Source organism: Blastopirellula retiformator (assembly GCF_007859755.1).
Classification (GTDB): domain Bacteria; phylum Planctomycetota; class Planctomycetia; order Pirellulales; family Pirellulaceae; genus Blastopirellula; species Blastopirellula retiformator.
Window position 1 is genome coordinate 230,044 of the sequence record NZ_SJPF01000005.1, and the last position, 115,343, is coordinate 345,386.

91 protein-coding genes and 1 tRNA gene (1 of these 92 running past the window's edge) are annotated in these 115,343 nt (G+C 58.9%); 39 read left to right on the plus strand and 53 right to left on the minus strand.

The features are described 5' to 3' along the window. Together tadA and Enr8_RS21090 are read left to right on the plus strand one after the other, a co-directional pair. Positions 1–339: the 3' portion of a tRNA adenosine(34) deaminase TadA gene (tadA, locus tag Enr8_RS21085; protein ID WP_146435490.1), read on the plus strand. It extends 162 nt beyond the left edge of the window; only the last 339 of its 501 coding nucleotides appear in the window; its start codon lies beyond the left edge, outside the window; it ends in the stop codon at positions 337–339. A 441-nt stretch (positions 340–780) separates the two neighbouring features. Beyond that, entirely contained in the window at positions 781–1,734 is a 954-nt protein-coding gene (locus tag Enr8_RS21090; RefSeq protein WP_146435831.1) for a DUF1559 family PulG-like putative transporter, read from the plus strand. A 192-nt stretch (positions 1,735–1,926) separates the two neighbouring features. Here the strand turns inward: Enr8_RS21090 and Enr8_RS21095 are convergent, their stop codons facing one another. From Enr8_RS21095 to Enr8_RS21110, 4 genes are all read right to left on the minus strand, one after another. Continuing rightward, positions 1,927–2,568 (minus strand): 3-keto-disaccharide hydrolase, encoded by a 642-nt coding sequence (locus Enr8_RS21095; RefSeq protein WP_246120188.1) that lies wholly within the window; start codon positions 2,566–2,568, stop codon positions 1,927–1,929. 159 nt (positions 2,569–2,727) lie between these two features. Next, the gene (locus tag Enr8_RS21100; RefSeq protein WP_146435494.1) at positions 2,728–3,174 is read right to left on the minus strand and encodes a carboxypeptidase-like regulatory domain-containing protein; all 447 of its coding nucleotides are present in this window, start codon (positions 3,172–3,174) and stop codon (positions 2,728–2,730) included. 93 nt (positions 3,175–3,267) lie between these two features. Next, positions 3,268–4,311: a DUF1559 domain-containing protein gene (locus Enr8_RS21105; RefSeq protein WP_146435496.1), complete on the minus strand. Its 1,044-nt coding sequence runs from the start codon at positions 4,309–4,311 to the stop codon at positions 3,268–3,270. Positions 4,312–4,767: 456 nt separating this feature from the next. After that, positions 4,768–5,724 (minus strand): NAD-dependent epimerase/dehydratase family protein, encoded by a 957-nt coding sequence (locus tag Enr8_RS21110; RefSeq protein WP_186767778.1) that lies wholly within the window; start codon positions 5,722–5,724, stop codon positions 4,768–4,770. Between the two features lie 107 nt (positions 5,725–5,831). On the opposite strand from Enr8_RS21110, the gene Enr8_RS21115 reads away from it, so the two are divergent. After that, positions 5,832–6,218, plus strand: a complete 387-nt coding sequence (locus tag Enr8_RS21115) for a VanZ family protein (RefSeq protein WP_146435500.1) — start codon at positions 5,832–5,834, stop codon at positions 6,216–6,218. A 16-nt stretch (positions 6,219–6,234) separates the two neighbouring features. Here Enr8_RS21115 and Enr8_RS21120 read toward each other — a convergent pair whose 3' ends face one another. Next, a complete protein-coding gene (locus Enr8_RS21120) occupies positions 6,235–7,212 on the minus strand; it encodes a UDP-glucuronic acid decarboxylase family protein (RefSeq protein ID WP_246120189.1) in 978 nt (325 codons plus the stop codon). Positions 7,213–7,295: 83 nt separating this feature from the next. Here Enr8_RS21120 and Enr8_RS21125 point away from each other — a divergent pair, with 83 nt between their 5' ends. The 4 genes from Enr8_RS21125 to Enr8_RS21145 all read left to right on the plus strand — a co-directional run bounded on the left by Enr8_RS21125 (position 7,296) and on the right by Enr8_RS21145 (position 11,048). Next, positions 7,296–8,306 carry an endonuclease V gene (locus tag Enr8_RS21125; RefSeq protein ID WP_146435504.1) on the plus strand — a complete coding sequence of 337 codons (1,011 nt, stop codon included), beginning with the start codon at positions 7,296–7,298 and terminating at the stop codon, positions 8,304–8,306. Between the two features lie 141 nt (positions 8,307–8,447). Further along, positions 8,448–9,194, plus strand: coding sequence for a hypothetical protein (locus Enr8_RS21130; protein ID WP_146435506.1), 747 nt, complete (start codon positions 8,448–8,450; stop codon positions 9,192–9,194). Positions 9,195–9,265: 71 nt separating this feature from the next. Next, positions 9,266–10,213, plus strand: a complete 948-nt coding sequence (locus tag Enr8_RS21135) for a DUF6807 domain-containing protein (protein ID WP_146435508.1) — start codon at positions 9,266–9,268, stop codon at positions 10,211–10,213. Between the two features lie 637 nt (positions 10,214–10,850). After that, entirely contained in the window at positions 10,851–11,048 is a 198-nt protein-coding gene (locus tag Enr8_RS21145; protein WP_146435512.1) for a carbon storage regulator, read from the plus strand. A gap of 235 nt (positions 11,049–11,283) precedes the next feature. On the opposite strand, the gene Enr8_RS21150 is transcribed toward Enr8_RS21145, so the two are convergent. Beyond that, positions 11,284–11,508, minus strand: coding sequence for a hypothetical protein (locus Enr8_RS21150; protein ID WP_146435515.1), 225 nt, complete (start codon positions 11,506–11,508; stop codon positions 11,284–11,286). Positions 11,509–12,069: 561 nt separating this feature from the next. Between Enr8_RS21150 and Enr8_RS21155 the strand changes: the two genes are divergently transcribed. Both Enr8_RS21155 and Enr8_RS21160 read left to right on the plus strand, forming a co-directional pair. Further along, entirely contained in the window at positions 12,070–12,489 is a 420-nt protein-coding gene (locus tag Enr8_RS21155) for a secondary thiamine-phosphate synthase enzyme YjbQ (protein WP_146435517.1), read from the plus strand. Between the two features lie 146 nt (positions 12,490–12,635). Next, positions 12,636–13,541: an ADP-ribosylglycohydrolase family protein gene (locus Enr8_RS21160; protein ID WP_146435519.1), complete on the plus strand. Its 906-nt coding sequence runs from the start codon at positions 12,636–12,638 to the stop codon at positions 13,539–13,541. A 6-nt stretch (positions 13,542–13,547) separates the two neighbouring features. On the opposite strand, the gene Enr8_RS21165 is transcribed toward Enr8_RS21160, so the two are convergent. The 7 genes from Enr8_RS21165 to Enr8_RS21195 all read right to left on the minus strand — a co-directional run bounded on the left by Enr8_RS21165 (position 13,548) and on the right by Enr8_RS21195 (position 22,872). After that, positions 13,548–14,765 (minus strand): right-handed parallel beta-helix repeat-containing protein, encoded by a 1,218-nt coding sequence (locus Enr8_RS21165; RefSeq protein ID WP_146435520.1) that lies wholly within the window; start codon positions 14,763–14,765, stop codon positions 13,548–13,550. Positions 14,766–14,828: 63 nt separating this feature from the next. Beyond that, on the minus strand, positions 14,829–15,902 hold the full coding sequence (locus tag Enr8_RS21170) for a DNA polymerase III subunit (protein ID WP_146435522.1): 1,074 nt from the start codon (positions 15,900–15,902) through the stop codon (positions 14,829–14,831). Between the two features lie 2 nt (positions 15,903–15,904). Beyond that, positions 15,905–16,516, minus strand: a complete 612-nt coding sequence (gene tmk, locus Enr8_RS21175) for a dTMP kinase (RefSeq protein ID WP_146435524.1) — start codon at positions 16,514–16,516, stop codon at positions 15,905–15,907. A gap of 91 nt (positions 16,517–16,607) precedes the next feature. After that, positions 16,608–17,591 carry a helix-turn-helix transcriptional regulator gene (locus Enr8_RS21180; protein ID WP_146435526.1) on the minus strand — a complete coding sequence of 328 codons (984 nt, stop codon included), beginning with the start codon at positions 17,589–17,591 and terminating at the stop codon, positions 16,608–16,610. Beyond that, on the minus strand, positions 17,518–19,914 hold the full coding sequence (locus tag Enr8_RS21185) for a TolC family protein (RefSeq protein WP_146435528.1): 2,397 nt from the start codon (positions 19,912–19,914) through the stop codon (positions 17,518–17,520). Before Enr8_RS21185 ends, Enr8_RS21180 begins: the two co-directional genes overlap by 74 nt. A gap of 283 nt (positions 19,915–20,197) precedes the next feature. Further along, a complete protein-coding gene (locus tag Enr8_RS21190; protein ID WP_146435530.1) occupies positions 20,198–20,674 on the minus strand; it encodes a hypothetical protein in 477 nt (158 codons plus the stop codon). Positions 20,675–20,721: 47 nt separating this feature from the next. Beyond that, complete coding sequence (locus Enr8_RS21195) at positions 20,722–22,872, minus strand: hypothetical protein (protein WP_146435532.1); 2,151 nt, start codon at positions 22,870–22,872, stop codon at positions 20,722–20,724. 335 nt (positions 22,873–23,207) lie between these two features. Between Enr8_RS21195 and Enr8_RS21200 the strand changes: the two genes are divergently transcribed. From Enr8_RS21200 to Enr8_RS21210, 3 genes are all read left to right on the plus strand, one after another. Next, positions 23,208–24,068: a hypothetical protein gene (locus Enr8_RS21200; RefSeq protein ID WP_146435534.1), complete on the plus strand. Its 861-nt coding sequence runs from the start codon at positions 23,208–23,210 to the stop codon at positions 24,066–24,068. A gap of 191 nt (positions 24,069–24,259) precedes the next feature. Then, on the plus strand, positions 24,260–26,833 hold the full coding sequence (locus tag Enr8_RS21205; protein WP_146435536.1) for a DUF11 domain-containing protein: 2,574 nt from the start codon (positions 24,260–24,262) through the stop codon (positions 26,831–26,833). Between the two features lie 91 nt (positions 26,834–26,924). Beyond that, positions 26,925–27,806, plus strand: coding sequence for an RAD55 family ATPase (locus Enr8_RS21210; RefSeq protein ID WP_146435538.1), 882 nt, complete (start codon positions 26,925–26,927; stop codon positions 27,804–27,806). 177 nt (positions 27,807–27,983) lie between these two features. Here the strand turns inward: Enr8_RS21210 and Enr8_RS21215 are convergent, their stop codons facing one another. Then, a complete protein-coding gene (locus Enr8_RS21215) occupies positions 27,984–28,316 on the minus strand; it encodes a scaffolding protein (protein WP_146435540.1) in 333 nt (110 codons plus the stop codon). Positions 28,317–28,476: 160 nt separating this feature from the next. On the opposite strand from Enr8_RS21215, the gene Enr8_RS21220 reads away from it, so the two are divergent. Both Enr8_RS21220 and lpxA read left to right on the plus strand, forming a co-directional pair. After that, the gene (locus tag Enr8_RS21220; protein WP_146435542.1) at positions 28,477–29,061 is read left to right on the plus strand and encodes a DUF4339 domain-containing protein; all 585 of its coding nucleotides are present in this window, start codon (positions 28,477–28,479) and stop codon (positions 29,059–29,061) included. Between the two features lie 199 nt (positions 29,062–29,260). Further along, positions 29,261–30,124 carry an acyl-ACP--UDP-N-acetylglucosamine O-acyltransferase gene (lpxA, locus tag Enr8_RS21225; protein ID WP_146435544.1) on the plus strand — a complete coding sequence of 288 codons (864 nt, stop codon included), beginning with the start codon at positions 29,261–29,263 and terminating at the stop codon, positions 30,122–30,124. Positions 30,125–30,446: 322 nt separating this feature from the next. On the opposite strand, the gene ppdK is transcribed toward lpxA, so the two are convergent. The 3 genes from ppdK to Enr8_RS21240 form a co-directional block, all read right to left on the minus strand. Beyond that, a complete protein-coding gene (gene ppdK, locus Enr8_RS21230) occupies positions 30,447–33,125 on the minus strand; it encodes a pyruvate, phosphate dikinase (protein ID WP_146435546.1) in 2,679 nt (892 codons plus the stop codon). 225 nt (positions 33,126–33,350) lie between these two features. Then, positions 33,351–34,631 (minus strand): serine--tRNA ligase, encoded by a 1,281-nt coding sequence (gene serS, locus Enr8_RS21235; protein ID WP_146435548.1) that lies wholly within the window; start codon positions 34,629–34,631, stop codon positions 33,351–33,353. Positions 34,632–34,651: 20 nt separating this feature from the next. After that, positions 34,652–36,031 (minus strand): dipeptidase, encoded by a 1,380-nt coding sequence (locus tag Enr8_RS21240; RefSeq protein ID WP_146435551.1) that lies wholly within the window; start codon positions 36,029–36,031, stop codon positions 34,652–34,654. Positions 36,032–36,231: 200 nt separating this feature from the next. Between Enr8_RS21240 and Enr8_RS21245 the strand changes: the two genes are divergently transcribed. From Enr8_RS21245 to Enr8_RS21255, 3 genes are all read left to right on the plus strand, one after another. After that, positions 36,232–36,585, plus strand: a complete 354-nt coding sequence (locus tag Enr8_RS21245; RefSeq protein WP_146435553.1) for an ATP-dependent Clp protease adaptor ClpS — start codon at positions 36,232–36,234, stop codon at positions 36,583–36,585. Between the two features lie 79 nt (positions 36,586–36,664). After that, on the plus strand, positions 36,665–37,954 hold the full coding sequence (gene mtaB / locus Enr8_RS21250; RefSeq protein WP_246120190.1) for a tRNA (N(6)-L-threonylcarbamoyladenosine(37)-C(2))-methylthiotransferase MtaB: 1,290 nt from the start codon (positions 36,665–36,667) through the stop codon (positions 37,952–37,954). Between the two features lie 167 nt (positions 37,955–38,121). Beyond that, positions 38,122–39,060: a chemotaxis protein CheV gene (locus Enr8_RS21255; RefSeq protein WP_146435555.1), complete on the plus strand. Its 939-nt coding sequence runs from the start codon at positions 38,122–38,124 to the stop codon at positions 39,058–39,060. A 392-nt stretch (positions 39,061–39,452) separates the two neighbouring features. Here Enr8_RS21255 and Enr8_RS21260 read toward each other — a convergent pair whose 3' ends face one another. Next, positions 39,453–40,481: an IS110 family RNA-guided transposase gene (locus Enr8_RS21260; protein WP_146429833.1), complete on the minus strand. Its 1,029-nt coding sequence runs from the start codon at positions 40,479–40,481 to the stop codon at positions 39,453–39,455. Positions 40,482–40,753: 272 nt separating this feature from the next. Here Enr8_RS21260 and Enr8_RS21265 point away from each other — a divergent pair, with 272 nt between their 5' ends. From Enr8_RS21265 to Enr8_RS21285, 5 genes are all read left to right on the plus strand, one after another. Further along, on the plus strand, positions 40,754–41,863 hold the full coding sequence (locus tag Enr8_RS21265) for a hypothetical protein (protein ID WP_146435557.1): 1,110 nt from the start codon (positions 40,754–40,756) through the stop codon (positions 41,861–41,863). Between the two features lie 129 nt (positions 41,864–41,992). After that, on the plus strand, positions 41,993–42,643 hold the full coding sequence (gene rdgB, locus Enr8_RS21270) for an RdgB/HAM1 family non-canonical purine NTP pyrophosphatase (protein WP_246120191.1): 651 nt from the start codon (positions 41,993–41,995) through the stop codon (positions 42,641–42,643). 158 nt (positions 42,644–42,801) lie between these two features. Continuing rightward, positions 42,802–44,133, plus strand: a complete 1,332-nt coding sequence (locus Enr8_RS21275) for a M20 metallopeptidase family protein (protein ID WP_246120192.1) — start codon at positions 42,802–42,804, stop codon at positions 44,131–44,133. Between the two features lies 1 nt (position 44,134). Beyond that, positions 44,135–44,494 carry a hypothetical protein gene (locus tag Enr8_RS21280; RefSeq protein WP_146435559.1) on the plus strand — a complete coding sequence of 120 codons (360 nt, stop codon included), beginning with the start codon at positions 44,135–44,137 and terminating at the stop codon, positions 44,492–44,494. A gap of 45 nt (positions 44,495–44,539) precedes the next feature. Next, on the plus strand, positions 44,540–45,061 hold the full coding sequence (locus Enr8_RS21285; protein WP_146435561.1) for a hypothetical protein: 522 nt from the start codon (positions 44,540–44,542) through the stop codon (positions 45,059–45,061). A 165-nt stretch (positions 45,062–45,226) separates the two neighbouring features. Here the strand turns inward: Enr8_RS21285 and Enr8_RS21290 are convergent, their stop codons facing one another. The 5 genes from Enr8_RS21290 to Enr8_RS21310 all read right to left on the minus strand — a co-directional run bounded on the left by Enr8_RS21290 (position 45,227) and on the right by Enr8_RS21310 (position 51,358). Then, positions 45,227–46,183 (minus strand): ABC transporter ATP-binding protein, encoded by a 957-nt coding sequence (locus Enr8_RS21290; protein ID WP_186767797.1) that lies wholly within the window; start codon positions 46,181–46,183, stop codon positions 45,227–45,229. 68 nt (positions 46,184–46,251) lie between these two features. Next, a complete protein-coding gene (locus Enr8_RS21295) occupies positions 46,252–47,286 on the minus strand; it encodes an ABC transporter ATP-binding protein (protein ID WP_146435565.1) in 1,035 nt (344 codons plus the stop codon). Between the two features lie 9 nt (positions 47,287–47,295). Beyond that, the gene (locus Enr8_RS21300) at positions 47,296–48,357 is read right to left on the minus strand and encodes an ABC transporter permease (RefSeq protein WP_146435839.1); all 1,062 of its coding nucleotides are present in this window, start codon (positions 48,355–48,357) and stop codon (positions 47,296–47,298) included. Between the two features lie 86 nt (positions 48,358–48,443). Continuing rightward, positions 48,444–49,361, minus strand: a complete 918-nt coding sequence (locus Enr8_RS21305; RefSeq protein WP_146435567.1) for an ABC transporter permease — start codon at positions 49,359–49,361, stop codon at positions 48,444–48,446. After that, entirely contained in the window at positions 49,358–51,358 is a 2,001-nt protein-coding gene (locus Enr8_RS21310) for a peptide ABC transporter substrate-binding protein (protein WP_146435570.1), read from the minus strand. Before Enr8_RS21310 ends, Enr8_RS21305 begins: the two co-directional genes overlap by 4 nt. Positions 51,359–51,916: 558 nt before the next feature. Between Enr8_RS21310 and Enr8_RS21315 the strand changes: the two genes are divergently transcribed. Next, the gene (locus Enr8_RS21315; protein ID WP_146435573.1) at positions 51,917–52,402 is read left to right on the plus strand and encodes an ArsR/SmtB family transcription factor; all 486 of its coding nucleotides are present in this window, start codon (positions 51,917–51,919) and stop codon (positions 52,400–52,402) included. Positions 52,403–52,609: 207 nt separating this feature from the next. Here the strand turns inward: Enr8_RS21315 and Enr8_RS21320 are convergent, their stop codons facing one another. Next, positions 52,610–53,227 (minus strand): TlpA disulfide reductase family protein, encoded by a 618-nt coding sequence (locus Enr8_RS21320; protein ID WP_186767779.1) that lies wholly within the window; start codon positions 53,225–53,227, stop codon positions 52,610–52,612. 86 nt (positions 53,228–53,313) lie between these two features. On the opposite strand from Enr8_RS21320, the gene Enr8_RS21325 reads away from it, so the two are divergent. Further along, a complete protein-coding gene (locus Enr8_RS21325) occupies positions 53,314–53,814 on the plus strand; it encodes a TrmH family RNA methyltransferase (RefSeq protein ID WP_186767780.1) in 501 nt (166 codons plus the stop codon). Between the two features lie 229 nt (positions 53,815–54,043). Here the strand turns inward: Enr8_RS21325 and glmM are convergent, their stop codons facing one another. Beyond that, positions 54,044–55,387 carry a phosphoglucosamine mutase gene (gene glmM, locus Enr8_RS21330; RefSeq protein WP_146435578.1) on the minus strand — a complete coding sequence of 448 codons (1,344 nt, stop codon included), beginning with the start codon at positions 55,385–55,387 and terminating at the stop codon, positions 54,044–54,046. A 179-nt stretch (positions 55,388–55,566) separates the two neighbouring features. On the opposite strand from glmM, the gene Enr8_RS21335 reads away from it, so the two are divergent. Beyond that, entirely contained in the window at positions 55,567–57,375 is a 1,809-nt protein-coding gene (locus Enr8_RS21335; RefSeq protein ID WP_146435580.1) for a phospho-sugar mutase, read from the plus strand. Positions 57,376–57,582: 207 nt separating this feature from the next. Further along, entirely contained in the window at positions 57,583–58,827 is a 1,245-nt protein-coding gene (locus tag Enr8_RS21340; RefSeq protein ID WP_146435843.1) for a UvrB/UvrC motif-containing protein, read from the plus strand. A 174-nt stretch (positions 58,828–59,001) separates the two neighbouring features. Here the strand turns inward: Enr8_RS21340 and Enr8_RS21345 are convergent, their stop codons facing one another. Further along, positions 59,002–59,466, minus strand: a complete 465-nt coding sequence (locus Enr8_RS21345; RefSeq protein ID WP_146435583.1) for an FKBP-type peptidyl-prolyl cis-trans isomerase — start codon at positions 59,464–59,466, stop codon at positions 59,002–59,004. 259 nt (positions 59,467–59,725) lie between these two features. Here Enr8_RS21345 and Enr8_RS21350 point away from each other — a divergent pair, with 259 nt between their 5' ends. Then, entirely contained in the window at positions 59,726–60,865 is a 1,140-nt protein-coding gene (locus Enr8_RS21350) for a hypothetical protein (protein ID WP_146435585.1), read from the plus strand. Positions 60,866–61,077: 212 nt separating this feature from the next. Here the strand turns inward: Enr8_RS21350 and Enr8_RS21355 are convergent, their stop codons facing one another. The 3 genes from Enr8_RS21355 to Enr8_RS21365 all read right to left on the minus strand — a co-directional run bounded on the left by Enr8_RS21355 (position 61,078) and on the right by Enr8_RS21365 (position 67,518). Continuing rightward, positions 61,078–62,535 (minus strand): DUF1501 domain-containing protein, encoded by a 1,458-nt coding sequence (locus Enr8_RS21355; protein WP_146435588.1) that lies wholly within the window; start codon positions 62,533–62,535, stop codon positions 61,078–61,080. 49 nt (positions 62,536–62,584) lie between these two features. Next, positions 62,585–65,650 carry a PSD1 and planctomycete cytochrome C domain-containing protein gene (locus Enr8_RS21360; protein WP_186767782.1) on the minus strand — a complete coding sequence of 1,022 codons (3,066 nt, stop codon included), beginning with the start codon at positions 65,648–65,650 and terminating at the stop codon, positions 62,585–62,587. 281 nt (positions 65,651–65,931) lie between these two features. Then, complete coding sequence (locus Enr8_RS21365) at positions 65,932–67,518, minus strand: C25 family cysteine peptidase (protein ID WP_186767783.1); 1,587 nt, start codon at positions 67,516–67,518, stop codon at positions 65,932–65,934. A 258-nt stretch (positions 67,519–67,776) separates the two neighbouring features. Here Enr8_RS21365 and Enr8_RS21370 point away from each other — a divergent pair. Then, a tRNA-Gly gene (locus Enr8_RS21370) sits at positions 67,777–67,847 on the plus strand. 255 nt (positions 67,848–68,102) lie between these two features. On the opposite strand, the gene Enr8_RS21375 is transcribed toward Enr8_RS21370, so the two are convergent. Then, positions 68,103–71,270, minus strand: a complete 3,168-nt coding sequence (locus tag Enr8_RS21375) for a bifunctional proline dehydrogenase/L-glutamate gamma-semialdehyde dehydrogenase (RefSeq protein WP_246120194.1) — start codon at positions 71,268–71,270, stop codon at positions 68,103–68,105. A gap of 293 nt (positions 71,271–71,563) precedes the next feature. Between Enr8_RS21375 and Enr8_RS21380 the strand changes: the two genes are divergently transcribed. Next, positions 71,564–72,319: an AraC family transcriptional regulator gene (locus tag Enr8_RS21380; protein WP_246120195.1), complete on the plus strand. Its 756-nt coding sequence runs from the start codon at positions 71,564–71,566 to the stop codon at positions 72,317–72,319. Here Enr8_RS21380 and Enr8_RS21385 read toward each other — a convergent pair. From Enr8_RS21385 to Enr8_RS21415, 7 genes are all read right to left on the minus strand, one after another. Next, on the minus strand, positions 72,314–73,381 hold the full coding sequence (locus Enr8_RS21385; RefSeq protein WP_146435848.1) for a PLP-dependent cysteine synthase family protein: 1,068 nt from the start codon (positions 73,379–73,381) through the stop codon (positions 72,314–72,316). The two genes, Enr8_RS21380 and Enr8_RS21385, sit on opposite strands and share 6 nt — an antisense overlap. Positions 73,382–73,549: 168 nt before the next feature. Further along, the gene (locus tag Enr8_RS21390; protein ID WP_146435596.1) at positions 73,550–73,963 is read right to left on the minus strand and encodes a YraN family protein; all 414 of its coding nucleotides are present in this window, start codon (positions 73,961–73,963) and stop codon (positions 73,550–73,552) included. Positions 73,964–74,128: 165 nt separating this feature from the next. After that, complete coding sequence (rplS, locus tag Enr8_RS21395) at positions 74,129–74,479, minus strand: 50S ribosomal protein L19 (protein WP_146435598.1); 351 nt, start codon at positions 74,477–74,479, stop codon at positions 74,129–74,131. Between the two features lie 21 nt (positions 74,480–74,500). Further along, positions 74,501–75,208: a tRNA (guanosine(37)-N1)-methyltransferase TrmD gene (gene trmD / locus Enr8_RS21400; RefSeq protein ID WP_146435600.1), complete on the minus strand. Its 708-nt coding sequence runs from the start codon at positions 75,206–75,208 to the stop codon at positions 74,501–74,503. Positions 75,209–75,214: 6 nt separating this feature from the next. Next, positions 75,215–75,658: a 30S ribosomal protein S16 gene (gene rpsP / locus Enr8_RS21405; RefSeq protein ID WP_146435602.1), complete on the minus strand. Its 444-nt coding sequence runs from the start codon at positions 75,656–75,658 to the stop codon at positions 75,215–75,217. Positions 75,659–75,714: 56 nt separating this feature from the next. Further along, positions 75,715–77,175, minus strand: a complete 1,461-nt coding sequence (gene ffh / locus Enr8_RS21410; protein WP_315851773.1) for a signal recognition particle protein — start codon at positions 77,173–77,175, stop codon at positions 75,715–75,717. A 208-nt stretch (positions 77,176–77,383) separates the two neighbouring features. Further along, positions 77,384–79,603 carry a thioredoxin-like domain-containing protein gene (locus Enr8_RS21415; protein ID WP_246120196.1) on the minus strand — a complete coding sequence of 740 codons (2,220 nt, stop codon included), beginning with the start codon at positions 79,601–79,603 and terminating at the stop codon, positions 77,384–77,386. A 378-nt stretch (positions 79,604–79,981) separates the two neighbouring features. On the opposite strand from Enr8_RS21415, the gene Enr8_RS21420 reads away from it, so the two are divergent. Beyond that, positions 79,982–81,019, plus strand: a complete 1,038-nt coding sequence (locus Enr8_RS21420) for a DUF1573 domain-containing protein (RefSeq protein ID WP_146435606.1) — start codon at positions 79,982–79,984, stop codon at positions 81,017–81,019. A gap of 219 nt (positions 81,020–81,238) precedes the next feature. Here the strand turns inward: Enr8_RS21420 and Enr8_RS21425 are convergent, their stop codons facing one another. Continuing rightward, positions 81,239–82,816 carry an amidase gene (locus Enr8_RS21425; RefSeq protein ID WP_146435608.1) on the minus strand — a complete coding sequence of 526 codons (1,578 nt, stop codon included), beginning with the start codon at positions 82,814–82,816 and terminating at the stop codon, positions 81,239–81,241. Between the two features lie 84 nt (positions 82,817–82,900). On the opposite strand from Enr8_RS21425, the gene Enr8_RS21430 reads away from it, so the two are divergent. The 6 genes from Enr8_RS21430 (at position 82,901) to Enr8_RS21455 (ending at position 92,034) form a co-directional block, all read left to right on the plus strand. Further along, entirely contained in the window at positions 82,901–83,875 is a 975-nt protein-coding gene (locus Enr8_RS21430) for a cytochrome-c peroxidase (RefSeq protein ID WP_146435610.1), read from the plus strand. A gap of 180 nt (positions 83,876–84,055) precedes the next feature. Further along, positions 84,056–85,141 carry a phosphatidate phosphatase App1 family protein gene (locus Enr8_RS21435; RefSeq protein WP_146435612.1) on the plus strand — a complete coding sequence of 362 codons (1,086 nt, stop codon included), beginning with the start codon at positions 84,056–84,058 and terminating at the stop codon, positions 85,139–85,141. A gap of 177 nt (positions 85,142–85,318) precedes the next feature. Next, positions 85,319–85,927, plus strand: coding sequence for a 30S ribosomal protein S4 (gene rpsD / locus Enr8_RS21440; protein WP_146435615.1), 609 nt, complete (start codon positions 85,319–85,321; stop codon positions 85,925–85,927). 143 nt (positions 85,928–86,070) lie between these two features. Next, complete coding sequence (lpdA, locus tag Enr8_RS21445; protein ID WP_146435617.1) at positions 86,071–87,495, plus strand: dihydrolipoyl dehydrogenase; 1,425 nt, start codon at positions 86,071–86,073, stop codon at positions 87,493–87,495. 329 nt (positions 87,496–87,824) lie between these two features. Continuing rightward, positions 87,825–90,542 (plus strand): pyruvate dehydrogenase (acetyl-transferring), homodimeric type, encoded by a 2,718-nt coding sequence (gene aceE / locus Enr8_RS21450; RefSeq protein ID WP_146435619.1) that lies wholly within the window; start codon positions 87,825–87,827, stop codon positions 90,540–90,542. 55 nt (positions 90,543–90,597) lie between these two features. Then, the gene (locus Enr8_RS21455; RefSeq protein WP_146435621.1) at positions 90,598–92,034 is read left to right on the plus strand and encodes a 2-oxo acid dehydrogenase subunit E2; all 1,437 of its coding nucleotides are present in this window, start codon (positions 90,598–90,600) and stop codon (positions 92,032–92,034) included. Between the two features lie 227 nt (positions 92,035–92,261). Here Enr8_RS21455 and Enr8_RS21460 read toward each other — a convergent pair whose 3' ends face one another. After that, positions 92,262–92,834 carry a hypothetical protein gene (locus Enr8_RS21460; protein ID WP_146435624.1) on the minus strand — a complete coding sequence of 191 codons (573 nt, stop codon included), beginning with the start codon at positions 92,832–92,834 and terminating at the stop codon, positions 92,262–92,264. 310 nt (positions 92,835–93,144) lie between these two features. Here Enr8_RS21460 and Enr8_RS21465 point away from each other — a divergent pair, with 310 nt between their 5' ends. Then, complete coding sequence (locus Enr8_RS21465; RefSeq protein WP_146435625.1) at positions 93,145–94,101, plus strand: hypothetical protein; 957 nt, start codon at positions 93,145–93,147, stop codon at positions 94,099–94,101. 18 nt (positions 94,102–94,119) lie between these two features. Here the strand turns inward: Enr8_RS21465 and Enr8_RS21470 are convergent, their stop codons facing one another. The 3 genes from Enr8_RS21470 to Enr8_RS21480 all read right to left on the minus strand — a co-directional run bounded on the left by Enr8_RS21470 (position 94,120) and on the right by Enr8_RS21480 (position 97,139). Further along, the gene (locus Enr8_RS21470) at positions 94,120–94,503 is read right to left on the minus strand and encodes a hypothetical protein (RefSeq protein WP_146435627.1); all 384 of its coding nucleotides are present in this window, start codon (positions 94,501–94,503) and stop codon (positions 94,120–94,122) included. A 153-nt stretch (positions 94,504–94,656) separates the two neighbouring features. Then, positions 94,657–95,055, minus strand: a complete 399-nt coding sequence (locus Enr8_RS21475; protein WP_146435629.1) for a hypothetical protein — start codon at positions 95,053–95,055, stop codon at positions 94,657–94,659. 176 nt (positions 95,056–95,231) lie between these two features. Next, entirely contained in the window at positions 95,232–97,139 is a 1,908-nt protein-coding gene (locus Enr8_RS21480; protein ID WP_146435631.1) for an SLC13 family permease, read from the minus strand. Positions 97,140–97,456: 317 nt separating this feature from the next. Between Enr8_RS21480 and Enr8_RS21485 the strand changes: the two genes are divergently transcribed. Both Enr8_RS21485 and Enr8_RS21490 read left to right on the plus strand, forming a co-directional pair. Next, complete coding sequence (locus Enr8_RS21485) at positions 97,457–98,470, plus strand: hypothetical protein (RefSeq protein ID WP_146435633.1); 1,014 nt, start codon at positions 97,457–97,459, stop codon at positions 98,468–98,470. Between the two features lie 281 nt (positions 98,471–98,751). Continuing rightward, positions 98,752–102,621 (plus strand): vWA domain-containing protein, encoded by a 3,870-nt coding sequence (locus Enr8_RS21490; protein WP_186767784.1) that lies wholly within the window; start codon positions 98,752–98,754, stop codon positions 102,619–102,621. Positions 102,622–102,776: 155 nt separating this feature from the next. On the opposite strand, the gene tsaD is transcribed toward Enr8_RS21490, so the two are convergent. The 11 genes from tsaD to Enr8_RS21545 all read right to left on the minus strand — a co-directional run bounded on the left by tsaD (position 102,777) and on the right by Enr8_RS21545 (position 115,259). Beyond that, a complete protein-coding gene (tsaD, locus tag Enr8_RS21495; protein WP_146435637.1) occupies positions 102,777–103,814 on the minus strand; it encodes a tRNA (adenosine(37)-N6)-threonylcarbamoyltransferase complex transferase subunit TsaD in 1,038 nt (345 codons plus the stop codon). A 24-nt stretch (positions 103,815–103,838) separates the two neighbouring features. Beyond that, complete coding sequence (locus Enr8_RS21500; protein ID WP_146435640.1) at positions 103,839–105,197, minus strand: S41 family peptidase; 1,359 nt, start codon at positions 105,195–105,197, stop codon at positions 103,839–103,841. A 136-nt stretch (positions 105,198–105,333) separates the two neighbouring features. Beyond that, positions 105,334–106,248, minus strand: coding sequence for a hypothetical protein (locus tag Enr8_RS21505; protein WP_146435642.1), 915 nt, complete (start codon positions 106,246–106,248; stop codon positions 105,334–105,336). 81 nt (positions 106,249–106,329) lie between these two features. Beyond that, positions 106,330–106,926, minus strand: coding sequence for a class I SAM-dependent methyltransferase (locus Enr8_RS21510; protein ID WP_146435644.1), 597 nt, complete (start codon positions 106,924–106,926; stop codon positions 106,330–106,332). A 64-nt stretch (positions 106,927–106,990) separates the two neighbouring features. Next, on the minus strand, positions 106,991–107,716 hold the full coding sequence (locus Enr8_RS21515) for a class I SAM-dependent methyltransferase (protein WP_146435645.1): 726 nt from the start codon (positions 107,714–107,716) through the stop codon (positions 106,991–106,993). 98 nt (positions 107,717–107,814) lie between these two features. Next, the gene (locus Enr8_RS21520) at positions 107,815–108,786 is read right to left on the minus strand and encodes a glycosyltransferase family 4 protein (RefSeq protein ID WP_146435647.1); all 972 of its coding nucleotides are present in this window, start codon (positions 108,784–108,786) and stop codon (positions 107,815–107,817) included. 34 nt (positions 108,787–108,820) lie between these two features. Further along, entirely contained in the window at positions 108,821–110,008 is a 1,188-nt protein-coding gene (locus tag Enr8_RS21525; protein WP_146435649.1) for a polysialyltransferase family glycosyltransferase, read from the minus strand. Between the two features lie 102 nt (positions 110,009–110,110). Next, on the minus strand, positions 110,111–110,971 hold the full coding sequence (locus Enr8_RS21530; RefSeq protein ID WP_146435651.1) for a glycosyltransferase family protein: 861 nt from the start codon (positions 110,969–110,971) through the stop codon (positions 110,111–110,113). Positions 110,972–111,035: 64 nt separating this feature from the next. Then, the gene (locus Enr8_RS21535; RefSeq protein ID WP_146435652.1) at positions 111,036–112,199 is read right to left on the minus strand and encodes a hypothetical protein; all 1,164 of its coding nucleotides are present in this window, start codon (positions 112,197–112,199) and stop codon (positions 111,036–111,038) included. A gap of 43 nt (positions 112,200–112,242) precedes the next feature. Further along, a complete protein-coding gene (locus tag Enr8_RS21540; protein ID WP_186767785.1) occupies positions 112,243–113,058 on the minus strand; it encodes an O-methyltransferase in 816 nt (271 codons plus the stop codon). 224 nt (positions 113,059–113,282) lie between these two features. Then, on the minus strand, positions 113,283–115,259 hold the full coding sequence (locus tag Enr8_RS21545) for an ABC transporter ATP-binding protein (protein ID WP_146435657.1): 1,977 nt from the start codon (positions 115,257–115,259) through the stop codon (positions 113,283–113,285). Positions 115,260–115,343: the final 84 nt, after the last annotated feature.

The following is a 115,343-nucleotide window of genomic DNA, read 5'->3' on the forward strand; positions in this document are numbered from 1 at the left end:
CAACGAGAAACGCTCCACGATCCGACCGCCCATGCCGAGATGATCGCCATCACCCAGGCGGCCGAATCGCTGCAAAACTGGCGGCTGGAGAACTGCACGCTTTACGTGACGCTCGAGCCCTGCCCAATGTGCGCCGGAGCGATTGTCCAGGCCCGGATTCCAACCGTCGTCTTTGGGGCGGTTGACCCGAAAGCGGGCGCCGTCACTTCGCTCTACAGCTTGCTTAGCGACACTCGGCTTAACCATCGCTGTGAAGTTGTTCCCGGCGTGCTGAGCCAACAGTGCGGCGCCGTATTGACCGAATTTTTTCGAGCCCGTCGTGCGGAAGGCAAAAAGTAAGTTTCGAGGGGTAGCCGCGATAGCTCCGCTATCGGGGCGGCGCAGCCGCAGGAGGCATCAGGCCGAGCGTAGAAGCAAGCCGGTGGCGCCTTGATCGTGCGAGATTGGATCGCCGCGCATGTTCTTCCCCCCCGCGATTGATGCTTCCTGCCGACTTCGTCGGCCCCGATAGGAAACCTATCGCGGCTAACCCGATGCTGGCGTTGTGCCCGCGGGTTTTACCTATTTTGAAGGCAATGCCAGGAATGACCGCTTTCTGCGGCAGATTTTCCTTGCCATGGGGGGATTCAGGGAGCAAGAATTCCCGCTAACGCCAACCGATCTCTGGACTTAGGCTCGTTCTTTTGACAAAATGAAATTCTGGCAAGGCTTTTCCCGCGCTAGCTTCCCTTCTCCTTTTCCCTCATCCTGGCTTCTCACGCTTATCACGGAGCGAAGCGAATGTCTCTGGCTCGTCGCGGTTTTACGCTCGTTGAATTATTGGTCGTTATCGCCATCATTGGCGTCTTGGCAGGATTGCTATTGCCGGCGGTCAACTACGCGCGAGAAACCGCGCGACAAGCGACTTGTATGAATAATCAACGCCAGCTCGCTCTGGGCGTGGCGATGCATGTCGACAACAAGAAGCGATATCCCGGCTATGTCGAAGCGCAGCTGGGCGCGGTCGACATCACCTGGATTCAGTCCATTTTTCCGTACATCGAACAACCGGCCCTCGCATCAAATTGGAAAAGCGTCTCGGCGACTCCGGCCGCCGGCAGTCCTTTGCTGCCGCAGCTTGACCTGCTGATCTGCCCGAGCAATCGCGAGGACTGGCTCGGCCCATTCAACTCATATTGCGGCAACGGCGGTTTGGCGAGCGAAGGGCTCTCGGTCAATCCTTCCAACAGCTACGTTCCCGAAAACACCGAGAACGGCATCTTCATTTATCGTGGCAGCTACCTGGGCAATAAGCCGCAAGTTTCGGATGCGACGATCAAAGATGGTTTGAGCACCACAATGTTGCTATCCGAAAATCTGCAGGCCTCCAACTGGAATGAGACGACGACCGCGCTGCAAGCTGGCGGCGTTGATCCCGCCACCTACGGACGCAAGACCGGCGTCGTGATGAGCTGGTTTACCAGCGGCGGCTCGGTCGCTACGCCAGGTCCGACTTCGTGGATGCCGATCAACGGCTTGAAGTATGACGAAGCTCGCGGCACGGCGCCTCGACCTTCGTCGGAACACTCAGGCGTCGTGATCGCCGCGATGGCGGATGGATCGGTGACGCGTATCTCGGAAAAGATTGGTTATGCGGTCTACGCCCAGTTGCTGGTTACCGACGGCACCAAGGTTCGTGATGGGGGCAGCGGCCCGCTGACCTATGTCTTGAACGATGCGGACTACAAGAACTAGTCGGCAATCCTAACTGCCTGTTGAAAAATGCCATCGTGGCATTTTCCAACCTCGCCAGGCTCAGAGCGTAGCTCTTCGCGGCTCGCAAAATAACGACTTACGTCGCTATTTTGAGATCGCATCCATGCGATCACGCAGTGCGTCGAGAAAATCAACGGACTGCTAAGGTGACGATGCTGAAGACGGCGAAAACTATTCCGCCTTCTTCGGCAACTCGCGAATCTCAATCTTGCGAATCGCGGCGGTTGATTGCCAGGCCGAAAAGCCAAGCGGCTGCGAGTCGGTCACTTCGCCGCGAGTCGTGATCTTGCGGCCTTTGATGTTCTGATCGATCGTCAGCTTGTCGTCGATCCAGGCGTGAATCTTCTCCGGCGTCACCTTCAACCGAAAGCGGTACCAGCGATCGTCGTCAAAGGCGATGTACTTGGTCGTTTCGTTGTTCGCCGCGTCTTCGCCATCGATGCTCGACAAGCCGACGACGGCGCCGCCCCAACCGGCGTTGATCCAACTGCAAAACGAATCGCCAACCGGGAAGGTAATGCCCGCGAAGAAGTCGATCCCTACCAATCGCTTTGCTTCGAACCGGATCTCGTAGTTGGTCTTCGGCGGTTTCTTCTGATAGGTGACGCCAGTCAACGCGACCCCTTGCGCCATCACGATCGCGCCATCCTCGATGGTGACCTCTCCTTCGCCGCCAAAGTTGACCGGCTTCCAGTCTCCCAGGTTCTTCCCGTCAAACAGCGATTTCCAAGCCGGTTCTTCGGCGGCGAGCGAACTGCCGAAAGTCAGCGGAATCAGGAGGCTGAAAACCAGCAGCGAAAGCAAGCGAGCCATCATCGAAGCGCCTTGAGCCAGGTAGCGAAGTGGGAATAGGACCGGCTATCAGAATAACCGGCGGCCCGGCGAATGCCAAATCTCACCCTGTTGGTGAGAAGACCGTTCAAGAGTGGCGGCGGGTTTAGAGTCGCTCGAGGTGATCGATCCGGTAACCCTCTAATCCACCAGATCAATATCGAAGCTGTTGTCTTTGTCCGCGATCACTTCAAACTCGAGCGGCGTGTTGTCAGCCGATTTGTATTTGTTGGGCAACATGTCTCGGTTAACGTAAGCTGGTTCGCCGGCATGCTCGCCATCCTTTTGGATCCCTTGTTGAACGCTGACGAGCTTCCGCACCGAGACTTTGTAGCTGCCTGCCATGGCGCCGTCGCTCGATTCAAACGTTGACATGGCGTACGTCCCATCGGCGCCGGTGGTGGCGTTGGCGACTTTCGCTTCGGAGTTGTTCGGCACAAACTTGACTGCCGCTCCCTCGACAGCTTGGCCTTTGTACGTAACCTTGCCCGTCACAGGGGCCGTGGGTGGATTCTGGTTGCCCCCGCTACATCCGATTGCAAACAGGCAAACAGCCGCCACATGGAACCACACAATGCTCTTCAACATCGCGCTCTCCTCTCGTCGGTGAAATCGCGGAACGAAAAACGTCCGACCAGTTGCGGTCGGACGTTCGCAAAAGAACATAGCCGCTTGGACTTGCTATTGGCTAATTGCTTCGCCGCCATTGCGACTTCCCATCGCTCCCCAAACGCCATAGGGGGAAGCTCCGCCGGTGAAATTGAAGGCAGCTCCCTGGTTGCCGGTGTCGACGGTCTCCGCGACAAAGCGAACCGAACCATCTCCCAGGCTCGTCAGAACGCCGCCCGGGTGCAGGCTGCTGGCGCCAGGCAGTGCATAGCTTCCATCATGGACGTTTCCGCTGTTGCCATCGCCCGTGCAACTGACGCTGTTGGGAGGCGCCGCGGCAAAGAAGCCTGAATAGGGTGATCGTCCGTCGTTCCAGCGCGAATCCTCGATCTGCCCCATCCAGGTTCCGGTAAGTGCTGCGGTGCAATCCGACGGAGAGCTGTCGGCAGCGAGCGTGACTTGGGCAAAGGCGCCTTGATTGGGTCGACCATTGGACGCCATCGAGATCCGCTCGGAAAACGCGATCGTGTTCGACAGGCCATCGGTGACCGAGGCGAAACGCATCTTGTTCTTGGGGGCCTCGGTCGTGCTGCCGCTTCCCTTTTGGAACATACCGCGAGTGCTTTCCATTTCGCCGTCTCGGTCACGGAGTCGATCGCCCAGGCACATGTGGTAATTCCGCCACCCTTTCTGGCTGTTATTGAAAGTCGCCGGCGGCGGCGATGATGGGCACTGGAATCCCGCAAAAGTAAATTGCTGCCAATAAGTCGTGCCAGTCCAGGGCGACGTGCCTAGATCATTTTGGATTTGCTCGTAGGTGTTGTTCTGTTCCAGGAACGGCAACAGAGAAATGAAGCCAGAGCGACGATCATGATTGCCACCGCCAATGTTGCGTAGCACCGGCATGTGCAGGAAGGTGTCGTGGTGATTGTGCAGCGAGAGTCCCAATTGCTTCAGGTTATTGGTGCACTGCATGCGACGAGCAGCTTCGCGCGCTTGTTGAACCGCCGGAAGCAAAAGCGCGATCAAAACGCCTATGATCGCGATGACCACGAGAAGTTCGACCAACGTAAACGCATGACGCCGCGTAGAACCAACTGACGGGGGCTTATGCATGGGTGGGACTCCTGGATAAATAGATAGGCATGGATGGGAAATGCAAACCAAACGACCACTTAGAAGGGGATGGCCTTTTCCCAGGAGGAGGGGTATCTAGGGAGGGCATGTGTCCACAGAACTGGTTTTAGAGGCGATTTGGTTTTACTTAAGTCTAGGTTATCGTTGGACGCATCCAAGTTTGCAAGTGCAAACCGAGCGAAAATGAGTAAAAATTGCAGATGTTTTTAGAAAAAAGATGCGCGCATAGAGGTCTCAGGTCGACTGCGAATTTTTTTCACACAGGGGTTCCGGCTTCCGTACTTGGCAGTCCGTTGATTTTCTCGACGGACTGCGTGATCGCATGGATGCGATCCCAAAATAGCGACGTAAGTCGTTATTTTGCGAGCTGCGAAGAGCTACGCTCTGAGCCTAGCGAGGTTGAAAAATGCCACGAGGGCATTTTTCAACAGGCAGTTAGTCATACCACGACTTGAACCACTCGACATATTCCCGAATCCCAGCTTCGATCGGCACCTGCGGGTGATAGTTGAGCAGGCGTTTCGCCTTGTCGAGATTGGCGAACGTGACCGGCAGGTCTTCGGGACGCTTTGGCAGTTTCTGGATGTTCGCCTTCTTGCCGAACGCTTCTTCCAACAGTGCGATCAGGCCCCGCATTTCGATCGGGTCGCTGTGCCCCAGGTTGATCGTTTCGCCGATGACATTTTCGGCGGAGAGAGCCGAGATCAGCCCGTCGCAGATATCGCTAACATGGGTGAAGTCGCGGCGGATCGAGCCGTCGCCAAACAGCGGAATCGTGGCGCCGGTATGGATCGCCTTGGCGAAGATCGTCAGCGCCAGATCAGGCCGCAGTCGCGGACCATACACGCTGAACGGCCGGAGGCAAACGACCGGCGTATCGTGCAGTTCGGCGTAACACAAACCAAGCAGTTCTGCGGCTCGCTTGGTCGCGCCATACGGACTGGCCGGTACGCCATGATGCGCGTCTTCCTGAAAGGGGATCGCAGCGCCCCGGCCATAGACGGTCGAGCTGGAGGCGAGCAGGAACCGCTTCACTGGGTGGCGGCGGACCGCTTCCAGCAGATTGAGGGTTCCACCCACATTGGTTTGTTGATAAACGTGCGGTTCGGCGACGCTGACCCGCACTCCCGCGTAGGCGCCCAGATGAACGACCGAATCAATTTGGTGCGTGGTGAAGAGCTCCTCGACCGCAGCCACGTCGCAAAAGTCGGCCTCGATTTGCGTCACGCGGGGCTCATCCATGAACCGGGCCGCGTTGGCCCGCTTGAGCGCGGGATCATAATAGTCATTAAAATTGTCAATGCTGATCAGATCGTCGCTCGAATGGGCGAGCAAGCGTTCGATCAAATGACTGCCGATAAATCCAGCTCCGCCGGTGATTAGAATCGCCACGTCTGCTTTCGCTCCACGAGTTTGGACTACAATGGTGGCTCGCCGGCGGACTAGATAGGCGTCCGTTTGGCCGAGTCATTTTTCTTCACACTTCGTTTGTTAACTGCATGAATCGCCTGATCGCCGCCCGTTGGTACATCCTGGCCGGAGTGCTCTGGCTTTCTGCATTCGTCGCGACCCATTGGCCCGGTGACCGACTACCAGCGTTAGCCCAAGGTTGGGGGCACTGGGATAAGGTTGTGCATTTTCTGATGTTTCTGGTGCTCGGGCTCGTCCTGTCGGCGATTGCGGGGCGAATCAACAAGTTCGCCCCGTTACTGGTCTGGCCGATTCTCGCGGCGTACGGTTTGTTGGACGAAGCGACCCAGACGTTTGTGCCGGGCCGAAGTTGCGATGGTCTCGACTGGATGACCGACTGCGGCGGGGCCGCTGTCGGCGTCGGCATCTACCTGATCGTTTCGTACTATCTCAATCCCGAGCCGGCCGACGCCTAGTCGCGGCCGTTTAGCGTTAGTCGTGATTCGGCGTGGGCGGACGATAGTGCGACATGTCGATGTTGCGGAAATAGTCGATCGTCGCCTTCAGCCCTTCTTCTAATTCGACTTTGGGCTCCCAGCCAAGCTTCGCTTTGGCCAGGCTGATGTTGGGCTGACGCTGCAGCGGATCATCTTCGGGCAACGGCTTATTGATGAACGTCGACTTGGCGCCGGTATGCTTCACTACCAATTCGGCTAACTGGCGAATGGTGAACTCATGCGGATTGCCAATGTTGACCGGTCCGATGAATTCCGGTTCGCTGTTCATCATCCGAATCATCGCCTCGACGAGATCGTCGCGATAGCAGAACGAGCGGGTCTGGCTGCCGTCGCCGTACAGTGTAATCGGTTCGCCGGCGATCGCCTGGCGGATGAAGTTGGACACCACGCGGCCATCGTACGGATGCATTCGCGGTCCGTACGTATTGAAGATCCGGACGATCTTGATATCGACCTTGTTCGAGCGGTGATAGTCCATGAACAGCGTCTCGGCGACCCGCTTGCCTTCGTCATAGCAGGCCCGCGGTCCGATCGGATTGACGTTGCCGCGATAGTCCTCGGTCTGCGGATGGACGACCGGATCGCCATAGACTTCGCTGGTCGACGCTTGCAGCACCCGCGCCCGGCAGCGTTTCGCCATCCCCAGTACATTGATCGCCCCCATCACCGACGTCTTGGTCGTCTTAATGGGGTTGTATTGGTAGTGGCCCGGCGCGGCGGGACAAGCCAGGTTGTAAATCTCGTCAACTTCCAACCAGATCGGCATCGTGATATCGTGCCGGATGAACTCGAAGTTGTGAAAGTCGAGGAGCCGCTCGATGTTCGCCTTCTGACTAGTAAAGAAGTTGTCGAGACAGATAACGTCGTGTCCCGCATCGACAAGACGCTCGCAGAGGTGGGACCCGAGAAACCCGGCGCCTCCGGTCACAAGGATTCGCTTCAGTTGCGACACGCGGATTTCTCCTGGCTTAGCTGGCAGTGCATGTAGAAAAGTCTCTCCTCAGATTATCGAAATCCGCCGTTTGGTAACAAGCCATGCCTGACTTTTCGACGCTCGAAAGGGAGTTTCTAGCTCGACTTCCTGACATGCGACAGCATTTGGAGGAGCGAATCGCCCAAATCCCACACGGAAAAGTGGCGAAATACGGGCAAATCGCCGTTTCGATGGGGGATCGACTAGCCAGCCGCTGGATTGGCGAGCAATTGCTGCATGGCCCTGCGGCGCAGTTGGAAGGCGCCCATCGCGTCGTCCGAGCCGGCGGCAAGTTAGGTCTCTATCACACCGGCGAACCGGCCGACAAGGCGCGATTGCTCCAGTCGGAGGGAGTCGCTGTCGACGGCGACAACGTGAACCTGGCCAAATATGAATTCTGCGATTTTTCTGGGGCAGCGCCGTTGGTTGACCTCCGCGATTGGCAACAAGCGTTGGCCGCCAAGAATCGGTTGAGCGAGTTGCCTGACGAGCCAGCGCTGATCGCTGGACTCGACGTTTCGTACGACGGCGAAGAGGGCGTCGTCGCTTACGTCGTATTCGACTATACGACGCGCGAGTTGGTTTGGTCGCAGACGAATCGGCTGCCGGTTCGCTTTCCTTATATTACGTCTTACCTTTCGTATCGCGAATTGGCGTTCCACTTGTCGGTGCTGGCGATAGCGCAGCGGGCCAACCGACTAGCCGACGTGTTGCTAGTAGACGGCAGCGGCGTGTTGCACCCCCGCCGCGCTGGCATCGCCAGTATGTTGTCGGCGCTGACCGGGATGCCGACGATCGGCGTTACCAAGAAGCATCTGTGCGGATCGTATGCGGCCAGCGATCTCTCGGCCGACCACTTTTGCGACTTGACGATCTCCGGCGATGCGGGAACCTCGAAGTTGGGCGCAGCGATTTTGCCGACCCGCAAGACGAAGCGTCCGATCTTTGTCTCGCCAGGCGGATTGATTGACTTCGACCAGGCGGAAGCGATCGTCGCGCACTTCATGGTCGGCAAACGCTTGCCAACACCGATCGGCGCTGCCGATCGATTGAGTCGCGACGCGATCGGTTAGCCGCGATAGCTCTGCTATCGCGGCTAACTGGCGGTTGCGTTTCTGGAATCGGTCTGGACGCACTGCGCTTAGTTTCGGTACTCTTCGCCACGAAATTTCCGGACCGAGCAAATCGCACTTCCGTCAACCGAGGAAGGATCTATGTTGCGTCATTGGCTAGCAGTGGTCGTTTGCATCCTGATCTCCGGCACGCTTTCCGCGGCCGATTTTCAGGTCACCAATACGATCTTCGTTGACAACCAGATGCAGCCGTTCGCCGCGACGCAGACCATCTTCAAAGAGAACGTGGTCTACGACTATACGTTGGGCCCCAATGGTCAGGCGATGATCATTGACTTTGACGCCAACCTGGTGACGCTGCTCGATCCGGTCCGTAAGCGTCAACTCTCGCTCGATATTCGCAAGATCATCGAGCTGTCGACCTTTATGCGGACCAACGCCGATTTCAACACGCCGCTTCTGCAGTTCTCCAGCAAACCGAGCTTCCAGCGCCAGGTCGAACCGCAGAACAATCGGGCCGTCTTCACGGGAAACCCGGTCAGCTACGACCTGACGACGCAGCCGATTGAAGATAAGCGAATCGTGCAAGACTATGCCCGATTCTGCGATTGGTCGGCCGACGTCAACTTTACCTGTTCGGCGGGCCTGCCGTCGCAAGCCCGGAAAGAGATCAACGGCTTTTTCAGTGAGCACAACGTCTTGCCGGTCGAAATTCGCCGCGTCATTCGCAATGCGAACCCGGGAAAGAACCAGACGGTCCGCAGCGAACACGCTTACCGCTGGAATCTCAGCCAAAACGACCTGGTGACGGTCCAGCGGTTACGGGCTCAGCAGGCCCAGTTCCAGAAAGTCGCTCCAGAGCAGTGGATCGCCGACCAGGCAAAGTAGCGTGGCGACTGGCGAGCGGTTAGGATAGACGGCAGTTAGTTGCTATCCCGCCTTCCTAGGAATTGCCCGCCATGCCCCGTTGTCTCTCTGCGCTGGCCTTGCTAGCTGCGACACTTTGCTCGTATTCCGTCTCTGCGGCCGACATCACGGTTACCGAAACGCCGGATGGCGCCGACGTCAAAATCGACGGCGCACTGTTTACCCGCTATCTAAAGAAATCAGGCGCTAAGCCGATCTTGTACCCAATCATCGGCCCGGCCGAGATGGCGATGACCCGCAACTACCCGATGACCGAGGCGGGGCCGGACGAAAAGAGCGACCATATCCACCATCGTTCGTTCTGGTTTACCCATGGCGAGGTGAACGACTCCGATTTCTGGGCCGAGGCTGGCGACAAGCTCGGGACGATTGAGCACCAGTCGTTCAAGAAGCTGGCCGGGGGCGAAGAAGGAGAAATCGTCGCTGATAGCGTCTGGGTCGACCGCCACGGCAAGAAGATCTTGAAGGACGAGCGAACCTACAAGTTTGGCGTCTTGGGCGACGCTCGTTATATCGATCTTGACGTTACCCTGACGGCGACCGACGCTCCGGTCAAGTTTGGCGACACCAAGGAAGGCTCGTTCGGCATTCGCGTCGCCGGCACGATGAAGATCGAATCGAAAAAGGGAGGCGAGATCGTCAACAGCCAAGGCGATAAAGACCTGAAAGCGTGGGGCAAGCAAGCTCCCTGGGTCGACTATCATGGACCGGTTGGCGACAAGACCGGCGGCGTAGCGATTCTCGAACATCCGAGCAGTTTCCGGGCGCCGACTTATTGGCACGTGCGGACCTACGGTTTGTTCGCCGCCAACCCGTTTGGCGTCCACGACTTCGAAGGGGACAAGTCGCTCGACGGCTCGTATACCCTGTCGCCGGGCGAGTCGATCACCTTCTCGTATCGGGTCCTGTTGCACCGTGGCGATGAGAAAGACGCTGACGTTGCTGGCGCTTTTGAGAGCTATCAAGCGACGAAAAAGTAGCGAAAACTGCTTATAAAATCGAACTGACGCTCAAGCTCTACGGGAGAGATCTCGTAGAGCTTTTGCTTGCGCGGAAGAACATCAAAAAACATGCAAACTACCCAGTCTTACTCGTAAAAAATCACCTCCTAGTCTGCCGATAGTTACCTGTACGACCAAGCCTCTCAATCATCCCGGTCATCGCAGTCTGCGTATTTGCGCGGCGGTGACCTCGCTAGGAGTTGACATACCCTATGAGTAATTCGTTCCCGTGTTTTACGCGTTTGGAACAGCTCCGTCAGTACGTCTATGAAATGCTTTGCCAACAGGAACATTTAGAACCCGGCGTTTTCCCGATGACCGAACGCGTGCTCGTCCGCTCTGGCGATCCTTGCGGAATCTATTTCTGCTTGCATGGACCGCGAAGCGTCAAATGCACGGCCATTTGGGAAACCGAGACGAACTCGATCTTGTTCTATGGGGCTAGCGGCGAGCGATTCCTAAGAACCCAACTGACGGCGGCGCCCGCGCTTCAGAATGCTGCTTAAAAACCAGGGCGTAAAGTCAACGCAAATGGAATTGCTTGACAGTCGCCAAAAAGTTCTCAAACTATACATCTGATCACATAATCACCTGACACCTAAGAAGGCTCTCGATAATGTTGGTACTTTCGCGCAAGGAAGGCGAACGACTTAAGCTTGGCGACTCGATCGTTATCACCGTAGTAAAAGTGGCGGGAGACAAAGTCCGCCTAGGGATCGAAGCTCCGCCGAATGTGCTGGTGCTGCGGGACGAATTGGAACTGCACGAGCAAGACTCGGAATCGGCCGCTCCGGCGGCCCAGGAAGCGGCGTAGTAATCGCCGATGGCGTTCAATGATCCGACGAGTCGTATTTGACTCGTCAGGTCCATAAGAGGCACGCTGGCGATGACTGGCAACGGAGTCTCGCCCAGCAGTGGTAGGCAGGGGGCAGCGCGGCGAAAGCCAGCTTGCGGTTAAGACGGCGCGCGTCGTTTCGAACCGCGCAAAAAGAAAGGGCGCCGACAAATTCTGGCGCCCCTACGTTACAGGTTGTTCGCTCTGCCCGCATTTACTCGCGGGGGCGAATCGCTCCGGTCAAACCAGAGTAATCACAGCGATCATCTTGGTGCCACAGCGGCAGGCCAAGCTCAACGCGACGGCGCAAGATCTCAATCTTTTCAGCCGATCCGGCCGGGGCGGTGGTCGCCGAGAAATCTTCCGAAGCGTCCGGGACGAAATCTTCGTCGTGGCCATACTTCAGGATCGCGTCGAAAACGTTACGAATTTTCTGCATCGAACTAACTCTTCCTCCAAACGGCATGGGGCCTCGCCTTCCTCACATCTAAAGGCGAGCGGCGTTTGCGCGCACGGCGAACGCAACTTATCACTAACTCGGCAATTCGCGGCGTTCGCTTCATATCCGGTCGAGCGATTCCGCAGAAAATACGCCATCTCACTTGAACGGCGTACTACTTCGTCACCTGAGAGCACTTCCGTGAGTAGGCGATTGGCGCCAGGGACGCCTCGAAGGAGCGTTACATTATTTACGCACACGGGGCAGTGTCAATAGAATTTGTGGAAGGCTCGGCTACCCGCAGATTCGCACCTAAGTTTTGACTTTTCAAACACTTCCGTTTCACGCGCAGAACCAACAACCCGAGATGCCCCCCTTGTGTCGGAGACGACCATTGGCATTCCCTTCACGCCGTCTTTACGGAAATAAAACTCACCTACTGGCGGATTTTCGCTTGCGGGAAATCTATCGATCAGGCGCTCTTCAAAAGATCCGCAAGCGATGCCGGCGCCCAACGAAGCTAGCAAAAAAACTTGATTTATGACCCTTAGGATCGACCCAATGCCTTGGACTCAACGGACAATTACGCTGCCGGCGATGCCGCGCGGTTTTCATCTCGTCACGCGCCACGTCACCGAAGCCCTGCCACAGCTCCGTTCGCTGAAGGTGGGACTGCTGCACGTCTTTATCCAGCACACGTCGGCCTCGCTGTCGATCAACGAAAACGCCGATCCCGATGTCCGGGTCGATCTGGAGATGGCCTTCTCCAAGATTGTCCCCGAGAGCTTTCCCTATGTTCACACGATGGAAGGGCCTGACGACATGCCGGCCCATATCAAAGCGGCGATGCTGGGCAGTAGCGTCTCGATCCCGGTTAGCGGCGGTCGGCTGGCGCTAGGAACCTGGCAGGGAATCTATCTTTGCGAGCACCGCAATCATGGGGGAGGCCGGCGGCTGGTGCTGACGTTGCAAGGGGAATAAAGTCGAGCTGGGCCTAAATCGGCAAGATTTGGCCGATCTGGCGGCGTTCTTGTCGACGCTGGAAGAGGCGAAACTGCGGATTCGCCCGCGGGAATTGCTAGGTTTGCATCCGGCGCCGTAAGTCATTCGCGCTACGAGATTCGATTATGGACCAGAAAACGCGTGCCGATCGAATCTTGGGTTGCCTGATGGGCGGGGCGATTGGCGACGCGCTGGGAGCGGCTTTTGAAAATCAGCCGACGGTTTCTCGAGGAGTGCCGTTTCCTCTTGGCTGTGAAGACTCGCTCTACGTCACGGACGATACGCAACTGACATTGGCGACCTGCGAGGGGATCGCGCTAGCGGGGCGCATCGATGCCGAGGCGATCGCTCAAAGATTCGTCGTTTGGTTCCGCGAACGACGAATCTCGGGAATCGGCGCCAGCACGCTGAAGGCGATCACGGAATTAGCGGCGGGCGCACATTGGGCATTGGCTGGCGCAAGCGGCGAACGCTCGGCCGGCAACGGCGCTGCCATGCGGGTCGCGCCGCTGGCGTTCTTTTTAGATCCGACCGACGACATCGATCGGCGAACGCTGCATGACCTTTGCCGGATCACGCACCGTAACGAGGAAGCGTACTGCGGCGCGTTGGCGATTGTCACCGCCGTCCGCATGGCGGCGGAAGGAGCAGTGCTCCAACAAGAATTGCTGCCGCGCCTCGTCAACTTGCTGCCAGACTCGCTGACGCGCGATCGGCTGGAGTCTGCCTTAACCGAAAAACTCACGCTTTTTCAAGCAGCCAAGAAATTCGGAACGTCAGGCCATGTCGCCGCCTCGGTGCCGCTTGCGATACTTCACGCGATCGAAGGACATCGCGACGTCGCTTCCCTGATGGGCTTTGTCACTGGGGTGGGCGGAGATACCGATACGATTGGCTCGATGGCAGGGCAGATTTTGGGCGCATCACTTGGCGCCGCCAAGATGAAGTTCGACGAATCGCTATTCGAGCAAATCGATTTAGCGCCGGAAGTCAAAGAAGCGGCTCGAAATCTCGCTGCGATTCCAGCTTAGAAATCCCTACTCAAACGCCCCCAATCCCTGCAGATCACTATCGGGCTTCAGCCGCATGAAGTCGATCTGCGGCAGGTCGCCTTCCGTCGTGCGCGGGCGCATCAGTTCTTTCCAGTCGAGGCTGACGAAGTCATTCTCGTTGACCGTCACGCCTGGGCGAGTCCAAGAGTTATCGGTCTCGTTCTCGGGCGGAACGGCATACGCTTTTGTGACTGAACCGCGGTAGGCCAGATTGCCGTGCAGCACTTCCTTGTCGCCGGGGATGTCTTCGCTCATGTCCGGGCGACGCTCCAGCATATTGAAATTCCCCCCACCGTTGCGATAGGCGGAATTGCGCGTCCAAATGGCGGCTTGGCCGGGATGGTGATTGGCGTAGAAGCCCTTGGCGCCATTGAAGGCAGCGATGCAATAGCGGACTTCATGAACCGGCAGCGGCTCGGGTGTTTTTGTTTTCGGGTCCGCTCCAAAGCCTCCGATTTTAAAGCCGTTACTGTCTCCGCCAGCTCGATGATTGAACGCCCAGCAGTGATCGAACAAGTTGGCGCCGGGCGAAAAAATCGCATCAAAGCCATCGTCACTGTTGTTCCAAGCGCGGCAGTAGTAGAACTGGACGCCATTGCCATGGGCGCCGAAGCCATCGATGTTGCCGATCGAGTTCGGGTGGCGGCTGACGTTATCGTAGGCGTCGCACCGGGTTGCCGATCCACGGCTTTTTTCGGTCCAATAAAAACCGATTGCTGCGTTTCCGCTCGCGACGCAGTCATATAAATGAGCGACCGCGCGGGAGCCTGCGATGCGGAAACATTCCGATTGTTTTTGCTCGCCCACCGGCGTGCCGGTAACGTGGATCCCTTTGAGCGTGATATTGGTTCCGGTCACCAAGAATCCGGTAACGCGGCGATTAGTCGGGACGGCGGAGAAATCGAAGACCGGCGTTTCGCCCTCGTAGGCGACGTAGCTGATGTCGCTCTTGTGCAGATGATTGGCGACGTTGTACCAGCGAACCCGCAGTGGTTCGGCGAAATTGTTGTACGTGCCGCCGCGGATGTAGACCGTATCGCCTGCCGCGGCAAGCTCTTGTCCCTTCATTACCGTCGCCAGCGGCGCTTCGAGCGTGCCGGCATTGGCGTCGTCTCCATCCGGGGCGACATGCCAATCGGCCGCTGGGGCGATATTTGCCAGGGCGAGGAAGCCAAGAACGACAGCAAGACGAAACAACTTCATGGCGTGCGGTGGGAATAGTGGGGCAGGGGGTCGCAACAGAAATGCGACTATTTCCACTATAGCCTACGGCGCCGCTGGCACATAACCTAACCGCCCAGCCGCGGCCAGGTCGTCGAGCCAAGCGTCGACCAACGTCGCCAGGTTGGCGTTCGATTCAACTTCCTGTTCCGCTTCGACGCAGCGGGCCAAGCAGGCGGCTGCGGCGTCAGGTCCGGCGGTAAATCGGCCGACGGCCCGCTCAACCTGCTTCTGCAGGACGTCGTCCCCCGCGATCGGGCGACCGCAGAGGGCCCGCATCAGTTGCTCGTAGAACTCGGCGGCAAACTGCATCACTAGAATCAGCCGAGCACGCCTTGGGGGCGCCTCTTTGCCCGCTCGGTCGACAAACTCGGCCGTTTCCTTCGCCAGCATCACGCTGGGGAAGTCAGGCACGGCCAACCGCGGCAGAAAGGCGGCGCGAAACTCTCGCAGTTCTGGATCGGCGACCTGCATCGCCCGCTCAAGACTGCCATGTCCCAGTTCCGCGAGTACCCGGGCTTCGTCCAGGTCGGTCACCGCGCCTTGTTCAACCAACAACGTTGCGATCACGTCGTTGGGCAGGGGAGAGAAGCGGATGATTTGTGAACGCGAGCGAATCGTCGGCAACTGACGCTGCAAACTGGTCGAAAGCAAGATCATCACCGACTTCGGCGGCGGCTCTTCGAGCGTCTTCAGCAAACAGTTGGCGCCTTCCACATTCAGATAGTCGGCGTCGTCGATAATCGCCACCTTCCGGCCGCCGCGATAAGGTCGAAGCGTGATGTCGTGGCACAGCCCTTCGCGCATCCGGTTTTGGCCTTCGCCGATCAGCAGTTCGACCGGGATGCGGGTGCGGTTGGCAGGACGCTCGACCAGGATCAGATCGGGGTGCGAGTGAGCCCGGACCTGCACGCAGCTTTCGCACTGACCGCAAGGATCGAGACTGGTGGCGCCGTTTCGTTCGCAGAGGAGCGCTTCGGCCAGCTTCAGGGCGAATTTTCGCTTGCCGACCGCCGGCGGTCCGACAAAGAGAAACGTACTGGCGAGACGCTCGCGCGCGACCGCTGTACGAAACTTCTCCAGGACGGCATCGTGACCTTGGATTTGGTCCCAACTCATCGCTAGGCTTGCTGCTCCATCACCGCCAGGGCGATGCTGCGAATCTCGGACTGGATCTCCTCGACCGATTGGCTAGCGTCGATCACATGCACGTTGTCGAACTTCTTCGCTTCGGTCAGAAAAGCTTCGCGGACGCGATCGAAGTATTCCCCGCCACGGCTCTCGACGCGATCGAGCGTGCGATCCAGCCGCGAGAGGGCGACCTTGGTCGGGATGTCGAGCAGGAACGTTGCGTCGGGCATCAAGCCGCCGGTAGCGGCCATGCCGACGCTGCGAATTGTTTCGACGTCGACGCCAGCGCCATAACCTTGATAGGCGATATTGGCGATCAGATAGCGATCGCAGATGACGGTGGCGCCTGACTCGACCGCGGGGCGAATTTTTTCGGCCACTAGCTGCGAGCGAGCGGTCATGTACATCAGCATTTCGCTGATCGGCGCGATATCGAGGTCGCTCTTGCTGAGCAATACCGTTCGCAGACGCTCGCCCAACGCCGTGCTGCCGGGATCGCGACACGCGACGATCTTGACGCCTTGCATCTCTAGCCAGGCCGTGAGCAGCGTTTGCTGCGTCGACTTGCCGACTCCATCCAGTCCGTCGAATACGAAAAACATAAGTGGCTCACCTGGCGCGACAGAAACGCGCCTATTTTACGCGGGAAGGGGGGAATCGTATAGCCGGTCGATTGGAGGCAAATCGGCGTTGTTAAGCTTCGCCCGCGATGGGGTATTTATTGACGATCGCCTTCGCGTGTCCGACGACAATTTGTTGCATCTCCGGGGGCGAGAGGACGGTCGCTTGTTCTCCGTATCCCAAGATCCACCACGACATTTCTCGCAAGCCGGAGACGGTAACGCGAAAGTCGATCGAGCCGTCGTCGTTCCAACTCACCTGTTGCGTTTTGTGCCACTGCACTTCGGCGACGTTCGAGGCGACCAGTTTATGAAAGCGAACGACCACCTCCTGGTCGGGGCCCTCTTCCGGGATCATATGCCAGGCGCTGCGGAGATATCGCTCGACTCGAAATCCGCTGGGGATTTTGAACTCATCTTCCAGCGTCTCCAGCGACTGAATCCGGCCCACTTTGAAGGTCCGCGTCGAGCGATGGAGCGACGAGCGGCCGATCACGTACCAGCTGTGGCGACTGAAGAGAAGCTTGTACGGCGAAAGCTTGGTGCCGATCTCGCCGTCGTCAAATAAACTCTTGTAGCGGATCCGCACCGAGCGGCGATGGCCGACCGCGTCGACCAGTTGCTGGTAAACTTCTTCCGCCTCTTCCGGCTGCGGAGAATGGTTGAGCTTGATCTCGACGGCGCCAGAGACGCGGCGCAGCCGCGTCTTCAACCGGGCGGGCAAGCTGTTCTCTAGCTTGGTCGCCGCTTTGCGGGCGCTGGAGTAATACGGCAAGCCGGCGCCGTCTCCCAGTTCGCTGCAGAGGACCATCACAGAGAGCGCCTCTTCCGCGTTCAGGTTGGTCGGGCTTAAGAAGTAGGTATCAGGAATGTGATACCGCTGCGTCTCAGAATCGAATGCGAGGGGCACGCTGGCCCCTCGCAAAGTATCCAAATCTCGGAAGATCGTCCGGCGGCTGACGCCACATTCGATCGCTAACGAATCAACGTTTTGGGGACGTCCACTTTGTAGCAGCCCGAGAAGTTGCAGCAGGCGTTGGATTCGCGACAGGTTCATGATTGGCGGAGGTGCTCGTCTTGGTGGCGGTCGGCGTCGATCGAACGTTCATGTCCTTCATCGTTTCCGACAGTCCCAGTTTATTAAAATCGAGCTTCGCTTGCGAATTGTTGGCGACCCGCTTCGTGGCGACCGGTTGCGTCTTGCCGGCCGGAGCCTGATGCGAGACGCGGGCGACTTTCGTTTCGTTCTGCGGGATCGGCTTCAAGCTGACCGGGCGAATCGTCGACTGCTCGGCGGCGACTTGCTGTCGCTTCGCGGCCGGCGCCATCGCTTGGGTGTCGAGCGGGCCGATGACCGGGGTCGGCTCGGCAGCCGGAGTCGGCACTTCCTCGAAGTACGGTTGGCCGGGGAGCGGGGCTTCTTCCCACTGGATCCCTTCTTCGCCGCCGTACATCCCTTCCGGAACCGGGCCGCGGCTGATGACGGCCGGGCGAGTGTAGCCGTAGTTCATGTAGTGGCTGGCCGCACGGCGACGAGCATGACCCTTGGCGTCGAAGTAAGCCTTGTCAGGCCACGGGCCTTCCGCCAGGAAGATGCCGTTGTACTCCAGCAGCGTTCCCTTGCGAAGTTGGACGTCTTTGATCGCGATATTGTATTCGACCAGCGACTGGAAGTAAGCGATCTGGGCTTCGCTGCGACGACGCTGAGCTTCGAGCAGCAGGTCCAAGGTGACCGTCCCGGCGTCGTAGGCGGCTTGCACCGAGTCGACTTCTTTGTCGGCGGCAATCAAGCGGTTCAGGTTCGATTGAACCAGGTTGTAGTTCGAGTCAAGGTCGCGGACCGCGTCGGTCAGCAAGTGCGACACTTCCAGTTCCATGTCTTCTAGGACCGCCTTTTCGCGAGCGATGCGGAGCTGAGCGTTGCGAACCCCAGCCAGTTCCTGGCGGAAACCGATCGGCATGCTGTATTGGGCGCCCAAGGTCCATTCCTGGTAGTTGCCCCCGGTCAGTTCCGACCAGGCGGTCGAGCCGACGGCCGGGAAGTCAGGCGTGTTGCTGTTGCCGGAGATCAACTTGTCGCCCACACCGAGGAACCGGTAGAGGCCGACCACGTCGAGTTGCGGCAGCAGTTGGTTACGAGCGGCGATCATTTCGATCTCACGCTGTTTCAGGCGCCAGCGTTGACGGCGGAGTTCGGCCGACAGGACGATCGCTTCTTCGTGAATCTGGAACCAGTCGAACTTCACCCAGGCGTCGCTCGGTTCCGACGAAGGTCGAATCAGGCGGCCGTCGTTGGCGGCGATGCCCATGAAGTAGCGAAGTTGGTTTTCGGCTTTGTACAAGTCGCGAAGAGCGGCTTGGGTGCGAGCCCGGAATTCGTAGTACTGTTGGCGAGCCTGAGCTTCTTTCTCCGATTCGCCCCCTTCGGCGCCCTTTTGCATCAGGGTGAAGATGCGACGCCAGGTGACCAGGGCGCTGTCGCGGCCGGTCTTGGCCGCTTCCAGGTTGTGGTAGGAGAAGTAGAGCTGCCAGTACGATTCTTCGACATCGCTGACCAGGTTGCGAACGTTGGTCTCGAAGTCGGCCAGGCTGACGTCCTCTCGGACGCGAGCCAGCATCACGTTGACGCGATTGACCTGCACGCCGCTACCGCGAAGCAACGGATGACGAGCTTCGAGTTCGATATTGGCTTGCCAGTCGCTCGGCAGCGGACGGGTCAGCGGGCTACGATTGTTCCATTCGTATTGATAGTTGTTCCGCAAAAACCAGGTCGTGCCGGTCGCCGACTTCTTCGTCAACTCGATGGCGCTGGTTCCCAGGTTCTGCTCAAACACCGACGGGAAGAGGGTGTTGGAGGAGAAGTTTTGCGGGCGATCGTTGTTTTGGTAGTTAGCCGTCATGTTGAGCTGCGCGTCGAACTCCGACAGGGCGCCTTCCACACCCAGCGTCGGATCGGTCTCGACGATCGACGGATCATAGATCGTCGGCATCGCATCGTTGCGCGTGATCAAACTGGTCGGGATCGCCTGGCTGGTCAACGTGGTGCCGGGGATGACCCGGAAGACCGCGTTGCCGCCGGCCGTACGCAGGACCTTGCTGTTCTTCAGCGACATCTGGACTGCGTCCTCGAGCGAGAGTTCCCAGATCTGATCCTTCTCTAGCGTGAAGGGATCCGAGAGGGTGAACGGCTCTGCGGCGTTCTCCACCTCAGCCAGACTCGGCTCACACACGTCCGGATATTCGATATCGGTCGCATGATCGAGGTAGGTAGAGAGATCGTTTCTCTCGGTGAAGTAGAAAGGCTGCGTCGGGTGACAACCAGTCAGGGCCGAAGCGCCGATCAAAATGATCGCCCAAAACTTCGCGGTGTGCCGGCTCATGGAATTCCGTTTCCTGATTGAGCCGTACTAGAACGCTGGGCGTTTGTTTCGGCTCGGGAAGGTAATCAGTACGTTTGTTGGGCGCAAGATCACTACGGATTTTGCGCCAACGAATGCACTGGATTCCCCCCCGGGACCGATCGCCCGCACTTGGTGCCGAGCAGCCGTAATCCAGCATGGAAGAGTTATCGGCCGGCCTAACCAGCAAACTTTGGCGAATCCCTAAAATCGTCAAAGTTTTCCACGGCGGCCGCTAGCCCAGCATGGCTAGCGGTGAGAATTCCTAGAGATACATGCCCACGAAGCCGTCCGACTCGTCGCTTTCTTCTTGGAGCTTTTGGATCCGCTGCTCGGTGGCGGATAGATCGCCGGCTGCGATGTAGCGATCAAACTCGACCAGGACAGCCCGCGAGACGGTCGAAGCGAACCACTCGACGATTGGTTCCGACAGCCACGAGCAGGTTTCCCGCGTCAGCGTGGCGTTCAGGTCGGTTCGCACCGCCTTGGTGTCGTCGGCGCTGGTCATCACCGTTCCCTCGAAGGCGAACTCGAGCATTCCGTCCGTCTCGTGGTTGAGCAGGTGGAACACGCACTTGGCGTTGTAGAGATAGAACGTATTGAGCGTGCCGTGCTTTTCCAGAGCCTGCTTCAGGTTCAGGCAGTGCTTCTGGTACTTCGGCGAGGCGTCGAGCGGGATGTCGAGCCGACCAATCGACCGAAGCGGCAAACAATCAAATTCAATCTCTACCCAGCGCTGCATGTGCGTGCTCGATGAAAATAGAAGCGGCGTGGCGAATAAAGCGAGCTCTATTCTACAGGTTTCGCGCTGCTAGCGAGATCCTGGCCTGCCGATTTCTCGTCAGGCATGACCCAGCCGATCGTCGCCCAACCCTCATCAACCACCAAGTCTTCCAAATTCAGCGGACCGGCGCCTTCCCAGCGTCCCTGCAATTTCAACCCTTCGCCCACAATTTCGGGCTCGAACAGGGCCGAAAACTTCTTGTGCAGGAAAGTCTTGAACGTGATCAGGCGGAAGCCCTGGCGTTCTTTCCCGATAAACTCGACCAATACGTCGCCATCGCGGGTCAGTTTGGCGCCTTTTTCTCCTCGCTCGACCGTGTAGGCGGCGCTGATTTTGACGATATCGTTAAATTCGGTATCGCCGCGGGTAAATTGACGCCCGCGAATGGCGATCTCGACGCGATCCTTGGCGAATCGGACTTCGACCGGACGCTGGTAATCAAAGGTGATCGACCAGGGGTCCTTATCCGGCGTGATTTGCAGTTCTTCCGGAATCTCCGTTCCCCGTTCTTTCAGCATTTTCACCATCTTCACATCGGTCAGCTTTAGACCGCCCACCAGCACTTCGGCGATGTTGGTTGGCATCGATTCGTGCACCTGGACGGCGATGTCGGCCGATTTCGGCGAAGGGACCGGCGGAGCCGTCGGCGCCGCTAGCTGGAAGCGGTTCGCCTTCAGCATGATGACGTTGAGCGCGTCCGAAGTCGAAGCGATGTTGAAGAACTCAGGGAACTCACCGCGACTGTCGAGCGGCTGGCGAACTTCCTTCTTCAGCCGAGTATTAGCGTCTTTGAGTAGATCGACCGTTTGCTCGTCCAGGCGGCGGGCGACGCGCTGTTCGGCATGTCGCGAACCAATCGCTTCGGCCTGGGACTTCTGGTTATAAGCCTTCTGCGTGCCGATGCGACGAACCAGCGCCGAGCCAGCGTTGATCGAGTTGAAGGTGGAGTTGGTATCGCAGATGGCGGTTGCCGGCAATCCGCGGACCCCATCCGGATCGATCAGCAGCGTCTTGGTCCCGTACACCGAAGTGACGCCGGTCGAGTGAACGGTGACCGGACCGTTGTAGCCCATGTTGTTGGAGGTCGTGACGGCGTTGAGCACCAATTGCAGCTTGGCATTCGACAGACTGGGAACCAAGTCAGCCGTTAGATCGCCGACGGTTCGCCCCGTCCCATGAATCGACGTTCCCAGAATATTGTCGCGGACAGGCGCCACGTCATTGACCTTGCGATCGATGCCATAACCAACGAAACGTTCCGAGACCGCCACGAACAGGTTGGGCCGATTCAGCGACTTGCGTGCTTCAGCAATCAAACCCGGTATTTGCCCAGCTTGCGCAAACCACCCGAGTTGAGCCCCGATTGCGGCGGCGTCATCTGGATTCGGCGTTTCCTGATACTTCTTCAGGTTCTCCGACAGCAGGCCGAGCTGCATCTCGTACATTTCTTTCAGTTGCATCGTGGTGGCGAAGAATTGCAGGTCGATGTAGCGACGCAGCCCCTTGCGAACGGCGGCGAACCGAGGGTATTCGAGCCCTTTGACCCCGGAGTTGAAGCGGAGATAGCAGCGCTCCAGCGCCGCCAGATCGGGATCGTCGGCGGCGAGCTGCTCGGTCATGTCGTCCCAGTGGAGATAGTTCTTCCAGCCATCTTCGGTCGCTTTACCAGAGTTGTGGATGAACGACTCGAGCTTGGCGATCGCCGCTTCCAGTTGCTTCTTCGCGGCGGCGGCCTGCTCGGGCGTGACCGGCTTGAATTGTTCCTGGGCGCCAGCGATTTCATCCGCGACCGATTCTTGCTCGGTCGGGAACTGCTCGATCCATTTTGCTAATTTTGTTCGTACCGAAACAAATTGCGGCAATTCGAGGCCTTCCGCATCTCCTTCATATTTCGCCAAAATTTCTTTGAGCGTCTCTAGCGAGGCATATTCCCCTAATTGGGTCTGCGAGTAGAGTTCATTGGTATCGAGATACTTCCGCCAGCCTTGGCCGTTCTTTCCTTCGCCCAACCACTGAAGCAGGTCGCGCTGTGCGGCGAATACTTGCTGTGGGGCATCATCTTGCCCCAACGCGATGTCTGCGGCGGAAATGCCAAGCGTTATCGCCAGAAGAGCTACTAATCGACTTGTATAACTAGCCGCCGTGCTGAGAAACATGGATGGTCCTTCTAGAGCAAGCGAGAGGGGGTGCAGGTCGCCGCATTGGTTCTAGACTTGATATCACGAATAGCACCGGAAAGCCACTAGGTTTTCCTAATCGTTACGCATTGAACCACACACAATTCCCATTTATCCTATTCTTCGGAATGCATGCACATCGACTTTTCTTCCTGTTGTGCGTCGTCCACCTTATCTAGGGCATGGCGGCCTTGTTACCCGATTGACTGGCACAATCGGCACGCGCTATTCTGGACCTCTTACGTAGCTCATGAATTCGGCAGAATCGTTCTATTCTGCACATGCTGTTACACATCACCCCCGGGGCAAAGTAGATGCTGAAACGAACCCTCCTAGCCATCGTTGCATTGGTCGCGATCATCTCCCTCACGCATACCGCACAGGCTGACTCGCTGTATTGGTATGACGACTACTCGACGGCCGTCCGCACCGCGATCAATGATAACCGAATGCTGCTGATTTACTTCCGCGGAGAAGACGAAGCGAAGCATGAGGAATTCCAGCAGGTCATGGCCGATCCTCAAGTCGCCGAACTGGCCGGCAACTATATCTTGGCCGAGCTGCCGTTGAACGCGACCGTCGGCAGCGGCGAGAAACAAACCAAGCTCCTCTCGCATGGCGCCTTTCAGCATATGGATGGCAAGCCGGGCGTGGCGATCCTCGATTTCGTCGACGACACTGACGAAAACTACAGCTATGTCGTCAGCCAATTCCAGTTCCGCGACAATCGCGTTCGCAGCGTTCATCAGATGCGGACGATCTTGTCGCTGCCGCGCGGCTCGCTGACCCAGCGCACCTTGATCTACGCCGTTCGCATGCATCCCGAAGCTCCCCGCAGCACCAACGGAGTCTTTCGTCGACTGCTAGCGGTGGCGACGCTGCAGCACAGTCGGTTGCAGGCTCGCATGCAGTTGCAGGGGCATCATTCGTGGGAATCGCGGTTCCATCAGCTCAGCGGCCAATTGCCTGGCCACATGTTGCCGACCGAAGTTTGCGCTGAAAGCTGGCCTGGTCAGAACCTGGAAGACGCCGCGATCGAATGCGTTCGCAGCTGGCGTCACTCGTCGGGTCACTGGTCCGCCGTCAGCGCCGACAATACTTATTACGGTTATGACATGAAGCGCGGTAATAACGGCATCTGGTACGCCACCGGAATCTTCGCCAAGAACCGCTAGTCGGGCCAATTGCCCCTACCGCCGGCACATCTATTGCAGCCGGCGCTAGAACGTTGTTTTTTTGCCACATGCGGCGTTGAAAAAACGCCGCATGTGTCGTTTTCGCATGCTAGGTTTGCCTAGCCCGCATTCTTTCTGTGCGCGGCGGCAATCCAATTCGGCGGCCATGACAGCCCAAACCGAGTAGTAGCATGCGTTCGTTTCATCCTGACAACTCGAGACGCCTGATCGCGATCAGTTTGCTCCTTTCCCTGGTGGGAAGCGGCTGCTCGTCGATCCGCGTGCCGTCCATCGATCCGACGGGCCGGCGCGTCTTTGATTGCGATCAATCGACCACGCTGTTCGCCCCGTCCGATTGCATGCCGAAACCGGCCTACGCCGCGCCCCCAGCGCCGGCGCCTTGTGCCGCGAGCGGCGCAGTCGCCACGACGCCGTTGCCCAAACCGCCCAAGGGAGTCGTTGAGCCGGAGAAGTCGCTCAGTCTGTCGCCATCGCGGATCGTCGCGCCGGTCGGAACCGAAGTGGTGCTGGTCGCGGGCCTCAATGGCGAAGAATGCTGTCTGCATGAAGGAGGCCGCCCGATCAAATGGATGATTTCGCAAGATAGCGTCGGCCATTTCTCGGAAGTCGGCGGTCGCGATACGACGACGCGCTTCGTCTCCTTAGGCGGCGAACAAGGAATCGTCAGCCCGACCTATGCGATTGGGCGAACGCAACTTTTCGACCAGACCATTGATCGTGGTACCGAAATCCCCGGCGACGACGTCCGCGTGCTCCGCGGGCAAAACTGGATCAGCGTCAGCTCTTCCTCGCCAGGCACGAGCCGCGTGACGGCCCTAGCCGATAAACTGAAAAACTGGCCTGCTCGTCAGCGCACCGCGACGGTCGAATGGATCGACGCGCAGTGGCAGATTCCGGCCTCCGCGTTCCAGCGAGCCGGCGAACGCGCGTTCCTGACGACGACGGTCACGACCCAAACGACGCAGTCGCCGCTCCATTCCTGGATCGTCAAATACGAAATCATCGACGGCGCCGCTGCTGGGTTTATGGTTAACGGCGTGATGTCGTCGACTCCGGCAGTCGAAGTGACGACCGACTCCAACGGTCGCGCCACGGCCGAGATCGTCCCGGCCACGCGTGATCAGCCGGGTGTCGCCCGGGTGCGGGTCACGGTCATTCGTCCTGACAACGCCAACTATGGCACGACCGAACGGTTGACGTTGGCCACGCAAGACGCGACGGTCACCTGGAGCGCCGCCCAGCTAACCGCCGAAATCGCCGGTCCGGCGGTCGCCGAGATCGACTCGACCGCCACGTACGACCTAGTGATCTCGAACCAGGGGGATGTGCCGGCCACGAATGTCGTCGCCTTCATTCCGCTTCCCGGCGGTATGCAGTATGCCCAAAGTAGCGTTCCGGCCACGCAACGGGGCAACGATGTCGAGTGGAGCCTGGGCACGATTGAGGCTCGCGGCTATCGACGGATTCAGATGGTCTGCGCCGTCCAAGGCGCCGGCAACCACCAGCTTTGTCTCTCGGTTTCGGGAGATGGAGAGTTGCGGCACCGCAGCTGTGCGAACACGCAGGTTGCCTCGAACAATATCTCGGTCCAGGTCAACGGTCCGCAGCAAATCATCAACGGGTCGGAATTTGACACGATCATCACCATTCGCAACAACGGGACCGCCCCGCTGACCAATCTGGTCCTGCGAGACGAGTTCTCGACCGGGCTACAGCACATCAGCGGCGCCGGCAACATGATCGCCACCAATCCGATTTCGGTCGCTCCTGGCGAGACGATCAACGAAACGCTAACCTTCCAGGCGGTCGCCAATGGTCGCCAATGCCACCGCATCTCGGTCACGGCCGATGGCGAAGCTCCGGTGCTGCGGGAAGCCTGCGTTGACGTCGTTCCGCCTGCAGCTCAGCCGAATTACGACCTGTCGTTTATCGCGACCAATCCCAACTCTCCCGGTCAGCCGATCCAGGCGATCGCCCAGGGAGATGACGTGTTGTTCCTGATGCGACTGCAAAATATCAGCAGCGTACAGCTGCGAGCCGTGCAGATTGCAATCAACTACGACGCCAACTTTGAAGGCTTGTCGGCCACGCAGTACGGTAATAGTGACGAACTGCGAACCGTCAAATGGCAATACAACGAGGGAATCGCCCCGGGCGCCAGTGCTGAGCTTCGCGTCTTGTGCAAGGCGACCGAACTGGCCAACGCGGCCTGTGCTCGCGTTACCGTCAGTGCAAGCGATCTGCAGCCGCAAACGTTGCAAGCTTGCGTCCAGATCGCCCAGCCGCGCAGTGCTCCGCCCGAGCAGCCGCCGGCCGTTAATCCGAACAATGGCAACGCCGGCAATCAGCCGATGGCGCAACCGGGCCAGCTGTCGGTGAAGATCGCCTCGCTGCAGGGTGACGTTCGCGTCGGCGGCGCCATCACCTATGTGATGACGGTCAAGAACGAATCGGCCACCGAAGACAGTAACGTGCAAATCATGCTTCGCTTGCCGCCTGGTTTGAAGAACGCGCAGGTCGCGTCCCGCGATGGAACCAACTTTGGGGCTCCGCGAATCAGCCCCGACGGCAGCAACGTGGCCATTCCGCCAATCAACTACTTGAGAGCCGGAGCGACGCTGGAGTTTGAGGTACAAGCCACTGCCGTCGCCGCAGGCCCGCAAACGATCATCGCCGAGGCGACCAGCGCCCGGTCGAGCCAGCTGGCCACTGCCCAGGAAACGACCAACGCCTACCCGCAGTAAGCGGCGTCGAAAGCAGGGGCGATTGACCCGGCGGCAGGCACTTTTCAGAATCGGGGGTAGTTTCTTCCCTGACATCTGATGACGAAAGCAAGTGATGCAGCGACAAACGACCGGCGTGCCAGGCCTCGACGAGCTATTGGGAGGCGGCCTCGTGCCGGGGACGTTGACGGTAATCGTCGGCGCGACCGGGATTGGCAAAACGCAATTCGGCGTTCACTTCGCCCATGCCGGCGTCCAGCAAGAGGAACGCAGCGGCGTCTTCTTTGACATGAGCTCCCGCGGCGATTCGCAAAACCACGCCGCTTATGCGCAGCGGATGGTCGACTGGAAGCTGCAACGCTGCGATTCGCAGGCCAAGCCGAACCTGGACGACTTCTTCTCCAAGGATGTCGACTATGGCAACTTCCTGCATGTCTTTGACTACATCGGTAAGCGAGTCACCAAGCGGGATCTCGACTGGGACGAGTGGCACGAGTGGCAAGGAGAGCTGAACGAAAAGCTGGCGACGACGATTGGCTTTTTGTACGGCAATCTCTGTCGCGGGTCCCGGCGAATTGTGATCGACGGGATTGAGCCGGTCGATACGCCGAGCGAATCGATCCAGTTCAACCTATTTGAATACGTCTATCACCAGATCGTCCGAAAAGACCCGATGTGGGTTGCCCGCGATCTGTTTCGGCAGAAGTTTCGCGAGCATGCCGAAGAGGCGGAGCGGCACAACTATGACCCGGCCGAAGTCGGCTGCGTGCTGCTGCAGACGTCGAAGGAAGCGATGCTCGACGACTTGATCTCGCGCCCGCTTGACGAGGGAGATATCCTCTCCGGGGCCAATACGATCATCTACCTCGGCAAGTTTATGGACGGCCGCAAGCTACGCCGGGCGATGTACGTGCCCAAGCACCGCGGAAGCGCCGTGACCGACGAGATTGTGCCCTACACGATTGATGACGCCGGGCTGCACTTTGAGGCGTAGCGCTGCTACCTAGGTGCCGTTGCCACGAAGACGTGGCAACGGCACCTAGAAGCTGGCGGATCGAGATGTTCCGCCAAGCTCAAACCGGATGGTTAGGCATCTTGTCGCGGACGCGACCCAACCAGTCTGCTGCAGACTGACCGGGCCACCCGGTGTTTTCTCCAACCCGTGTTTTCTCTAACCGCCGATGGTGCTGGCGCGGTACTTGGCTTCTTCCGCTTTTTGGATATACGACATATCGCGGGTCCCTTCGAAGGCCCGTTGATAGGTGACCGACAGGGCGGTGAAGTTGAACGGATCGGTCGGTTCCAGTTCGCAGACCTTTTCGGCATGCTCAACGGCCGACGCGTGATGCCCCAGCTTTTGGTAGACGACCGAGAGGGCCATGTGCGAGAGGACGTGTGCCGGATCGGCGGCGACCGCTTCCTCGTACTTGGCGGCGGCATCTTCCAGCTGATCGGCGTCTTTCAGCTTTTCGGCGGCGAGGAACAGTTCTTTGGCAGTCGACATAGGGACGCTTCTGGCTGATTGGAAACTAATAGAATGGGTCAATTCTTACCCCAATTATACGTGAATACGGGCGAATTCCCAGGGCGTGCAACCCGCAGCCGGCTTCGGTAAATTGGCGGATTGTGAGCGGTAAACCTTCCCTGTGACGTTGGCGTGACCCATGAGCGAGTACTACATCCGCATCGGCGGCGAGCATCGCGGCCCCTTTTCCCGGGCTCAACTAGAGTCGCAGCCAATGTCCGAATCGACGCCGGTGCGTCAGGATGGGACCGACCAGTGGCGGTCGGCGAGCGATTTTCCTGAACTGGCGGGGCTATTTCGCGGTTCCTTGGACCAGCAGTACGGAAGCTTTCGTGACCGACCAGAGGCATCTCCCTACGCGTCTCCCCAGGCTCACGCGTCGCCGACCGTGACGGCCGGAACGATTCCCAAGGTGATGGGGATGGTGTCGTGTGGGATTGGCATCCTGTCGTGGCTTTCGATGTTCGGCTTCTTCGGGTTCGTCGCCTATTTCGCAATCAAGCAAGAGCAGGACGGGGCGGAGCCGCTGGAAGCCATTTTTTTTACGATCGGCCTCAGTTTCTGTTTCTGTTTTCTGTTGATGCTAGCTGGGGTGTTGGTCGGCATTGTCGGCGTCGCCATTCCAGGCTCTGGCAAAGGCTGGTCGCTGGCGGGACTGATTCTCTGTGGGCTTCCGCTGCTGTTATTGCTAGGGCTGTTCCTGTTGGGGGCGGCGATCAGTTAAGGTTTTGCTCTTCACGTGGGCACGCCTTTCGAGGTAAAACCGAAGAGATTTCGCTCCCAGCGACGTTTTGACCGATACAATCGGCGCCAATTCGTCGATATATCGGGGAAGTGATGAAGATTAGGCTCGAAAATAGCAAGGATTCGCTAGCACGAGCCGCCGCAGGGCAAACCAACTTCCATCAGCAAAAGGATTTGCTGTGACAGAGATCCACCCGACCGCGCTCGTGTCGCCCCAGGCTCGTCTGGGCGCCGACGTTCAAATTGGACCATTTTGCGTTATCGAAGCTGGGGTGGAAATTGGCGATCGCTGTCGTCTGGAGTCTTTTGTTACGATCAAAACCGGCTCGAAGATCGGCTGCGACAATAAAATTTCCGATCACGCCGTTATTGGCGGGGGCGCTCAGCACATTCGAGCCCCGGAAAATCCAGGATCGCTGATCATCGGCGATCGCAATCAGATTCGCGAGTTCGCAACCGTCCACCGCGCTTTGCATGCCGGCGAACTGACCGTCATCGGCAACGATTGTCTGCTGATGGTTCAGGCCCACATCGGCCATGACAGCATCATCGGCAACAACGTAATCCTCACCAACAACGTGTTGGTCGCCGGGCATGTGGTCATCGAAGACCGCGCTTACGTCTCGGGCGCCGTGGCGATTCACCAGTTCTGCCGCGTCGGCCGCAATGCAATGGTCGGCGGTCAGGCTCACGTTGTGCAAGACGTTCCGCCGTATGTGACGGTTGACGGTTGCTCGAGCCTGGTGGTTGGCTTGAACCTGGTTGGCCTAAAACGGAACAACTTCGACGCGGCGACGATTCGCGACCTGAAGAAAGCGTACCGCATCCTGTATCGCTCGAACCTGACCAATGGCGAGGCGCTCGAGAAGATTCGGATGGACTTCGCCGGCTCCCCAGCCGGACACTTCCACACCTTCCTGGCGCCCAGCAAGCGAGGCTTCATTCAGGCCCGCAGCCGCGGCCGCCAGCGTCCGGTCGACGAACCAGTGAAACTGCGGGTGCTGCCGGGCGAACTGACCGAAAACGTCCGTCAGGCTGGTTAACGAGTCTCCAGACGCACGAAATCGAAACACGACGAACGCCGGCCTATGTGCCAGCGTTTTTTTATGCGCGGATCCCACAATCGGACGTAGGGTGGATGGAGCAAGCGCATCAAGGCTTGTTTCGCTCAAGCGGAGTTGCTCGCTTGCGCAACCCACCAATGAATTGAGACCGCATTGTTGGGCCAGCGCTGCGCTGCACCCAACCGCTTGACGTTCAAGACAGTCGCTACTGGGGATGGATCGCAAGAAAAGAAGAGGCCGTCCGCAAATGTGGACGGCCTCTCGATTTATCAAAGCGAATTGGCTTTACGGCCGCTTCGGCTTACTTCTTCTTTTTGCCGCCGTTGCGGATGGCGGCCTGAGCGGCGGCCAGGCGGGCGATCGGCACGCGGAACGGCGAGCAGCTGACGTAGTCGAGGCCGACGCGATGACAGAAGTCGATCGACGCCGGATCGCCGCCATGTTCGCCGCAGATGCCGACCTTCAGCTTCTTGCGAGTCGAGCGACCCTTGGTGACGCCCATTTCGACCAGCTGACCGACGCCGGAAGCGTCGAGCGACTGGAACGGGTCGACCGGCAGGATTTCCTTGCTCAGGTAATCCGGTAGGAAGGTGTTGATGTCGTCGCGGCTGTAACCGAACGTCATCTGAGTCAGGTCGTTGGTGCCAAAGCTGAAGAACTCGGCGTATTCGGCGACTTCGTCGGCGGTCAACGCAGCACGCGGAATTTCGATCATGGTACCGATCAAGATTCCGAGTTTGCCGTCAAATTTCTTGTCCGCTTTGACCTTGGCGATCGTTTCTTCGGCCTTCTCCCGCAGCAGTTTCAGTTCGGCGGCGGTGCCGACCAGCGGAATCATGATTTCGGCCTGGGCGTCGATGCGCTTCTTCTTGCATTCGATCGCCGCTTGGACGATGGCGGTCACCTGCATCTCAAGGATTTCGGGATAGGTGACGCTCAAACGGCAACCGCGGTGGCCGAGCATCGGGTTCGATTCGTGCAGCTGAGCGACGCGCGAGCTGACCTTGGCGGCGGTGACGCCAATTTCCTTGGCGATTTCGGCCTGGGCCTTGCTGTCGTGCGGCAGGAACTCGTGCAGCGGCGGATCAAGCAGACGAACCGTAACCGGCAGTCCCTTCATCGCGGTGAAGATGCCGACGAAGTCCTTGCGTTGGAACGGCAGCAAACGCTTCAGCGCCTTGCGACGGGTATCTTCCTCTTCGGCGAGGATCATTTCCCGCATGATGCCGATACGTTCGTCTTCGAAGAACATGTGCTCGGTGCGGCAGAGGCCAATGCCTTCGGCGCCGAAGTCGCGAGCACGCTTCGAGTCGGCCGGGGTGTCGGCGTTGGTGCGAATGCCGAGCGTGCGGTATTCGTCGGCCCACTTCATGATCTTGGCGAAATCGCCCGACAGTTTCGGTTCGCTGGTCGCGACCTCACCCAGCATCACTTCACCCGACGAACCGTCGAGCGAGAGGATGTCTTTCGGGCCGTAGGTCTTGCCGCCGACTTTGATCTTCTTCGCCTTGGCGTCGATTTCGATCTCGCCGGCGCCAGCGACGCAGCAACGACCCCAACCGCGAGCGACGACCGCCGCGTGGCTGGTCATACCGCCGGTGCTGGTCAGGATGCCGGCCGCGCTGTGCATGCCGTCGATGTCTTCCGGGCTCGTTTCTTTACGAACCAAGAGGACCTTTTCGCCGGCCTGGGTGCGAAGCACCGCTTCTTCGGCGGTGAAGGCCAGGGCGCCAACCGCGGCGCCCGGCGAAGCCGGCAGGCCGCGAGTTAGGACGGTGGCCGAACCCTTGGCGGCCGCGTCAAAGCTCGGCAGCAGCAACTGGGTCAGGTCGTTGGCCGGAATCCGCGACAGGGCGGTCGGCTCGTCGATCAGGCCTTCTTTGACCATGTCGCAGGCGATCTTCACCGCAGCGGCGCCGGTACGCTTACCGGTGCGGGTCTGCAGCATGAACAGGTCGCCCTTTTCGATCGTGAACTCGATGTCCTGCACGTCTTTGTAGTGCGATTCGAGCGTGTCTTTGATCTCGAGCAGTTGCTTGTAGACGGCGCGGTTCCACTTCGACATTTCCGCAACCGGTTGCGGCGTGCGGATACCGGCGACGACGTCTTCACCCTGAGCGTTGATCAGGAATTCGCCGTAGAACTTGTTCTGGCCGTTGGACGGGTTACGGGTGAACGCAACGCCGGTACCGGAGTCATCCCCCATGTTGCCGTAGACCATCGACTGCACGTTGACGGCGGTGCCGAGCAGGCCGCGGATGTTTTCGACTTCGCGGTAACGGACGGCGCGGGAAGTGTTCCAACTCTTGAAGACCGCTTCGATCGACAGTTCCAGCTGCTTCAGCGGATCCTGCGGGAAGTCTTCGCCCGTTTCCTTCTTGTAGACCGCCTTGTAGGCTTCGCATAGTTCGATCATGCCTTGAGCCGGCACGTCAGTGTCTTGCGAGACGCCGTACTTCAGCTTGATCTTCGAGAACGCTTCTTCAAAGCTGTGGTGGTCCATGCCCATCACAACGTCGCCGAACATGTTGATCAAGCGGCGGTAGGCGTCGTAAGCGAAACGCTCGTTGTTGGTGGCGTTGGCCAGGCCGACGACCGACGTATCGGTCAGACCGAGGTTGAGAATCGTGTTCATCATGCCCGGCATCGAGACGGCGGCGCCGGAGCGAACCGAAACGAGCAGCGGGTTCTTGTCGTCGCCGAACTTCTTCTTCAGCTCTTTTTCGAGCGTGGCGATGCACTTGGCGACGTCGTTCGACAAGGTCTTGGGCAGCTTCTGACCGCCCTTGTAGTACATGTCGCAGACTTCGGTCGTGATGGTGAACCCAGGCGGAACCGGCAAGCCGATCTTGGTCATTTCGGCCAAGTTCATACCTTTTCCGCCGAGAATCGCTTTGCTGACCCCTTTGCCTTCGGTCTTCGTTTTACCGAAGTAGTAGACCATCTTCGCGCTTTTGGCAGCCGCCTTTTTTTTCGCCATCTTTTCAAACCTTCTGTACGTTGAGGTGTACGATGCGTGTGTTCGGGAACGTCCGTCGATGTATGGTTTCGAGCTATGGCGGCGCCCGGTTAGGGGCGGTTTCTCCTACCACAGGTCGGTATCTGCAAGCGAGACAAAGCCAGCAATGTACTGGAGGCTTCTTTTGAGCGTCAAGTACACAAGAGATGCGCAGACCCTGGTTTTTGGCCGAAAACGGGGCGTTTTTTACTTCGCCGTGATCTTGTCGACCCCCATGAAGGGACGCAGCGCGGCCGGGACCTCAATCGAGCCGTCCGCTTGCTGGTAGTTTTCTAGAATGGCGATAATTCCGCGGCTGATGGCGATCGCAGTGCCATTTAAGGTATGGGCGAAGTGCGTCCCCTTCTCCCCTTTGACCTTGTAGCGAATGTTCAGCCGGCGAGCCTGGTAGTCGGTGCAGTTCGACGTGCTGGTCACTTCGCCCCATTCCCCCGCTTCGCCGCGGCCGGGCATCCAGGCTTCCAGGTCAAACTTGCGATAGGCCGGGCCTCCCAGATCGCCGGTCGCCGTATCAACGACGCGGTAAGGAATCCCCAATCCATCGAAGATCTGGCATTCCAGATCGCAGAATTTGTCGAGCGTCGCGTCGCTTTGGTCGGGCAGCGTGAAGGCGAACATTTCGACCTTCGTGAACTGGTGCACCCGGTAGAGGCCGCGCGAGGCCCGGCCCGCCGAGCCCGCTTCGGTGCGGTAGCAGTGGCTGACGCCGCAGAATAGCTTCGGCAGGTCTTCCGCTTCCAGAATTTTTCCCGAGTTCATCCCGCCCAGGGTGATTTCGGCCGTGGCGACCAGATTCAAGTCGCTGTTTTCGACGCTGTAGATCTGCGTTTCGGGGCCGCGGGGAATGAAGCCGACCCCATGCAAAATCTCGGTTCGCGCCAGGTCCGGAGTGATTGTCGGCGTGAAGCCTTCTTTGATCAGCAGGTCGAGGACATACCGCTGTAGCGCCAGTTCGAGCAGCACCGCTTCGTTTTTCAGGAAGTAGAACCCGGCGCCGGCAACTTGGGCGCCCGATTCAAAGTCGATCAGGTCCAACTTCTCACCCAACTCGACGTGATCAAGCACCTTGAAGTCGAACTTCCGCGGCTCGGTCTTGCCGCGACGCAGTTCCAGGTTCGCTTGGTCATCGGCGCCGATCGGAGCAGCCGGGTGAGTCAGGTTGGGGATCAGCCGCAGCAAGTCGGTGATCTCGGCTTCGAGCCGATCAACTTCTTTCTGGGCGGCGTCCTTTTGTTCCCGCAGCTTGCGGCCTTCTTCGATGATCTTCGGCCGCTCTTCGGCCGAGGCCTTGCCGATCTGCTTGCTGGTTTCGTTGGCGCGACGGTTGAAGTCCTCCGTTTCCTGCTGCTTCTGGCGGCGTTCCGTTTCGAGCGCAGCCACTTTGGCGACGTCGGCGGTAACGCCCCGTTTTTCGCAGTTTTCTTGGACGAGGTCGACGTTGTCGAGGACGAACTTACGATCAAGCATGATAGACGGACTGGGGGAAATTAGTCTTGGTTCGGGGTAATCTTGCTCAGCGTGTGCCACAAAGCGGCGCTCGCCTTGATGCCGCGATGGTAGTCGGCCAGGCAGAACTTTTCGTTGGGGCTATGCGTGTTATCGTCATTCAAGCCCCAGCCAAGCAGCAGAACGTCGACGCCAAGTTGCTCGACGAAATTGGTCACGATCGGAATCGAGCCCCCTTCGCGAATGAAGACTGGCGGACGGCCGAAGCCTTTTTCGATCGCCGATGCGGCCGCCGACATAAACGGACTGTCCAGCGGAACCACAAAGCCAGGCGCCCCGTGGAAGTCGATCAGCTCCATCTTGATGCCCGGCGGAACGATCGCTTCCAGGTGCTTGGTCAGCGACTCGGTCAGTTGCTTGGGATCTTGTTGGGGTACCAGGCGAAAGCTGAACTTGGCCGAAGCTTTGGCGGGCAAGACGGTCTTGGCGCCTTCCCCTTGGTAGCCCGACGTGATGCCGTTGATGTCGAACGTCGGGCGGGTCCAGCGGCGCTCCAGCGTCGAATAGCCCGTTTCGCCCGAAAGTCCTTCAACGCCGATCGAACGCATGAAATCGGCTTCGCTGAAATCGAGCGATGCAAATTGATCGCGCTCTTCGTCGGTCAGCGGATCGACGTCTTCATAGAAGCCGGGGACTTGAACGCGTCCCTTGTCATCGATCAGCGAGGCGAGCATTTTCGCCAGCGTGTTGGCCGGGTTGGTCACCGCGCCGCCAAACGTGCCGCTATGCAGATCTTGTTTTGGACCGGTCAGCTTCAACTCGTAGTAGGCGATTCCCTTCAGGCCATAGGTAATCGCCGGCTGCCCCGGGCCAAACTGGCTGGTATCGCTGATGACGACCACGTCGCACTCGAGCATTTCGTCATGTTCTTTGATGAACGGAACGAGGTGCTCGCTGCCGATTTCTTCTTCCCCTTCGATCAAAAACTTGACCTGAATCGGGAGCTTGCCGACCGACTTCATCCAGGCTTCCACGCTCTTGACGTGGGTCAGCATCTGACCCTTGTCGTCGGTGGCGCCACGGGCATAGACATTGCCGTCGCGGATGGACGGCTCAAACGGCGGACTCTTCCATTCGTCGAGCGGTTCCGGCGGTTGGACGTCGTAATGGCCGTAAACGAGCGCGACCGGAGCGCCTTCGACGGCCGGGCTCTCGGCATAGACGATCGGGTGGCCGTCGGTTTCGTAGACTTTCGTCTCGAAGCCGAGCTCCCCAAATTGCTGGTGCAGCCACTCGGCCGCTTTGCGAACTTCGTCCTTGTAGCGGCTGTCGGTGCTGATGCTGGGGATCTTCAGCAGCTCGCAAAGATCGGCTTCGAATTTCGGGCGATTGTCGCTCAAATACGTCTGTAGTTCAGACATGAATGCTCAAGAATCAAATGTAAGAGGGGCGGTAGGAATTGACCGCAAAAATACTTTCCGATAGAGACAGCGGTACAATATAATGGCAGGCCGCGTCTTCGAGTATGCCACATCCAACGGCGGGAAACTGTTGGAGGCATGACGTTTACGCGAATTCGCCACATCCTTTGGTTGGACAGAAGAGGCTTTGGACGGAAAGCATGGTGAATCAAGAATCAGCGGTCGCCGAACCGGGTGAAGCCACAACGGTAAAATCGAAACCGAAAAATGATCCCAAGCGGAAGAAACAGCCACGTTACAACGTCATCCTGTGGAACGACGATGATCACACGTACGACTACGTGATCTTGATGATGCGTGATCTGTTTGGCTTGGCCTTGGAAGCTGGTTTCAAGATTGCGGAAACCGTCGATCGGACCGGCAAGGCGATTTGTTTGACCACGACCCGCGAACATGCAGAGTTAAAGCGAGACCAGATCCATGCTTATGGCCGCGACGCGTTGATGGCCCGCTCGAAAGGTTCGATGTCCGCGACGATTGAGCCGGTTGAATAGCCGCAAATTTCCCCAATTCACAAATTGAACGACCCCGAACCGATCCACGCGTTGCGCCGGATCGGTTATTTTGTTGGCGATGATGACCGAAAAAGCGCTAAAAACCGTTACCCTGGGCTGCAAAGTCAACCAATACGAGACTGAACTGGTTCGTGAGGGCTTGGTAACGGCCGGGTATCGCGATGTCGCCGAGGGCGAATCGGCTGATCTGTGTGTGGTAAACACCTGCACCGTCACCAATGAGGGGGACGCCAAGAGCCGCCAGGTGATTCGCCGGCTAGCCCGCGATAACCCCGATTCCCGCATTGTGGTGATGGGTTGCTATGCGACCCGGGCGCCTGGCGAGTTGGCGGCGCTGCCCAATGTGGTCGAAGTGGTCGAGAACAAGCGGGAAATCCCCGATCTGCTGGGACGCTTTGGCGTGATCGACGTTCCGACCGGGCTGTCAACGTTCGGCGATCGGCATCGCGCCTATGTCAAGGTTCAGGACGGATGCCTGCTTCGCTGCACCTTCTGCATTATTCCGACCGTACGGCCCGAAATGTACAGTCGCCCGGCGGCTGACATTTTGGAAGAAGTGGCCCGGCTGGCCGACAACGGTTTCCGCGAGATCGTGCTGACTGGAATTCACCTGGGGCACTTCGGCGTCGACTTGAACAAGGGAAAGCCGAAGTCGGAGTGGATGCGACTGGCTCACTTGGTGCGGGATCTGGCAAAGCTCGACGGAGACTTCCGCGTTCGCATGAGCAGCATCGAAGCGACCGAAGTGACTCGCGAACTGATCGACGTGATGGGCGAGTTTCCCGATCGCGTTTGTCCACATCTGCACATCTCGATGCAAAGTGGTTCGGACGCGGTCTTGCGGCGGATGCGACGTCGCTGGGGCGCCCAGCGGTTTGTCGATCGCTGCAAGTTGCTGAAGGAGCGTCTCGATCAACCGGCGATTTCGACCGACATCATTGTTGGTTTCCCCGGCGAGACCGACGCTGAGTTTGAAGAGACCTGCGCTGTGTCGCGGGAAGTCGGTTTCTCGAAGATCCATATCTTTCCGTTTAGCCCCCGCAAGGGAACGCCGGCGGCTGAGATGTCCGATCACATCCCGGGCGACGTCAAAGCCGATCGCCGTCGCCGCTTGGCGGAGGTCGAGACCGAAGCGCGGGAAATCTATTTCCGCTCGCTGGTCGGCAAGCGGCTCGCGGTGCTGGGCGAAGCGGCCGAGACCGACACAGCCGGACAAACGGTCGTGCGGGGGACCGCGTGTCGCTACGCTCCCGTTTCTTTCGCCGCTGACGCCGATGCGGTTGGCAAATTGACCCAGGTCGAGATCTCACAGGCGCAGTCCGAGTTGCTGTTAGGCGCCGCCCGTTAGTTTTGCAACGGCCTGGGGGCGTCAGCGCGGTTGTAGCGAAGGCGCAAACCTTATGATCGTTTGATCTGGCGGATGCTAGCGTTTTCTGGCTCGCACGACGTTCGCTGCCGATGAAAGGGGGGAAAGCGTAGATCTCTCTCCAGTGGGCAGAACGTAGCGAGAATCCCGTGGCGACAGCGACATCGAATGCGAAAGAGACCGGTATCCTGTTAGAAGCCGGCACCAACGAAGCGGAAATTCTAGTTTTTCAGGTCGGGGAGCAGTACTTTGGCGTGAACGTCGCCAAGGTCAAAGAAGTGTTGGAAATTGGCGAAGTGACCGCCATTCCGCATGGCCATCCTTCGATTGAGGGGCTCGCGCAGATTCGTAACGAGGTCGTTACCTTGGTGAATCTCGCCCACTATCTCTACGGAGATGAAGAGTTCCCCGAAGTGGCCGGCAAAGACTACATGTTGCTACTCGAATTCAATTCGCAGCAACTCGCTTTCCGCGTCCAGCGAATTCAACGGATCTATCGCGTCAGTTGGAAGGCGACCAAGCCGCTGCCGGAAGCGCCCGGCATGACCGCGCCGATTACCAGCGTGATTCTGCTCGACGGGCGCTTGATTCAGATTCTTGACTTCGAAACGATCGGCAACAAAATTGGTCACATCGACCAGTCCTCGTCGGTCGAAGATCATCAAGTCGAACGTATCGAAGCGGCTGATTGCCCGATCGTGTTCGCGGAAGATTCGCGGATGATCTCGGAGATGATTAGCGATTCGCTCGAAGCGGCCGGATTTACCAACGTCCGCGGCTTCACCGATGGCGAAGACGCACTTCGCTACCTGCAGAGTCTGTCGGCGGAGCATGACGCGTCGACGATTCGCTCGGCGGTCAGCGTCGTGGTGACCGATGTCGAAATGCCGCGGATGGACGGCTTTAGTCTTGCCAAGCAGATTCGCAGCAACGACCAGTTGGCCCAACTGCCGATCGTCATCTTTTCGTCGCTCGTTTCGCGCGACAACGAAAAGAAGGGGAAGCAAGTTGGCGTCACCTGCCAGGTCGCGAAGCCGCGATACGAAGAGTTGGTAAATCGGATCCGCGAAGCGGCGGGGATTATCTAGAAGTAGATGCCGCGTAACTGGCGCCACCTATAGGAAGTCCCCTGTCAAGGCAGACCCTCTCCGGGCCTTCGCCCTTCTTTCTTTTTTGCAGGGGAAGGGGCTTGTAGGTTAACGGTTGATCTTGGGACGCTGCTGGTTCGGTTGACGTTGCGTCGTTGGGCTGGAGAGTCGTGTTCGCTTTTGTCCGCTTTATGTCAGGGGCTTTTAAGGTTCGCCCAGGCACCTATTGGAGACTCTTCCATGCGGAGGTCTATGCGGATATCGGAGCGTTTCCTGTTCGGAAGGGAGCGGGTTCATTCATGCTCGGGAACTCGAGGTTCAATGGCGCCACGGGAACTCCGCTCCTGGCTCTAGCTGCGGTTTCAACTTCATTCCAGGCTCAACGATTCGTCTTACGAACTGGCGATCGCCGGATCATAACTTTTTCCAGTTTTCCACAGGCTCCACAACGTCGTCGCCAGGCTGCGGGCCACGTTGCGACGAGCCGTCGCGGGATTTAGTCCTTTCTCTTGAGTCCAGTGGCGATATTTTTCTGCGAACGGGCTGCCCGACTGCGCGATGGCGGTTCTGGCGGCGCCGATCAGGACGCTTTTCAGCGGGCGACTTCCCCGTTTGCTAAGTCGTACGCGTTGCGGACCGCTGCCGCTATGACGTCGCTCGAGACCGAGCCCGCAGTAACGCCACAGGGCCGATTTACTGCGAAAGCGGTCTGGCGTGTCGATGTAAGCGTAAAAGGTCGCCGCACGAATCGGGCCGACGCCCGGCGCCTCTAAAAAGCGGCGAATCGGCGGCTCTTTGCGACCGAGTTGAATGAGCCTGGCTCTGATTTCTTCCTCCTGCTGCAGCAACAGTTCGTAGACTTTCAGGACAAGATCGAGGTCTTCGTGCAGCACTTTGCGGCGCGGCAGCTTCTTCCACAACTGCTGTCGTTGTTCAGGATCGAGCACGTTGCCGATCGAAGTAAAAACGCCCTGCCGACGCAGCAACGCCGTTAGTTGATTCCCTTGTCGAACGCGTTCGCGAACCCGATCGTGATAAAACGCCACGTGCAGTTTCAGTAACGCTCGATCGACCGAGTCGACTTGATGAACCTCCTTGAGAAATCCGCCGCGAAGCAACTGCGCGAGCCGCTTCGCATCAATCGCATCATCCTTGTCCCCCTCTTTGGCGACATAGGCGTTTCTCCGCGGATCGCAGACCACCAACCGGTCGACGTAAGGACGTAAATTGCGAGCCAGCCAATCAGCCAGCGGCCCCTCCTCGAAGGTCAATTCCCGCGGCCGTCGATACGCTTCGAGCGCCTCAATCAGGGCTGGAATGGCGGTATCGCAAGGCATCTCTTGGACCACCTTCCCTCGGGAATTCAGGACGGCGATCTGAGTAAACTCGCAATGTGTATCAAACGCGATAAAATAGGCCACGGCCGGGCTCCTTGTTGGAAGGCATCGAGACGTTGAACATCTTCAAATGCTAACCCACATTGAGCCCCGGCTTCCTATATCTTCATGCTCTTCCGTCGAAGACGCCGTAAGGGCATGGCAACTGCTGCTAGCAGCACCCTCTCTTTCTTCTCCAGATTTCCGCTCAAGATTCGCCTTGCTCTGGCCGGGGGGATTTTGCTACTGTTCGCCCCGGTCGCGCGGCTTCGTTGTGTCGCGGCAAACTCAACGTCCATGCGAATTTGAGAGCAAGGATGCGAAACCTACAACTTACTCTGGCGGCGGTTCTTGTTTTGGCGACCAGTGCGGCAGCGCTGGCGCTTCCCCCCTGGGCTCGCCTGATTCCGTTCAAAAGCGTCGACGCGGATGTGAACGAAGAATACAAGCTGACCGACTCCAACGGTCCCTGGATGATCATGGCGACTTCCTTCAGCGGTCCTGGCGCCGCGCAGGACGCCCACAATCTGGTGTTGGAACTTCGCAAAGATCACAACATGGAAGCGTACGTCTACGAGCAATCGTATGACTTTACGGAGACGATCGACGGTCTTGGCTACAACCAATACGGCGAACGCAAGAAGATGCGATACGCCGACGAAGGGAAGTACACCAGCATCGCGGTGTTGGTCGGCAACTTCGATTCGGTTGACGATAGCAAGTTGAAAGACGCGCTGGATGATCTCAAGAAAGCCCATCCCAAGTGCCTTTCAGGCGACAATTCGGAGACGTCACAGCACGACGCGATTAAGTACTTGCGACGCAAGATTCGCGAAGCGGTCACCACCGACGAGAAAGCAAAAAAAGGTCCGATGGGGCACGCCTTCGTTTCCCGCAATCCGCTGCTGCCGGACGAATACTTCCAGCAAAAGGGAGTTGATCCGCTCGTGCTGAAGATGAACGACGGCGTCGCCAACAGCCTGCTCGACTGCGAAGGCAAATATAGCGTGCGGGTCGCCACCTTCACCGGCGCCACCGAAGTTGACGCCAAGAAGATCCAGGAAATTGTCGAGGGAAACATCGTCAGCGGCAGTCGGTTGGCCGTCGCCGCCGAAAAAGCGGAACGCCTGACCGCCAAGTTGCGCAAACAAGGGGTTCCGGCCTATGTCTTCCATGATCGCTCGGAAAGCATGGTGACGGTCGGTTCGTTCAATTCGGTCGGCACCGAACGGTCCGATGGTAAGATGGAAATCGATCCGCAGATCAACCGAGTCATCAATGACTTCCGCGCTACGCCGGTTCCGGGAACCGCCAACTTCACGCCTAAGACGATCGATGGAGTTCCGTTTGACGTTCAGCCGGTGCCGGTCACCGTGCCGAAAAAGAGCGTCGGCTCCTCCTACGCCAAGTGGAACTTCCTGAAGTAACGCTTGCTTCCGATCGATCGCTACCGAAGCCACACAGGCCTCTCATCCAACCAGATGAGAGGCCTTTTTCTTTTTCCGCAGGCCCCCTGGTTGGTCAACACGGCGGCGCTGCTACATTGGCGGCCAAGCATGGATTTATTGGTCGAGGAAGCGATGGCGAAAAAACGATTGCTGGTACTGGGGACCCACAACAAAAAGAAGGGCGCCGAAATGGCGACGCTGCTCGAGCCGCTAGGGATCGAGCTACAAACCCTGGCCCAATCGCCGGGCGCCATCGAAGTCGAAGAAGACGCCGATTCGTTCTCGGGAAATGCCGAGAAAAAGGCGATCGAGCAAGCCGTGAACCTCGGAATGTGGGTTTTGGCCGAAGATAGCGGCCTGTGCGTCGATGCGTTGGCAGGGGCGCCGGGCGTCTATTCTGCCCGATTTTCGGGGCCTGAGGCGACCGACGAGTCCAATAACCAGTTGCTGCTGGAAAAGCTGGCTGACGCGGCCGACGCCCGGCGGACGGCGCACTACGTTTGTTGTATGCGGCTGGCGTCCCCCAGCGGCGAGATCATGGCGGCCAGCGAAGGGATCTGCCGCGGCCGCATTGTGTACCAAGAACGTGGGAGCGGCGGGTTCGGTTATGACCCGCTATTTGAGCTGATCGAGTATCGCCGCACGTTCGGCGAAATGGGTGGAGCGGTCAAATCGGTGCTGAGCCACCGAGCGAGAGCTTCCCGCCGCCTGATGCCGCAACTAAGGCAGTTGCTGATCGCTGGGAAGTGGGCGAATTAGTCGCTAGCAAAAAAAATGAGCGAGCCGTTTGGATGATGTCGGCTCGCTCTTTATGAAATGTAGACCGTTAGATGACCTCCGTAAGGTAGCAAAGCAGTTATAATCTTTGCAATAGCATTTGGACAAAATCGGAAGAATTTCTCGCCGGAGCGGCAATCGTGACTAGACGACAAATCATTCCAGCTTTGTTGGCTGCATGGATAGCGGTCTCGATTCCGGCGCTCGTGCGGGGGGAAACCGCCGACCAGTGGGTCGATCAGAACCTGCCCCAGCTGATGGAAATCTACAAAGATCTCCATAGTCACCCGGAGGTTTCGTTCGAAGAAGCGAAGACCGCGAAGAAGTTGGCGAGCTTTTTGGGTGACGCCGGCTATGAGGTGACGACCGACGTCGGGGGGCATGGCGTCGTCGCTGTCCTGAAAAACGGCGATGGGCCAACTTTGATGTTGCGATGCGATATGGATGGGCTGCCGGTCACCGAACAAACGGAATTGGTTTATGCGTCGCAAGAAAAAATCACCACCGCCGACGGAGTCACCACCGGCGTGATGCATGCCTGCGGGCACGACATTCACATGACCAACATCATTGGCGTCGCTCGGTATCTGGCCTCGCATCGCGACCTGTGGCAAGGGACGCTGGTCGTAATCTGCCAACCGGCCGAAGAGCGTGGCGGCGGCGCCAAAGCGATGCTGGAAGACGGCCTGCTGACGCGTTTCCCGAAACCGGACCATGCGCTTGCCCTGCATGTTTCGGCGACATTGCCGGCCGGCAACGTTGGCTATCGCGCTGGGTACGCCATGGCGAACGTCGACAGCGTCGATATCACCGTACGCGGTCGCGGCGGACATGGCGCCTATCCGCACACGACAATCGATCCGATCGTCCAGGCGTCGGAGCTGGTGATGTCGCTGCAAACGATCATCAGCCGCGAAATCAAGCCGATCGATCCGGCCGTGATCACCATCGGCTCGATTCATGGCGGCACGAAGCACAACGTGATCGGCGATCGCTGCGACTTGCAGCTGACCGTTCGCAGCTATGGCGACAAAGTTCGGTCGCAATTGCGTGACGCCATTATCCGCCGAGCCAAGGCGATTGCTCAAGCCTACGGGGCGCCAGAGCCGACAATCGTTTACTCCGAAGGAACGCCGAGCCTGTTCAACGACCAAGAATTGGCGAAGCAGCTGGTTGAGGTGTTCCGCAAGACGCTGGGGGACGACCATGTCGAGCCGTGCGAACCGTCGATGGGAGGCGAAGACTTTGGCCGCTATGGCCGGGCAGGAGTGCCGATCTTGATGTTCCAGCTTGGCTCGGTCGACCAGAAGCGGTTAGACCGGTTTGCCGAATTGGGGCAGCCGCCGCCTTCGCTGCATTCCCCGTTTTACTATCCGGACGTTGAGCCGACGCTAAAGACTGGACTGCGGGCAATGATTGCAGGCTCGCTCGACCTACTGAAGGCGCCGCCTGCCGAAGAACAACGCAACTAGCATGCAGAACCTGTGGACAGGCCTGATTGTCGTCGGTTATTTGCTGGTGATTGCGGCGGTTGCGGCGACAATGCGATCGGCCCAGGTTTGGGCATTAGCGGAGCTCGATACGGCGGACAGCCGACAGCAATGGAGTGACTTTCGGCAACAAGTGCAAACCGAGATGGAAGAGGGGGGAGCGCCGGTAGCTCGCAGCGTTCCCAGGAGCGCCGAACCTCCCACTTTTGTGTTGCTGCGGGATCATTTTTACGTGCTCCTGGCCTTTGTTTTGCTGATAGTCTCGCTGCTTTACTGGATGACGGCATGGATGATTTCGGGCGCCTTGCGAACCTCGGCCCCAGCTGGCGACTCTCGGTCGTAGCAGGACCCCTGCCCGTTTTCACTTTCGTTGAATTAGAATAGCGACATGAGCCCCTCCAGTCGTCAAAACGAAACGCGTCAACCAGAGCTGCTGGTGCAGCACTGGCCGCTGACGCAGTCTCCGTGGGAAACGGGGGTCATGGCGATCGCTTTCGCCGCGGTGGGGCTGATCGCGTATTACGCGTCGAGCAGTTGGTCACTCGGCTTGCTCTGTATGGTGCTGCTATTGCTGACGTCGTGGCGGATGTGGTTGCCGGCGACCTTCGAGATCGGCCCGCGCGGCATCGTCCAGAAGAATCTGTGGGGCCAACGCCGAATTCAATGGCGGAGCGTCGACAGTTGTCAGACGCAGCGCAAAGGGGTGCTCGTCTATCTGCTGGCCGACGCCTCGGCGGCGGCCGAACTGAGCAACGTCTACATCTCGGGGCCAAGCCAGGTCGATGAGATCTGCGAGATCGTCGACTACTACCTACAGATTCGCCGCTCTGGAGGCGGATCGTCCATCTTGCGGCACGACGACAGCGCCGACTCGATCGACTCGCCGCCAATTTCGGCCTCTCGCTCGTAGGTTCGCCTAGAGCGGTTTTCTTCAATCTTTAGCGTTGTGGCTGGTTGCGGCCGCGCTGGTCGGCGTTGACCTGCATCGACGAATCTTGAGGATTCGCCTGCTTCGGTCGCCTTGACCAGCTTGCCTCACCAACGCCAGAAACGCTACTGCTATCAGAAAAACGCTCTAGAGCGAGCTCGCGTCAACCTTAAAGCAGGCCGCCTTGTGCGCGCCACCTTCTAGCTTCGGCGGTTGGCTGCGGCAGATAACCTCGTCGACGATCGGGCAGCGATCGGCAAACGGGCAGCCCGGATATTCTTTATCAGGCGAAGGAACTTCTCCCTGCAGCACGACGCGCTGACGCGTTCGCTCCAGCGCCGGATCGGGGACCGGAATTGCTGACAGTAACGCCTGCGTGTAGGGGTGCTGCGGCGATTCGTACAGCGCTTCGGCCGGCGCCATCTCGACAATGCGGCCGAGGTACATCACGCCAACGCGGGTCGAGATATGTCGAACCACCGACAAGTCATGCGCGATGAACAAGTACGACAGTCCCAGCTTCTGCTGCAGGTCCATCAGCAGGTTGACGACCTGGGCCTGAATTGAAACGTCGAGGGCCGAGACCGGCTCGTCGCACAGGATCAGGCGAGGGCGAACCGCCAAAGCGCGGGCAATGCCGATCCGCTGTCGCTGACCGCCGGAAAACTCGTGCGGATAGCGGTTGATGTAGCGGGGGTTGAGCCCGACTAGTTCCATCAGCCGCATCACTTCCAACTTGCGATCGACCCCGCGAGCCAGATTGTAGATTTTGATCGGTTCGCCAATGATCGAGCCGACCGTCATGCGCGGATTGAGCGACGCAAACGGGTCTTGGAAGATCATCTGCACGTCGCGGCGATAGGGACGCATCGCGGCGCCCGTCAGCCCGTCCACGCGACGGCCGTTGATGTAGACCGCGCCTTCGGTCGGCGGAGTGAGGTTGAGAATCGCTTTGGCGGTGGTCGATTTGCCGCAGCCCGATTCGCCAACCAAGCCGAGCGTTTCCCCTTCCCGCAGCGAAAAGCTGACGCCGTCCACGGCGCGGACAAAGCCGGTTTCGCCGGTGAACAAGCCTCCCCGTCGAAACGGGAAGTGGACCTTCATGTTGCGCACTTCAAGCAGCGGCGGGGTCGCCGGCGTTGCGAGAATCGGTTCCACTGTCGTTTCCACCGTCACGATTGATCCTCGCTAACCTGCGACGTCGCATCATGGCGCGGCGCTTCATCAATGTTGACCAGGCAGGCGTAGCTGCCGTCGTTGGCGTCGACCAGCGGCGGGTCGACCTGGCTGCACTTGTCGATACTGAACGGGCAACGCGGACGGAACGAACATCCGGCCGGCAGCTTGGAAAGGTCGGGCGGCTGGCCCGGGATCGGCCGCAGTTCAGCTTCCAGTTGATCGACGCGTGGGGCCGATTCGAGCAGGCCGAGCGTGTAGGGATGCCGGGGGTTCTGGAAGAGTTCGTCGACGGTCGCTTTTTCGACGACGCGGCCGGCGTACATCACTTGCACGCGATGAGCGATGTTGGCGATCACGCCCAAGTCGTGCGTGATCATCAGGATCGCGGTTCCTTCCAGCAGCTGCAGCTCTTTCATGAGCTCCAGAATCTGAGCCTGGATGGTGACGTCGAGCGCGGTGGTCGGTTCGTCGGCGATCAAAATGTCGGGTTTGCACGACAGAGCCATCGCGATCATCACGCGTTGCCGCATGCCGCCAGAGAATTGATGCGGATACTCAAAGACCCGCTTGCTGGCCGACGGGATGCCGACTTTCTCGAGCATTTCAATCGCGTGGAAGGTCGCCTCTTTGGCCGAGAGGCCCAAGTGCCGCCGCGTCACCTCGGTCAGCTGATCTTCGACGGTCAGGAACGGGTTGAGCGCGGTCATCGGATCTTGAAAGATCATCGCAATTCGGTTGCCGCGAATGTGCGACAGCTCGTTATGCGACATCTTCAGCAGGTCTTGTCCGCGATAGAGGGCCCGCCCCGAGACGATCTTGCCTGGCGGTTGCGGAATCAGCCCCATCAGCGCCAGCGAGGTGACCGACTTGCCAGAGCCTGATTCGCCGACGACGCCCAGCGTTTCGCCGGCGTTCAGTTCCCAGTCGACGCCCCGCACGGCCGTGACTAGGCCGTCGTCGGTGTTGAACTCGACGCGTAGGTCTTCGACGCGAAGGAGCGGTTCGTGCGTGTTGCTTGTTGACGCCATGCCGGTTCCTTAGCGATTTTTCATGCGGGGATCGAGCGCGTCACGCAGGCCGTCCCCCAGAAAGTTGAGCGAGTACAACGTCGAGGCGAGTGCGATCGCCGGGAAGACGATCAGCCACCAGTAAATCCGGATCGGCGTGATCACCTTCAGCCCTTCGTTGGCGAGCAAGCCCCACGAAACGTTCGGCTCTTCGACGCCGATCCCCAGGAAGGAGAGGAACGCCTCGAAGAGCATCACCGACGGAATCGTCAGCGTCAGGTAGACGATCACCACGCCTAGCACGTTAGGAACCAGGTGCACAAAGACGATCCGGCCCGGGCTGGCGCCGATCGTGCGAGCGGCGTCGACAAATTGTTCATGTTTTAGGCTGATCACCTGGCCGCGAACGACGCGGGCCATCGTCAGCCAGTAAATGGCGCCGATCAGAAAGTAGAACGCCACGATTCGGTTGATGCCGAACGACTCCAAGCTTTCTTTGATCGACGGTTCACTGATCACCATCACCACAAAAATCACGATGAAGATGAACGGGATCGAGTACAGGATGTCCACCACCCGCATCATTGCGTCGTCGACATGTCCGCCGACAAAACCGCTGATGGCGCCATAGCTAACGCCGATGATCAGAGAGACGAACGTCGCGACGATGCCAACGATTAAACTGACGCGAGCGCCCCAGAACAAGCGGGAGAGCAGGTCGCGGCCGAGGTGGTCATTGCCGCAATAGCTGGGGATCGCCCAGTCGCCAAATATCGAGAGACGCAAGCGAATAAGCGCTTCGTCGAACGCACTGGGGTTATTCCAGAGCGTATTGATTTTCGCGTCCAGGGCTTCGCCGGTCATTTCCGCCAGTCCAAGCGTCGCCGGATCGCCATTGGGCGCTGCAAACGAGCGATCGCTGAGGTGCTGATCCACAGGCGATTGAAGTGGGAAGAGCGGCGTTAGAATCGCGGACAGGCTAAGAAGAACTAATAAAAGTAGTGCTCCCATCGCCACCCAGTTGCGGCGCAATCGGCGCCACGCGTCTTGCCAAAGCGACACGCCATGAATCGCGTTGGCGTCGTTTAGCATCTGACGATAGCGATCTAACGGCGGCAGTGCGTCTTCGAAGTTGCGGTTTTTCGAATTCAAGGGGATGAGCCGAGTTCAGAGGAATGCTATTTCAGTTTGATCCGTGGATCGAGCAACTGGTAGGAGACGTCGACCAGCGTATTCATGACCAGCACCAGTGCGGTCGAAACCATCACGATCCCGAGCGAAGTGGTGTAGTCGCGCTGGGTAACCGCTTCGATGAAGTGGGTTCCCAGCCCAGGCAGGAAGAAGATCCGCTCAATCACCAGCGAGCCAGTCAAAATGCCGGCCACCGCCGGACCCAAGTACGAAACGACCGGCAACAAGGCGCCGCGAACCGCGTGCTTTAACACGACGGTGCTCGACATAAGTCCCTTGGCGTAGGCGGTGCGAATGTAGTCTTGTCCCAGCACGTCGAGCATGCCGGTTCGCGTCAGTCGCGAGATATACGCGGCGAACGGCGCCGCCAAGCAAATTGCCGGCAGGACCATGTCGATCGGCTTACCCCAACCGGCCGCCGGGAACCATTTCAGCTGGAAGACGAAGATCAAGATTGCGATCCCCGCCAGCACAAAGTTAGGGACGGCAATCCCTATGGTGGCCAGTGAGCGAAACATGACGTCAAGGAGCGAATTACGCCAGAGGGCCGAGATGATGCCCGCCGAAAGCCCCAAGACCAACGCCAATGCCATCGCCAAAATGCCGAGCGTTGCGCTAACCGGGAAACCTTCTGAGATGATCTCGCTAACTTCGTAATCATTGAGCACTTGGCTTGCGAGGAAGTCGCCGTAGCAGGCGTTGCTCAGATAGTGCCAATATTGGACCGGCCAAGGATCGTTCAAATGAAAGCGATCTCGTCGCATTTTCTCGATTTCCGGCGGGTACGAGCGTTCGCTCGACATCGGACCGCCAGGTACCGAGAGCATCAAGAAAAAGCTGAATGTGTATACCAGCCAGAGCGTGATCAAGATCCAGATTGCTCGGCGAACTAGAAAACGAGTCAACGAAGTCCCTCCGCAGCGAAAATGCGTTGTTTTTCCGCCTCGTCGATTTCCAGGATATGCAATGGATGCAAGTCCTGAAGATTTGGGTAGAAATTCTTGACGTACGGACGAACGATGTTCATCGAAACATAGTAGTAGATTGGCAAGATTGGCGCTTCGTCCATCAGAATCTGCTCGGCCTCGCTCAGCATCTCAAGTCGTTTCGCGGGATCGGGCTCGGATTGTGCGTCGTGGATGAGCTGATCATACTCAGCGTTGCTCCAGCCTGTCTGGTTGTTTTCGCCATCGGTCACAAACATATCGAGAAAAGTATTGGGATCGGGGTAGTCGGCGGTCCAGGCAGCGCGACTTAGATCAAATTCTAAGTTTTTCTGCGAAGCGAGATAGACGCTCCATTCCAGATTGCGCAGCTCAACATCAATCTGCAGATTCTTCTTCAACTGCTGTTGGATCACCGATGCGATGTCTTTGTGCGCTTCGTGGGTATTGTAGAGAATCTGGATCTTGGGGAAGCCTTTGCCGTCCGGAAAGCCTGCTTCCGCAAGCAAACGTCGCGCTTCCTTCGGATCATATTGGCCAGTATGGCCGCCAGCATATCCCGGCAGACCAGTTGGAACTAAGCTGTCGGCAGGAACCTGTCCGGCGCGGGTGATGTATTTGACGATTTCTTCTTTGTCAATCGCCAGATTCAAAGCGCGGCGGACCGACGGATTATCCAGCGGCGGGCGAGTCGTGTTCACTCGGTAAAAGTACGTCGTCAACATCGGCGAGATTCGCAAGTCAGGAAGTGAACCTTCATCGCGAGCGGCGTCTCGTTCTTGCAGTTTCTCTAGAGCGGGAATCGGGATGCTCGTTTCCCAGTCGATTTGGCCATTCATGTACATGTTCAACATCGTCGTGTCGGACTGCACCGCCAACGCGTCGATAATGTTCAGTTTCACATTTTCCGCATCCCAATATTTGGGGTTCTTTCGAAGGCGGATCCGATCACGTATGCGGCGGAATTCGAGCGTGAATGGGCCATTGGAGACGATGTTTTCCGGCTTGGTCCACCTGGGATAGCCATAGGTTTCGATGCAAGTTCGGTTGACCGGGTGCATCGGATAAAAGGCGACCAGATCAAGGAAATAAGGAGTTGGATTGGCGAGAGTAACGACCAGCGTATGATCGTCCGTCGCTTTGATGCCGACTTCGTCCCAGTGAACCGTCAGGAAGTTGACTTGCTGGACGTCAGGCACATCCTTCAGAATCTTCTTAAGAACGACGTTTTCTTCCGAGAGTTTGACGAACGTTTGCGTTTCGCCGTCAGCATCCCAATCGATTTCGCCGTCCTTGGTCGGTTGCACGTTCACGACGAAGTACTTGCCGGTTTTGGCGTTTTCGTCTTCACCGACCGTTACTACGTTGATCTCTTGGAGAATGCCTGAGCGAATGGTCCCGCGAGGATAATGTTGTTCGGAATTGCCATCGATCGCCGGCGACATTTTAGGGCCCGAACGGTCCGCCATCTCGATCTCGACCCGATCGCCGACTTCGACCTTGGATAACGAGTATTTCTCCGCGTTTTTCACATACCACAATTGGTAGGCGTATTCCGAGGGAAGTTGTGGGTGAAGAAAACGCTGCCAACTAAAGACCCAGTCGTGGGCGGTAACCGGTTCGCCATTGGTCCAAACCGAGTCCTCCCGAATGTGGAAGGTATAAGTCAACTTGTCATCCGACAACTCGTAAGACGTCGCCTGTCCTGGGGCCGTGATCATGGTGGTCGGATCAGCCGGATCGGGGAGTCGCTGATAGAGTCCCTCAAACAGGGCCTCTATCACCCGTCCTTCCGGAACTCCAGTTACCATCTTCGGGTCAACCGACTTCACTTCGGTCCCATTGGCGAACGTAAAATCGGCCGGCGGGAGGTCGCTGAACTGGAGCACGGTCGCCAGCGCGATCGCCGTCAGGCCCAGCAAAGCGAGTGGAAGGAGATAGCGCAGCGGGAATTTCATGATTTTGCGCAAACATTTGATAGTGCGGATACGACGACCTAATGTCTGAATGTAGGCGGCGGGCCGATGGAACTCAACCTGTTTTCCCCATGATGGTTAGGTAGTTTGGCCCTTTTTGTTGCTGTGGCAGTTTTTTCTCCACAAGAGTTTTTTTGTTTTCGGGTTCCCGTGGAGTTTCAATATCTAAGCTATTCCGTTTTCACATGAACATTCTTAGAATGCGAAACGTACTCACATCAATTCGGGCGCAAGGCATTTGTTAGTCTTCTAGCTAGGAAGACAATTTTTTTGCTTGCTTGTCGACGCGAAGGAAATCGTTTCGACGAGATGGGACAGCTTTTGCGGATTTTGTTTTAGTCGGACCGCAGGAGTACTGATACGCAAGCGCGCTTCGTTGGAACCTTGTTGCGCCGCGCGAATGAGTCGCGATTTCTCATTCGCCAATTCCCGGCGTCACATCTGCCGCGTTTTGCTTACGCATCCTGCTGTTCGATGCACACGGTTTACGACCATCGTATCCCCGTGCGCGGTAGATGTATCACACAAGGAACTCAGCACATGACGCTAGCGCAAGACTACGCGTACAGCTCGCTATCGGACCGCCCCGCCACCCCGCGAACCTTTCCGCCGAACGAGAACGGAAGCGTCTCGGCCGAAACAGCGCCTGCTCCGGCTCCGGCGCCAACTGGCCCCGATCCGCTGAATGACGGAACGGCCAAAGATCTCGTTCAACTCTTCAAACTATTGGCGGACGAAACCCGCTTGCGGATTCTCTGCTTCCTGCTGCAAGAGAAAGAATTGAATGTTCGCACCCTGTGCGAATTGCTCGGCCAAAGCCAACCGGCCGTCAGTCACCACTTGGCGCTGATGCGGGTAGCGGGACTGGTCGATTCGCGCCGTGACGGCAAGCACAACTTCTATCGTATTTTGCCCGACCGCGTCGGCGAACTGTTGGAGCTGTTGTTCCAGCAAACTCCTGGCGTCGCCAATAGCGAACTCCGCGTGCAAGAACACTGCGTACGCTACTTTACCGTATCGCAGTAGGTCGGTTTGACTCGCCACTAGCTGCCTGTTGAAAAATGCCATCGTGGCATTTTCCAACCTCGCCAGTCTCAGAGCATAGCTCTTCGCGGCTCGCAAAATAACGACTTACGTCGTTATTTTGGGATCGCGTCCGTGCGATCACGCAGTCCGTCGAGAAAATCAACGGACTGCTAGCAGCCAAAGTCGGAGAGGCTGGCCGCGGTCGATTTAACGATGGTTCGCGGCCAGCAACTCGACGACGAGGCTCTCGACGTCGGCATAAGTGAACGCGTCCTCTTCGGAGGAGACGCTGGAATTGTCAAAGCGTTTGGCGAGCGTGCCATCCTGGGCGTAAACATAAACCGCTGGCGGCGAGCCGAGTTTCAACTTCTCGAGCATCGTATCGACGTCGTCGCCGGCGAGGACGTTATCAAACGTCGCGCCGAACTTCTCCAGGAACGGTTTGACTTGCGGGATGTAGTCGGCGGCCGGTTTGTTCGGCAAGCCGATATAGTCCAGGCTGACGCTCACGCAGACGACTCCTTGGTCGGCGTATTGGCGGTCGAGATCGACCAGCCCGGGGAATTCTTTCAAGCACGGGGGGCAATCGGTCGCCCAGTAGTCGACCACCACCACCTTGCCCCGCTGGCTCTCGACCAGCATCCGGATCCCCTCGTAGTCCAGAACGCGGACGGTCACTTCTTTCGGCGGCGCTGCCGCCGCCGGCTTCGGCGCGACGGTCGCTTCGCCCGTATCGGATGGCCCCGGCGCACTTGGCTTTGCACAGCCGACGGCAAGCAAACCAGGGAGCATGACCGCCAGCGCGATGTGTCGTAGAGGTTTCACAGGCAGATCCTTCGCTATCTTTTCGGGATGGGTGGGTGACACTAGCATAAGGAATTCTCGATTATCGCCCAACTCACCCGATGCAAATGTCTGATTTCGAACATCTCCGGCATAAACCTCCCACGGCCCTCGACGAACCGCGACAGTTGATCGTCGCCTGCTGCCAATTGCGGAGCAACGTCAATCTGTCACGGATTGTGCGAACCGCGTCGTGCTGCGCCGTCTCGCGGGTGATCGTCACCGGCAACATGAAGATCGATCCGAAAATCGCCCGGGATGGCGCCGAGCAATTGCCGATTTCACGACATCGCTCGTTGCCGCCGGTGCTGCGCGATTTGAAGAAAGAAGGATATCGCCTGGTCGGGCTTGAGCAAACAACCAACTCGGTCGACATTCACCACTTCTCATTCGTGCGGAACACGGTGCTGGTGATCGGCAACGAACGGCAAGGCACGCCCGACGACGTGCTGCGGCTGCTGGACGACGTGGTGGAGATCCCGGTTTACGGCATGCCCTATAGCTTTAACGTGGCGACCGCAACCTCGATGGCGCTGTACGAGTTTTGCCGTCAGTTTCCGACTGGCTAGTACGCGTTTCGTCGTCTTCAATTTGTAGGTTGGGTGCAGCGCAGCGCTGGCCCAACGATGCGGTCGCAAGCGAATCACATTTCTTGATCGGATGAGAACTGATCGCGATTGCTCCAACGCCCCAACATTTCTTTCTTGCGATTTCGTGGGGCGAAGACATGCTCTTCTCGCGAAGACGCGATAAGAACATGGCGCCAGGTATTCGGCCGTAAAAGCATGCCACCAAGCTTTACGCCCCTTGCATTACCTTGGCCGCTTCCTGGCACAGCTCTTCGGTCCGGTCGATGTTCGGGCTTTCGGCGATGATTCGGACGATCGGTTCGGTGTTGCTGCCGCGGATCAATAGCCAGGCGTCTTCCCAGGCAAACCGCAGTCCATCCAAGCGGCTTGCGTCCACGGTGGAGAAGTGGGCGACCAGCTTGTCGAGCGACCCGGCCAGTTGCTCGCGATCGAGCGGCATCGTCGTTTTGAGGATCTCAAACCGCGGGATCGAATCGGTTAGCGTTCCGACCGTCTTGCTAGTGGCCGCCATCGTGTCGAGGATCAGCGCCATACCGACAAAGCTGTCGCGAATATAGCCGACGCGTGGATCAATTGGCCCGCCGTTTCCTTCCCCGCCAAAGACCGCCCCTTGGGCGATCATCATGTCGGTCACGTTCGCTTCGCCAACGGCCGAGCGAAAGATCGGGGCGCCATGCTTCTTAGCGATCGCTTCATTCATCAAACTGGTGGCGCAATTGATCACCACCGGGCCTGGGCGACTGGTCAGGACATGATTTAGGCAAAGTGCGACCGTGTACTCTTCGCCGATGTAGCGCCCGGCCGAATCGATAATCGCCAGGCGGTCGGCGTCGGGGTCTTGGCAAAAGCCGATGTCGGCGCCCGACTCGACGACTTTAGCGCGAACGCCTTGCAGGTTGGCCTCGGTCGGCTCTGGGGTATGCAGAAAATTGCCGCTGGCCTGATCGCCGAGGATTTCAAACTCACAGCCGAGCGCTTCGAGAAGCTTTCGCCCCAGCAAACTGCCAGCCCCTTCATTGGAATCGAGCAAGACGCGGAAGTTCCGCTTGCGAATCGTGTCGACATCCACGATGGCGAGCACTTTTTCGAGATGCGCCGAAAGCGTATCGTCGCACGGCGAAGTGGCGCCTAGCTTCTCGTGCGGGGCCCAAGCGGCGGCGCCGCTGCGGTAGGCTTCCAGCACCCGTTCCCCTTGGTTGGCCGGAATAACGCGGCCGTCCTGCCCCATCAGTTTGATGCCGTTGTACTGCGGCGGATTGTGACTGGCCGAGATCTGCACCGCGCCGCCGCAGCCATATTGGCGGGTCAAGACGCCCACCGTCGGCGTCGCGGCGATATCGGCCTGGATGACGTCTCGGCCGCAAAAGTTGAGCGTGCCGGCGATCAGCTCGGCCAACGGTTTGCCGCTCGGGCGTCCATCGCGGGCAATCAAAATCGGGCCCGGGGCCGCCTGTTGAGCAAAGGCGGCGACATATTTGACCGCAATCTCTGGGGTGAGCGATTCCCCCACCACGCCCCGCAAACCGGAAACGCTGATGATCGGGTCCTTCACGGTTTCTTCCTTGTTGATGGTACGGTCGCGAAAAGGGGCGGCTGTGCGTTCCCGTTCAATGTCCCCGCAGACGCGCAATCAAGTCAAGGGCGAACTGTCGATGCCCGATTGATGCTTCTTTACCGTCCCCCGTAAAATTGGGGTCAGAAAATACAGCCGTACTGCTTGAAGGAGCACTGATGTCGAGCGAAGTCGATTCGTTGTTGAGCCAGGTTCAAGGCGCCGTCGCCGCCGAAAAAGTCACCGCCAGTGCGGCGGAAAACATCCAGATCTGGCTCACCCAACCCCGTTACGCGGCTTACGCTTCGCAAGTCGCCGATCTGATCAAGGATGAAAAGTGGCAGGCCCTTGATGACGCGTTCTGGACGGTGATTCCCTTCGGCACCGGTGGTCGTCGCGGTCGGATGAACCCGGTCGGCTCGAACGCAATCAACGAACGGACCATCGGCGAAAGCGCCCAAGGTCTCGCTTCGTACGTCAAAGAGACGGTCGAAGGTCCGTTGTCGTGCGGCATCGCCTACGACACCCGGCATCGGTCGCGGGAATTCGCCGAGTTGTGTGCCCGGATCATGGTCGCCAACGGCATCAAGGTCTATTTTCTGGACGACTACCGCAGCACGCCGGAACTGTCGTTCCTGGTTCGCTACAAGAAGTGCAGTTGCGGCATCATGGTGACCGCCAGCCACAACCCGCCCAGCGACAACGCCGTGAAGGTTTATTGGTCGACCGGCGGTCAGGTTCTACCGCCGCACGACAAGGCGATCATCGACCGGGTGATGAACGTCGAAGCGCTGCCGCTGGAGGTGGTCTTTGACGAGGCGGTGGCGAAGGGGGATGTTGAGATCTGCACGGCTGAAGTCGACTCGGCGTTTATCGACGTCGTGAAGGCTCAAAAGTTCGCCGGCCCGCGCGACTTGAAGCTGATCTACTCGCCGCTGCATGGCGTCGGCGCTTCGGCGGTGATCCCGGCCCTGGAAGCGGACGGCTTTACCGACATCGAGGTCTACGGTCCGCACGCCGAACCGGACGGCGATTTTCCGAACGTGCCGGGGCATGTATCCAATCCAGAAAACCCGGTGGTTTTCGATGCGATCATTGACCGAGCCAAGCAGGTTGGCGCCGAATTCGTCATGGCGACCGACCCTGACTGCGATCGCGTCGGCTGCGCGGCGCCGGTGACTTCCGACCTGCAGGGAGAGTGGCGTACCTTCAACGGCAACCAGATTGGCGCCTTGCTGTGCGATTACGTCCTGAGCAAGAAGAAAGCTGGCGGCTCGGTCGCGGCCGACAGCTATGTGATCAAGACGCTGGTGACGACCGAAATGGTTCGCCGCATTGCCGACAGCTACGGCGTGAAGACTCACGGCAACCTGCTGGTCGGCTTCAAGTACATCGGCGGCACGATGGACGAAGTCGGGCCCGACAATTTCCTATTCGGCTGCGAAGAGTCGCACGGTTACTTGGTTGGGCAGTACGCTCGCGACAAAGACGCGGCTGTGGCGTCGATGCTGCTGGCTGAACTGGCGGCCGATTGTAAGGCGAACGGCCAGACGTTGCACGAGCGGCTGGAGTCGCTCTGGTGGCAGCATGGCTACCATGCAGAGCACCTGCTGAACCAGAAGATGGAAGGTTCCGAGGGGATGGCCAACATGAAAAAGCTGATGGCCAAATTCCGCGAACAGCCGCCACGGTCGCTGGCCGGGCTGAAGCTGGAGCGCGTCCGCGACTACAAGAATGACGTGATCGTCACCCCCGATGGCGAAAAATCGCCTCTCGGCGGACCTGCGGGAGACATGGTGATCCTCGACCTGGAGGAAGGGAACTATGTGGCGGTTCGTCCGTCCGGGACCGAGCCGAAGGTGAAGTTCTACATGTTCACCTTCGTCGAGCCGGAACAACTGTCCTTGCTCGACATGGCGAAAGAAGCGATGGCCGAGCGGATCGCCGCCCTGGAAAGCGAGCTGAAAGCGTTCGCTGCGGCGACATAGCCGATCCTGCCCTGCCCGAATTCAGTCGACGCTCTACAATGAGGGAGAATTTTTTCTCCCTCATTTTTTGTGCGCATGACCGACTCCGCCGAAGCCCCGAATCCGCCAGAGAACCGCTCGACCGAGGGGAAGCCGCAAGAGCATGTCCCCTTTACGTTGACGGCCGACAAGGTTCGCAAGTTTCCGACCACGCCTGGCGTTTACCTGATGAAGGATATCCAGGGCCGGGTGATCTACGTCGGCAAGGCGAAGAACCTGCGCAGCCGCGCCGGCAGCTATTTCAACGCCGAAGCGGCGTCCGATATTCGAACCGGCTATTGGGTGGGAGAGATCGCCGACGCCGATTTTGTGGAGACCGACAGCGAGGTCGACGCCCTGCTGATGGAAGCTCGGTTGGTGAAAGACATCCAGCCCAAATACAACAAAGATCTGAAGGACGACAAGTCGTTCCCGTACCTGATGATCACGCAGCGGGAAGACTTTCCGCGGGTCGAGTTTACCCGCGAGCCGCAAGAGAAAAACGCCAAACTGTACGGGCCTTTCGCCAGCGCCGGGGCGCTGCGAGGCGCCATCCAAGTGCTGCAGCGGATCTTCAAGTTTCGGACCTGCAGTCTGGACATTGACGAAAACGACGAGCGCTGGAAGTGGTTCCGCCCCTGTCTGTTGGCGAGCATCAACCAGTGCACCGCGCCCTGCAATTTGCGAATTACCAAAGAGGAGTATCGCAAAGACATCCGCCGGCTGCAGATGTTCTTGGAAGGAAGCCGCGATCGGCTGCTGAAGCAACTGCGGGAAGAGATGTTGGAGGCCTCCAAGACGCTGCAGTTTGAGAAAGCGGCGAAGCTGCGCGACGAGATCGACATGCTCGAGCGGCTCGACGAGCGGGGCGAGCTAGAAACGCACGCCCAGCCCGAGGTTTTTTACATCGATCCGAAAAAAGGACTTGCCGGTTTGCGGAAAGTGCTGCAACTGCCGACCACGCCGCGGTCGATCGAAGGGGTCGACATCGCCCACTTGCAGGGCGGGGAAACGGTCGCCAGTCTGGTGCAGTTTTTGGATGGCTTGCCGTTTAAGCCCGGTTATCGCCGTTACAAGATCAAGAGCGTCAAAGGAGTCGACGACTTTCGCAGCATCCACGAAGTGGTCGCGCGGCGGTTCAAGAAACTACACGCCGAAGGAGAGGTTTTTCCCGATATCCTGTTGATCGACGGCGGCAAGGGGCAACTGAACGCCGCGCTGGCCGCCTTTCGCGATTTGCAGATCGAACCGCCCACCTTGGTTTCGCTCGCCAAGAAGGAGGAAGAGATCTTCCGCCCCGGCCAGGCCGAGCCGCTACGTCTTAGCCGCCACGCGTTTGCGCTGCGGCTGCTGCAATATGTGCGTGACGAGGCGCACCGCTTTGCGCAGCACTACCACCACATATTGCGTAGCAAGAGCACGTTTGGCGAATAACTGGCTGGGAAGCGGTCGCGCTTAGCAGTCCGTTGATTTTCTCAACGGGCTGCGTGATCGCAGGGATGCGATCCCAAAATAGCGACGGAAGTCGTTATTTTGCGAGCCGCGAAGAGCTATGCTCTGAGCCTGGCGAGGTTGGAAAATGCCACGAGGGCATTTTTCAACAGGCAGTTAGTGAGCGTGACCGTGCTCGATCTCTTCGGGCGTCGCTTCGCGAACGTCGCGGACGACGACGTCAAAATGAAGCGTCATGCCGGCCAGGGGGTGATTACGATCGACAATGGCGACGCCATCCCCCATCTTGGTCACGACGGCGGCGAATTCTCCTTCGTCTTCCGTTTCCAGGACCAATTCCATGCCGACCTGGACCTGGCTCGGATCTTCAAAGGCGTCGAGGTCGATTTCCATGACGTCGTCTTCGTCATACTCGCCGTAGCCTTGATCAGGCGGAACGACAATTTGGAAGATGTCCCCCTTTTTCTTGCCGTCTAGCGCCGACTCCATGCCGGGAATCAGCGCGCCGATTCCGTGCAGGTAGACTAGCGGATCGCCGCCGCTAGAGGTGTCGATCAGTTCGCCGTCGTCGTCTTTCAAGGTGTAGTCGATGGTGACGACCGAATGTTTGCCAATTTTCATCTTGCAGCCCTAGTGAGAGAAAGATTGCCTGTAGTCTAAGTTCCCAGGGCCTGTCTAGCTAGTTGCAAAAGTGGGGGAACGACTAATTGCCGTTTTTCCGCTAGATTCGCGATTTGCGGGTTGTTCAGGCTGTTCGTAGGGGCTTGCGAAAAGATTGTCGAAATGACAGCACTTCTCTTTTCCGTTTGCGGCGACGGAATCGATAACAAAAGGGCGGCAAACACGGAAAGAGAACGCAATTTCGCCACGGAGGAAATCTATGTCTACTCGTTCAAAATATCACGATTCCAACGCTCATAACGCTTCTGGCGATGAACGATCTGGACTCGTCACCTGCGCCCTGGTTCTGCTCGGCATCGCCGCCGGCGCCGCGGGCGGAATGTTCTTCGCTCAGCGCGACTTTCATCGTGAGATCGCCACGTTGAAGGCCGAAGTGGCTGAGTCGCGGCATGACATTCAAGTCTTGACCGGATACGCAGACGACGCCGGCCGAACCAATTCGCTGCTGAGCCAACTTCGCCGTCAACGCACCTCGCTGGCCGAAAACCAACTGCTGGCCGGCGAACTGGAGCACACGCTCGCCAAGGTCGAAGCGGCGGCGCTGCGAATCGACGACGCAAAGGCGGTGTTGGCCCGCATGGAAGACCTGCAAGAGCAAATCGTCAACCAACAGTGCCTGGCCAGCGAACTGGCGGCCGCCCTCGATCAGCAGAAAACGGTCCAGTACCAGCTGATCGACTTGGCGACCGACCATGATTCGGCCAAGCATTCGCTTGACGCGCTCGCCAGCAACCAGTCGCGAATGCAGGAAATCGCCGATTCGCTCGAAGAAAACGAGCTGACGGTCGATCGAGTCGCCAGCGTATTGGACAAGCAGGTTCGTCTGGGAGACGACATCGCTTCGGCCCAAGCGGCGCTCGATTTGGCCGCCGAAGTTGCGGCTGACTCGGCCGAACTGCATGGCGCCCTGGCCGATAATCATCGCAACTCAGAGCGGGCGTTGTCATCGCTCGACGAGATGGTCTGGATTTGCGAATACCTGAACTCGCAATCGCCGCGACTGGCGATCACCCAGGCCAACTTGCGTCAGATCGATGAGATCCAGAAAGAAGCGGCGACGCTGAAGGAATCGGTCGGCGGTCTGGTAGAAAACGTCGAAACGATCCGAGGTTTGAATCGCTCGCTCTCTTCGGTTGTGACGACGACCGTTGGCATGCGAAGCGGTCTGGCCGAAATCATGCTGCTGGAACCGGCCGTCCGTCAGCTGGCGAGCAGCCATCGTGAACTGGAGCAACTGGTCAACGGAACGCCGCAACTGGACGTGCAATCGCGAGCCCGGCAGCTGATCGCCGAGCATGGCGAACCGAAGGAAACGGTCTACGTCAGCCAGAAGCCGTAACGAGAACACCGTGGCAGGAGTCCCGTGGCAAGAGTCCCGTGGCGAGGGCAGTCGCCGTCGGCGCGAAGCCCGTGGCAATAACCTGTTCTCTTCTCCTCTCTTCCGTGGCAACCTTGGGAGAGGGAACAAGTCAAGCGGAGCGTCGGCGGCTGGGATCAGCGAGACATGATCGCTGGTCCCCAGCGAAAGAGTCAATCTAACGACAACCTGTTTTACAACAGGATGTCGTGGACCGGGTGTTGTTCTTCAACGCCGGTCAATCGCATGTCGAGACCTTGGAACTGCACCGACAACTTGCGGTGGTCGATTCCCAGACAATGCAAAATTGTGGCGTTCAGATCATGGATATGAACCGGATTTTGCGTAATGTTGTAGCTGAATTCGTCGGTCTCGCCGTAGACGAGGCCCGGCTTAATTCCACCGCCGGCCATCCAGACGCTGAAACAGCGGGGGTGATGGTCACGACCGTAGTTCTCCTTCGACAGGCCTCCTTGGCTGTATACGGTGCGACCGAACTCGCCCCCCCAAACCACTAAGGTGTCGTCGAGCAGACCTCGTTGCTTCAGATCTTGAATCAACGCCCAGGCGGGTTGGTCGATGTCGCGGCACTGCTTGGGCAAATCGCCGGCGATGTTGCCATGTTGATCCCAACCACGATGGAAAATCTGCACAAACCGGACATCCCGTTCGATCATGCGACGCGCCATCAAGCAGCTCGAAGCGAACGTACCGGGCTTGGTCGCCTCGGGGCCGTACATATCCAGCGTATGTTGCGTCTCGCCGCTCATGTCGGTCAGTTCCGGAACCGACGTCTGCATGCGGAACGCCATTTCGTACTGGGCGATGCGGGATTGCGTCTCGGGATCGCCAATTTCGGCCAACGCTTGTTGGTTCATGCGGCCGAGCGAGTCGAGCATCTTGCGGCGGATGTCGCCGCTAACGCCGTCGGGATTCGATAAAAAGAGAATCGGGTCTCCTTGGCTGCGGAGCGAAACCCCTTGGTATTTGCTCGGCAAGAAACCGGAGCCCCACAGACGGTTGTAAAGCGCCTGGGCGTCGCGACGACCGCTCCAACTGGGCGTCATCACGACGAACGACGGCAAGTCTTTGTTTTCGGAGCCCAAACCGTAGCTGAGCCACGAACCAAGGCTAGGACGCCCCGGCAACTGATTGCCAGTACAAATGTAGGTGATCGCTGGATCGTGGTTGATCGCCTCGGTGTGCAGCGACTTGACGATTGCGATATCGTCCACCATTTTCGCGGTGTGGGGCAGCAGCTCGCTGACCCAGGCGCCTGACTTGCCGTGCTGCGTGAACTTGAACTTGGAGGGAGCGATCGGAAAACGCGTTTGTCCCGAGGTCATCGTCGTCAGACGTTGTCCTTGACGAACCGATTCGGGCAAGTCTTTGTCGTACCAGTCGCCCATCGTCGGTTTGTAGTCGAGCGTGTCCATCTGGCTCGGGGCGCCGGCCATGAACAGATAAATCGCTCGCTTCGCCTTGGGGGCGAAGTGAGGTACCGACGGCAAACCGCCGGAAGTCGACAGCGGCGCGGCGGCAGCCCGCTCTGGCAGCATCGAACTCAGTGCGGCGGTTCCCAGTCCTAAACCGCCAAGCTTAAAAAAGTGGCGGCGCGAGAGGGCTTGCCCATACTCTTGGCGAGGATCCATATCTCATCGTTCCTTGAATCGGACGGCTGGAAATTTCCGCCGGCGATCGCTAGTTCTTGGTAATGACTTCGTCCAGGTTCAGCGCCAAGTTGGCCGCCAAGGTCCATGCGGCGGCTGCGCTGAGGTCAATGCTCTCATCCCGCTTCACATCGCCGACCGCCACCAGCGCGGCGGCCGCATCGGGATTGGCGGAAAAATGCTCTGCGGCGGCATCCACCAGTTTCACCACTTCGGCAACTTCCTGCTCGTGCGGTTGGCGGCTCAGGCACAGCTGCAGCATCCACTCGGCCCGCTTTTTCGACGTGTCGCCACCCTCTTTGATCGCCCGGGCCCCCAGGGCGCGAGCCGCTTCAACAAACTGCGGGTCGTTCATCAACATCAGGGCCTGCAGCGGCGTATTGGTTCGCTCTCGACGGACGGTGCACGACTCGCGCGAGGGAGCGTCCAGCGTGCTCATCTCCGGCGGCGGCGAAGTCCGCTTGATGAAGGTGTAGAGCGTGCGGCGATGCACTTTCTCGTGCCCATCATCCGCTTTGAATTTAGCGGTATTGCTGCTGCCATAACCGACCGCTTCCCACAAACCGGCCGGTTGCGGCGGTTTGACGCTGGCGCCGCCAACCTTGTCGACCAATAGCCCGCTGACGGTCAAAGCCTGGTCGCGGATCATCTCGGCATCGAGACGATACCGCGGGCCGTGCGAGAAATAGCGGTTGGCCGGATCTTTGGCGACCTGCTCGGCGGTCATCTTCGACGACTGGCGATAGGTCGACGAGAGGACGACGCGACGCATCATCTTCTTGACGTCCCAGCCATCTTCGATGAACTGTGAAGCGAGCCAGTCGAGCAGTTCCGGGTGCGTCGGCGGTTCCCCTTGCAGACCAAAGTCTTCCGAGGTTTTCACCAGGCCGGTACCAAAGACCTGCTGCCACAGCCGATTGACGGTGACGCGTGAGGTAAGGGGGTGCGACGGATCGACCAGCCACTGGGCTAGGCCCAGCCGATTGACCGGGGCGCCTTCTTTCATCGGCGGCAACATCTCTGGCGTCGCTCGCGGCACGACGTCGCCCAACTGATCGTATTCGCCTCGCGCGAGGATGTGCGAGGGAACCGGGGCTTTCTTTTCTTTGGAAATCAACGTCGTGGGGGACGCCTTGGTAAGGGTGTCGATTGTCTTTTCGTTGTCGGTTACTTTCTTGTGTAGCGGCGCGAATTGGTCGCGGGTGTCGGAGTAGGCGTACTCCAGGAAATAGTTCTGCAGCTTCGTCTGTTCCGCTTCGCTCCGTTTGCCCGTTTCCTTTTTGGCGATCGCGACAATGTCTTTCGGCTCAGACGGCTTCTTGGCCGCCGCCAGTTCGGTCGACCACTCGGCCAGTGAGTGATAAACCTTGCCGCGCCCTTCGCGAGTCAGGATACCCGCCTTGTCCCAATAGACCGTACCGCCCCACTGCGTGAAGGCCCAGCCATTGAGCTTGTCGCCACGTTTCAGATCGAGCAGTTCGACAGGAATTTCCAGTCGCACCCACTCTCCGAGTGCCGGAAGATCGCCTTGACGCGTGAGTGAAACAGTTCCATCCGAGCCATACGGAATCAGGTTTTCGCCCCAGTAGACGCGTCGCTCCCAGTTGCCGGTATTCCACTGCAGCATGATCTCTTTGGGCGGATCGGCCGGGTCGAGATAAACATGGGCGAACAGCACATCGCCCTCGTACACGTCGAGCGGCGGCTTCGCTTCGGTAAAGAAGTGCTGGTCAAGCGCTTCGCTGGTTCGTTTGGTCGCACGCTTGCCGGAGAGAACCGGTTCGGGCGCCTCAACCCATTGCCACGGATAGCTGTTCGATCGCAGTTTGGCGCCTGAGGGCGCATCGTCGTCGATCCACACCAATTCGGTCGGCGGTTGTTCCTCGATCGAGCCAGTAGCCGGTTCTTGATACTGAATCGCGGCGAGTTGTTCGCGGATCGTCTTCTTCGTCGCGTCCAGCTCTTGCTTCAACGAGGCGATTTTTTGTTGATCGTCGGCCGAGATCATGCGAATGGTCGGCGCGTGATCTTTCGCGTTGCCGTCCATCGGGTTGTAGTCAAAGCTGTTGAAGAAGGCGTACATCGAGTAGAAGTCGTTCATCGTCAGCGGATCGTACTTGTGATCGTGACAGCGGGTGCACTCGAAGGTCAGTCCCATAAAGACCGTTCCGGTAGTGGTGACGCGGTCGATCACGTTCCGCATTTCGACTTCTTGTTTGATCGATCCCCCTTCGCTGGTCGTCACATGGCAACGATTGAAACCGCTGGCGATCTTTTGCTCTTCGGTCGGGTTTTCCAGCAGGTCGCCGGCCAGTTGTTCGACCGTGAATTGATCAAACGGTTTGTTGTTGTTGAAAGCTTGAATCACCCAGTCGCGATAGAGCCACATCTCGCGGTAGTTATCCAGATGCAATCCATGCGTATCGCCAAAGCGGGCGGCGTCAAGCCAGAAGCGGGCCATGTGTTCGCCATAGTGGGGCGAAGCGAGCAAGCGATCGACCACTTTCTCGTAAGCGTCGGGCGAGTCGTCTTTGACGAACGCTTCGACTTCGGCCATCGTTGGCGGCAAGCCGGTCAGGTCAAACGTGACCCGGCGAATCAGGCGCTCTTTCGTCGCGACGTCCGATGGCGACATCCCCATCTTCTCGAGTCGGGCCAGCACAAACTGGTCGATGGGGCCGCGCGCCCATTCGGCTTGCTTCGGAGCGGGCGGCTCCGGCTTCTCCAGGCTTTGGAAGGCCCAGTGTTTTTCAAACTTGGCGCCGGCGGCGATCCACTGGCGAATCTTCTCGACCTCTTCCGGTTTTAGCGACTTGTTCGTCTCGGGCGGCGGCATTTGCAGCGAAGGATCGGTGCTGACGATCCGTGCGATGATCTCGCTGGCGTCGACGTCGCCGGGGGCAATCGGTCGTTCGCCCGAGTCCGCTTCGCCGATGGCGCTCGATTCAACGTCCAGCCGAAAACCACCAGCGCGATGCTCCTCGTCGGGCCCATGGCACGAATAGCAATTGTTCGAGAGTAACGGCCGAATATCGGCGCCGAAATCAATCTCGCCCTCGGCAAGTGCGGAACTCGTCCCCAGAAGCGAGGTCAGCACGCCAAGAATGATCCATGAGCAAGGAGAGTAAGTCGATAGAAATCTCATGCCATAACCTGAGAGGCGAGAGGTCAGAACTAACAGAAACGATCGGCGGGGGGGTGAGTAGAGGAACTCGCCCTAGTTTTGGTTGGGAGTTTTTGATAGTGGAATTGTATCAAAGGACGCCGCAAACATCGATCATTTGTTTGCGGCGAATCAGCTTCTGTTGCCGAAAATGGGCATTTTGGCGCAGCAAGACTTCACAAGAAAGCGAGGAAAAAAGGCAGTCCCTTAAAGGGTTACGGTGTTTGTGTATTTGCTTCCGGCGGAGCGACTTTGACGTCGCAGGCTCCTAGCGCACAAACATCGGCGCCTTCGACAAACAGCCGCACATGACATTCGCCGGCGCAGTGGGCTGGCAGTGGGATGGTCGTTTCGAACGGTCCGGCCGCCAGGTCGATTTCGATGCTATGCCAACAGCGGTCGTTCGCCTGGCGATAGACGCTGGGGAAGTCGGGCAGGCTTTCGTCGTAATCGGCCCGCAGTTCCGGCTTGAACGTCAGCAGGTCGCGACGACAGACGATCTCGAGCCGACCTTTACCAGCGACCGGAGAGACGCCGCTGACCAACAGCGTTTCGCCCGCCGTCGCTTCGGCCGGCGAATTGATTTCAGCCGCTTGGGTACGGGGGAGTTTCAACAGCGGATCACCGATCAAATTAAACAGCTGCACATGCTCGCGGCGTTCGTCTTTTAGTAGCTCTGGCTTGGGGCTGACGAGCCGCGCAAGCGAATCGAGCAACTTCCGATTGCCTCCCTTGGCGGCGGCGTCGACCATGTCCCGCTTGGCGTACAGGATCAACTCCCCGAGCGTCTCGCGATTGTTGTGGAAGTATTCTTCCAGCATTTCGGCGCCCATCACCGACATCGCGTACGGCATCGTCACGCGCGAACCTGCATAGACCGCGACTGGTCCTCCCTGGCGCCGTAGCATCTCTTCGGCCAGGCAATCATTCGGCTCGTCAAACGCGCCGGTGTAGCAGGCCAGGAAGATCGCGATCGGCGAACCGTTTTGGCAGTTCAGCCGACCAACGTCGTTCGCTTGAAAGATCGGGTAGTATCGGCGGTTGGGCACATGGATGTAGTCCAAGTAGCGTCGCTGACCATGACCAATATAGATCCAGAAGAGGCAGCCGTCGTTCAGCTGGTTAACCGTTTCGTCTTGGAACTCGCGCGGGTCAGGGCAGTAGGGACTGCGCCAACTGGCGTAGGCGACTTGGGTTTCAAACGACGAGGGGACTTCGTCGGTCAGGAACTTTTTGGTGATTGATTCCATCATCGAATCGGCCAAGAGACCAAACCCGCCGACTCCGGCAACGACGTTTAGTTGACGCCGCCAGGCGCCGGGAGCATCGTCTTGTTCGTAGGTCAGGATCTTCGCAACGACCGTTTCGAGTTGCTGCGGAGTTCGAACCGACAAGCGGCCGACGGCCACGTCCGGGATTAGGTCGTCATCGATGTCGGCGTAGTAGTTGTCGGTGGCCAGAGTTGGCTCGGAACCAAAATGAACGTTGACTACCGCGGGCATCTCGTGAGTCGGAACGGTCGGCGAACCAGGCGGCGCGTCGGCGCCCGGAACATCGCCAACCAACACGACCCACCGCAGGGGGCCCGACTTGGCCGTCTCGCGAATGGCGGCGCGAATCCGCTCTTTGGAACCGGTCTCGGTAATCAGCCCGATCTGGTGACCTTGCGAAGCGCGATAGTCGAGCCAGGGACGTAGGGCCGGGACCAGCGACTCGGGGCAGACGACCAGCGTATCGGTCGGCGGTTGCGGCGCGGCGCCGAGCGTCAACGTGGCCAGCAGAGCTGCGATCGCGGCGTGCATCGGTTCCTCGGACGTATGCAGGAGCGGAAAGCGGCGTCTTCGGCCGATCATTGCCGGACGCTAAGGGGGGAGGAAGTGTACTCGCCGGGGCGGTCGGCGGGCAAGGCGCATCTTTCCCTCAACTTAGACGATTGTTACCGCCATAACGATCTTACCAGCGGAAAATGGGAGAAGTTGCGGCCCGATGCGGGATCGTGCGGCGGATCGCTTGCCGCGGGGCCGCCGGACGTTATATTAACACGGTGCGTCAGAATTTACGCGGGTGTAGCTCAATGGTAGAGCCCTTGCTTCCCAAGCAAGTTACGAGGGTTCGATTCCCTTCACCCGCTCTTTGCTAAGAGCCGGTTGGTCTTTCCACCAGGAAAGAACGAGCCGGCTTTTGGCGGTTCTTGGCCGAATCGTCGCTAGACATGCTAGCAGCGGCCGATTTCCTAGCAGTCCGTTGATTTTCTCGACGGACTGCGTGATCGCACGGATGCGATCCCAAAATAACGACGTAAGTCGTTATTTTGCGAGCCGCGAAGAGCTATGCTCTGAGCCTGGCGAGGTTGAAAAATGCCACGAGGGCATTTTTCAACAGGCAGCTAGGCGTGATCCTCTGGCAATTGGATGATCTGCCCGTACCGGTGCAGGGTGCGGGTGATCGCCTGTTCTCGCAGCCAATAGCGTAGCTCGACATAGCCATTGGCGGTCAACGGCGCGTCGATCCAATTGAGGCCTGCCTCGTGCATGGCCGCGAGGACCGTGTCATTCACTTCGCCAACGGTTCGGAGGAACTCGAAACGCTGACCCTCTCGCGATAGGCGGGCGATGAAGTCGGCGTCCGGCTCCTGCGAAGCGATGCTGATTTCGAGCGGCGCGCCGGTAATCTGTGCGGCCAGCTTGGCCCGCGCAATGGTCGCTTCGTCCTCCGATGGCAATCGCAGTAGTACGCCGCCGGCCGGGCGATAGCGAAAGACGTTGCTTTCGCTTTCCAGGTGCGACGGATCGTGCTCCTGGGAGAAATACTCGTCCCACGCAGTTTGGTAGCTCGTCTCGACGATGGCGAGCGGCGTATCCGTCTGCTCGTCCGACCAGCGGGCGAACAGGGAAACATAGTTAGGGCCGCCCGCTTTGCTGCCGGGGCCGATCGACGACTTCTTCCAACCGCCAAACGGCTGACGCTGCACAATCGCGCCGGTCGTGGGGCGATTGACGTAGAGGTTGCCAGCCTGAACCGACTCGGTCCATTGCTCTTGTTCGCGCCGGTCGAGCGTATGGATGCCGGCGGTCAGGCCAAAGTCGACATCGTTTTGCCAGGCAATCGCCTGGTCGAGGTTCTCCGCCCGCATCAATCCCAAGACGGGGCCAAAGCACTCGGTCTTATGAAACCACGATCCCGGCTTCACGCCCAGCCGAATCCCCGGTGACCACAAGCAGGGATCGTCGGCCGACGGTTGGGGCCGCAGCAGCCAACTCTCTCCCACTTCAAGTTGCGTTAGCGCTCGCAACAGGTTCGGTTCCGGCTCGCGGATGACCGGCGTCACAACGCTGGTCCGGTCGGTGCTGGGGCCGACCTGCAGCGAGGCGGCGGCGTCAAGCAGCTGCCGCTGGAAGATCGGATCGTCGTAAACTTCCGCTTCAATGATCGCCAGGCTGGCGGCGCTGCACTTTTGCCCGGCATGGCGAAAGGCCGACTGCACCAGGTCTTTGACCGCCAGTTCGCGATCGGCCTGGGCGGTAATCACCAGCGCGTTCTTGCCGCTCGTTTCGGCATACAGCCGCAGCGAGGGACGCCATGATTGGAACATCCGGGCCGTTTGGTAGGCGCCGGTCAGCACGACGGCGCTCACGCGCGGGTCGGTGATCAGCCGCTTGCCCGTTTCGCCATCGGCACACGGATAGAACTGCAGCACGTCGCGGGGAACGCCAGCTTCCCAAAGCTGCTGCACCAATCGCCAAGCGATATCGGTCGTCTCGGGCGCCGGCTTCAGCAGCACCGCGTTGCCGGCCATCAGCGCCGCCAACACGCCCCCGCACGGAATCGCATAGGGGAAGTTCCATGGCGGCGTGATCACGACGACTCCCAGCGCTTGGCTGGCGATGCCAGGATGTTGCGGAAAATGTTCGGCATAATAGCGAGCGAAGTCGATCGCTTCGGAGACTTCGGCGTCGGCCTCGGCAATCGCTTTCTTGGCGGTCTGCTGCATTTCGGCGATCGACTCGAAGCGATGCTCCTGCATCACTTCCGCCGCATGACGCAAAATCTCGGCACGATGCGAAATCGATTCAGCTGACCAACGGGCGCCGGCGGCGACCGCCGTTTCGAGCGTCGCGTCTAAATCTTCCGCCTCCGGCGGCAGCGCCGGCGACCAGTTGGCGATCGCCTCGTCAAGCTGCGTGCGGGTTGCAAGTTGCGTCCAGTCGCTATCGGCCTGATTCATGAAGTGGGCGGCGCGATTGGGATCGGGGCAGGGGAGTTGGCGTCGCGACAAACTGGTGACATCACGGCGATGCTCCCAACCTTCGCGGAACCGCCGCTCTTGCTCTTTCCACGCAGCGGAATCCGGCGTCAGGCCGAACAAATCGTGCAGAAAGTTTTGCGGCGACGTGTTCTCGTCCAACCGCCGCACCAGGTAGGCCATCGCACTTTGGAAGTCCTTCTCTTGCACCGCCGGAGCGTAAAGGAGCAGCCCGCCTGCTTGCTCTTTCACGATCCGGGCCTGGTGATTGGCCATGCCTTCCAGCATTTCGATTTCGACAGCGTCGCTAGTCCCAAGCTCTTCACGCAGCGTCAACGCGAGCGCCACGTCAAACAAGTTGTGCGATGCAACGCCAACCCGCAGCACCGCGGCATTCTCGGGCCGCACGCAGAACTCCATCATCCGGCGATAGTTGGCGTCGGTTTCGGCTTTGGTGCGATAGGGCGCCGAGTGCCAGCCGTGCAGCTCCGCTTCGACATCTTCCATCGCCATGTTGGCGCCTTTGACCAGGCGAACCTTGACCTGGGCGCCGCCGGCGGCAACTCGTTCTTGGGCCCATGCGGCCAATTCCTGCAGTGCGTTCCATGAGTCGGGAATGTAGGCCTGCAGCACGATGCCGGCCGAATAGTGCAGGAACTCCGGCTCCGCCAAGACTTGCTGAAACGCTTCGAGCGTCAGACGCAGATCGCGATATTCTTCCATGTCGAGATTGACGAATTTGCCATCTGGCGCCGCCGCGCGATAGATAACTCGCAGGCGGTCTTTGATCGCCGTCAACGTCTGATCGTAGGCGGTCAAGTTGATCTGGCTGAAGACGGCCGAGATCTTGACCGACAAGTAGTTCACCTCGGGCTGCTGCAGATACTCGAGGGCAATCCGCAGACGATTCTGGGCTTCTTCCTCTCCCAAAACCGCTTCGCCCAGGTGATTGAGGTTGATCGAGAAACCTTGCGAGACGCGACCACGCACATACCGGCGCAGCTCGTCCATCTCGCCGTTCAGGATGACGTTGGACGAGTCGGCTCGCATCCGAGCGGCGATCAGCGGCATCACGATCTGCGGAGCGACGACGCTGGCGGCGCTGGCGATGCGCAGCAACATCCGATCAGTCCAGGAGAAGTACTGCGGCAACCCAAAGTCGCGCAAGAGACCCCGCCAACGCCGAGCCTGGATGTGCGGCTTGGCGCTGCGAAAGCTCTCGTCGACCATCGCCATGGTAAACGCCTTGCCGGCGGCGTCGTTCATCATGCGGGCAAGCTGTTGGCTTTGCTTTTTTTCGCCGCTCCGCATGCTCCGGTTTGCCGCGGAGAGCAAGCGTTTGGCCAATTCGACGGTTCGGTTGGCAATCGTCGAATTTAACATCTCATGACCCAAAGATGACTCGCTGGGGGGGCTGTTGTGAAATTGTTCAACAATCATGTCGAAAATGTCATCACTGCAGGAGGGGGGGGGCGCGAAAAGCCGGTTTTTTACAATTCTAGGTCTCTTCGCGCGAACTGTCTTGCGATTACAATTTGTTGCTGTGCAGAAAAACTACAAAGGCGGTTCGGCGGAAAACCGTTAATTCGTGAAGGGGACTAGCTTTGAATCGAGTTGCCTCGAGTTCGTCGCGGACCGAGATTTTTTCTGAATCGCCGGGTCTCGAGACGATGGAAACGTTGTTTCGCTCTTTGCCAAACGTCTTGTTTTGTATCAAGGATCGCGACCGTCGTTACGTCGCCGCCAATGACGCGTTGGTCAATGCGACGCTCAAGAAGACGGTCAGCGACGTGCTCGGTCGCCGCGCCATCGAAGTCTTTCCAGAGATGTTGGCCGCCGGTTACGAGCAGCAGGATGACGAGGTCTTTGAACGGGGCGTCAACATCGAAGATCGTCTCGAGATGATCACCCGCGCCGACTGCGACGTCGGTTGGTTCGTCACGCACAAGGCGCCGATTCATTCACGAACCGGCGAAGTGATCGCGCTGGCGGCGATCTCGCGCGACTTGGAAATCCGCGCCGATGAAGGCCAAGAGTTGGGCGCCGTCAAAGAGGCGCTCGATACCCTGCATCGCGACTACAGCAAGCCGCTGCGGATTGGCGAGCTGGCCGAACAGACGAAGATGTCGGCCAGTCAATTCGAACGCCGCATCAGCAAGATCACCGGCCTGTCGCCGCGTCAGCTGTTGACCAAGTTGCGGATCGACGCCGCCGCCAAACGGCTCCGTGAAACCGACTTGTCGGTTGGACAAATCGCGATCGATACCGGCTTTTATGATCAAGCGGCGCTCACACGCAAGTTCCGCGAAGTGACCGGGCTGACCCCGGCCCGCTATCGTCAGGCAACCAGCTCGCTATAAGCGGGCGGGCGGTTTGCCGGTGTCGAGAAACCCGTGGAGCCACGCTTCGTAGGGCGCTGGATCAAGACCCTGCTCGGCGACCCATGCGTCGTCGTAGTAGGTCGTCAGGTAGCGTTCGCCGCCATCGCAGATCAGCGTGACGACGCTGCCTGATTCGCCGCGCTCGATCATCTGGGCGACGATCTGCATGGTCGCCCAGAAGTTGGTGCCGGTCGAACCGCCGCACTTGCGATCGAGCAGGCATTCCAGCAGCCGGATCGAGGCCAGTGACGCGGCGTCGTCAACTTTGATCATCTTGTCGACGACGGTCGGTAGGAACGAGGCTTCGACCCGCGGACGCCCGATCCCTTCGATCCGCGACGGCTTGCTCGAGGTCACACTGCGGTCGCCAGTTTGATAGAAGTCGTAGAAGACCGAGTTCTCGGGGTCGGCGACGCAGAGCTGCGTCGAAAGCTTCTGGTAGCGGATGTAGCGTCCGATCGTTGCCGACGTGCCGCCGGTTCCGGCCGAGACGACGACCCACTTGGGCACCGGATCCGCTTCCAGTTCCATCTGCCGGAACATCGATTCGGCGATGTTGTTGTTGGCCCGCCAGTCGGTGGCCCGCTCGGCGAAGGTGAACTGATCCATGTAGTGTCCGCCGATCTCCTTGGCGATTCGCTCAGCGTGCGAATAGATGTCGCCGCCGTCGACCAGGTGGCAGATCCCGTCGAGGAACTCGATCTTCTTGATCTTCTCGCGCGACGTGTTGGCCGGGATGACCGTGTGAAACGGCAGGTCCAGCAACTGGGCGAAATAGGCTTCGCTGATCGCGGTGCTGCCGGAAGAGGCCTCGACGATCGGCGTCCCTTCTCGAATCCAGCCGTTGCAGATTCCGTACAAAAACAGCGATCGGGCCAGCCGGTGTTTCAAGCTGCCGGAAGGATGGATCGACTCGTCCTTCAGGTAGATCGAAATGTTCGGCAACTGCAGGCAAGGAACTTGGATCAGATGGGTGTCGGCAGAGCGGTTGAAGTCGCGATCGATCGCAGAGATCGCACGATCTACCCAGGCGGTGGTCATCGGCGGAACGCTATTGGTCAAAGTGGTTTACGAAGCGGAATCTAGGACTGTCCCACTCGCAGTCTAGTTCGCCACCGGGCGATTGCGAAAGGAGGTTTTCCGCCAAATGCCCGATTACTTTGTTCGTTAAATCGAGAAAATTGCCGACAGGCAGTCTGGCGCTGCGCTTCAGGAGAACATCTGGTAGTCGCCGGTCGGCTCGAACGCATTTTGAATGTGGTCGATCGTCGGCTGACGCTGATCGTCGGGCCAAGTGATCGCTACGACATCGAAGCGGGCTTTGCATTCCAGTAGGTTGTGACGGCGGAGATAGCTGAGCCCAAGTCGGGTCAGCTTCGCCTGTTTTACGGCATCGACCGCGTCGGCCGGATGGGCGGAGTCGCTGGTCGTGCGGGTCTTCACTTCGACAAAGACGACCGTGCGGCCATCGACGGCGACAATGTCGATCTCTCCCAGCTTCGAGCGATCGCTGCGGGCGATGATCTTGTAGCCGAGTCGCCGTAAAAAGCGAGCGGCGGCCGCTTCGCCGCGAGCGCCAAGCGACTGTGGCTTGCGCCATTGAGATAGCCAGCGAAACAGCATCAGGGGACTCACATCGTATGGATCTGGACGAACGGGTCGGCTTGATTATGGCGTGGCGAGCAAGAGAAAGCACGCAAAAACAGTGTACGGTCCGCGCATGCAAAAACCGCTCGGCCCAAATTGGACCGAGCGGTCTTGAATCAAATCGCTGGAGTGGACCGGAGCTTAGGCGCGGCGTTCGGCCAGGCGGGTCGCCTTACCAACGCGATCGCGCAGGTAGTACAGCTTCGCACGGCGGACGACCGACTTGCGGGTTGAGACGATCTTGTCGACCTTGGGGCTGTGGATCGGAAACTTCTTTTCGACCCCTTCGCCGCCGACGATCCGGCGAACCGTGAACATCTCACGGGTGCCGCTGCCGCTACGGGCGATCACGGTTCCGGTGTAAACCTGGATCCGTTCTTTGTTGCCTTCGAGAATCTTGGTGTGGACATCGACGGTGTCGCCGATTTCGAACTCGTCGACATCCGCCTTCTTGAAGGGGGCTTCGACCTTGTTCATCAGTTCTTGGCTCATAGTAACTTTCCTTTCCAGCGATTATTCGTCTTCTGACTCGCCTTGGCGATCGAGTAAATCGGCTCGCCGCCGTTGTGTACGTTCGATGCTTTGTTTTTTTCGCCAGGCGGCGATCTGGGCATGATCGCCGCTTAGCAGGACGTCTGGCGCCGCGAGGCCGCGATAGACGCGTGGTCGCGTGTATTGCGGAAACTCCAGCAGCCGGTTGCCCGAGCTAAAGCTGTCGTCGACGCTGCTCGTCTCGTCTCCCAGGACCCCTGGGATGAGCCGGATCACCGCGTCGATGATCGCCATTGCGGCGACTTCGCCCCCGTTCAGGACATAGTCGCCAAGCGAGATCTCCTCTGGCTCCAGGAGATCGCTAACCCGTTGGTCGAACCCTTCGTAGCGGCCGCATAGCAGCAGCAGTCGCTTCTCTTGGCTCAACTCTTCGACCAGCCGCTGATCGAGCCGCCTTCCTTGAGGCGTCAGCATGATCAAGCGACCCGGCTGAACTCCTTCACACTGAACCGCTTCGACGCACTCGACGACCGGTTCGGCTCGAATCACCATTCCCGCGCCGCCGCCGAAAGGTCGGTCATCGACGCGATTGTGCTTGTCGTTGGCCCATTTCCGCATGTCATGCGGATGGACCTCGACCAGGTCTCCTTCGATCGCCTTCGCCAGCAGGCTTTGGCCCAGGTAACTGGCGAAGATCTCAGGAAACAGAGTCAGGACGTCGAAACGCATGGCGAATTACTCGCCGCCTTCTTCCTTGGCCGGTTCTTCGGCCGGAGCTTCCGCCGACGCTTCGGCAGCTTCCCCTTCGGCGGGCGCTTCTTCAGCAGCCGGAGCTTCCGGAGCCTTTTCGGTGATCTCGACCTTCGGCGGCACGAACTTGGCCGTGGCCTGCAGCTTTTCGAGAGCAGCGGATTGGGCGTCGACGTGCGTTCCGTCGGTGCCGTACTTACGGATCAAGACGGCGACTTTCGGCGACGCTTGGGCGCCAACACCCAGCCAATAGTCGACCCGTTCGCGCTTCAGCACGACGCGGGCGTCTTTTTCCGAAACGAACGGATCGTAGGTGCCTAGATACTCGATCGCCTTACCATCGCGGGGCGAACGGGCATCCATGGCGCAGATCCGGTAAAACGGGCGGTGGGTTCGACCCATCCGCTTCATGCGAATTCGTACTGCCACGAACGATTACTCCTGTGCAATTGCGAATTGATTCAAGTGTGTATTGAAAATGACTTCTAGCGTTTTTTTCGTTTGCGGAGCGCCTTGGAGCGTTCCTTCTTTTGGGCGGCGCGCTCTTTCGTGCTCAGGCGTTTGCCGGTGCCGACCTTGTTTTTCTTCATCTTGCCGGTCGGATCCATCAGGTCGCCCCGCTGCATCTTGCCCATCAGCTCGGATGGCGAAGCCCCCTTCATCATCGACGACATCGCATCAAACTGCTTTAGCAGGTTGCTGACGTCTTGCGGCGATTTGCCGCAACCGGTCGCGATCCGTTGGCGACGCTGCGGGTTGATGACCTTGGGGTTGCGGCGTTCCTCGGGGGTCATCGCGTCGATAATGCCCCGCAGCCCCCGCATCTCTTTCTCGTGATCGGAATTTTGCAGCATGCCGGCCATTTCGCCAAAGCCAGGCATCAAGCCGAGCATCTTGGTCATCAGGCCGGGCCGCATGATTTGTTCGAGCTGGCGTTTGAAGTCGTCGAGGGTAAAGTTACCCTCCTCGAGCGCCTTCTGGGCCTTCATCGCCTCTTCCTGGTCGAACTCCCGCTGCGCGAGATCAACCATCGAGAGAACGTCGCCCATACCGAGGATTCGGCCTGCCATGCGATCGGCGTAGAACGGCTCCAGTCCGTCCATGTGTTCGCTGACGCCGATAAATTTGATCGGAACGCCGGTAACGTGTTTGACCGACAAGAGGGCGCCGCCGCGAGCGTCGCCGTCCAGCTTGGTCATGATCACGCCGTCCAGCTCCAGCGCGTCGTTAAACGCTTTGGCGCTGTTGACCGCGTCTTGGCCGGTCATGCCGTCGACCACCAGGAAGCATTGATCCGGAACGATCTTGCGATCGATCGTCTTCAACTGCTCCATCAGCTCTTCGTCAATCGCCAACCGGCCGGCGGTGTCGAGAATAACGACGCTGATGCCATTTTCGCGGGCGTACTTCACCGCGTTCTGGCAAACGGCGATCGGATCGGACGCGCCTTCTTCGCTGTAGACCTTGGCGCCGACGCTTTCGCCCACCACGTGCAATTGCTGCACGGCGGCGGGACGCTGCAAGTCAGCCGCGACCAGCAGGGCTTTTTTCCCTTCGGTGCCGATCAAGCGGGCCAGCTTGCCGCAGGTGGTCGTCTTACCGGCGCCCTGCAAGCCGCACATCATCAGGACGGTGACGTCCTTATCGAGACGCAGCGAGGGATCGACCGGGCCGAGCAATTCGATCAGTTGCTCGTGGACCACGCCGACAAGTTGTTGGTCGGGATTGAGCGATTTGAGAACTTGTTGTCCCAGCGCTTCTTCCGAAACGCGGGCCATAAAGTCCTGGACCACCGGGTAAGCGACATCCGCTTCGAGCAGCGCTTCTTCGACCATTTTCAGGCCGTCGCGCATATTCGCTTCCGACAGTTTTCCCTTGCCGCGCAGCGATTTCATCGCAGATCGGAGGTTGTCTTGCAGTGAAGCGAACATGACGGAACCAGACACGGACAAAGGAAATCGTCCCCCACCCAGCATGCGCAGGCGGGCTGAGACGAAACGCGTATCTTAGCAAAGCCTAGCTAGGTTTGTAAATTGGTCGCCCCCATGAATTTGGGCGCACCCGGCCGCACTCCAAGACCGCGCTAAAAGAAAGCCGCCGGGCGAAACGCGCCGGCGGCTCGATGAATTGGCTAACTTGTTACTAGAAAGCAGTTTAGAGTCCCACTTCGGGCTGGGTGGTCAGCGTGACGCCGGACTCGCCCCCCGATGCGACCACTTCCAGCGGAATGGTCCAGCGGACTTCCGCGGTCTTGCAGAGCCCGTCGACCCCGTCTTCACAGAAGTAATAGCGGAGCGAAAACTTGACGGTCGATTTCCCTTCGCCGGCGACCGGCAGAGAGACCGTAAATTGCGGTTTCGGCTCGGGCAGGCTGACCAGTTCCACTTCTTCAGCGATCTTGGCCGGCCCGGTCGATTCCCCTTCCAGGAAATAGCTAGTCGGCGCCAGCTTGTTCAATTTCCAGCCAAGCGGTAGCTGAATATCGACGTTCAGCTTCACCTGGCCATCGGTGGCGGTCACCTTCGCCGGGTCGAGCATCACTTCCTTGGCTGACGAAAAGTTCGGCGTTTGCTTCACTTTGGGGGGGGAAGGAGGGGTCAGGCCCTCGATCGTGAGCGTCTTGACCTGCTTGGTTTTCAGATCGATCGTCCGGATCAGGTGGTTGTTGGTGTCGGCGACGTATAGCTTGCCATTGGCGTAGCTGAGACCGGCTGGCTCGTCAAAGGTGGGGGCGCTGTCGTCGGCGCCCCGTTCGCCGTTGCCGGCGACATTCAACGCTTCGCCGTTGCCGGCGATGGTCGAGACGTCCCCCGTCTTGGCGTCAGCGACCCGGATTTTGTTGTTGTAGGTGTCGGCGATGTAGATCTGTCCGTCGACGTAACAGACGCCGAGCGCATGTTGCAGGCGAGCATCTTTCGCCGAGCCATCCTTGTCGCCAAAGTCAAACAGCCGTCCCGACGGCAAATGGGCCGAGCCGGTCACGGTGCGGACCTCTTTTTCGGGATCAAACGGAACGGCCCGGATCGAGCTTCCTTCGCTGTCGGCGACATACAGCCAGGTTCCGTCCGAAGTCAGTCCCGAAGGCTGAGCGAACGACGAGTAGCCTTGCTCGTACGGAACCGGCGGCAGCAGCGGGCCGTCAACGATATCTTCGCGACCATTGCCGGCGTACGGACCGATTTCGGAACCGTCGAGCTTCATCTTCCAAATCTGGTGCGGGCCGGCCATGGCGATGTAGAGGTCGTCTCCCTTGACCCACAAAGCCCACGGGCTGTTGATCGCGGTCTCCAATGGCTTACCGACAAAACGCTCAGGCACTTGCGAGCGAAGCAGGCCCGATTCCGGAACGCCGGGCCAGGCGCTGCGGCCTTGTTCTCCTTTGCCCGCGATCGTGCTGACGGTCTTCGCCTTCAGGTCGACCTTGCGAAGCAGGTGGTTCTCGGTATCGGCGACGTACAGCGTCTCTCCGTCGAGCGCCATCCCTTGCAGGTGATGGAATCTAGCGGCGGCATAGTCGCCGTCGGTCTTGCCGATGGCGCCATTGCCGATCGTTTCGATCAGCTTGCCGTCGAGATCGGCCACCACGATGCGGTTGTGATTGCTGTCGGCGATGTAGAGCCGGTTCGATTTCTCATCGGCCAGGACTTTGCCCGGAAAACGGAGCGGCGTCGGCTCTTGGCTATTAGCGAGCAGCTCGAAGCGAATCGGCGTGCGGTCGAGCGTCTTCTCTTGTTCGTAGTAGGGAATCGCGCGGCGGAGAACCGCGGCGATTTCTTTCGCTTCAAACTCGCCGCTGCGGCCGTAGACGACGTTTCCTTCGGGATCGAGCAGGTACATCGTCGGCCAGCTGCGGACAGAGAACGAGTTCCAGATCCGATGCTTGTCATCGTTGACGACCGGGTGTTCGATTTCGTAGCGAAGGATCGCCTCCGAAATGTTCTTGGCGTCCGCTTCGTTTTCAAACTTCGCTGAGTGCACGCCGATCACCACCAGTTCGTTGGGGAACTCGTGCTCCAGCTTTTTCAGCTCCGGCAGGATGTGAATGCAGTTGATGCAGCAGTAGGTCCAGAAGTCGAGCAGCACGAACTTGCCCCGCAGATCGCGCAGACGAACCGGACCCGAGGTATTCATCCACTCCATATCGGTGGGGAACTCGGGCGCCGGGATCCGGCGGGGGAAAGGGACGGGGATCGGTTGCATATCTTCCCCTTCGGCTGCAGGCGCCGGTTCGGCGGGTTCGGTCTCCGCCTGTTCGGCCGCTTTGCGTCCTTCTTCGGCGGCGGCGACGACAGCTGGTCGGCTGGGACCGCATCCGGTCGAGGTCAGGAACAAAACGAGCATCAAACAGATGCAGAGACTTCGATTCGTTTTCATCATGCACCTTGAAATCGTGGCGAAGGGAGGGATTAAAACGGTGGGAGTGCTAGTGGAGGTGTTTTTCATCTTAGCGAAATGCTGGCGCCGACCTAGAGAAAATCGGGAAGATACTTCGGTCATGGTAAGTATTGCAATTCTTTTGATGAAGGGAATTGCAGTGCAGATACCTAAATCGCGCACGATCGGCGAATGTCGTTGATTTGGTTGGAAAATTGTAGCGGTTCTACCGATTATTCCCTTGTGGCGCCGGTTGTTTTGTGCCGGAGCTCCGTTATGTTCCAATACTAACGGGTCGATTCGGCGATAATCCCCCCCCAGTTTCGAGCGGGAAAGAGTCGACCTCCCGCCTCGAAAACTTGCTAAGGAGCAAAGCTCGTGTCTCGATCAGCACTACTGTCGTTGGCATTTTGTTTGACGCTCGCTAGCGTCGCTTCGGCGCAGGACTGGGCTCGGAAGATGTTCAACGTCACGTCGCATGACTTTGGCACCGTCGCTCGCGGCGCTGATGCGATCTACGAGTTCGATCTGCAAAATATCTACGAAGAAGACGTCCACGTCGCCTCGGTTCGCTCCAGCTGCGGCTGCACCTCGCCATCGGTCAAAAACGGCGATCTCAAGACCTGGGAAAAGGGCGCCATCGTCTGCAAGTTCAATACCGACAGCTTCCTGGGCGAAAAAAGCGCCACCGTCACGGTGACGATCGATAAGCCTTACTACGCGGAAGTGCAACTCAACGTCCGCGGTCACATTCGCGGCGATGTTGTTTTTCAGCCCGGCGCTGTGAAGCTGGGCTCGGTTGATCAGGGCGAGCCTTCTTCGGCCAAAGTCAACGTTGCCTATGCTGGCAGCAGCAACTGGCAGATTGTCGACGTCCGCAGCGACAACCCGCACTTGGCGGTCGAAATGTCCGATCCGATGCGAGCCGGCGGTCGCGTTTCGTACGACCTGACCGTCAAACTGAAGGACGACGCCCCGGTTGGTTACATCCAAGATCATCTGACCCTGGTCACCACCGACGCCCGCAACCCGAACATCACGCTGCCGGTCGAAGGTAAAGTCGCCCCGGCGGTGACGGTCAGCCCGGCCGCGTTGGCTTTGGGCGAACTGACCCCGGGCGAATCGATCGAAAAGAAGTTGATCGTGCGAGCCAAAAAGCCGTTCAAGATCACTTCGATCCAGTGCGAAGACAAGTCGTTCCAATTCGCCCAGCCTTCGGAAGAAGCGAAGCTGCTACATTTCATTCCGCTGACCTATACCGCTGGCGGTAAGACCGGCCCGCAGACGCAGAAAATCGTGATCGAAACCGACATCGCCGGCGGCGCCTCGGGCGAAACGATCGCCACGGTCAACGTGAAAGCGGACCAGGTCAAAGAAGACGCTGCCGTCACGCTGAACGAAAAAGCGGTTCGCTAGAACAGCCTAAAAAATCATGAAGGCGCTCTGCCATGCAGGGCGCCTTTTTTTATGCGCGACGTTAGAGCGGTTTTCTTCAATCTTTAGCGTTCTGGCTGGTTGCGGCCACGCTGGTCGGCGTTGACCTGCATCGACGAATCTTGAGGGTTCGCCTGCTCGGCCGCCTTGACCAGCTTGCCTCACCAACGCCAGAAACGCTACTGCTATCAGAAAAACGCTCTAGATCGGCAGCCGCGTCACATCCGGATAATCGTCACGCTCGCGAAAATGGTCTTCGATTTTCGCCATGATCGCCAGCACTTGGTCCTCGCGCCAGGGACGCCCGGCGACTTGCAGCCCAACCGGCATGCCGCTGCTGGCCAGCTCCACCTTTTGCGCGCTGCGATCAACCGGGTCGGCAAGATCGGTGCGATCCGAAAGTTCGTCGTCGCTGACGCGCGAACAGGCGACCGTTCCGCACGGAACGCCGAGCAAATTGAACAGCAATGCGTAACTGGCGGACGGCAACAACTCGACCGCCATCCCATGCAAGAACGCCGGCAGGGCATGGGGCGGCGTGATCACCGCATCGATCTGTTCGGCGTCCCAGGTATCCTGAATCTCCGCTACATAATCGCCGGCAGCGGCAGTCGCTCGCCACAGCGAACTGGCCGAGCGAGGCCCCGCCGCAACGAACAGTTCAGCCAGCTTCTTTTCCCCCTTCATTCGCAGAATTGCCGCCAACAGCGGGCGAATCCAGCGGGGCGTCTTCGCGAGGCCGACGACCCGTGCGACTTCGGGGTCTTTCTTGCTGCCGCGTAGTAGCTCGCGAAAATCGGCGCCTCCATCGGCGCTGATCATGGCGAAGTAGTGCTGCAGCGCTTCGGCGATCTTCGGCGGGCGAAGTTCGATCAGTTGGGCGCCGCATTCCTTCAGCGCCGAGACCGACTCGCGCACCACGCGTCGAATCGCCGGCGCGGCGCTGAAGTAACCGTCGTAATCCCAATATCCGATTCGCAATTTTGTGAGATCTACGTCAGCGCTCGAGCCAATTGGCATCGGCGTCACGTCGCCATGTCGCCAGCCATACTGGGCCGAAGAAATCACCCGCAACGCCAGTTCCAGGTCCTCGACATGCCGGGCCATCGGGCCCGTTTGGTATTCAAGCCCCTGCATACCGCGCAAGTTGGCGAACGCGCCGGCCCGGGCCAAGCGGCGGTTGGTAGGTTTCAGGCCATGGACGCCGCAGAAGTGCGACGGCAAGCGAATACTGCCGCCGAGATCGCTGCCCAGGCCAAGCGGCGATCCGCCGGCTGCGATGATCGCCGCCTCGCCGCCGCTCGATCCGCCGACGCCATGCTGCAGATCCCAAGGGTTTTTGGTCAGTCCATAAACCGGGTTGTCTGTCTCATGGACGATCATCAACTGCGGCACGTTGGTCAGCCCCAGCGGGATCGCCCCGGCGGCCCGCATCCGGGCGACGTGCGGACTGTCGTGCTGCGAAATCTTGCGCTGGTTGGTCAGGCCAATCGTCGATGGCGCCCCTTCAACAAAGAAGCATTCTTTGACCGTGAAGGGCACGCCATGCAAAAGACTCGTTTCGGCCGAGGCGCCAGCCGCGTCGAGCGCCTGCGCGGTTTCTCGCGCTTGATCCAGCATCGGAACGGCGAGGGCGTTCACTTGCGGATTGACCGCCTCGATCCGCTGGGCGTATTGATCGATCACTTCGGTGACCGAGAACTGGCCGGCGGTGACGCCAGCGACGATCTGCGCGGCGCTTTGTTGGCACAGGGGCGGAATCTTGCGGTGGGCATCCATACGGCGGCGGCTCTGGCTTGGCAACTCGGTCGTGGGTGGCGTTTGCTGTATGATAGACGATGTCCCTCCTTTTCGTGCACGCCGATGGTTTCTCGCCTATTCAGTCTGACCTTGCTCCTGCTCGCGCCGCTGTGCGCCGCGAGGGGGGATGACTTTATCTCGGACGTGCCGCTGGGGCTCGATTGGGTTCGCGTTCCCGCTGAGAATCCGCAAACCGACGCCAAGTTGAAGCTGGGGCGGCGATTGTTTTTTGATCCGCAGTTGTCGCGTGATCGGACGATCAGCTGTGCGTCGTGTCACGATCCCCAGCAAGGCTGGAGCGTCAGCACGCCGGTCGCTAAAGGCGTGAATGGTCGCCAGGGAGAACGCAATCCGCCGTCCATCATCAACACCGGCCTGCAGCATTTGCTCTTCTGGGATGGCCGGGCGCGGACGTTGGAAGAGCAGGTCTTGGAGCCGATTCAAAACCGCGTCGAAATGGACATGGACCTGGGCGAGCTTGAGCAGCGTCTGGCTGCCGATGCAAGCTATGTCGCGCAGTTTCAAACCGCGTTTGCGGGGCCAATCAGCGCCGAGCGGATCGCCCAGGCGATTGCCGCATTTGAACGAACCTTGCTGGCGGCTGAGACGCCATACGACCTGTTTCGCAATGGCCGCGCGACGGCGCTAGATGACCAAATGTCGCGCGGATCGAGCGTCTTTTTCAGCCGCGCGAATTGCGGCGACTGTCACATCGCCAAGGTGCTGACCGATCATCAGCTCCACGATACGGGGATCGGCGCATCCCCCCAGAAAATTCGAACTCCAATGCTCCGCGATTTGGAGCGAACAGCTCCCTATATGCATGATGGAAGTATCGCGACCCTAAAGGAAGTGATCGACTACTACGACCGTGGCGGCAACCGACGCGAAGGTCTAGATGTTCGGATGCGTCCCTTAGGGCTCAGTGAAGCCGAGAAGGCGGATCTCCTCTATTTCCTGGAAGCAGGACTGCGGAGTCGTCATTATCCTGTTACTGCCGGTGGCGGCGATCTTGGCGAGGAAACATCCGCGGGGTAGCGTCGCCGGTAAACTCTCCGTAAAACGGGGAATCCTCGCCAGCGGCGTGAAGCTTTGGCGGAATCTGGGTGATTTAGCCGGAATCGTTTTCCGCAGCCAGGGATTGTTCGTTACAATACCGAGCGGATCTGAACGTAAATCATTGCTAGTATTGGGTCTCCGCCGCGGCGGAGCGTCGTCATGCAGCCAGACGACATGGCCGTATCAGACTTTACCGTCAATCAGTCGGTAGTGGTCTATCCAACCTACGGTTACCCGTCTGCAGACGGCAGACGCTGGGTAGTGGAGGTCCATGGCTGCGTCTTTGAAAAGGTCCCGGATAACCTTCCCCGCTGGATCTTGCTGCGGCTGTTGGCCCGATTGATGGACGCCACGCCCGATGATTTGCAGACCGAGATCTTCCAAGAGCGGATACTCGGGTTCACCGTCTACAAGCACCGGAACAAGCAGATCGTCGTCCAAATCGGGGAGCGGCGGTATCGTCTGACCGAGCGATCGGCCAAGAACGGGCAATTCCGCGGCCGAGTCGAACTCAACCGGGACGAAGTCGAGCCGCTGATCGAGACCACCCCCGCCGGCACGTTCTTGCCGTTTCAGGTGGTGGTCGACGCCGATGACGATCGAGCGTTTCCGGCGCGGATTCGTTTGCTCGAACATGCCGGACTGTCGATCATCTCGGATATCGACGACACGGTCAAACATACCGACGTGGCCACGCGTAAGTCGATGCTGGCCAACACGTTCCTGCGTGAGTTCAGCACCGTTCCCGGCATTACGGAGCTGTTCAAAACCTGGGAAGAGCAGGGCGCCGCGTTCCACTATGTGACGTCGTCCCCTTGGCAGCTTTACTCGCCGCTGTCCGAGCTGTTTTTGACGGAAGGTCTGCCCGGCGGCACTTTTCATATGAAATCAATCCGCTTTCGCGATCCGAGCGTCTTGCGGCTGTTTATTGCCCGGCGGTGGGGGAAACGGAAGGCGATCAAGCACATTTTGCAGACCTTTCCGTCGCGGAAGTTCGTGCTGGTTGGCGATTCCGGCGAAAAAGATCCGGAAACCTACGGCCTGATCGCCCGTAAGTTCCCCGAGCAGGTCGAGCGGATCTATATCCGCGATTTGAGTGGGAAAAACTCGCATCCGGCGCGGTATTCCAGGGCATTTAACGGGTTGCCGAAGCGGTTGTGGCAGGTCTTCCGAGAGCCGAGCGAGATTGGCGATCGGGGGCTTTCTGCGGCCGACTTGCCGCAGATCTCACGTCGCTTTGCGTGAAGTCGACAAAAAGGGGATCTGGCCTCTTGCCAGGGCGGAGTCTTTGTGGCACGATATGCGGTTTATCTGTGGGCCCGCCGCGAGGCCAGGAGAACTTCGAGTTCCCGCCCGCAGAGAACCGAATTTACATTTCGATCGCCTATGCGGTCGCCGTCGAACCGAAATCAGGAGTAGTTGATGGGCCATTATACCGGTCCTAAGGCCAGGATTAACCGTCGCTTGGGCGGCGTGATATACGAGAACCGTGGCGCGATCAAGGCTTACGATCGCCGTGCGACTCCGCCTGGCATGCACAACCGTCCTCGACGCCCGTCCAACTACGGCGCCGCGTTGATGGAAAAGCAGAAGATCAAGCATTATTATGGCTTGGGCGAACGCCAGCTGCGTCGCTACTTTGAGCACGCCAAGCACATGAAGGGCAACACTGGCGAACAGTTGTTGATCCTGTGCGAGCGTCGCTTGGACAACTTCGTCCGTCGCGCTGGTCTGGCTCTGACCCGTCCGCAAGCTCGCCAGGGGATCGTTCACGGTCACTTCCTGGTCAATGGCGCCAAGGTCGACAAGCCGTCGTACCAACTGCGTCCGGGCGACATCGTCAGCGTTCGCAACCGCGAAAAGCTGCAAGTCATGTATCGCAGCATCTTGGGCGAAAATGGCAGCCAAATCGCCGCCTTCGCTTCGCAAGATCAGGAAACGCTGTCGGCCACCTTCGACTCGATTCCGACGGCCGAAGACGTCAGCTTGCCGGTAGACGTCAACATCGTGGTCGAATTTATGTCGCGCTAACCCGACGACTCGCTGGCCAAGCAATTACGAATTTCCAAAGGGATTTTTAGGTGTGACCCACATCGAAGAATCCCTTTTTTTTATGTCCCAGCGATCGAAAGAAGACTCGCTTCGATCGTTAGACAAGCGCTGAAAGAAACGACATGAGCCACACGCAGCTTGCTGTTTTGGGAGGTGGTCCTGGTGGGTACGCCGCCGCCTTTCTCGCCGCCGACCACGGTATGGAAGTCACCCTGATCGAGCAGGAGCCGCGTCTGGGCGGCACATGCTTGTTGCGAGGGTGTATCCCGTCGAAAGCCTTGCTTCACGTCGCCAAGGTGATCGACGAAACCTACGAACTGCACGACGAATGGGGCGTCTCGTTCGGATCGCCGCAGATCGATCTCGATAAGCTCCGCGCTCGCAAAGACAAAGTCATCGAGCAAATGTCGGGCGGGCTCAAGCAGCTGGCCAAACGCCGTAAGGTCAACGTTATTCAGGCCCGCGGCAAGTTTCTCGATAGCAACACGCTGGAACTGACCGGCGATAGCTCGACGATTCCGGAAGGGGGCAAGCTGACCTTCGACAAGTGCGTCATCGCGACTGGTTCGATCGCGGCGGTTCCGCCGGCGTTCCAGCTCGACTCGGATCGCGTGATGGATTCGACCGGCGCGCTGCAACTGCAGGAAGTGCCTGAAACGATGCTGGTCATCGGCGGCGGCTACATCGGCCTGGAAATGGGGAGCGTTTACGCCAACCTCGGTACCCAGGTCAGCGTTGTCGAATTGACTGACGGCCTGCTGCCGGGCGCCGACCGCAACCTGGTCAAGCCGCTGCAGAAGCGGATCGAAACCTTGTTTGAAGGGCGTTTGCACCTGGGGACGAAGGTCGGTTCGATCGGCATTCGCGGCGACAAGGTCGAAGTCGCCTTTGAAGGGCCCGGCAAGTTCGGCACCGAGCAGTACGATCGCGTCCTCGTCTCGATCGGCCGCTGGCCCAACACCAAAGACATCGGTCTGGAAAACACCAAGGTCTCGGTCGACAAGCGAGGCTTCATCGGCGTCAACGGTCAGCTGCAGACCGACGATCCGAACCTGATGGCGATCGGCGACGTGACCGGCAATCCGATGCTGGCCCACAAGGCGACCCACGAAGGCCGCACTGCGATCGAAGCGTTGCTGGGCCACCCGGTCGAATTCAAGCCGGCTGCGATTCCGGCGGTGATCTTCACCGATCCCGAAATCGCCTGGGCTGGTCTGATGGAAGAAGAAGCGAAGGCCGCCGGTCGCGAAGTTGAAGTCGTGATGTATCCGTGGGCCGCCAGCGGTCGCGCTCAGTCGCTGGGGCGCTCGGACGGTATGACCAAATGGGTCGTCGATCCCGAAACCAAGGTCGTCTTGGGCTGCGGCATCGTCGGGCCCGGCGCCGGCGAATTGATCGGCGAAGCGGTCCTGGCCATCGAAATGCGGGCCGAAGTGGGGGATATCGCGGCGTCGATTCACCCCCACCCGACCCTCAGCGAAACCGTCATGAATGCGGCCGAAGTCTTCTTCGGAACGGCGACCGAGATTTACAAGCCGAAACGCTAATCGGCGTAAGTCTTTACGGTTAAGCGGATTACGCTGGGCTCCCGTTTTCGGCGCGGAGCCCTTTTCTAACTCGACGTTTCGGCGGAGAATACCGGAACGTCTGATTGTGTGGATTTTGCCGCAGGATCTGGTGAGGCGACTGCCGCCTCCCTAGCGTCCAAAGTGAATGGCGGCCTATACTTAAGACTCGTTCGGGGATTGGCGCAGGCAGCGCCGGTCTCGAATCCGACTGCTGGATCGGATTTTCCGCCTTCCGTGCGAAGGTGGGCGGTCGTGGCGCCCCAAGTTGGCGCCTCCGCAGTTTCCAAAATGCAAGCGAGGAAAGATTGATGGCAGAAGCCAAGTTGATGCCCGCCGAAGAAAACATTTTGCGTCAAAACCCGGCGGCTCACTCGCAAGATTCCGACCCAAGCGAGACCAAAGAATGGCTCGACTCGTTGGATTACATCATTGAGAGCAAAGGGGGCGATCGGGTTCGCTACCTTCTGTCGGCTCTCGAAAATCGTGCTCATGCCCGCGGCGTTGATCTGCCGTTTGCGGCGAACACCCCGTACATCAACACGATTCACTCCAGCCAACAGCCGGTCTACCCGGGCAACCGCGAATTTGAACGCCGCATCAAAAGCGTCATTCGCTGGAACGCCATGGCGATGGTGACCCGGGCCAACCGCGACTTCAGCGGATTGGGCGGTCACATCTCCAGCTACGCTTCGGCCGCCACGCTGTACGAAGTCGCCTTCAATCACTTCTTCCGCGGTCGTAACGGCGGCTACGAAGGGGATCAGGTTTACTTCCAAGGTCACGCTTCGCCGGGCATCTACGCTCGCGCCTTTGTCGAAGGTCGCTTGAGCGAAATGAACCTGGAGAACTTCCGCCGCGAACTGCAAGAAGTGCAAGGGCTGTCGTCCTATCCGCATCCGTGGCTGATGCCCGACTTCTGGGAATTCCCGACCGTCTCGATGGGCTTGGGCCCGATCTGCTCGATCTACCAGGCGCGGTTCAACCGCTACATGCAAGATCGCGGCATCAAAAAGACCGACGGCACCCGCGTTTGGGCCTTCCTGGGCGACGGCGAATGCGACGAACCCGAAACCTTGGGCGCCATCAGCCTGGCGGCTCGCGAAGGCTTGAACAACCTGACCTGGATCATCAACTGCAACCTGCAGCGGTTGGACGGTCCGGTTCGCGGTAACGGCAAGATCATCCAAGAACTGGAAGCGGTCTTCCGCGGCGCCGGCTGGAACGTGATCAAAGTGATTTGGGGCGGCGACTGGGACCCGTTGCTCGAAGCCGACAAGAGCGGCCTATTGGTCAAGCGGATGGAAGAAGTGGTCGACGGTCAGTACCAGAAGTACGTCGTCATGCCAGGCTCGTACATCCGCGAGCACTTCTTCGGCAAGTACCCGGAACTGCTCGAGCTGGTCAAGTCCTACTCGGACGAACGCCTGGAGAAGATGCTCCGCGGCGGTCACGATCCGGCCAAGGTGTACGCCGCCTACCAGGCCGCCGTCGAATGCACCACCAAGCCGACCGTGATCCTCGCCAAGACGGTCAAAGGTTACGGCTTGGGCGAAGCAGGCGAAGGCCGCAACGTCACCCACAATCAAAAGAAGCTGAACGAAAAAGAGCTGGCCGATTTCCGCAACCGGTTCAGCATTCCGATCTCGGACGAAGAAGTGGTCAAAGCTCCGTTCTATCGTCCGCCGGAAGATAGCGCCGAGATGAAGTACCTGGTCAAGCGTCGCGAAGCGCTGGGCGGTTATATGCCGACGCGTCCGACCGACAGCCCGAAGACCGAAGTTCCGGTTCTGGCCGACTACCAAGAATTCTTGGGCGATAGCGGCGGTAAAGAACTGTCGACCACGATGGGCTTCGTCCGCTTGCTCAGCAAGCTGGTCAAAGACAAGACGATGGGCAAGAACATCGTGCCGATCGTGCCGGATGAATCGCGGACCTTCGGTATGGAAGGGATGTTCCGCCAGATCGGCATCTACGCGCATGGCGGCCAGCTGTACGAACCGGTCGACTCCGATCAGTTGATGTACTACAAGGAAGCCAAAGACGGTCAGATCCTGGAAGAAGGGATCACCGAAGCGGGCTCGATGTCGTCGTTCATCGCGGCGGGCAACGCCTATTGCCAGCATGGCATCAACATGGTGCCGTTCTTCATCTACTACTCGATGTTCGGCTTCCAGCGGGTCGGCGACCTCATCTGGGCCGCCGCCGATACGCGGGCCAAAGGCTTTTTGATTGGCGGTACCGCCGGTCGCACCACGCTCAATGGCGAAGGTCTGCAGCACCAGGATGGTCATAGCCATCTGAATGCGATCGCCTTCCCGACGGTTCGCTCTTACGATCCGGCCTTCGCTTACGAAACGACCGTGATCATCTTCGACGGTATGAAGAAGATGTACGTCGATGGCGAAACCGCGATGTACTACATCACCGTCGGCAACGAAAACTACGCGATGCCGGCGATGCCCGAAGGCGCCGAAGAAGGGATCGTTCACGGCATCTACAAATTCAACTCGGTCGATTCGGCCAAGGGCAAGAACCGCGTGCAGCTGTTCGGCAGCGGCCCGATCTTGCGTTGCGTCCTGGAAGCGCAGCAGATCCTGGCCAGAAAGTACCAGGTCTCCAGCGACGTCTGGAGCGTCACCAGCTACACCGAGTTGCGTCGCAACGCTCACGCGGTGCAGCGCTGGAACATGTTCCACCCGACCGAAACGCCGAAGAAGTCGTATCTGGAAGAAGTGATGGAAGGGGTCGAAGGACCGTTCATCGCTTCCAGCGACAACGTTCGGGCGTTGCCGGAACAGATCCGCGACTACCTGCCGGGCAACCTCTTGGCTCTCGGCACCGACGGCATGGGCCGTAGCGAAACCCGCGAAGCGCTTCGCCGTCACTTCGAGATCGACGCGGCCTCGGTCGTGATCGCCACCCTGTACCAATTGTTCCGCGAAGGGAAGCTCGACGCCAAAAAGGTCGCCAAGGCGATCAAAGACCTCGACTACGACCCGGAAAAGGTCGACCCCTACTTCGCGTAGGCGGCCGTTCGCGAACTCTCCCTAATATCGATATCGACTCCGCCGGAGCAGCATCATGGCGACAGAAGTTAAATTGCCCGAATTGGGCGATGGCATTGAATCAGGCGACATTCTCTCGGTCTACGTCTCGGAAGGAGACGTCGTCTCGAAGAATCAAAATATTCTCGAACTCGAAACCGACAAAGCGACCGTCGAAATCCCGACCACCGTCGCCGGTAAGGTAACCAAGGTTCATATCTCGGCCGGCGACAGCGTGCCGATCGGCGGAGCGCTCATCTCGGTCGAAGCGTCCGATGGCGCTGCGACCGAATCGAAGCCCGCCCCGGAAGCGCCGAAAGAGGAAGCCCCCAAGGCCGAAGAGCCGAAGAAAGAAGAGCCCGCTCCGAAGGCGGAAGCTCCCAAGCCCGAGCCGCCGAAACCGGCGCCTGCTCCGGCCGCGCCCAAACCGGCCGCTCCGGCCCCCGAACCGGTCGTCGCCTACGAAGCTCCGGCTCCGGTCGCCACCGCGACTTCGACCGAAGGGCTGATCTACGCCGAGGAAGATGACGTTCCGGCTGGTCCGGCGATTCGTCGCTTCGCTCGCGAAGTTGGCGTCGATCTGCGTCGCGTTCAAGGTACCGGCAACAACGGTCGCATCACTCGCGACGACGTCCTGGCGACCGTTCGCAAGCTGAGCCAAGGGGGCGGAACCGCCACTCAGGCCGCGCCTGCCGCAGCTCCGGCCAAGGCCGACAAGCCGGTCACGACCGCAGCCGTCGTGCCGCCGGGCGAGCAGGGCGAAGACGCTTTCGGCCCGGTCCGCATCGAAAAGATGGCGAAGATCCGCAAGACGATCGCCAACCAGATGAGCCTGTCGTGGACGACCGCGCCGCGCGTCACCAACTTTGACGACGCCGACGTCACCGCGCTCGAGACGCTCCGCAAGCAAAGCAAAGACGACTACGCCGAAGCGGGCATCAAGCTGACCTCGATGGCCTTCCTGGTTAAAGCGGTCGCCATCGCCCTGCGTAACAATCCGGCTTTGAACGCCGTGATCGACATGGAAAACGGCCAGGTCATCTACAAGGAATACGTCAACGTCGGCATCGCCGTCGACTCGGAACGTGGCCTGGTGGTGCCGAACATCCGCAGTGCTGATCGCCTGCCGATTCCCGATATCGCCCGCGACGTGATGAAGCTGGCTAACGATGTTCGCACCGGTTCGTTCTCGATGGATCAGATCCGCGGCGGAACCTTCACGATCAGCAACCTGGGCGCGATCGGCGGGACCTACTCGACCCCGATCATCAACGTGCCGGAAGTGGCGATCCTGTTGGTCGGCCGCAGCCGCAAGATGCCGGTCGTCGTCAATGACGAGATCGTGCCGCGGATGATGATGCCGCTCAGCCTGTCGTACGACCATCGCCTGGTCGACGGCGCCACGGCCGCTCGCTTCCTAAACGAAGTGAAGACGCTGCTGGAAGCCCCGAGCCGCCTGTTGTTGGCTCCGTAAGGCTTTGCCGAACGTAAAAAGAACAGCTCGCCCTCGTCGGCGAGCTTTTTTTATGGCAAAGCGGAACGCTAGAGCGTTTTTCTGATAGCAGTAGCGTTTCTGGCGTTGGTGAGGCCAGCTGGTCAAGGCGACCGAAGCAGGCAAATCCTCAAGATTCGTCGATGCAGGTCAACGCCGACCGGCGCGGACGCAACCAGCCAGAACGATACTGATGGAGGAAAACCGCTCTAACGAAGCCGTTCGTGCGTTTCCAGGCGGATGATCGCCTGACGTTCTTGCGGAGCCACAAAGACGATCGCATGGACCGTGATCGATGGATCCCCGTCGACAAAGCGATAGTCGTTGGCCATCTGGACCATGCCGACGGCACAGCCGGGCGAGCCAGGTCCGCGAAAGCCGAGCTTCTCGAGATCTTGCAGGTAGTGCTCGAGCAAGACGGTCGCCATCATCGACTGCGAATCGCCTTGCGGGTGTTGCGCAAGGAATTGCTCGTCGAGATTCAAGATAATGTTGGCGCTTGTGCCGCCGCTCCAGTCGCGCTGCTTGAGGGTATGCTCAATGAAATCACGATCAGGAAAGAGTTGAAGCGTCAGCGCCAAATGTTCGTCGACCGGTAATGCCCGCGTGGTGCCGGGGAGTGGAGCGGCGATTCGTGCAAGTAGATGCTTGTTGACTTCTTCTCGAAGGGCGAAAAAGGAATCACGCGATTTCAGCGATTGGTCGGCCGAGATTAGCGTTACCGAGATAACGACTAACAATGAAGCTAGAACCGCAAGCAGGCTCAGTCGAGATGGTTTCATGATCCTCTGGTTCCGTAGTGTTAAGGTGAATCTGCGCTAATGTCTTCCCGGTTTTCTCGCTTGAAGGCAACATGAAGTTTGACCCGTGATTAGCGGCCCACTTAAATACAGGATACCGCGGCTACAAGCCAATATCGATTAGCGAAATCTCGACGCTTCGCTAGCGGTGATCTTAAGAAACATCGTCGACGGAAAGAAGTTTGACGCGGCGGCGGTTCTTCCGCTAAATTCGGAGATTGTTCTAGCGCCGGCGAGGGGCCCAGCCAGTCGCGTGGTTTCCTTGGTTCAGCAAGCGTGGGAGGATTCCATCGTGTTCCAATCGTTCTCCGTAACCTGTCGACGCCTGTTTGCGGTGGCCGCTGCCTGCATGCTGATGATGACCGCCGCGGCGACGGCCAGCGCAGGCTACGAGCTGGAGCTGAACAAGATCCGGAAAACGGCAGGCGACTCCGGCGACGTTTCGATGGCGGCCGACCTGCTAAATGAAGAACTGGAAGAACTCTTCGCGCAGGTCGATGACGATCTCGACGCCGCTGTCGAACAGGCGGTCATCGAGCGGCTGACCAAGTTGCAATCGGAAATCGCTCAGGCCCGCACCTCCAAGTACCGGACGGCCTATCTCGCCGTCCGCATTCTCGAACTGACCAGCAAGCTGCACGCCTTTGCCGATCGGCCGATGGAAGCGACGCCGGAGGGACGCGCTGCGGCGGCTGAGCACTACGGCAAAATCCTGGAAGAGTTCCAAGCCCAGGTCGCCAAACGGAATCTCGACAAGCGGGCCGATTCGTTTCTGAAAACCCAGATCCCGCGGCTATTTACCGAAACCCGCGAGAATCCGCTCGCACCAGGCTACGGCGTGCTGCTGACCGATAGCGAAACGGACGAACTCAACCGACTGCTGCAGGCAACCTTGCCGGAAGAAAAAGAAGACGAAGCCGAAGAGCCGATGGAAGCGCTCTCGAAAGAAGAGAAGGCGAAGAAACAGATGGAGGAGTTCCGCACCCTGGCGACCGCCTACCACAAAGTCTATTTCTTTATCGTCAACCTCGAACGCTCACGCGGCAATGGCGTAATCCAGGTCGACCTGCAGGTCTCGCTGCTCGGCAAGACGCAGCGGATCCTCAGCGAAAAACTGCGCGACGCCTCCAAACTAGAGTCGGAAGCCCGCCGCGAACATTCGCGGCAAGAAGCGGAGCGCCGCCAGCGAGAGAACATGACGGCGGAATTGGAAGTGCGAAAAAAGCTGCTCCAGAAGCAGGCGAATTAGGCGGCCGGCGGATCGCGGTTACTTCGACTCCGACTTTCTCATTTCTTCGTCGATCTCGATGCTCCATTCGGCGTGTGTGAGCGGCTTCTCAACCTGAAAAGGAATCGGGCGACGCGGAAAACGGACGACCAGATCCGAATTTTCGCGGTTACGCTGCTGGCCTTCCTTGGCCACCCATTCGCCAAGCAGGATGTCGCCCGATAGCGAACTTCCTCCATCGTCCAGATAGCGGCTGTAGAGCAGGAAACCATCTTCTTTACGTTCGTAACGCAGTAGGCTCCCCTCCTGATAAGGATCTTCGAGTACGACCGGATCGACTCGCATCCGCAGGGCTTCGAGCGAGTTCGGATATTCTCCTTCGTCCATTCGGTATTGCTTCAGCGCCAACGTAACAAGCAGCAAACGATGCCGTTGGCGAGTGCGAAATTCGGAGAGCTTGCGAATGTCATAAATGTAAGCGCTAGCAGTCCGTTGATTTTCTCAACGGGCTGCTGAATCGCAGGGATGCGATCCCAAAATAGCGACGCAAGTCGTTATTTTGCGAGACGCGAAGAGCTATGCTCTGACCCTGGCAACGCGGTTTTGCAAATTGTTGAGCAGCAGATTGGTTTGAATCATCCGCAGGTTTTCAGGCATGTATTCGTAAACCTGAATCTGCGCTTGCGGCAACAAAGTCGCGGCGATCGAACTGAAGCCGCCGATGTGCCCGCCGATGTCGATGATCGTCGAGGGACGCCCCGACAACTGTTGGCTGATCTCTTCCAGTTGGTATTCGCGAAAGATCCCCTGATAGATCCCTTCATCCATCATGCCGTAACGAAACGCGGCGCTGACGGACTGGCCGCAATAGTGGAAGTCTTTCACATAGAAGCGATTGGAAGTCGATCCCCGTTTGGATGAATGAGAATCGTCGGCTCGAAAGCCGCGGTACATCTTTCCCAGCGTCTTGATCATTGATTGGTTTCCCCACCCCGGCAGGCATGAAATACAGGACTTGAAGTTGTGTCCTAGATTGGCGGGGGGGCATAGCGGTAAAGCTGATTTTGGATCTCGTTCAAATAGAGGGCTAGGCGTTTTCAGGAAAAGGGGTTCCCAAAAAACGATCGTTTTGTTTTTGAAGTACTGTTTCACTAGTTTGTCAGCGTCAGCGGCCAAACCAGCGGAATCAGCACCAGCGCCGTGGCGGCGACGATCAACGCCAACGGAATGCCGGCAACCAGATAGTCTCGCGGCTTGTAACCGCCGGGGCCCATCACCATCAGGTTGGTTTGGTAGCCGATCGGCGTCAGGAACGAGAGCGACGCCGCCAAAGCGATCGCCATGATAAATGGCCGGGGGTTCAAATCGCCGGCTAGCGCCACGGCGATCGCGATCGGCAGCAGCAGCGCGGCGACGGCCGCGTTGGTGATCATCTCGGTAAAGATCATCGCCAGCAGGTAGATCACAATCAGCAGCAAGTAAGGACGTTGGCCGACCAGGTGCACCAGCGACTGGGCAATCATTTCGGCGGCGCCGCTTTGCCATAAGGCGCTGCCCAATCCAAGCGCCGCGGCGATGGTGACCACGACCTGCAGGTCGACGGCCGCCCGGGCGTCGGACGATTTGACGCATTGCGTCAGCACCATCAGCGCGGCGATCGAGAGGGCCGCGATCGCCGGATCAGCTAGGCCCCCTCCGCCAAAGATCGAGGCCAACGTCATCCACAAGATCAACACGCTCATCAGTCCGGCGGCTAGCCAACTGCGATCGTGGCGCCGCGGCTCGGCGCCTTCGACGCTGCTGACCAGGTAAAAGTCGCGGCTGTTCCGCTGCTGGGCGATAAAGTCGCCGCGGGTTTGCAGCAGCAGCGTATCGCCAGGCTCCAGTTCGATGTTGCCGATCTTGTTGGTCAGCCGCATGCCGTTACGATGCACCGCGATCACCGCCGCGTTGTAAAGAGCGCGAAAGTTTGCCTTCCGCACCGTGCTGCCAATCAGCGGCGAGGTCCGCGACAGCACTACTTCGGTCAGATGCCGCTGTTGCCGCGAGCTGGGATGAAACTCGTACGTTTGATCGGCGGCCGGAACGAGGCCAGGGATCTTCTCCAGATCAACGATCGTCGACACGACGCCGGTAAAGACCAGTCGATCGCCGGCGCGAATCTGATCGCCCGGGGCGACCGGCGTGATGATGTCGCCGCTGCGGTCGATTTCGATCAGGTAGAGCCCGTGCAGGTTTCGCAGGCCCGCCTCTTCGACCGTCTTGCCGACCAGGCGGCACTCGGGCAGCACTTGCATCTCGACCAGGTACTCGCGAGTTTTCTCTCCCAATTGCTCGATCAGGTCCGGCGAGCCCGGCAGCAACTTCTGACCGACCAAGACCAGAAAGAAGGAGCCTGCCAGCGCGCAGGGCAACCCGACCAGGCCGATCTCGAAAAAGCCCATCGGCGCTACTTGCGGCAAGGCGGTTTGACGCTGCGTGATGGCGGTCGCATTTTCGGGTGCGTTTTCCTGTAGCGCGACGACCTCGGCCTGCATCGCGGCGTGGCTGAGACGCAGCTGATCATTGACCACCAGCGTGGTGCTGGTGCCGATCAACGTGCAAACGCCGCCCAGGATCGTCAGATAGCTGAGCGGCAGCAGCAGCTTGGAAGGGGAGAGATTCCGCTGGCGGCACCAATCGATCAGCACCGGCATCATCATGGCGACCAGCGCCGTATTCAGGACGAACGCGCTGGCGGCGACGATCGGCCCGGCAATCCGGCGCAGCGCCGTCTGCTCGGTCTTCACATCGCCCAGCAGCATGTTGCCGACCCAGTCGAGCACGCCGGTGCTGCGCAGTCCGGCTGCGACCACCAACAGGGCGCTAATCGCCAGTACCGCCCGACTGGCGAAGCCGGCGATGGCGACCGCCGGAGCAAGCACGCCGGTCAGGACCAAGAAGACGAGCGCCAACAGAAACAGCAGGTCGATTGGGATTCGTCGCGTGACTTGTAGCGTCACGAAGACGGCGATGGTCGTCGCAATCGCAAGCCACGGATGCAGAATTTCGGGAATCATTCAATCAATGTTGGCGACAGGGGGACAAACAGTCGGGCAGTAGAGATTCTGAGGTTTCTAGGGCCGCTTGGGAATGTGGCCTCGCGCCTTGCTGGCCAACCGCTGCGGAAACGAACCATTGTAAACGGCAAATCGAGCAACCTCGCCTTCATATATCGCATAATCTGCATCTCTACTAGTCTGCCTGGTTTTCCTGACGTGTCATGTCGTGATTGACCGATACGAACTTGTGTCACGCCGAGTACGGGCGAGTCGCGAATGGAGATTCGCCCTCCCCTCTCAAACTCAATCAATCACCGCCCCGCTGGAGACAACGGATGTCGTTCTTGGGCCTACGCTCGCTTTGCGTCCTGCTGGTTTGCCTTCCCACCCTCTCGTTTGCCGAGAATCTGCCCGGGTCGTGCGTGCTCGCCGCAATTGCGGTCCCGTCATCCACCCCGGTCCAACTGCAAGATCCGGTGGCGAAATTCGCCAACACCGACTGGGTTCAGGCTGCCCTGCGGGATTGCGTCGAGCCAAACCGAACCAAGCCGGCCGGCGAGAGCACGTTTGCAATTAACGTCGCCCAAGACCGCTTCGGTGGGGGGAACAGTGAAGCGGTGCAGTTCGAGCTGGAGAAAACCTGGCGGCATCTGAGCCAGTTGTTCTGGAACAGCCCCGAAAACTCAGAGACGTTTCGCGTTGGGCAGTTCGACGTCTGGATGAAAAGCGTCTCGACGCGAGCCCTCGCGGGTTGGCTGCCCATCGCTATCCCCACCTCGGAAACCGTTACCGAGAAAGAACTTGCGGAGATTGATCAGTTTATCCTGGACGAAGATTACGCGGCGGCAGTGGCGGCTCGCCCGGTCATCGCCAAGGCGATCGAAGACGATTGTCCTCCCATTCCACCGGTGGTCAACCAACCGCTCGTGAAGACGGAAACCATTGCCCCGCAAGTGGTTGAGGAAATCGTGACGCTGCTGGAGGATGAGGACGCCCCGCTGACCGACGAGGAAATTGCCTACCTGCACAGCGGCCCGTCCGACTTCGTCATCTCGCTCGATCCGTACGGCTACTCGGAATACAACGATTATCTGGCGGAAGAGAAGTCGGCGACGCCTGAGGTCGAGCAAGGCGCCGCCTGGACGGGCGTGATTGCGACGCAGATCATCGTCCTGACGCAGCAATCGGACGCCGGGATCGAGTGGCTCGGCTCGCTGGATCTGTCCCCCGCACTGCGGACTGCCCGACAGTTTCAGCAACAGCAAGAGATCCGTCGCTATCGGATGGCCGAGCGTCAATTGCTGGAACGTTGGGACGCGGTGATCGACGGCTTTCAGGTGGTTCGCTAGAGGGGCGAGTAGTTGGGTGATGTCCGGCAATCTGAGGATCGGGGTAAGGGTGTGCCGATTCTCCGGAAATGTTAATCCAGCTAAACTTGCGACAATCGGTAGATTTTTGTAGCGTCTATTTCTGGCGGGAAATAGAATACAAGTTCAGTTGCGGCTAGCAATTCTGCGCCTTCTGAATCCCGCATCTGCTACAACAGTGGGTATTCGCTGGAACAGGGAATCCCCTCCTCGACACATCCTTTCGACGGTTTTGGAGTCTGAATATGCCCAAAGGTGAGCGCATGGCACGATGCGTCCTCGCATCGCTCGCAATCATGTTGGGTTCGAGCGTCGCTAGCTTGGCCACGGCCGAAGAAGCGAAGCTGGCCACGTACGAAGCGACGGGCGGACCAACCTACTTTGCAATGAGCATCTCCCCCGGACAGCTCAAAGCAGCGCCGGGTGAAGTGGTCATCCTGGTCGACACCTCCGCGAGCCAGACCGGCATCTATCGCGAAGACTCGCTAAAAACCTTGAAGGCGTTGTTGGCCTCGCTGTCGCCGGAAACGCGCGTCAAAGTGATGGGCGGCGACCTGCACGCGGTGGCGATGAACGACGGTTTCGTCGCTCCGACCGGCGCCGCGGCCGATGCGGCGGTTGCGAAGTTGACCAAGCGGGCTCCGCTCGGCTCGACCGACCTGCCGACGATGCTGACCGAAGCGGCCGCTCAATTTGAAGGCGGACTCGATACGCCTCGCTCGATCGTCTACCTGGGTGACGGCGCCAGCCGCGCTCGGATGCTGGAAGACGCCGAACTAAAGTCGCTGGTCGGCACGCTGACCAAGGCCCGCACCGCCGTCAACGCGTTTGCGATCGGTCCGGAACGTGACATTCAACTGCTGGCCGTCTTGGCGAATCAAACCGGCGGCGACGTGATCGCCGACACCAATCAATCGGCTGCGGCGGACGTTGGCGCGTTGATCGCCACGGCTGCCGAAACCCCGGTCATCTGGCCGACCGACGTTCAGTTCTCGAAGAACGTCACGGCCCACTTCCCGAAACAAACTCCGCCGCTGCGGGGCGATCGCGACACGATCGTCGTCGGTCAATTGGCCGAAGCGGGCGACGTCACCGTCAAGTTCACCGGCATGTCCGACGGCAAGTCGGTACAGATGAACTTCTCGGCCAAGCCGGAAGCCTCGGACGATCAGGCCTACCTGCCTGAACTGATCAAGTTGGCCGAGAAAGATGGCGGCATGAGCATGCCGACCGTCGGTTCGGTTGGTCTGCGGGAAACGGCCCGCGTCTTGTTGGCTGCGGCCGACACCTTCTCGCAGATGAGCGGACAAGCCTTGGCCACCGGCGACGCTCTGGGCGCCCAACGATTGGCCGACGCCGCGCTGCAGCGTGACCCGAACAACCCGCAAGCCGCGCTCGTCAAGAAAGCGGCCGTCGCGCAGATTGGCGACGACGACTCGCTGCGGATGGTCAACGCTCAGGCTCAGCCGGGCGCCGATCTGGCCGCCGACGAAGGAAACTTCCTGAACGAAGTCCAGCGTCAGCAGATTCGCCAGGCCGAAGTGATCAAGATTGAAGTCGAAAACGCCCTCTCCAACGCTCGCGAACAAATGGGCGTGCAGCCGGAGATGGTCAAAGACTCGCTGAAGCTGTTGCTGGAGAGCGTCGATCGCGCTCCGGAACTGCAGGCCGACGTCCGCCGCAACCTGCGAAACCGCATCGTCTCGGCCATCCAGATGGCCGATCGCCGAGCGGTTCAGGTCGAATCGGAACGTCTGGAACGGGACGAGAACGCGGCGATCGCCGCCGAACGGATCCGGATCACCGAGACGCTCCTTCGCGATCAAGAACGCGTCCGCAGCATCATGGAAATGTTCAACGCCCTGATGGACGAAAACAAGTACGTTGAAGCCGAAGAAGCGGCCTTCGCGGCTCGTGAAATCGATCCGGGCAACCTGGCCACCCACGCCGCCGTCTACAACGCCGAGCTGGTTGGCAACTTCTACAACATCGAACGCATTCGCGAACTTCGCTACAAGGGCGTGATCGATACGCTCTGGTTGGTCGAAGAGTCGCACGTGCCGTTCCCGGATGAACCGCCGATCATCTACCCCGATCGCGAGTTCTGGGAAGACATCACCCGCCGTCGTAAGAAGTACGCTTCGGTCGACTTGGCGACGACCGGCGAAGCCGAAAAGAAGATCTTCGAGCAGCTCAACGAGCCGACCAAGATCGCCTTTATCGACACGCCGCTGGTCGAAGTGGTCGAATACCTGAAGACCCTGCACGGCATCGAAATCCAGTTGAACAACCGCGCTCTGGAAGACGTTGGTCTTTCGCCGGACGTGCCGGTTACCCGGAACCTGGAAGGGATCAGCCTTCGCTCGGCGCTTCGCCTGCTGCTGAAAGAACTGGAACTGACTTACGTGGTCGCCAACGAAGTGTTGGAAATCACCACGCCGGAAGATGCTGAATCGGAACTGGTTACCAAGGTGTATCCGGTGGCGGACCTCGTCATGCCGATTCCCTCGGGCGGCGGCGGCTTTGGCTCGCAAGTCGGCGGCGGCCAGAACGGCGCCTTCGGCGGCGGCCAAGGTGGCGGCGGGTTTGGCGGCGGTGGCGGTGGATTCGGCGGCGGCCAAGGTGGCGGCGGCGGCGGTTTCTTTGCCGTCGATGACGACAAGTCGGTCCTGAAACTCGGCCCGACCGTCGAAGAAAAGCAAGCCGAAATCCAAATCGAAGCTCAGCCGGCGGTTGCCCCGCAGCCGAAGGCCGAACTGAAGCTGGAAGTTCGCGAAGGCGAAACTCGCGCTGACGCTTGGGAGCGTTTGCTGGATGCGGGCGCCGATATTCCGGCCTCCGACGTCCGCAGCGAAGTTCGTCGCATGATGAACTCGAAGCAATACGATCAGGTGACCGCGTTGATCCAGGCTTTCCTACGTCATGGCCAACCGCAGCCGTGGATGTACGAGGCGCTGGGCATGGCGATGCAGCTGAATCACGCTCCGAAAGAAGAGATTGAACGGAGCCTGATGTCGGCGATCGACTTCACCTCCGGTCCCGAGCACATGCTGTACGTCGCGATCTACATGACCCGCGTTGGACTGGATGAGCGAGCCCTGAAGCTCTTTCAGGAAGTGGCGAAGATTGAGCCGCTCCGACCCGAACCGTATGCGTTGGGGTTGGCGGCCGCCAAGAGACTGGATGACTTCGACGGCATCCAATGGGCCTGCGTCGGAGCGCTAAAGCAAGCCTGGCCGACCGAAAGCGTCAAAATCAAAACCGATGCGTTCCTCTCGGCCAAAGCCGCCTTGGGACGTCTGCAAAAAGAAGGTCGCATCGACGAAGCGAAAGAGTTCAGCAAGGCTTTGAACGAAGCGCTGATTCGCGACTGCATCGTCAACGTCACCTGGACCGGCGACGCCGATCTCGACATCGCGGTGGAAGAGCCGACCGGTTCGGTTTGCTCGCTCCGTAATCCGCGCACCGTCGGCGGCGGCGTCCTGTTGGGCGACACCGCTTCTTCGCTCAACCAGCAGGACGATCAGGGTTTCTCGGAAACCTACGTTTGCCCCGTTGGTTTCCCGGGCGAATACAAGTTGCTGGTCCGCCGTATCTGGGGCGAAGTGACCGCCGGCAAAGTGACCGTCGACGTCTACACCTCGTACGGCGCCAAGCAGCAACAACACGTTCGTCGTCAGATTCCGCTGGGCGATTCGGCCGCGATCGTTAACTTCACCCTGAACGAAGGGCGTCGTACCGACAACCTGGAAGAAAACCAGGTTCAGGTCGCCGCCAAGGCCCATGTCGAAATGGGACGTGCGGTTCTGGCTCAGGCGCTGAACAACTACTCCGATTCGTACACCAGTGAATCGTATCAGACCGCCCGTCAGGAAATGGCCAATAACCGGCCGTTCATTCGCAATCGCAGCGCCGTCGGTTTCCGCCCGGAAATCACCGTGTTGCCCGAAGGCGTTCAGTTCCAGGCGTTTGCCGTCATCTCGGCCGACCGCCGCTACGTTCGCTTTACCGGTTTCCCGAGCTTCACGCAGATCGGTAACGTGACGACCTTCAACATCGGTAACGGCGACTTCAATACGATTGAAGACGGTACCAGCGGCGGAACCGCGGACGATGACGACGCTGCCAACTAGAGCGTTTTTCTGATAGCAGTAGCGTTTCTGGCGTTGGTGAGGCAAGCTGGTCAAGGTGGCCGAAGCAGGCGAATCCTCAAGATTCGTCGATGCAGGTCAACGCCGACCAGCGCGGCCGCAACCAGCCAGAACGCTAAAGATGGAAGAAAACCGCTCTAAGCGTTGTTAACGTTTTCCCGAATTAAGCCGGGAGTTGCGTCGAGCGAAAGATCGTCGTAGCTCCCGGCTTTTATTTTTTCCCAAGCGATCGCCCCCATTACCGCGTTGTCGGTGCAGAGCGAAAACGGGGCGATGATCAATTCGATCTGATTGCGTGCAGCCAGCTCTTCGAGTGCCGTGCGCAGCTTGCGATTGGCGGCGACGCCCCCGCCGACGCAAAGCCGACCGCGGCCTGATTTACGCACCGCCAATTCCGCCTTGCCGACCAGGCAGTCGACGACCGCTTGCTCGAAGCTGGCCGCGATGTCGGCCCGGCGCTGGTCGGAGATCTCGACCGCCGAAAAGTCAGGCCTTCCCGGTCCGGCGATCTCGTACCGAACCGCCGTCTTCAGGCCGCTAAAGCTAAAGTCGAGCCGGCTCTGATCTTGCAGAAATGGCCGCGGAAACGGGATCCCCTGCGGATCGCCATCGGCCGCGCACTTCGAGATCGACGGACCGCCCGGGTAGGGCAATCCGAGCATCGACGCCACTTTGTCGAACGCCTCGCCGGCGGCGTCGTCGATTGTCCCGCCCAGCGGGACAAATTCCGACGGCCCCAGGCAGTCGTACAAGCTGGAATGCCCGCCGCTGACGATCAGCCCCACGCACGGAAAGATGTCGCGTCCCGCCGCCAACCGGCAGGCGTAGATGTGCCCGTGCAGATGATTGACCCCGACCAGCGGCACGCCCAGCGACCAGGCGAGCGTCTTGGCGACCGAGACGCCAACCAGCAGCGAACCTGCCAAACCAGGCGTGTGGGCCACGGCGACCGCGTCGATGTCGGCCAACTTCAGCTGCGCCTTGGCCAGCGTTTCGTCGATCACCGGCATGATCCGCTCGAGATGGGCTCTGGCGGCGATCTCCGGCACGACGCCGTTGAATCGCTCGTGCAGCTTCTCTTGCGAGGCGACGACGCTCGCCAGCGGCTCCAGGTTCTCGTTGATGATCGCGGCGGCGGTTTCGTCGCAGGTCGACTCGATGGTCAGCAGGTTCATAGGGGAGGATGTAGCAGGGAGGGGTTAGGGTTTGGCTGGATCGGCGAGTTGCGACTCAAGATACTCGAGCCCTTTCGCCAGCACTGGATCGACGTCTTGCAGCGGCGGTTCCGGAGCCGGCGGATGCGGGACGAGCGTCGCCATATCGCGATTTCGGCGATACCGCTGAAACGCCGCCAGTTGCTTGGGCGACATCTTAACCTCCATGCCGGGCGAGGGAGAGACGCCCCACTCGTCCGTTTCTTTCGCATCGGGAAGCCGATGGATGTTTTTCCCGCTGGGGCGATGATAGGCGGCCGTCGTCAACTTCATCGCGCTTTTGCCTTCTTCCAGATTGATGATGTTCTGGACGCTCCCTTTGCCCCACGAACGCTGGCCAATTACCACCGCCCGGTCGTGATCCTGCAGGCAGGCCGACACAATCTCGCTGGCGCTGGCGCTAAAATGGTCGACCAGCACGGCGACTGGCACGTCAATCAGCGTGGTGTCTTTCACGGCGCTCCACTCCCGTTTGGGGGTGTTTCGTCCTTCGACGCTGACGATTTTGCCTTCGTCGATAAAGCGATCGGCGATCTCAATCGCGGCGCTCAGCAGACCGCCCGGGTTCGAACGCAGGTCGAGAATCAGGCCGCGTACGCCGTCCGCTTTCAGCTCTTCCAGGACGGTGGCGAGCTCTTCGGCCGTATTGCGGCTGAAAATCGTGATCCGCACGTAGGCGATCTTCTGGTCGTGGTCGTAGATGTAATCCCAGTCGTTGTTTTCGAGCCGCTGGTCTCCCAGCACCGTCTGTAGCTGGATCATCTCGCGCTGCAGTTCGACCGTTTCGGTCTTGAACTCGGCCGGGTGATAGATCACCAGCGAAACGGTATCGCCGGCTTCCCCTTTCAGCCGTTCGATGGCGGCGTCCAGGTTCATTCCCTTGGTGCTCTCGCCGTTGATCTCCAAGATCCGATCGCCGGCGCCGACGCCAGCGTCATAGGCGGGGCCGCCCACCAGCGGACTGGCGATAATCAGCTGTCCATCCCGGGCGTCGATCTGAATGCCGATGCCGCCAAACTGCTGATCGATGTTGGTGCGGAAGCGAGCTAGTTCTTCCTGGGGGATGTAGGTCGAATGGGGATCGAGCTCCGTAATCACCCCCCGAATCGCCGCTTCGATCAACTTCCGCCGATCAAGCTTCTTGACGTAGTTCCGATCGACCTGGTCCAAGGCGTCGGCAAACATCGTAATCAGCTCAACATAGTCGTCGTCGATCTCCGCGTAGGGACTGGGCGAGTCAGCGGCCGTCTCGCTAGAAGTCGCCTCGGCGGCCCCAGCGAAAGAAAAGGGATTCGCACAGACGATCAACGCGACCAGCGCGTAACGAACGGGAGATTTCCACATAGGCGTAACTGCTCGCAGAAGATGCGGTTATCGAAACTCAAGAGCGGCCGCCGATGACGATGCAGCCTACTCAAGTATAGGGAACGATAGCAGTTACGGCAATTGTTGGTCCGCGCGCGACGAACTAGTCCAGACGTCACGCAGCGCGAAGCTTAACGCCTTGGCCGCCGCGGCAGAGCATCGACACGGCATTCTTGAAACGTCGCGAAATCGGCTGCGGTTCCCACAGGTGAGCGATCGGGGCGCCCATCGCCGCTTCTTCCAGCGTCCACTGCGTGTAGGCCAGGTCGTACAGCCATTGCGTCCGATCGGGCTTCAGCGGCGACTCAATGCGTCGCAGGTCTTTGTTCAGCAGCGAATATCCCATGGCGCCTTCGTCACAGACGAAAGACGGGATGCCGGCCAGCGTCGCCTCAACGCCGGCGTTAGAACTGAACGTGACGACTGCCCACGCGTTTTTCATGTCCTCTTGCAGGCTGTCGGCCTGAGAGAGAATGACGTCGACACCGGTCCCTTGCATGTCGACCGCATCTTTGGCAAGCGGATGGGGGCGAAATATGATTGGCCGCGACGTCAGCTGGCGAAGGGTCTTGGCGGTTTCACGGCACCACTGGACATGATCGACGTGCTGAACCGACGCGTCCCAGGGAACCTGGCCGCAGAGTACGATGTGCTCGCCATCAGCCCGCCACGGCGCGACCGGAACTTCAAGCTGGTTCCAGCGGTTTGCTGGGCTAAATCGATTGAGGTACTTCGCCCGGCCGTTCAAGCCGCCCCAGCCAATCATGAAGTAGCGATCGCGATGGATGAATCCCCGTTCGATGACCAGATGGCACTTCTTGCGCAGCTCCCGCGTGTAATGAGCGGTAGCGACGCTGTGGGCCGCGATGATTTCGCCCACCATGCGGCCGCGACCAGTGCGACGTTTTTCAATGCCAAAGGTGACGGCGACGTCGCACGGGCGATACTCCTTTTCCAGCGGATACATGACGAAGGGAATGTCGCGTCGGTGCAAACCTTCGGCGAAGGCGAACATAGCATCGATGTGCATCGCCGGTTCTTTAGGTACGAATAGTCCGAAGGTCTGCATTTCTTCACGCTCCGAATTCTCATGCCGCAACGCGGCGCTTGCCTAAGCAGCAGCTCGCTGGCAGATCGCAATAATAAACTTGCCGGCGGTGCCCGCGTGAATTTCCGGCTTCGCGCCGCTTCGCTGGCACTGCCAGCTTTCGACGTGCAAGCGATGCTTACCGAGGGCGTCACTTAATTCAGTGGGGCGAAAGTGACGAAAGTGAAACGGATTGACCGGCTCTTGCAAATGTGGTCTTACCTCCTCATTCGGCGTAGAGATTATGAGAAATTCACTCCACTCCGAAAACTTCTTAATGGCGGCGTCGTAAAACTCAACGTGTTCTATGAATTCGAAGCAAACTACCGCATCTACCCGCTCTTTCGGCTCAAATGAGAGCAGATCGGCGTTGTGGAACGTGATGTTGGGACGCTGCCAATGCTTGCGATAGATGTCATGCGCCTCTTCGTTGATCTCGATCGAGATCACGTTGTCGACCGCTTGTGATAGCATCCACGAGCCATAGCCAACCCCACAGCCGGCGTCGATAACCGTGCCGGTCTTACCGCGCCGTTTTAGCTCTTCAATCGCTAGTTCGTAACGGAGGCGATGGTCGGCGCGAACTTCTTCCATCGTGGTCGCCATTTGCCGTTCAGACATTGTAAGTTTCCTGGATAAGCGTTGTTGGGGGCGGATTCTCCATCGACTCGGGCGCGGCCAACAGCTAGGCGGCGGAGGCGACGCTTTGGTTGTGTCGGTTGGTGGCTTCGAGCGCTCCCTGGCGTTTCCGCGCGGTGGCGATCAAGTGGCAGTCGTCGCTAGCATTGGGATGAATCTTGCGACGGGCGATCTGTTTGTCGGTGAACCGGTCGAATTGAATTTCGATATCCTCGAAACCTGCCTGCGTCAGAAAGTAACGCATCGACTCGCCAGTGAAGCCGGACTTGTGGACGTCCCAATAGCTTTGGTTGTAGTCGGGCGCCGTCGGATCGCATTCGCGTTGCCAGCCAAACAGTCCGGCAAAGCCCCAGCAGGCGTCCGAGTATCGATCAGCGAACGGTTCGCCGGTCCACTCGGCTTGTTGCCATTGGGCGATCACAAAGGCCAAATTGGGGACTTCGATCCGAACTTGCCCACCTTCCGCCAAAGCCTTGTGCCAATCCTGCAGCGCCAGCTTGACTTCGCCCAACGTCAGATGCTCAAGCATGTGCCGGCTGTAGATCTCTCCTAGGCCTTGGCAGAACTGCGAGACTTCCCAGGCTTTGCAGGCGAGTTGTACGTGAGGCAACGGGCGAATGTCGCTGTAACAATAGCCTTCCCGCCGATCTTCGCCGCAGCCGACGTAGAGCTTTGAGCCCGGTGGAATGGGCGCTCGCAGCTGGCTACGGCGCCGCTTCGTCAGCTCGTAGCCCATCAGCGACGCTAGTTTGTGTAGTACGGGAAATAACATAGGATGACTCTCTTGCGATGGATAAATGGATTTAGGGAGCGATGGGAGGTGAGAACTTCGCCGGCCAGCGAGTCCGCCACGTTTCGATCGTCGCCGCGCTAGGCCGCTTTAAACAATTGTTCATGACTACATGCGTACTCATCCCATGTGTACGGCAGCACGCTTTGACGCACATCCGCGGTCAGCGTCTTGGCTCGGCGAATCAGGTCGACGATGACGTCAGGGTCGGTCTCGTCAGCCGGATAGAGGAAGCCGTTCTCGCCATGCTGGATGACGTCTGGTGCGAAGCCGGTATCGCTGGCCACCGGTACGACGTTGCTCATCATCGACTCAAGCAGCGGAATCGGGCCCCCTTCCAACTGAGAAGCGGAGACGAAGACGTCCAGTTCGGCGTAGTAGTCCGGATATTGAGCGTACTTCGCCTGGCGATACTCGAGGTTGCCGAGCCCGAACAACTCGTTGAACCGCGGGTAGTCTTGCCAGTTGCGACCCATAAGAATGAACTCTTGGTCGGGCATGCGGCGGACGATCTCAAAGATCCGATCCGGGTTTTTTCGTTCGTAGTAGGCGGTACAGAAGCCAATCTTTCCACCGCCACGCTGGTGCGGCGAAAAGAAGTTGAGGTCGGCCGCCCCAACGATCGTGGAGATGCGATGCTCCTCGACTCCCAGGTCGACTAGGTACCGTCTCCACTTCGAGCACATGGTGACGACCTTCGCCGTATTCAGCACGTCAATCGTCTCTTGGCCCCCCAGGTCTTCTTCCTTGGGATGCGTAAACCAGACGATCGCGTTCTTCTCTCGCAGCCACGGATTGATTTGGAGCGCCGACTTGTAGAAATGGTAGTGACAAAAGAAGTAGGCGCTGGCGAGCGGCATTCCCTTGTAGTCGCCGCAGAAAATGTAAGGAGATTCCAGTCGCTGGGCGATCTCGCGACACGCCGCTTCCAAGATCCAACCCTTGCTTTTGTCGGGAATGAAAAAGCAGACGCGCCCCTTGGTTCGGGAAATCAACGGTTGCAGCCAATGAGCTCTGGCGATCTTGCGGCGAATCTTGTCGATCAAGTTCATTTCCAACTCACTTTAAGAACGTCCGCGGAGGCGATTACGCCGCCTGACGGGGACGGATTGAATTCTGTTTGCGAATGGACCGTACGATTCTCTGCAGATCGGCTTCGTGAACTTGCCGAAGCGGCGCCCAGAGCGGAACGAACTCACGCTCGACAAAGTTTTCGCCGAACCCCAGCAGGCACTCTTGGCCGTATAGCAACTCTAGCGAGATGCACGCGCTGCTTACTGAGGCGACATAGGTCGGACGCTGCGAAGCGGCGAGGTACTTCGCGTACAACGATTCGAACGGGAGGTAAAACGTCCAGGGATCGTTCAAGCAAATGGTCCGCTCATAGCGAGCGGACGCGGCCGCCTTGATGCGATCGATCTTCTCGTACGAGTCGCGCGGATGCGGCTTGATGATCAACGCGACGCCGTCTCCCTGCGGCAGCTGGTCAAGTAACTGGAGGTAGCCGTCGACCTCTCCGTCAAGGCTGGTGCGTCCCGTCTCGGCGAAGTTGGACGTGAGGAGAGCTACGTTCGAGCCGGCATGTTGCTCAAGTTCGCGCAGCTGTTCGTCGGCGACCGGCGCCTGGTCGGGAAGGTGCGTTGCGAACGAATTGAACAGCTCAACGAACAACTCCGGATCGAGCGAACCCACATCGGAGAGCCGTTGGTCGAACATGTTCTTCAGGAGAAGGCGATATTCGTCGGGCTTCGGCGGCGCATAGATCGGGGTGAACGGACGACCTCGCAGGCGTTTCCACTGCACTTTCAATTGTGCTATCGCTCGTTTGCCGTAGCGACGCAGCTTTCCCTTGTGAAACTCACGCGGGTTGTAATAGATATTGGAGAAATTTAATGCGATTCCATCGCCATACGAAATCTGCCGAGACCCCGACAATAGGCAGCGCATCGCAACGGAGAACGGCTTCTCCACTTGACCCACGTAAAGTTCGTCACAAGCATGGATGTCAAAGATATCGGCCAAAGCCTGCATGCTAGGGACGCTAGGCCTGCGCATTGCGGCTTGAAACTCGGGAACGGTCGGAGGCTGAACGTATTGAATCGACTTCCACTTCTCCACCTGTTCGGCGAGAGTCCGAATGCAGGCGGCGAACTCTTCGCGCTGCTCGGCGGGGGCGGCGAGATCATGAATCAGCAGATGATTCTCGCAGGTTCGATTGCGCTCGGAACGACCGCTGGTCGACCACATGGCGGCGATCGCTGATGCTAGCTGCACCGCGCCGGTGCATATGACCACTCGCGTGGTTCGCTCCGAAGTTGATCCTGTGATTTGCACTGGCTTGCCCTTTATTGTCGCGACCAAGCGGCCGTCGGCCGGTTAGGCCGCCTTTTTCTCACCGCGCCACAGCTTCTTGATCTTGCGTTCCAGACGCTTCAGGATGTTCTTCTTTTTCCCTTGGCCATGCATCGGGATGGTGTAGGCGCTGGGGTTCAAGATGTCTTGGCGGCAATAGGCCCGCGACAACGTCTTCTTGAGATCGAATTGCGTGATCAGGCCAGACTCGCGAGCTTCCTGGAAGTGATCGAACCAGAGCTGCTCGTGCGGGTGTCCTGGGAACTTCCAGGGCTGAGTACCCAGATTGGTATAGTGGATCAGCTTGGTGTTTTCGTCGCACTTGTCGAAGACGTTCCAGTTCGAGTCGTACGCGCCCAGGCTGTAGGGATGCTTGGCGAGAAATGGCGGACGCATCTGGTGGAAGTCGATGTTGGCGAATTCGCCCGCTTCCATTTCTCGGAAGATTTGCTCGACGTCGAAGCGGCACTTCGAGCAGTCGAACAGGATTTGGCTCATGCCCCAGCACGATTCGCCTTGGTAGGCTTCCGCTTTGGCCAGCATGTCGTGCCCGTTCATCGGCTGATCGAAGAACTCGGCGATGTCGGACAGGCAGACCATGTCGGAATCGAGGAAGATCGCACGACCTTCGTGCCCGCAGATTTCCGGAATCAAGAATCGGTAGTTGCTGAATTCGGTGAAGTTCTGGTACTTGATCCAGAGGGGCAAGTTGGCCAGAACCGGCTCTTCGTCATTGCGCTCAATCGAGTTGTGCGTACCGTTGAAGACGTAGATGTCGAGCTCACGCGAGCAAGTCTTGCGGAGCGAGTGTATCAGCGTCTTGCGCTCCAGGCAGCTCGCTTCGCCGGAACCGATGAACACGCGAACGGGGGGGAGTTGTGTCATGTCAAAATCCTCGATCACCAAAAGCGGTTAGGGAGATGAACGGATCGGCGGCCTAAGCGTCGACTTAAGCGACCTTCTTTCTCAGGCCTATCTTGTGCAGGAAGCTCTTGAAACGATGTTTCATCGGGCGAGAGCTGGGAGTCGGGAAGACGAGCGCGGGGTTGAGCCGCCAGTCGTTTCGCCATTTATGCGAATTGCCCTCGATCGCACGGAACTTCGCCAGGATCTGGGGATCCGACTGAACGTCGAACGGGTCTTCGACGCCCTCGAAAAATGGATCGTTGCGGCGAATTGCCTCGCGCCAGCCAGGGTGAATCTGCGAGCCGTCGTTGACTTGCGTGAACGCACAGCCCCAGTCGTCGCACTGCAGCTCATTTTTTGCCGCCACCACGGCGTGATATTCCGCCACCATCGGAATCAGCGGCGGCAACGAATCGAGCGTGAATCGAGTCTGGCAGCGGTTGAACTCTTCCGGCGTGCTTGGATTGAAGTTGCTGAAATGGAACAACACGATCGGGCGTCCGCCAATCAGCGGTTGACCGTCTGAATCTGTGGTCAACGCAAATTGCGGAAATGTCCAATGTCCCGTGTTGTAGCCAGGGTTGCGGAGCAACATGACGTTGTCGAACAGCCCCGGCACCAGGCTTAGCCACTTTTGATCGGTGAAGATCGAACCGGTCAGGTCTTTGTGACCGTCCGACATCATGCGGGCCCGCCACCAGGCGATAAACTGGTTGGAGTTGTCATCATTGCGAACCGCGAAGAAGCCGCCGTTGTAGGTGCCGGCCATCAGAAACAGTTTTTCGCCCGGCAGCTTGTCGTCTTCTGGGAATGGCTTGAGCAAATGCGGAGTCAGCACGATCGAGTGTTGCGACAGGGCGGCGAAGACTTCGTCCAGGCGGCCGTAGATTCGCATGTCAGAGTCAAGATAAATGACTTCCTCGTAGCCTTTGGCGAGCACATGCTGGACGGCGAACGGCTTCAGTGAACACGACAATTCAAACGGCGTGTACTGAAAACAGAATCGCCGCCATTGCGGGATCTCCAGTTCGTCCGCGAAGAAGAACGTGACGTCTTCGTTCAGGCTCGCCAAATCGACCGGCGGGCGATCCGCCAAACAGACGTAGATGTCGACGTCGTCATGATGACGCCGAGCCGAATCGGCCAGCGCCAAGGCGAAGTGCAGATAATTGCGGGTAACGACCGTGACTATCGCTTTACGATTCATACTCAGATTCTCTTAGCCGGAAAGATATTTGTCGCGTAGGACGTCAAGCGGCCGCTTTTTCGGCGGCGTCGACCAATTGCGGCAGATGAACGGCGAAACGCGTGCCGGCAATCTGTCGGCACCCACCATGCTCCTCCCAGAACTCATTGACAGTTTGGGTGACGCCCACGCATTCTTTGGCGTCCGGTTCCCAGGTGTAGTCGTGCCATAGCAACGCTGCGCCCGGCTTGACGAACGTGAGTGCAGTTTGGGTGTCGCGTTTGACAAATTCGTAGGTATGGTCGGCGTCGACAAAGACCAGATCAGCCGACTTCAGCAGGTCGTGGTCGGTGAACTCGATAGTGTTGGCGAAGCGTTGTTCGATCTGGCTCTCGTAGCGAGTGCCCTGGAAGAGGCAACCGACGTCGAAATTGGAGAGCCCGACTCCTTGGCCGTGCACATGCGTCGTACGCACGCCGGGATCCAAGTCGATCGTCACGATCCGGCCATCGGCGGGCATGTTCGCCGCCATCGTCAGCGTTGAGCCGCCCATGAACGTCCCAAACTCGACGATCATCTTCGGCTGCAACATCTTGATCAGACCGCCCAAGGTCAGCAATTCGTGTTCCGGCATCGCCCAGCGATGCGAACGAATCAGCCGAGGCAGCATGACCACTTCGGCTTGATCGGCGCCGGCGAAAATGTCGGAGAGCTTCGCTTCGGGAACGATGAAGGGAACGTGATCTGGAACGTTCCGGTTGCCCGCAGCGACCGGCTTTACTTTGGCAGGTTTGGCCTTTTCCGCCGGAGGAGACGATGTTGCCGGCAATCGTTTGGCAATAGACCGTCCCAGCCGCTTTGCAAATCGCTTGAGTCCCACAGAGTGCCCTCCTGGCATCTTTGGTTAAAGTTCCTTCTTTGGCGATCGATCAGCGGGCAGTTTAGACCAATGTTTTGGCGGGTCACAATAGCAGTTTTCGCTTCCGCCAAGCCGGGAAAAGGGGCCAATTTCCCTAGTTTTTACGGCAGATACGCGTTGCGTACTTTGACGGTTCCGCGTCTGACGCCGTGCGGGAAACCGCCATGGCGCGAAGGGCCCAAACGCTACGCCGCTTGGCGGTCTTGTATCACCTCTTCGCGGTATAGTTCGTGGTAGGTGCGGCTTCGTTTCAGCAGTTCTTCGTGACTGCCGATCGCTTCGACCTGGCCGGCGTTCATGACGATGATGCGATCGGCAAGTTCCAGCGCGGCGGGGCGGTGGGTGATCAAGATTGCTGTGCTGTCGCCGACACATCGCTCAAAAGCGGCGTGAATCTGGCGTTCGCTCTCCAGGTCGATCTGACTGGTCGCCTCGTCGAAGATGAAGATGTCAGGGTTCTTCAGCAGCGCCCGGGCGATCGCGATCCGCTGGCGCTGGCCGCCGGAAAGTGCCGAGCCGAGCTCGCCGCACGCCGATTTGTAGCCATGCGTCGTATGCGTGTGGACGAAGGCGTCGACTTCCGCCAGTTTGCCGGCGGCGGCGACTTCTTCGTCGGTGGCGGTCAGCCGACCATAGCGGATGTTCTCTTCGATCGAGTCGTTAAACAGGACTGTGTTCTGGTTAACCAGGCCGATTCGTCGCCGCAGATCGTGCTGTTTGGCGTCGCGGATGTTGGTGCCGCCAATCGTCACAGCTCCTTCATCGGGATCGTAAAAGCGGAGCAGCAGATTGATCAGCGTGCTCTTGCCGCAGCCGTTGGGGCCGACGATCGCCACTTTTTCGCCTTGGCGAATGGTCAGGTCCAGGTTTTCGAGGACGGTCACGTTTTCGTTATACCGAAACGAGACGTTGTTGAAGTGGATGTCCCCATCGTGCAGCGGGACTGGGTTTTCGGGGTCCTTGATGGCTGGTTCGGCGGCGAGAATGGAGAAAACTCGCTCCGAACCGGCGATGCCCGCTTGGATTGAACCGAACACGTCCCCTAGCTTGCGAATCGGGTCGGCGGCGGCGATCAGCGAAGCGTAGAAAGTCATGATGCCGCCAAAGTCCATCGCTTTGTCGGCCAGTCGAATGCCGAAGATGTGGGTCGCCTGGTTCAAAACCAAGTAACCGCCGGCGATCAGCGACAAGCAAACCATGCCGATGCCCAGCAATTCGTTGTTCGATCGAATCAGCGATCCGTAGACTTCCAGCTTCATTTGTTGGCGGAGAACCTCTTCCGTCTTGCGATAAAACCGCTCGTTTTCCAGCTCTTCATTGCCAAACGCTTTGACGACCTGGTAGCCGTTGTGGATTTGCAGGAAGAAGCTGATCACCCGGCCGTTGGCCTCCAGCACGCGGACGCTGGTGCGCTTGATCGATTTGGCGAGCGTCATCAGCAAGTACGCGGCGATCGGGCAGACCAGCAGCGACAGGAGCAAGAGACGCCAGTTGATATAGGCGGCCAGCGCGACGCAGGCGATCATCTTCGCCGGTTCACGTAGCGATTTGCCGAGCAGGATCGAAATGGCGTTGCCAATCGAGTTGATATCGCCGCCAACGCGGGTCGCCGAGTCGCCGGTTTCCCCTTGGGGAACCTTGCCCAGTCGCAGCTCTAGCATCTTGGCGAAGAACTGTCGCTGCAGCGACTTTGACGTGCGGAACGCCGCCCGGGCCATCAAGGTGGTGCTGATCGCCAGGAACAGGCACTTCAGCGCCGTACCAACTAACAAGAACGCTACGATGCATAGCAGCGTGTTGAACGGGCTGGTCGGCGCGTAGTTTTCAATCCAGGGACGGGTTTTGTTGACGCTTTTCAGGCGGCCTTGCCATCCTTCGATCTCTTGCCGTTTCGAGGCGACATCGGCGTCATCGGCATTGGCGGCGACCAGGGCCGCCACTTCGGCTTCCCCTTCGCGGATCGCGGTCTCGCACGCTTCCGTTTCGCGATCGATCCACTGCTGCAGGTTCTGTCCTTTGAAGATCACTTCGGCGAATGGGTAGACCGCGCCGACGTTGGCGCCCCACAGAACGCCGACCAGCAGCGAGCTGATGATGGAGAGGACGATGGACCACTTGTAGTCGCGCCAGGCCAGCCAGATTGCTTTGTTTAAATATCGCATATTCGAGTTCGGAGTCCGTTCGCGAAGTCGCCGAAAGTGCGACTGGTCCGCGTCGTTGATCGCAAAAAGTTAAGGCTGCGGTGT

Excerpts from the sequence above, each read along its gene's own strand:
- Enr8_RS21415 (WP_246120196.1), bottom strand. The coding sequence starts at position 79,603 with ATGAAAACGAATCGAAGTCTCTGCATCTGTTTGATGCTCGTTTTGTTC.
- Enr8_RS21425 (WP_146435608.1), bottom strand. The coding sequence starts at position 82,816 with ATGGATGCCCACCGCAAGATTCCGCCCCTGTGCCAACAAAGCGCCGCG.
- aceE (WP_146435619.1), top strand. The coding sequence starts at position 87,825 with ATGGCAGAAGCCAAGTTGATGCCCGCCGAAGAAAACATTTTGCGTCAA.
- Enr8_RS21300 (WP_146435839.1), bottom strand. The coding sequence starts at position 48,357 with ATGCTAAACGACGCCAACGCGATTCATGGCGTGTCGCTTTGGCAAGAC.
- Enr8_RS21475 (WP_146435629.1), bottom strand. The coding sequence starts at position 95,055 with ATGATCAAGACGCTGGGAAAGATGTACCGCGGCTTTCGAGCCGACGAT.
- Enr8_RS21295 (WP_146435565.1), bottom strand. The coding sequence starts at position 47,286 with ATGGCGTCAACAAGCAACACGCACGAACCGCTCCTTCGCGTCGAAGAC.
- rplS (WP_146435598.1), bottom strand. The coding sequence starts at position 74,479 with ATGAGCCAAGAACTGATGAACAAGGTCGAAGCCCCCTTCAAGAAGGCG.
- Enr8_RS21095 (WP_246120188.1), bottom strand. The coding sequence starts at position 2,568 with ATGGCTCGCTTGCTTTCGCTGCTGGTTTTCAGCCTCCTGATTCCGCTG.
- Enr8_RS21185 (WP_146435528.1), bottom strand. The coding sequence starts at position 19,914 with ATGAGCCGGCACACCGCGAAGTTTTGGGCGATCATTTTGATCGGCGCT.
- tmk (WP_146435524.1), bottom strand. The coding sequence starts at position 16,516 with ATGTTTTTCGTATTCGACGGACTGGATGGAGTCGGCAAGTCGACGCAG.
- Enr8_RS21460 (WP_146435624.1), bottom strand. The coding sequence starts at position 92,834 with ATGAAACCATCTCGACTGAGCCTGCTTGCGGTTCTAGCTTCATTGTTA.
- Enr8_RS21385 (WP_146435848.1), bottom strand. The coding sequence starts at position 73,381 with ATGACCACCGCCTGGGTAGATCGTGCGATCTCTGCGATCGATCGCGAC.
- Enr8_RS21150 (WP_146435515.1), bottom strand. The coding sequence starts at position 11,508 with ATGCAGAAAATTCGTAACGTTTTCGACGCGATCCTGAAGTATGGCCAC.
- Enr8_RS21105 (WP_146435496.1), bottom strand. The coding sequence starts at position 4,311 with ATGCATAAGCCCCCGTCAGTTGGTTCTACGCGGCGTCATGCGTTTACG.
- Enr8_RS21510 (WP_146435644.1), bottom strand. The coding sequence starts at position 106,926 with ATGTCTGAACGGCAAATGGCGACCACGATGGAAGAAGTTCGCGCCGAC.
- trmD (WP_146435600.1), bottom strand. The coding sequence starts at position 75,208 with ATGCGTTTCGACGTCCTGACTCTGTTTCCTGAGATCTTCGCCAGTTAC.
- Enr8_RS21100 (WP_146435494.1), bottom strand. The coding sequence starts at position 3,174 with ATGTTGAAGAGCATTGTGTGGTTCCATGTGGCGGCTGTTTGCCTGTTT.
- Enr8_RS21435 (WP_146435612.1), top strand. The coding sequence starts at position 84,056 with ATGCAGCCAGACGACATGGCCGTATCAGACTTTACCGTCAATCAGTCG.
- Enr8_RS21480 (WP_146435631.1), bottom strand. The coding sequence starts at position 97,139 with ATGATTCCCGAAATTCTGCATCCGTGGCTTGCGATTGCGACGACCATC.
- Enr8_RS21280 (WP_146435559.1), top strand. The coding sequence starts at position 44,135 with ATGCAGAACCTGTGGACAGGCCTGATTGTCGTCGGTTATTTGCTGGTG.
- Enr8_RS21245 (WP_146435553.1), top strand. The coding sequence starts at position 36,232 with ATGGTGAATCAAGAATCAGCGGTCGCCGAACCGGGTGAAGCCACAACG.
- Enr8_RS21190 (WP_146435530.1), bottom strand. The coding sequence starts at position 20,674 with ATGCAGCGCTGGGTAGAGATTGAATTTGATTGTTTGCCGCTTCGGTCG.
- Enr8_RS21365 (WP_186767783.1), bottom strand. The coding sequence starts at position 67,518 with ATGCACGCCGCGATCGCAGCTCTGCTGGCCACGTTGACGCTCGGCGCC.
- Enr8_RS21455 (WP_146435621.1), top strand. The coding sequence starts at position 90,598 with ATGGCGACAGAAGTTAAATTGCCCGAATTGGGCGATGGCATTGAATCA.
- Enr8_RS21340 (WP_146435843.1), top strand. The coding sequence starts at position 57,583 with ATGAAGGATATCCAGGGCCGGGTGATCTACGTCGGCAAGGCGAAGAAC.
- Enr8_RS21430 (WP_146435610.1), top strand. The coding sequence starts at position 82,901 with ATGGTTTCTCGCCTATTCAGTCTGACCTTGCTCCTGCTCGCGCCGCTG.
- Enr8_RS21195 (WP_146435532.1), bottom strand. The coding sequence starts at position 22,872 with ATGTTTCTCAGCACGGCGGCTAGTTATACAAGTCGATTAGTAGCTCTT.
- Enr8_RS21535 (WP_146435652.1), bottom strand. The coding sequence starts at position 112,199 with ATGAATCGTAAAGCGATAGTCACGGTCGTTACCCGCAATTATCTGCAC.
- Enr8_RS21315 (WP_146435573.1), top strand. The coding sequence starts at position 51,917 with ATGACGCTAGCGCAAGACTACGCGTACAGCTCGCTATCGGACCGCCCC.
- Enr8_RS21285 (WP_146435561.1), top strand. The coding sequence starts at position 44,540 with ATGAGCCCCTCCAGTCGTCAAAACGAAACGCGTCAACCAGAGCTGCTG.
- Enr8_RS21125 (WP_146435504.1), top strand. The coding sequence starts at position 7,296 with ATGCCTGACTTTTCGACGCTCGAAAGGGAGTTTCTAGCTCGACTTCCT.
- Enr8_RS21545 (WP_146435657.1), bottom strand. The coding sequence starts at position 115,259 with ATGCGATATTTAAACAAAGCAATCTGGCTGGCCTGGCGCGACTACAAG.
- Enr8_RS21155 (WP_146435517.1), top strand. The coding sequence starts at position 12,070 with ATGCCTTGGACTCAACGGACAATTACGCTGCCGGCGATGCCGCGCGGT.
- Enr8_RS21515 (WP_146435645.1), bottom strand. The coding sequence starts at position 107,716 with ATGTTATTTCCCGTACTACACAAACTAGCGTCGCTGATGGGCTACGAG.
- Enr8_RS21335 (WP_146435580.1), top strand. The coding sequence starts at position 55,567 with ATGTCGAGCGAAGTCGATTCGTTGTTGAGCCAGGTTCAAGGCGCCGTC.
- Enr8_RS21180 (WP_146435526.1), bottom strand. The coding sequence starts at position 17,591 with ATGAACCTGTCGCGAATCCAACGCCTGCTGCAACTTCTCGGGCTGCTA.
- Enr8_RS21390 (WP_146435596.1), bottom strand. The coding sequence starts at position 73,963 with ATGCTGTTTCGCTGGCTATCTCAATGGCGCAAGCCACAGTCGCTTGGC.
- Enr8_RS21170 (WP_146435522.1), bottom strand. The coding sequence starts at position 15,902 with ATGAGTTGGGACCAAATCCAAGGTCACGATGCCGTCCTGGAGAAGTTT.
- Enr8_RS21500 (WP_146435640.1), bottom strand. The coding sequence starts at position 105,197 with ATGTGGAAATCTCCCGTTCGTTACGCGCTGGTCGCGTTGATCGTCTGT.
- Enr8_RS21165 (WP_146435520.1), bottom strand. The coding sequence starts at position 14,765 with ATGAAGTTGTTTCGTCTTGCTGTCGTTCTTGGCTTCCTCGCCCTGGCA.
- Enr8_RS21220 (WP_146435542.1), top strand. The coding sequence starts at position 28,477 with ATGAGCGAGTACTACATCCGCATCGGCGGCGAGCATCGCGGCCCCTTT.
- Enr8_RS21345 (WP_146435583.1), bottom strand. The coding sequence starts at position 59,466 with ATGAAAATTGGCAAACATTCGGTCGTCACCATCGACTACACCTTGAAA.
- Enr8_RS21205 (WP_146435536.1), top strand. The coding sequence starts at position 24,260 with ATGCGTTCGTTTCATCCTGACAACTCGAGACGCCTGATCGCGATCAGT.
- serS (WP_146435548.1), bottom strand. The coding sequence starts at position 34,631 with ATGCTTGATCGTAAGTTCGTCCTCGACAACGTCGACCTCGTCCAAGAA.
- Enr8_RS21350 (WP_146435585.1), top strand. The coding sequence starts at position 59,726 with ATGTCTACTCGTTCAAAATATCACGATTCCAACGCTCATAACGCTTCT.
- Enr8_RS21485 (WP_146435633.1), top strand. The coding sequence starts at position 97,457 with ATGTCGTTCTTGGGCCTACGCTCGCTTTGCGTCCTGCTGGTTTGCCTT.
- Enr8_RS21310 (WP_146435570.1), bottom strand. The coding sequence starts at position 51,358 with ATGAAATTCCCGCTGCGCTATCTCCTTCCACTCGCTTTGCTGGGCCTG.
- Enr8_RS21290 (WP_186767797.1), bottom strand. The coding sequence starts at position 46,183 with ATGAAGGTCCACTTCCCGTTTCGACGGGGAGGCTTGTTCACCGGCGAA.
- Enr8_RS21355 (WP_146435588.1), bottom strand. The coding sequence starts at position 62,535 with ATGGATCCTCGCCAAGAGTATGGGCAAGCCCTCTCGCGCCGCCACTTT.
- mtaB (WP_246120190.1), top strand. The coding sequence starts at position 36,665 with ATGATGACCGAAAAAGCGCTAAAAACCGTTACCCTGGGCTGCAAAGTC.
- rdgB (WP_246120191.1), top strand. The coding sequence starts at position 41,993 with ATGGATTTATTGGTCGAGGAAGCGATGGCGAAAAAACGATTGCTGGTA.
- Enr8_RS21265 (WP_146435557.1), top strand. The coding sequence starts at position 40,754 with ATGCGAAACCTACAACTTACTCTGGCGGCGGTTCTTGTTTTGGCGACC.
- Enr8_RS21520 (WP_146435647.1), bottom strand. The coding sequence starts at position 108,786 with ATGAACTTGATCGACAAGATTCGCCGCAAGATCGCCAGAGCTCATTGG.
- Enr8_RS21490 (WP_186767784.1), top strand. The coding sequence starts at position 98,752 with ATGGCACGATGCGTCCTCGCATCGCTCGCAATCATGTTGGGTTCGAGC.
- rpsD (WP_146435615.1), top strand. The coding sequence starts at position 85,319 with ATGGGCCATTATACCGGTCCTAAGGCCAGGATTAACCGTCGCTTGGGC.
- Enr8_RS21160 (WP_146435519.1), top strand. The coding sequence starts at position 12,636 with ATGGACCAGAAAACGCGTGCCGATCGAATCTTGGGTTGCCTGATGGGC.
- Enr8_RS21145 (WP_146435512.1), top strand. The coding sequence starts at position 10,851 with ATGTTGGTACTTTCGCGCAAGGAAGGCGAACGACTTAAGCTTGGCGAC.
- lpdA (WP_146435617.1), top strand. The coding sequence starts at position 86,071 with ATGAGCCACACGCAGCTTGCTGTTTTGGGAGGTGGTCCTGGTGGGTAC.
- Enr8_RS21240 (WP_146435551.1), bottom strand. The coding sequence starts at position 36,031 with ATGTCTGAACTACAGACGTATTTGAGCGACAATCGCCCGAAATTCGAA.
- Enr8_RS21115 (WP_146435500.1), top strand. The coding sequence starts at position 5,832 with ATGAATCGCCTGATCGCCGCCCGTTGGTACATCCTGGCCGGAGTGCTC.
- Enr8_RS21135 (WP_146435508.1), top strand. The coding sequence starts at position 9,266 with ATGCCCCGTTGTCTCTCTGCGCTGGCCTTGCTAGCTGCGACACTTTGC.
- Enr8_RS21505 (WP_146435642.1), bottom strand. The coding sequence starts at position 106,248 with ATGCACATCGATGCTATGTTCGCCTTCGCCGAAGGTTTGCACCGACGC.
- ppdK (WP_146435546.1), bottom strand. The coding sequence starts at position 33,125 with ATGGCGAAAAAAAAGGCGGCTGCCAAAAGCGCGAAGATGGTCTACTAC.
- Enr8_RS21375 (WP_246120194.1), bottom strand. The coding sequence starts at position 71,270 with ATGCGGAGCGGCGAAAAAAAGCAAAGCCAACAGCTTGCCCGCATGATG.
- Enr8_RS21215 (WP_146435540.1), bottom strand. The coding sequence starts at position 28,316 with ATGTCGACTGCCAAAGAACTGTTCCTCGCCGCCGAAAAGCTGAAAGAC.
- Enr8_RS21325 (WP_186767780.1), top strand. The coding sequence starts at position 53,314 with ATGTCTGATTTCGAACATCTCCGGCATAAACCTCCCACGGCCCTCGAC.
- Enr8_RS21090 (WP_146435831.1), top strand. The coding sequence starts at position 781 with ATGTCTCTGGCTCGTCGCGGTTTTACGCTCGTTGAATTATTGGTCGTT.
- tsaD (WP_146435637.1), bottom strand. The coding sequence starts at position 103,814 with ATGAACCTGCTGACCATCGAGTCGACCTGCGACGAAACCGCCGCCGCG.
- Enr8_RS21130 (WP_146435506.1), top strand. The coding sequence starts at position 8,448 with ATGTTGCGTCATTGGCTAGCAGTGGTCGTTTGCATCCTGATCTCCGGC.
- Enr8_RS21530 (WP_146435651.1), bottom strand. The coding sequence starts at position 110,971 with ATGACACAACTCCCCCCCGTTCGCGTGTTCATCGGTTCCGGCGAAGCG.
- Enr8_RS21200 (WP_146435534.1), top strand. The coding sequence starts at position 23,208 with ATGCTGAAACGAACCCTCCTAGCCATCGTTGCATTGGTCGCGATCATC.